Annotated in this window: 71 protein-coding genes and 2 pseudogenes; 56 read left to right on the top strand and 17 right to left on the bottom strand. The window is 69.2% G+C overall.

Annotated elements, in window-relative coordinates:
* Nucleotides 1–956 precede the first annotated feature (956 nt).
* The 7 genes from F7R91_RS33345 to F7R91_RS33375 all read left to right on the top strand — a co-directional run bounded on the left by F7R91_RS33345 (nucleotide 957) and on the right by F7R91_RS33375 (nucleotide 5,252).
* Entirely contained in the window at nucleotides 957–1,328 is a 372-nt protein-coding gene (locus tag F7R91_RS33345; protein WP_150955647.1) for a hypothetical protein, read from the top strand.
* Between the two features lie 91 nt (nucleotides 1,329–1,419).
* Nucleotides 1,420–1,791, top strand: coding sequence for a hypothetical protein (locus F7R91_RS33350; protein ID WP_150955651.1), 372 nt, complete (start codon nucleotides 1,420–1,422; stop codon nucleotides 1,789–1,791).
* Between the two features lie 88 nt (nucleotides 1,792–1,879).
* Nucleotides 1,880–2,392, top strand: a complete 513-nt coding sequence (locus F7R91_RS33355) for a hypothetical protein (RefSeq protein WP_150955652.1) — start codon at nucleotides 1,880–1,882, stop codon at nucleotides 2,390–2,392.
* A gap of 118 nt (nucleotides 2,393–2,510) precedes the next feature.
* Nucleotides 2,511–3,689, top strand: coding sequence for a DUF932 domain-containing protein (locus tag F7R91_RS33360; protein ID WP_150955655.1), 1,179 nt, complete (start codon nucleotides 2,511–2,513; stop codon nucleotides 3,687–3,689).
* 299 nt (nucleotides 3,690–3,988) lie between these two features.
* Nucleotides 3,989–4,474: a hypothetical protein gene (locus F7R91_RS33365; RefSeq protein ID WP_150955658.1), complete on the top strand. Its 486-nt coding sequence runs from the start codon at nucleotides 3,989–3,991 to the stop codon at nucleotides 4,472–4,474.
* Entirely contained in the window at nucleotides 4,467–4,673 is a 207-nt protein-coding gene (locus tag F7R91_RS33370; protein WP_150955661.1) for a hypothetical protein, read from the top strand. Before F7R91_RS33365 ends, F7R91_RS33370 begins: the two co-directional genes overlap by 8 nt.
* 171 nt (nucleotides 4,674–4,844) lie before the next feature.
* On the top strand, nucleotides 4,845–5,252 hold the full coding sequence (locus F7R91_RS33375) for a hypothetical protein (protein ID WP_225320923.1): 408 nt from the start codon (nucleotides 4,845–4,847) through the stop codon (nucleotides 5,250–5,252).
* A gap of 7 nt (nucleotides 5,253–5,259) precedes the next feature.
* Here the strand turns inward: F7R91_RS33375 and F7R91_RS33380 are convergent, their stop codons facing one another.
* Nucleotides 5,260–5,784: an NUDIX domain-containing protein gene (locus tag F7R91_RS33380; protein WP_150955663.1), complete on the bottom strand. Its 525-nt coding sequence runs from the start codon at nucleotides 5,782–5,784 to the stop codon at nucleotides 5,260–5,262.
* Nucleotides 5,781–7,049 (bottom strand): tetratricopeptide repeat protein, encoded by a 1,269-nt coding sequence (locus F7R91_RS33385; RefSeq protein WP_150955666.1) that lies wholly within the window; start codon nucleotides 7,047–7,049, stop codon nucleotides 5,781–5,783. The genes F7R91_RS33380 and F7R91_RS33385 overlap by 4 nt, the downstream gene beginning before the upstream one ends.
* A gap of 230 nt (nucleotides 7,050–7,279) precedes the next feature.
* Here F7R91_RS33385 and F7R91_RS33390 point away from each other — a divergent pair, with 230 nt between their 5' ends.
* The 6 genes and pseudogenes from F7R91_RS33390 (at nucleotide 7,280) to F7R91_RS33415 (ending at nucleotide 12,374) form a co-directional block, all read left to right on the top strand.
* On the top strand, nucleotides 7,280–7,717 hold the full coding sequence (locus F7R91_RS33390) for an ATP-binding protein (protein WP_150955669.1): 438 nt from the start codon (nucleotides 7,280–7,282) through the stop codon (nucleotides 7,715–7,717).
* A 433-nt stretch (nucleotides 7,718–8,150) separates the two neighbouring features.
* Nucleotides 8,151–8,417: a putative ATP-grasp-modified RiPP gene (tgmA, locus tag F7R91_RS33395; RefSeq protein ID WP_150955672.1), complete on the top strand. Its 267-nt coding sequence runs from the start codon at nucleotides 8,151–8,153 to the stop codon at nucleotides 8,415–8,417.
* Entirely contained in the window at nucleotides 8,417–9,385 is a 969-nt protein-coding gene (tgmB, locus tag F7R91_RS33400) for an ATP-grasp ribosomal peptide maturase (protein WP_150955674.1), read from the top strand. Before tgmA ends, tgmB begins: the two co-directional genes overlap by 1 nt.
* Nucleotides 9,382–10,506: an ATP-grasp peptide maturase system methyltransferase gene (gene tgmC, locus F7R91_RS33405; protein ID WP_150955677.1), complete on the top strand. Its 1,125-nt coding sequence runs from the start codon at nucleotides 9,382–9,384 to the stop codon at nucleotides 10,504–10,506. The genes tgmB and tgmC overlap by 4 nt, the downstream gene beginning before the upstream one ends.
* Before the next feature lie 478 nt (nucleotides 10,507–10,984).
* Nucleotides 10,985–11,212: a hypothetical protein gene (locus F7R91_RS42270; protein WP_191971739.1), complete on the top strand. Its 228-nt coding sequence runs from the start codon at nucleotides 10,985–10,987 to the stop codon at nucleotides 11,210–11,212.
* Nucleotides 11,213–11,510: 298 nt separating this feature from the next.
* Nucleotides 11,511–12,374 (top strand): annotated as a pseudogene (locus tag F7R91_RS33415) (hypothetical protein).
* A 958-nt stretch (nucleotides 12,375–13,332) separates the two neighbouring features.
* Here the strand turns inward: F7R91_RS33415 and F7R91_RS33420 are convergent.
* A complete protein-coding gene (locus F7R91_RS33420; protein ID WP_150955680.1) occupies nucleotides 13,333–13,515 on the bottom strand; it encodes a hypothetical protein in 183 nt (60 codons plus the stop codon).
* A gap of 211 nt (nucleotides 13,516–13,726) precedes the next feature.
* On the opposite strand from F7R91_RS33420, the gene F7R91_RS33425 reads away from it, so the two are divergent.
* The 4 genes from F7R91_RS33425 (at nucleotide 13,727) to F7R91_RS33440 (ending at nucleotide 19,013) form a co-directional block, all read left to right on the top strand.
* Nucleotides 13,727–15,901, top strand: a complete 2,175-nt coding sequence (locus tag F7R91_RS33425; RefSeq protein ID WP_150955683.1) for an SEL1-like repeat protein — start codon at nucleotides 13,727–13,729, stop codon at nucleotides 15,899–15,901.
* Nucleotides 15,902–15,928: 27 nt separating this feature from the next.
* Complete coding sequence (locus F7R91_RS33430; RefSeq protein WP_150955686.1) at nucleotides 15,929–17,662, top strand: IS1634 family transposase; 1,734 nt, start codon at nucleotides 15,929–15,931, stop codon at nucleotides 17,660–17,662.
* Nucleotides 17,663–17,806: 144 nt separating this feature from the next.
* Complete coding sequence (locus tag F7R91_RS33435) at nucleotides 17,807–18,493, top strand: tetratricopeptide repeat protein (protein ID WP_150955689.1); 687 nt, start codon at nucleotides 17,807–17,809, stop codon at nucleotides 18,491–18,493.
* 337 nt (nucleotides 18,494–18,830) lie between these two features.
* Nucleotides 18,831–19,013 carry a hypothetical protein gene (locus F7R91_RS33440; protein ID WP_191971740.1) on the top strand — a complete coding sequence of 61 codons (183 nt, stop codon included), beginning with the start codon at nucleotides 18,831–18,833 and terminating at the stop codon, nucleotides 19,011–19,013.
* A 374-nt stretch (nucleotides 19,014–19,387) separates the two neighbouring features.
* On the opposite strand, the gene F7R91_RS33445 is transcribed toward F7R91_RS33440, so the two are convergent.
* The 4 genes and pseudogenes from F7R91_RS33445 to F7R91_RS33460 form a co-directional block, all read right to left on the bottom strand.
* Nucleotides 19,388–20,068 (bottom strand): hypothetical protein, encoded by a 681-nt coding sequence (locus tag F7R91_RS33445; protein WP_150955692.1) that lies wholly within the window; start codon nucleotides 20,066–20,068, stop codon nucleotides 19,388–19,390.
* 134 nt (nucleotides 20,069–20,202) lie between these two features.
* Complete coding sequence (locus F7R91_RS33450) at nucleotides 20,203–22,989, bottom strand: CHAT domain-containing protein (protein WP_150955695.1); 2,787 nt, start codon at nucleotides 22,987–22,989, stop codon at nucleotides 20,203–20,205.
* On the bottom strand, nucleotides 22,979–23,920 hold the full coding sequence (locus F7R91_RS33455) for a hypothetical protein (RefSeq protein WP_150955699.1): 942 nt from the start codon (nucleotides 23,918–23,920) through the stop codon (nucleotides 22,979–22,981). Before F7R91_RS33455 ends, F7R91_RS33450 begins: the two co-directional genes overlap by 11 nt.
* Nucleotides 23,921–24,242: 322 nt before the next feature.
* Nucleotides 24,243–24,596 (bottom strand): annotated as a pseudogene (locus F7R91_RS33460) (transposase); the annotation flags it as partial.
* 235 nt (nucleotides 24,597–24,831) lie between these two features.
* Between F7R91_RS33460 and F7R91_RS33470 the strand changes: the two are divergent.
* The 3 genes from F7R91_RS33470 (at nucleotide 24,832) to F7R91_RS33480 (ending at nucleotide 27,321) form a co-directional block, all read left to right on the top strand.
* Nucleotides 24,832–25,176 carry a hypothetical protein gene (locus F7R91_RS33470; protein WP_150955703.1) on the top strand — a complete coding sequence of 115 codons (345 nt, stop codon included), beginning with the start codon at nucleotides 24,832–24,834 and terminating at the stop codon, nucleotides 25,174–25,176.
* A 125-nt stretch (nucleotides 25,177–25,301) separates the two neighbouring features.
* Nucleotides 25,302–26,012 carry a hypothetical protein gene (locus F7R91_RS33475; protein WP_150955706.1) on the top strand — a complete coding sequence of 237 codons (711 nt, stop codon included), beginning with the start codon at nucleotides 25,302–25,304 and terminating at the stop codon, nucleotides 26,010–26,012.
* Nucleotides 26,013–26,406: 394 nt separating this feature from the next.
* Nucleotides 26,407–27,321: a replication-relaxation family protein gene (locus F7R91_RS33480; protein WP_150955709.1), complete on the top strand. Its 915-nt coding sequence runs from the start codon at nucleotides 26,407–26,409 to the stop codon at nucleotides 27,319–27,321.
* A gap of 193 nt (nucleotides 27,322–27,514) precedes the next feature.
* On the opposite strand, the gene F7R91_RS33485 is transcribed toward F7R91_RS33480, so the two are convergent.
* The 6 genes from F7R91_RS33485 to F7R91_RS33505 all read right to left on the bottom strand — a co-directional run bounded on the left by F7R91_RS33485 (nucleotide 27,515) and on the right by F7R91_RS33505 (nucleotide 31,413).
* Nucleotides 27,515–28,318 carry a protein kinase family protein gene (locus F7R91_RS33485; protein ID WP_225320924.1) on the bottom strand — a complete coding sequence of 268 codons (804 nt, stop codon included), beginning with the start codon at nucleotides 28,316–28,318 and terminating at the stop codon, nucleotides 27,515–27,517.
* A gap of 65 nt (nucleotides 28,319–28,383) precedes the next feature.
* Nucleotides 28,384–28,524, bottom strand: coding sequence for a hypothetical protein (locus F7R91_RS42275; protein ID WP_191971741.1), 141 nt, complete (start codon nucleotides 28,522–28,524; stop codon nucleotides 28,384–28,386).
* Between the two features lie 5 nt (nucleotides 28,525–28,529).
* Nucleotides 28,530–29,639, bottom strand: a complete 1,110-nt coding sequence (locus F7R91_RS33490; RefSeq protein WP_150955712.1) for a radical SAM protein — start codon at nucleotides 29,637–29,639, stop codon at nucleotides 28,530–28,532.
* A 177-nt stretch (nucleotides 29,640–29,816) separates the two neighbouring features.
* On the bottom strand, nucleotides 29,817–30,476 hold the full coding sequence (locus F7R91_RS33495; protein WP_150955715.1) for a hypothetical protein: 660 nt from the start codon (nucleotides 30,474–30,476) through the stop codon (nucleotides 29,817–29,819).
* Nucleotides 30,477–30,523: 47 nt separating this feature from the next.
* Nucleotides 30,524–30,952 carry a DUF6415 family natural product biosynthesis protein gene (locus F7R91_RS33500; RefSeq protein WP_225320925.1) on the bottom strand — a complete coding sequence of 143 codons (429 nt, stop codon included), beginning with the start codon at nucleotides 30,950–30,952 and terminating at the stop codon, nucleotides 30,524–30,526.
* Nucleotides 30,949–31,413 (bottom strand): ATP-binding protein, encoded by a 465-nt coding sequence (locus F7R91_RS33505; protein WP_150955718.1) that lies wholly within the window; start codon nucleotides 31,411–31,413, stop codon nucleotides 30,949–30,951. Before F7R91_RS33505 ends, F7R91_RS33500 begins: the two co-directional genes overlap by 4 nt.
* A 199-nt stretch (nucleotides 31,414–31,612) precedes the next feature.
* On the opposite strand from F7R91_RS33505, the gene F7R91_RS33510 reads away from it, so the two are divergent.
* From F7R91_RS33510 to drmB, 7 genes are all read left to right on the top strand, one after another.
* Nucleotides 31,613–32,911, top strand: coding sequence for an XRE family transcriptional regulator (locus F7R91_RS33510; RefSeq protein WP_191971742.1), 1,299 nt, complete (start codon nucleotides 31,613–31,615; stop codon nucleotides 32,909–32,911).
* Nucleotides 32,908–33,435 (top strand): GNAT family N-acetyltransferase, encoded by a 528-nt coding sequence (locus tag F7R91_RS33515; protein WP_225320926.1) that lies wholly within the window; start codon nucleotides 32,908–32,910, stop codon nucleotides 33,433–33,435. Before F7R91_RS33510 ends, F7R91_RS33515 begins: the two co-directional genes overlap by 4 nt.
* A gap of 941 nt (nucleotides 33,436–34,376) precedes the next feature.
* Complete coding sequence (locus F7R91_RS33520; RefSeq protein WP_150955724.1) at nucleotides 34,377–35,033, top strand: hypothetical protein; 657 nt, start codon at nucleotides 34,377–34,379, stop codon at nucleotides 35,031–35,033.
* A 167-nt stretch (nucleotides 35,034–35,200) separates the two neighbouring features.
* Nucleotides 35,201–39,886 carry a DEAD/DEAH box helicase gene (locus F7R91_RS33525; protein WP_150955727.1) on the top strand — a complete coding sequence of 1,562 codons (4,686 nt, stop codon included), beginning with the start codon at nucleotides 35,201–35,203 and terminating at the stop codon, nucleotides 39,884–39,886.
* Complete coding sequence (locus tag F7R91_RS33530; protein WP_191971743.1) at nucleotides 39,883–41,748, top strand: UvrD-helicase domain-containing protein; 1,866 nt, start codon at nucleotides 39,883–39,885, stop codon at nucleotides 41,746–41,748. The genes F7R91_RS33525 and F7R91_RS33530 overlap by 4 nt, the downstream gene beginning before the upstream one ends.
* Nucleotides 41,745–44,894: a helicase-related protein gene (locus F7R91_RS33535; protein ID WP_150955734.1), complete on the top strand. Its 3,150-nt coding sequence runs from the start codon at nucleotides 41,745–41,747 to the stop codon at nucleotides 44,892–44,894. Before F7R91_RS33530 ends, F7R91_RS33535 begins: the two co-directional genes overlap by 4 nt.
* Nucleotides 44,894–46,636, top strand: a complete 1,743-nt coding sequence (drmB, locus tag F7R91_RS33540; RefSeq protein ID WP_150955737.1) for a DUF1998 domain-containing protein — start codon at nucleotides 44,894–44,896, stop codon at nucleotides 46,634–46,636. The genes F7R91_RS33535 and drmB overlap by 1 nt, the downstream gene beginning before the upstream one ends.
* A 115-nt stretch (nucleotides 46,637–46,751) precedes the next feature.
* On the opposite strand, the gene F7R91_RS33545 is transcribed toward drmB, so the two are convergent.
* Nucleotides 46,752–46,940, bottom strand: a complete 189-nt coding sequence (locus F7R91_RS33545) for an AbrB/MazE/SpoVT family DNA-binding domain-containing protein (protein WP_150955741.1) — start codon at nucleotides 46,938–46,940, stop codon at nucleotides 46,752–46,754.
* 50 nt (nucleotides 46,941–46,990) lie between these two features.
* Here F7R91_RS33545 and F7R91_RS33550 point away from each other — a divergent pair, with 50 nt between their 5' ends.
* Entirely contained in the window at nucleotides 46,991–47,452 is a 462-nt protein-coding gene (locus tag F7R91_RS33550) for a very short patch repair endonuclease (protein WP_269144791.1), read from the top strand.
* A 10-nt stretch (nucleotides 47,453–47,462) separates the two neighbouring features.
* Nucleotides 47,463–48,611 (top strand): DNA cytosine methyltransferase, encoded by a 1,149-nt coding sequence (locus tag F7R91_RS33555; RefSeq protein WP_150955744.1) that lies wholly within the window; start codon nucleotides 47,463–47,465, stop codon nucleotides 48,609–48,611.
* Between the two features lie 424 nt (nucleotides 48,612–49,035).
* On the opposite strand, the gene F7R91_RS33560 is transcribed toward F7R91_RS33555, so the two are convergent.
* Nucleotides 49,036–49,671, bottom strand: coding sequence for a restriction endonuclease (locus F7R91_RS33560; RefSeq protein WP_191971744.1), 636 nt, complete (start codon nucleotides 49,669–49,671; stop codon nucleotides 49,036–49,038).
* Nucleotides 49,672–50,060: 389 nt separating this feature from the next.
* Between F7R91_RS33560 and F7R91_RS33565 the strand changes: the two genes are divergently transcribed.
* On the top strand, nucleotides 50,061–50,330 hold the full coding sequence (locus F7R91_RS33565) for a DUF1192 domain-containing protein (RefSeq protein ID WP_150955750.1): 270 nt from the start codon (nucleotides 50,061–50,063) through the stop codon (nucleotides 50,328–50,330).
* 301 nt (nucleotides 50,331–50,631) lie between these two features.
* On the opposite strand, the gene F7R91_RS43185 is transcribed toward F7R91_RS33565, so the two are convergent.
* Together F7R91_RS43185 and F7R91_RS33575 are read right to left on the bottom strand one after the other, a co-directional pair.
* Nucleotides 50,632–52,086, bottom strand: a complete 1,455-nt coding sequence (locus F7R91_RS43185) for a hypothetical protein (RefSeq protein ID WP_225320927.1) — start codon at nucleotides 52,084–52,086, stop codon at nucleotides 50,632–50,634.
* The gene (locus tag F7R91_RS33575) at nucleotides 52,083–53,531 is read right to left on the bottom strand and encodes a hypothetical protein (RefSeq protein WP_150955752.1); all 1,449 of its coding nucleotides are present in this window, start codon (nucleotides 53,529–53,531) and stop codon (nucleotides 52,083–52,085) included. The genes F7R91_RS43185 and F7R91_RS33575 overlap by 4 nt, the downstream gene beginning before the upstream one ends.
* Nucleotides 53,532–54,230: 699 nt before the next feature.
* On the opposite strand from F7R91_RS33575, the gene F7R91_RS33580 reads away from it, so the two are divergent.
* The 26 genes from F7R91_RS33580 to F7R91_RS33705 form a co-directional block, all read left to right on the top strand.
* Complete coding sequence (locus F7R91_RS33580; protein ID WP_150955756.1) at nucleotides 54,231–55,163, top strand: conjugal transfer protein; 933 nt, start codon at nucleotides 54,231–54,233, stop codon at nucleotides 55,161–55,163.
* Nucleotides 55,160–55,501 carry a hypothetical protein gene (locus F7R91_RS33585; protein ID WP_150955759.1) on the top strand — a complete coding sequence of 114 codons (342 nt, stop codon included), beginning with the start codon at nucleotides 55,160–55,162 and terminating at the stop codon, nucleotides 55,499–55,501. Before F7R91_RS33580 ends, F7R91_RS33585 begins: the two co-directional genes overlap by 4 nt.
* Entirely contained in the window at nucleotides 55,498–56,079 is a 582-nt protein-coding gene (locus F7R91_RS33590; protein ID WP_150955761.1) for a hypothetical protein, read from the top strand. Before F7R91_RS33585 ends, F7R91_RS33590 begins: the two co-directional genes overlap by 4 nt.
* Nucleotides 56,076–58,787, top strand: a complete 2,712-nt coding sequence (locus F7R91_RS33595; protein WP_150955764.1) for an ATP-binding protein — start codon at nucleotides 56,076–56,078, stop codon at nucleotides 58,785–58,787. Before F7R91_RS33590 ends, F7R91_RS33595 begins: the two co-directional genes overlap by 4 nt.
* Entirely contained in the window at nucleotides 58,787–59,134 is a 348-nt protein-coding gene (locus tag F7R91_RS33600) for a hypothetical protein (RefSeq protein ID WP_150955767.1), read from the top strand. The genes F7R91_RS33595 and F7R91_RS33600 overlap by 1 nt, the downstream gene beginning before the upstream one ends.
* A 1-nt stretch (nucleotide 59,135) precedes the next feature.
* Nucleotides 59,136–61,904, top strand: coding sequence for a hypothetical protein (locus F7R91_RS33605; protein WP_150955770.1), 2,769 nt, complete (start codon nucleotides 59,136–59,138; stop codon nucleotides 61,902–61,904).
* Nucleotides 61,905–61,939: 35 nt separating this feature from the next.
* Nucleotides 61,940–63,052: a C40 family peptidase gene (locus tag F7R91_RS33610; protein ID WP_225320928.1), complete on the top strand. Its 1,113-nt coding sequence runs from the start codon at nucleotides 61,940–61,942 to the stop codon at nucleotides 63,050–63,052.
* Nucleotides 63,049–63,678, top strand: a complete 630-nt coding sequence (locus F7R91_RS33615) for a hypothetical protein (RefSeq protein ID WP_150955776.1) — start codon at nucleotides 63,049–63,051, stop codon at nucleotides 63,676–63,678. Before F7R91_RS33610 ends, F7R91_RS33615 begins: the two co-directional genes overlap by 4 nt.
* Complete coding sequence (locus F7R91_RS33620; protein ID WP_150955779.1) at nucleotides 63,654–66,281, top strand: ATP/GTP-binding protein; 2,628 nt, start codon at nucleotides 63,654–63,656, stop codon at nucleotides 66,279–66,281. The genes F7R91_RS33615 and F7R91_RS33620 overlap by 25 nt, the downstream gene beginning before the upstream one ends.
* Nucleotides 66,282–67,041: 760 nt before the next feature.
* Nucleotides 67,042–67,638, top strand: a complete 597-nt coding sequence (locus F7R91_RS43195; protein WP_225320929.1) for a hypothetical protein — start codon at nucleotides 67,042–67,044, stop codon at nucleotides 67,636–67,638.
* Nucleotides 67,632–68,525, top strand: coding sequence for an ATP/GTP-binding protein (locus F7R91_RS33630; RefSeq protein WP_150955782.1), 894 nt, complete (start codon nucleotides 67,632–67,634; stop codon nucleotides 68,523–68,525). Before F7R91_RS43195 ends, F7R91_RS33630 begins: the two co-directional genes overlap by 7 nt.
* A 47-nt stretch (nucleotides 68,526–68,572) precedes the next feature.
* Nucleotides 68,573–69,256 carry an SAF domain-containing protein gene (locus F7R91_RS33635; RefSeq protein ID WP_150955785.1) on the top strand — a complete coding sequence of 228 codons (684 nt, stop codon included), beginning with the start codon at nucleotides 68,573–68,575 and terminating at the stop codon, nucleotides 69,254–69,256.
* A 3-nt stretch (nucleotides 69,257–69,259) separates the two neighbouring features.
* Nucleotides 69,260–70,141: a hypothetical protein gene (locus F7R91_RS33640; RefSeq protein WP_150955788.1), complete on the top strand. Its 882-nt coding sequence runs from the start codon at nucleotides 69,260–69,262 to the stop codon at nucleotides 70,139–70,141.
* Entirely contained in the window at nucleotides 70,134–71,741 is a 1,608-nt protein-coding gene (locus tag F7R91_RS33645; RefSeq protein WP_150955791.1) for a CpaF family protein, read from the top strand. The genes F7R91_RS33640 and F7R91_RS33645 overlap by 8 nt, the downstream gene beginning before the upstream one ends.
* Before the next feature lie 43 nt (nucleotides 71,742–71,784).
* On the top strand, nucleotides 71,785–72,777 hold the full coding sequence (locus tag F7R91_RS33650) for a type II secretion system F family protein (RefSeq protein ID WP_150955794.1): 993 nt from the start codon (nucleotides 71,785–71,787) through the stop codon (nucleotides 72,775–72,777).
* Nucleotides 72,774–73,667, top strand: a complete 894-nt coding sequence (locus F7R91_RS33655) for a type II secretion system F family protein (protein ID WP_150955797.1) — start codon at nucleotides 72,774–72,776, stop codon at nucleotides 73,665–73,667. The genes F7R91_RS33650 and F7R91_RS33655 overlap by 4 nt, the downstream gene beginning before the upstream one ends.
* Before the next feature lie 17 nt (nucleotides 73,668–73,684).
* Nucleotides 73,685–73,873, top strand: coding sequence for a hypothetical protein (locus F7R91_RS33660; RefSeq protein ID WP_150955800.1), 189 nt, complete (start codon nucleotides 73,685–73,687; stop codon nucleotides 73,871–73,873).
* Nucleotides 73,874–73,904: 31 nt separating this feature from the next.
* On the top strand, nucleotides 73,905–74,321 hold the full coding sequence (locus tag F7R91_RS33665; RefSeq protein ID WP_150955803.1) for a TadE/TadG family type IV pilus assembly protein: 417 nt from the start codon (nucleotides 73,905–73,907) through the stop codon (nucleotides 74,319–74,321).
* A gap of 59 nt (nucleotides 74,322–74,380) precedes the next feature.
* A complete protein-coding gene (locus tag F7R91_RS33670; RefSeq protein WP_225320930.1) occupies nucleotides 74,381–74,773 on the top strand; it encodes a TadE/TadG family type IV pilus assembly protein in 393 nt (130 codons plus the stop codon).
* A 68-nt stretch (nucleotides 74,774–74,841) separates the two neighbouring features.
* Nucleotides 74,842–75,231 carry a pilus assembly protein TadG-related protein gene (locus F7R91_RS33675; RefSeq protein ID WP_225320931.1) on the top strand — a complete coding sequence of 130 codons (390 nt, stop codon included), beginning with the start codon at nucleotides 74,842–74,844 and terminating at the stop codon, nucleotides 75,229–75,231.
* Nucleotides 75,232–75,238: 7 nt separating this feature from the next.
* Entirely contained in the window at nucleotides 75,239–78,703 is a 3,465-nt protein-coding gene (locus F7R91_RS33680; protein ID WP_150955808.1) for a LysM peptidoglycan-binding domain-containing protein, read from the top strand.
* 157 nt (nucleotides 78,704–78,860) lie between these two features.
* Nucleotides 78,861–79,613, top strand: coding sequence for a TnsA-like heteromeric transposase endonuclease subunit (locus F7R91_RS33685; RefSeq protein WP_150955811.1), 753 nt, complete (start codon nucleotides 78,861–78,863; stop codon nucleotides 79,611–79,613).
* Nucleotides 79,610–81,781, top strand: a complete 2,172-nt coding sequence (locus F7R91_RS33690) for a Mu transposase C-terminal domain-containing protein (protein WP_150955814.1) — start codon at nucleotides 79,610–79,612, stop codon at nucleotides 81,779–81,781. Before F7R91_RS33685 ends, F7R91_RS33690 begins: the two co-directional genes overlap by 4 nt.
* The gene (locus F7R91_RS33695; protein WP_150955817.1) at nucleotides 81,778–82,908 is read left to right on the top strand and encodes an ATP-binding protein; all 1,131 of its coding nucleotides are present in this window, start codon (nucleotides 81,778–81,780) and stop codon (nucleotides 82,906–82,908) included. Before F7R91_RS33690 ends, F7R91_RS33695 begins: the two co-directional genes overlap by 4 nt.
* Entirely contained in the window at nucleotides 82,908–85,526 is a 2,619-nt protein-coding gene (locus F7R91_RS33700; RefSeq protein WP_225320932.1) for a TniQ family protein, read from the top strand. The genes F7R91_RS33695 and F7R91_RS33700 overlap by 1 nt, the downstream gene beginning before the upstream one ends.
* An 81-nt stretch (nucleotides 85,527–85,607) precedes the next feature.
* The coding region (locus tag F7R91_RS33705) for a DEAD/DEAH box helicase (RefSeq protein ID WP_150955823.1) at nucleotides 85,608–88,160 on the top strand (2,553 nt) is incomplete at its 3' end.

Below are 88,160 nucleotides of genomic sequence, written 5' to 3' on the forward strand. Positions count from 1 at the left end.
CTGCCTCCGGCAGCCGAATACTCGCTTCGCTCGTTTCGCGCGTCCCCGCGCGAATTGCCCGCCTCCGGCGGTGGGTTATGGATTGGCCTCCGGCCATTCCATAACGTGCGTTCCTCCGGAACGGAAAAGCGGGAATGCGCTGGTTTTGTTTTGTGGGTGGGGTGTTGGGGTTTTAGTTGAGGGTTAGTCATATCCGATATTTGGGTGGGGGTTTGGGGGAATCTCCGATTCCCTTAAAGACGAGGGGAATTGAGATTTGTATTCCGTGGGGGAAAGTAGACCACGGAATACGGGGGAAGGGATAGGGCCCCTCCGGGGCCCAACCCCTTGGAAGGGTGCGGGAGTCGGGGCGAGGGGGGTTGGGGGGGGGGGCCCTCTGGGCCCGGGGTGAGGACGTGCCCGGGGGGTGAGGGGTGGCCTGCCTCCGGCAGGCCACCCACAGACAGAGACAGAGACAGAGACAGGGAGAGACGCGCGCACAGCCTCAGACACACCACCACGGGCCCGACCCGACCCACAGCAGCCCAGACGACCGGACACCCCCCACCCAGGCCCACAGCGCCGCCCACACGGCCGGACATGGCCGACACCACCGCGCGGAGGCACAGCCGACGCGCAACACCCCAACACACCGCCCCCCATCCCCGAAGCCGCCACACCACCACCCGCCCCCACACCCATTCCTCACACTCCTTCAACCGGCGCGGGACAAGTGGCAGCAGAGGGGATGTCAGCACACCGACCACACGCCCACAGGCTTTTGACCAGGGGTGACGTGGAAGCCGGCCGCCAGGTCGCGCAACCTCCACCGCAACACCTGACGCAACATCAGGCGCAACGCAGTACGCAACACGGGGCGCAACAGGGTCTTCCCCTCCCGCGCCATATCCACTATTATTTGAAGTCCTGGAGGAGGCGACCCCCGGGAATCGCAGAAGTCCAACGAAGGGGAAGACGTGGAGATCCAGATCTCTGACGGGATCGTCCGTCGGGTGCGCGGCGGTAAGGACGCACCCATGAACGGCCTGGCAATTCAGGCCCGCACGGTCGCGAACTTCCTGCCCCTGATCTGCCAGAGGGCGGGTGCGAACATCGTGCACAACTCCGACGCGAATTACACGGGAATTCGCTTCGACACCAAGGTCGGCCCCGTGGTGCTGGAAATGCCGACGGGTGACCGTCCCTACCGGCTGGTTCACGAGCTGCCGGAGCCGGACGAGACCGGGCGCACCGAAGTGGAGATGCGGCGTTTCCCGCAGATCTACAAGCCGCGTGGAGTCGCGCACATCACGGCTGAATTCCTCAGCTCTCGCGGGTTTCTGAAGTAATCCGCAAAATTCCCCCGGGGGAAATAGCCGAAGGCTTCCGCTGTTTCCCCGGGGGCCACACACCACGTGATCGGAAAAAGGGGAACTGATCATGAAGCTCGTTTCGTGTGTGACCGGCGAGGAAATCCAGACGGGCCGCACCCTACGCGTGCAGACGGGTGCAGCCGCCGGGCAGACGTGGAAATTCGAGAGGATCGCCCAGCACGCCGACGGGGTGCACCACGTGCACGCGTCGCGTCCTGGAGGGAAGTTGGGGCGGATTCACCGCGAATTCCACCCGAGCGCTTTCGGGTGCGAGATCACGGTAGAGATCACGTGGCGCAAGAGCGTCAGCCACGCGGCCTACCGCACGTGGTCCAAGGTCGATGACTACATGTTGGCCGGACTGTTCGCGCTTGTGCCTCTCGCGTTCTTCGAGCACTACCACTGGTCGGAATACATCGCGGCCATTTTCGGCCGCTAGGGGAAAAGGCGGAGTGGCCGAGCGAGTCCGCCACTCCCAAATCAGAGGGGGTCCGGGGAGCAGTCCCCGGGCCCCGGCTGGAGGGATCATGGAAGAGACGCAGACGGTGAGCCGGACTGGCGAGCCGGTGACGCAGGCGGAGGCCGAGCAGGCCGGTTACGCGCTGCGGGAGTTGGCGCGCAGCGTGAGCGACCCTGACGCCCTGGGGGTGTCTGAAGAGCAGTTGGACACGGTCGTGCAGTTCTTCGAGCTGGGTTGGACGATGGGGGTGCGCACGGGTCACACCGCCCCGGCTGTGGCGGGTGTCCCGGTCGACCGAGAGACCGTCACGCGCGCGTTCGCCGAGCTGCTGGGCCGGGTGTCGGTTCCGCAGTACCCCGGGCCCGCACTGTGGCAGAAGGTCGACTATCACGGCAGTGTGACCCAGCGTCACGGCGCGTTGTGGGTGTGCGCGATCCACGTGCACGCCGACCCGTTCGGCGGAGAGCCGGAGTTGCGCTACGACCTGTGCGAGATGCGCGGCGTTGCGCCGGTAACGGTGGTCACGGGTGCGCGTCGTACGAGCCTGACGCCGTTGCCGGTGTTCCGCGCCATGGGCTAAGTGTGCTGGTCAGGGGTGGGTTCACTCACCCCTAAAACACACTATTATTGAAGTTGTTCGGGGGGCGGTGGCCCCGCCCCCCGAACCGCAGAAGCCAACACGAAGGGGAGAACACCGCATGACTCAGCAGTTCGCCGAGCGCGCCACGAACGTGGCCCCCACCGGTGCCCGAAACGCCGAACTCTCCGACCTGGTCCGCATCCTGGAGGACCAGAACGAGCACAAGATGGACGTAGTCGTCTCCGCGTCCGCGCTGCGCTTCCGTGAGGGAAACGTGCACGTCGAGGGCGTGGAGTCCCTGATCACCGAGGACGGTGTGACGGAGGTCGACGGCATCTACCGGCCCACCGCCGTGGCCGACGAGGGGATTGCGGACAAGCTCCGTATCCCGCTCGCCTACCTGCGCCGGATGCGCGCCGAGAACGTCCCGCTGCTGGACGAGAACGTGAACACGTGGCTGCGGGAGGAGCCGGAGCGCCGTTTCATGCTCCGCGCGTTCCGGGGCGACAGCGGACCCGGCATGCCGCCCGCCGAGGGCGTGGCCCGCGCGCTGCTGTCCGACAGCTACAAGCTGATGGACAACTTCGACATGCTGCTGGCCGCCCTGGACGGGGTGAAGCAGTCCGGCCACCCCACCCGCGTCACGGGGTGCGACCTGACGGACCGGCGCATGTACGTGCGCGTCGAGTCCGAGGAAGTGGCCGTGCAGGCCCGCGAGTTGCTGCGCGGCTACCGCTCCCCCTTCGACGGCCGCAGCGGTGACGAACTGCCGATGATCTCGGCCGGTTTCGTCATCACCAACAGCGAAGTCGGTTCCGGGGCGTACACCATCACCCCGCGCGCGGTCATCCAGGTCTGCCGCAACGGTCTGACCCAGACCAAGGACGTCATGCGCGCCGTGCACCTCGGAGGCAAGCAGGACGAGGGCGTTGTGTCCTGGTCCGGCCAGACCCAGCGCAAGACGCTGGAGCTGATCACGTCCAAGACCGCCGACGCCGTGCGTACGTTCCTGTCACGGGAGTACGTCGAGGCCAAGGTGCACGAGATGGAAGCCGCCGCCGGGAAGACCCTGGACGAGCCGACGAAGACCATCGAGCACGTCACCAAGACGCTCAGCATCGGCACCGAGGCCAAGGACATGATCCTGTCGCACTTCGTGCGGGGCGGTCAGATGACGGCCGGGGGCGTGATGCAGGCCATCACGTCGACCGCGCAGACCCTCACCGACGCCGACCAGGCCGCCGCCCTGGAGGCACTCGCCGTGCCCGCCCTGACGGCCGCCGCCGCGCACGGCTGACAGACCCCCGTGCGGGCCGGGAACCTCCCCGAGCCCGGCCCGCACGGGCCCCACGCCCCGCCCAAGCACCGGGCGGGCACCCCTCCCGACCGTCCGGGGGTGCCCGCCCGGCCCCCACAGCGCGGAGCGCGCCCCCACCCTGTCAGGGAGCGCGGAGCGCGCCCGCCCCGCCGTCTGCCGCGTAGCGGCAGCGCGACGAGTCTGCGGAGCAGACCGCGCGCCCAGAAGAACCCCGCCGCGCCACACGACACGTGCGCCGGCCCCCGGTACTCACCGCCCCGTCCGCAAGGAGTAGCCGCATGCCCGCACGCCCGCAGCTCACCCGCCCCGACGACGCCGCCACGGCGGCCGCCATGGGCCACGCCATGAACGCACTCACCGCCCTACTGGTCGCTCTCGGCGAGGGCAGCCACCAGTTCGACATCGTTGCTGAGCGCACCAACGACACGATCGTCACCGCCGACCTGTCTTTGTCTGTCAGGGCGTCGCCGCTGCGGGTGAAGCACACCGAGGAGGGCTACCTCCGGTTCTTCGCGCTGCTGACGTTCGCCCTGGAGTACAGCACCATCCGGCGCGCCGTCCTGGTGGCCACGACCGCCGACGAGCCGTTCCCGCGCGCCTGTGGCTGGACCGTGCGGGACGGATGGCTGCACCCCATGGACCGCCGCGAACTCCAGGAGGCGGTCATTCCCTGCCCTGACGTCGCCGCGCCGCTGCACCTGGCCTACGACGCCCCGGAGCTGCCCCAGATCCATGACACCGACGAGGAGAGTCCCCGTGGCTGACACGCCCGCCGTCACCGCCAACGGCTACTGCACCAACACCACCCCGGCCCCCGGCACCATCCGCACCGTCAACGCCAAGAACACCGGACCGAAGTTCTTCCACCTGCACGGCCGCCGCTTAGGCAACTGCCCGTGCGGCAAGGAAGTGTCCCTGACCGAGCGGGACAACCTGCGCCGCCACAAGCCGCCGCAGGAGTAACCCACAGACGCCGTCCGCCGCCCCCTTCCCCCCGGGGCGGCGGACGGCCCGCCCCGGCCAGAGCGCCACTGGCCGACGACCTGCCGCCCCGACGCCCGCGCCCTCCCCTTCAGCGAGCGCCGGGCGGCAGGCCCCCGCTCACCCAGCCCACCGACGAGGAGCCGCAGCCCCATGACCAGCCCGAGCCTGACCGTCGACACGCCCGCCGGCACCGTGCGCGCCACCGCCGGCCCCCGCCAGGACGACGCCGTCGTCTTCGAGCTGGGCGGGGCGATGCGCGGCAGCGTGCACGTCACCTGCACCACCGACCCCCACCACTGGGATCAGTTCACCGCCGTACGCGCCTGTCTCGGCCCCGTCAACGCCTACCAGACCACCGCCCCCGACGACGCCCTCCCGCGGCTCACCCACAGCCGCACCGGCTACCACGGCAGCCTGACCCTCTACCCCGACGTCCGCCGACAGACACGAGCCGCCCGAGAAGACGGCAGCGACGCTCACCGCCGTCCTGCGCGCCTGCGCCCACCGCCACGATTTGCCCGTGATCCTGAACGCTTCCCGGCAACGCGACAAACGTAGTCGCCGGTCACATCACGGGTACGCCGTCCCGGAGATACAGCGGCCGCCCCATCTCCAGCGCGCGCACAGCCCCCTCGAAACGGCGTCGCATTCGGTCCCGGAGGAGAACACCAGCTTCGTCCGGCGTGACGAACGCGACCTCGGACAGCTCGTCGTCGCGCGGCCGTAGCCGGTCGGCCTGGTCCTGGTCGAGCATGCCGCCGTCGAAGACAAACGCAATCTGGTCGTCCCAGGGTCCGTGCGGGGCGACCCAATCCACCACCAGCAGACCCCGCAGGACGACCCCGAGGTCAAGTTCTTCGATCAGCTCTCGGCGCACCGCGTCCTCCGGCGGTTCGTTGGCCTCCGCCATCCCGCCGGGCAGGTCCCAGCCGGGTTTGTAGGTGGGATTGACCAGGAGCACGCGCCCGGCCGGATCCCGGAGCAGCACGTCAGCGGCGACGCGTTTGCGGGCTTGCTTGGCGTTCCCCTCCGCAAGGTAGGCGTTCCACGCGTCGGGGTCGGCAGGGGTAGGTGTCTTGGTGGGCCTCATGCGGTGGTGCCTCCCGGAGACGGCGGGATCAGATCGGCCAGCAGGAGCATTCTGGCGCGGCGTGCGTCATCGAATCGCACCAGGTACTCCCGGACCGGCCCGTACGACCGGTGCGGCTCCAGCAGCCGGCGCAGCTCGTCGAGGTGCTGCACGACCCGGACAGAGCCGAGGGTGGGGCTCGCGCTGAGGAGGGCGTGACCGGCGCTCACGGCGGCGTCCAGGTCGCCGCGGCGTACGTGGATGTCCACCAGGCTGATCCGGGACAACGCCAGCGACCGCACGCGGCCCGCCTCCCGCAGCGCAACAGCCTGTTCGGCATGGGTCAGAGCCTGGTCGTACTGCTCCAGGTCACGCAGGACCAGCGCTGACTCACTGGACAGCGCGGCGGCATCGAACGGGCTCAGCCACGGGTGATCGGCAGCAGCTACTCCTCCGAGGCCACACCGGGCAGCATCCAGTGCGCGGGCGGCCGGGGTGCGCTGCGCCGCGACGGCCAGGGCCCGCGCCTGCATGGTGTTCAGCCGAGCCGTCAGCGCGGGAATCCGTGGCCCCTGCGCCGCGAGGTCGAGCCCGGTCCGGGCCCAGCCGACGGCCCCCGCAGGGTCCCCGGTCTGGAGTGCAAGGTGGCTGCTGCTGGCGGCGACGTGTGCGGCCAGCGGGGAGTCACCGAATGTGCGGGCCAGCGGGAGCGCGCGGGCGAAGTGCCGGGCGGCGCGTTCATCCTGGCCGGAGTCGTGGGCCATCCACCCGGCCATCTCGGTCAGCGCCGCCGCGGCGGCGAACGCCTGCGGCCCGCTGCCGACGTCGACCAGCCGGGGCGCCACCCGGTCCGACAGATGCCGCACGACCGTCCCGTACAACCGCCCGCCGCCGGCCTGCCGGTCAGCGCTGCGGAAGTGGTCCATCGCCACCAGGTCGTCACCGTCCGGCGGCGGGTGGTCCACCCGCTGGTGCTCAGCAGCCGTCGGCGCAGGCTCCCACGACCGGCGAGCCAGGCCCAGCAGATGACCAGGGATGTGGAAGGCGTCCGCGATCTGCTCGAACAGGGCCAGCTTCTCCACCCGGCTCTTGCCGTTCATGTAGTCGTAGAGCCGACCTTGCGTGATGTCGACGGCGGCGGCAATCCGCCGTGTGCTGACACCTCGGACGTTGAGCATCCGGAAGAGGGCGCCCATGTCCCGCTCGGCGCAGGCGCGTAGCAGCCGCTCGTCACTGAGCAGCCCGGCCACGACCGCGCGCGGGTCTGGTAGTGACTGCTGGTTCATTTGCGACTCCCCCGAGTAGCGGTGAGTCGATGCTATGTCCAACGGCCTTGGGGTGACTCCGGGTTGGAGTCACCTTCTGGAGTCTCCCCGTCCCCTTCCCGTCGCGTTGACTGGCTGTCAGCCGCCGGGAGGGCCCCCGTGTGAACGCACCCTGACGGCGCCCCGCCCGCAGGCTTCTCCCCCGAGGCGTGCGGGCGGGGGACTCCCCACCCCCGACTGAGGCATTGACGATGACCATGGCAACGGCGGAAGACCGGCCGACTGGCCACGAGGGCTACAGCGTGACCATGACGTGCGAGGCAGAGACGGTCCCCGAGGCCCGGCGCCTCGTACACCAGAGCTGCACCCAATGGGGCCTTGCCAGCGAGACGGCCCAGACGGCGGCGCTGATCATGTCGGAACTCGTCACCAACGCACTCAAACACGGCCGCAGCCACTCCATCCGCGTCCGCATCGAACGTCCCACAACGGACCGAGTTCTCGTGGCAGTCATAGACAGACTGCGCGCCAGCGGCGCCCTGGAGCCGCGCAGCCCCGTGCCTGAAGACGCCTCAGGCCGGGGTCTTGTCCTGGTAGACACGCTCGCCGACCGATGGGGCACCACCCTGCTGCCCTGGGGAAAACGGGTCTGGGCCGAGATCCTCGTCAAGCACGAGGCCGACCAGTGACCGGCCGCCACCAGCTTTCCGTCTTGCGACGGTGCAACAGCTGGCGCCGGACTCCTGGGCGCTGTCGCTGTCGGGCTCGGCGTGGTTGCATCCATCGTCTCACACGAGCTACGCACAAGTCCTCATGCGCTGGTCGGGCACTCCAGCCTCGACCTCGACCCCGGCGAGCCGGCAGCCGTTGCGCTCGCCGATCACTCCAGCGGCCACCCGTGCCAGTGCGCATCCCGCGCCGCTCCCTGAACTGCCACACTGCGGGGACGTCCCCCGAATAAGGCCGACTCCCCTACGGCCGATCCCCGCCAGGGCCCGCATCATCACTTGCCGGCCGGGGGCACGCTCGTTCACACACTGCCCGGCCGGGCCTTCCTCGTCGTCTGGAACGTCCATGCGGCGGGGTGACACTGTTGGATTCACCTGAGAGATGAGGAGACTCATGCAGAAGCCCTTAGCGTCGCCGGATCAGGTAGCTCCCTGGGGACTCGGACGCATGCGGCCCTACCCCGCTGCGGCTGTCCTTCCTGCCGCCCGGCCCGTACTCGACCCGCGCACGCAGGTCGCTGCCTGGGTCGACTCCGACGGCACGCCCATTCCCTCAGAGGCCAAGCACAAGCGGTCAGAGACGTCGAAGGAGACGAGCACGAAGACAAGCATGGACGGTACCCCAGACCAGGGGAGCGACCAGCAGGGAGACTCCGACTGATGGCCGTGGGTGGGCCGCCCGTCCTTGTCATCACGCGCTTGGACGACGCGACGGCTGATGACGTGATCACCGAACTGAACCGGCGCCGCGTGCCAGTGGTCCGCCTGAACCCAGGCGACTTCCCCTCCGAGGTCACCGTGTCCGGCACCTTCGACAGCATCGGGCCCGGCGGCACCCTGGCCACCTCGTCCCGAACCCTCGACGTGGGGAACGTCCGCTCGGTGTACTGGCGGCGGCCCACCCCCTACACCGCCGACCTCGCCCTCAGCGAGCAGGCCGCTCTCTGGGCGGTCGAAGAGGCCCGCTACGGGCTCGGCGGCATCCTCGCAGTCCTCCCCGGCGCCCACTACATCAACCACCCATGGCGCAACCGTGACGCCGAGTACAAGCCCGCACAGCTCGCCACCGCAGCCCACTGCGGCTTCACGATTCCCCCGACCCTGATCACGAACGACGCCTACCGCGCACGCCAGTTCATCACCGAGCACGGGCCGGTGATCTACAAACCGCTCAGGGAAACCGAGTACACCGACGGCACCGGCCGAGCCATGACGGTGTGGATCGAGGACGTCAACCCCCACCAGATCGACACCCGTATCCGGCACACCGCCCATCTCTTCCAGCAGCGCATCAGCAAGAGCGCCGACATCCGCCTTACCGCCGTCGGTGATCACATCACCGCCGTCCGGATCGACGGCTCACCCGGGATCGACTGGCGCCGCCACTACGAGGCACTCACTTACACCCTGATCCCCGTCCCGCCTGAGGTCACCAAAGGCGTCCGCGCCTACCTGGATGCCTGGGGTCTCGTCTTTGGTGCCTTCGACTTCGGACTCGGCACGGATGGCCGCTGGCACTGGTACGAGTGCAACCCCAATGGGCAATGGGCCTGGTTCCCCGATCACATCACCGCCCCCATCACCAGCGCCCTCGCCGACCGTCTCGAGCACCCTCAAGGAACCCCATGACCGACACCGCCGACCTGCGCCGCCGACTCGCCGGCACCGTCCCCACGGATGACCCCGCCTGGCGCCATGCCCTCCAACGGGTGTCGCGCGAACTCTTCCTCGGCAACGCCCTGTTTCGCCTCAACGGCACCCAGTGGGAACCCGTCCACCGCGACCAGATTGACCCCGGCGAGTGGCTGCGCCTCGTCTACCAGAACACGACCTGGGTCACACAGATCGACGGTGTCAACGCGGCCGACGCTTCCGGCCCCATGGCCGGCCGCCCCACCTCGTCCAGCACGCTGCCCTCCCTGATCGTCCGCATGCTCGACCTCGCAGGCATCCGCGACGGTGACAAGGTGCTGGAGATCGGCACCGGCACCGGCTACTCCACCGCCATCCTCTGTGACCGCCTCGGAGACGAACGCGTCTTCTCTGTGGAGTACGACCCGCAGTTGGCCGCCGCGGCGGCTGAGCACATCCATGCCGCCGGTCACCACCCCACCCTGATCACCGGAGACGGCCTGGCTGGGCACAAGGACGGCGCCACATACGACGCGATCATTGCCACCTGCGCCGTCCGCCACATCCCCCCAGCCTGGCTCCACCAAGTACGCGCTGGCGGCGCCATCACCACCACGATCAGTGGATGGATGCTCGCGTCCGGACTCATCCGCCTCACCGTCCACGACGACGGCACCGCAACCGGTCGATTCACCGGCGACCAGATCGGCTACATGCTCGCCCGCCCCCATGAACGCCCACCCCGCCCCACCTACTACCAGCACCCCGGCCACACGCGCCCCACCCGCGTAGACCCCGCCCTCCTAGACGACTGGACCGGCCACTTCCTCGCCCAGCTCGCCGCACCCTCCGCCGAGCTCATGAACACCACCGGCGGCGTGATCCTGGTGGACGTCGCCACCGGATCGCAGGCATGGACCAAACCAGCCGGGAACAGCTGGCATGTCCACCAGCACGGCCCGCTCAACCTCTGGGACCAGGTGGAGGACGCCCTCACCACCTGGCAGAGTGCAGGCTCACCCCCACAATGCGACTTCGGCATGACCGTGAAAGCGGACGGCACACAGCAGGTATGGCTCGGGGCCCCCGACGGCCCCTCCTGGGGCCTACCCGTCTAACACCGCACGCACCGAGGAGCGAGGCCATGACCGACCCTCGCCCCCGGCCTCGGCCGCCACCGCAAGCCCTAACGCCCCGAGAACGACAACGCCCCCACCGGCCCGACCGGCGGGGGCGTAGTGCCGCCAGTGCCCGACGGCCATGACGACGCGTGTACGCCCTAGACTTCCCCTACCCGGAGCTCAGCCCGGAAACCGCCATCCATGCCGCGTACGCCGTCCTCGAAGCCGACCACACCGTCACCGTTACGCCCAGACCACCCGTCCAGGCCCGCGGGCCGCCCTGGTCGGGCTGGCCCGCGACGGAAGGGGATCCGGTGTTCCTGGTCGTACCCGACCCCGCCCACGGACTCGTCGCCGCCCCCAGGTCCTCCGATGGCCTCCCGCCCGGCACCGAAAGATTCCTCGCCACCCAGGGGTTCACCTGGACGGCGGGATCGAGGCATACATCCGCCCGACCGACAACAGCCCCGAGGCCGTGGAACTCACCGCCGGCGCGCTCCCCGGCGCGCGCATCGAGGAGCAGTACCGACGTACACGGATCATCTGGCAGCACGATGCCCGGCAGCAGGGCGGGCCCGTCCAAGTGGACAGCGTGTGCGTCATCGTCGGCGCCTCCGGCGAGTCGGTGACCGTCGAAGCGTCCGGCCGCCCCGACCGGGTGATTCCCATACTGGCTGCGTTCGCCCAACCCACGCAGGAGTGAACGGCCAGGTCAGGGGCGGGTTCCCACCCACAAAAGACACCATTATTGAACATGTGAGGCGGGGGCGCACCGCCCCCCCAGGAACGGCCACCCGCCTCCGCCGCACGGCCCGACGACCAGCCAGCGCGAGCGGACCGCTCCTGCCATACGGCCCGGGCGGGGCGGACCCCCTCAACTCGCCTACGAGAAGGACGCGCACGTGACCCACACACCTCAGCCCTCCGAGTGCCGCCAGGACGAGTCCGGCGCCGAACGATCACGCACGGGAGGAGACGCGGCGCGTACCGACCTCCAGACGATGCGCCGCCTCTTGCGCCGCGAAATCTCCGGCACCATCAGCCTGCTCACCGATGAGCACGACTTCCGCGCCATGCGGCACTACCGCAGCTTCGCCTTCGACGACTACGCGACCTACCTGACATGGGTTGAAGACCTTCTCAGGGCCCGCGCCTCGCAGGGCACCCCACCATGCTCGCCCTCTTCGACGCCGAGGAGTACGCCGACTTCTGCGCCGACACCGGCCGCGACCCCGACAGCCCGTCCAGCCGCGCCCGCTTCACCGCCGAGATCACCACCACGGGCCCCACCATCCCGTACGACGGCGAACCCCTGGCCGACCTCATCCCGCTCCTGATCGACGAAGCCGTCCGCAAGGCCACCTGGGAGTACGCTTCCACGCTCCTGGCCCGCCTCGGTCCCTGCGCCGCCTGCGGAAAGGATCGGCCAAGAGGCCTTCGCCCGCGCCCGAGACCTCCTCACGCGCATCCTCGACACGGCCGACCCCGGCCACCGGCACCTGGTGTGCACCGTATCGGCAACGCCGCAAACACTGGCCGCCGTCCTGCACGCGGACACGGACGCCGACGGCGCCACCCAGCTCGACGACACCGAAGCCCTGGAGTTCACCACAGTCCTCGTCCTCGGCCTCGCGGCCCTGCCCGGCGGACTCGTCATGCGGACCAGCACCCCGAGCACCACGGACCGCGTCTACGGCTGGCGGCTACGAGCGGGAAACCCCGAACCCCTCGCCGCCGGAGAAGTCTTCGACGCCTACTGCACCGACATCGACTCCGGCGACCCCATCTCCCCGGAACCGGGCGTCGACTACCGCGTACCGCCCGACCTCGGACCGGACGACCCGACGCCAGGACGCCACCGCTGAACAGCCCCGGGTCGTCGCCCCTGGCAACCCGCCCGCCAGGGCGACGACCCTCCCCTTCTCCCGATCCGAGTTGGGTGTAGCCGCGGCGCACCGTCCGGTACGCCGCCATCGAGCACGAGGGACGCCAGGACGCCACCAGGTCGTGGACCAGCTCCACGGGGATACGCGCTCAGCAGCCACGCCACCGCGACAGCCGCCGAGGACGCGGTACGCGAGCTGACCGACAGCCCGACGACGCCGAGATCCAGGCCGCTCACACGCGCAGCTGGCACCCGCGCGCCACGTGAACGCTCTGCCTTCCCGACCGCCCCCACCGCACCCGTCCGCATCGGCCGGCCCCGCCCGGCCGCGCTGCCCACACGCCGAACCGGCCCGTGGGCCAGGGAGGTTGAACCATGTCCGTGTCCCACTCCGTGTACGCCGTCTACGGCGGCGTGGTCGCGCCGCCCCGGGACCGGGAAGCACTCGCAAAGGCGCTGGACGCCCAGGCCGACCGCCCTGCCAGCGGGAACCTTCCGACGTGTGCGTGCCGTTGTTCACGGTCGGCGACGTCGAGCACACCGTTCTCGGGGCGGGTTACGAGCAGCTCGGGCCCAACACGTACCGGGCAGTTCCCTCCCTGCCGGTCAGTGGCGATGGGACGACGCCCTGCTTGAGCAGGTGAGGAATGTGGGGCTCACGGTCCTGTCCGGTCCGTGCTGGCACATCGTGCACGACCTGAGCTGAGGCCGGGACCCGTCGGCTGTCCGACCGCCGCACGAGGCGCCGCAGACACTCCCACGAAGCCACGTTCTCGCAGTTCAGATGGCATCTCAAAAGACACTATTATGTCATTTGAACGGGGGTGGTGACACCCGAAACGCCCCAATTCGCCGTACAGCAAGGAGAAGGAGGCCGCATGGCCACCGCCGTCTCGACCCCGACCGCGGGAAGGTTCCTCCAGACTGCCCCATCGTTGTCACTGGTAGGCGCTGACGGCAGCCAGATACAGAGCGCAGGCGGTGCCGGTGGCGCTGGCGCCGATCATGAGAGCCATGGCGGGTTGGGCGCCGGCGTGCCAGGCGGTGAGGGCGGCGGCGCAGCCGATGTGCAGGGCCACCGAGAGCCCCAATAGCAGCATCAGCACCTGGAGCGTAGACATCGGGGTCTCCTTGGATGAGCGGTCCCCTCCGTTGGGTGGACCAGATGAGAGCGACGCTGCCTGTCCGGCGGAATGTCCTGCCGCTGTCTGCCGCAGAGTTGGACAGGACCGCTACCGCGCTGCTGCTAGCGGGGCTGAGGCTTTCGATGTCTGACGGTGTCCTGAGCGGACGCCACCAGACATTGGTAGGTACGGGCGAGGGAGTGGGACGTTGTTCTTCGCGGAACTGCGAAGGGTGGGCATACTCAAACGGGATCGGCTGGGTGGGCGGCCGACGGACAATGCGCTGTCCAAACTTCCGCAACCGCCGGTGTCCCGGGACACGGTCGGTGCGTGGCTGCGTGGGGAACGCTTCCCTCAACAGGTGGAGCCGCTGCTGGCCGTCGTGGGGGAGATCCGGGCGGAGGCCGTCCGCCGAGGCCTCCTGGATACCCCGGCCAACGGGGAATCGGGCGGGAGTGTTGCAGAGCTGCTGGCCGAGGACCGCTGGCGTGGAGCGTGGAAGGCCGAGCAGCAACGCCGAACCCGGTCAAACCAAGAGGGTGCGGAGCGCCGGCAGGCCCGCAAGGCCTTGGAAGACGAGGAGCGGCGGGGTCGTCAGGCGGCGTTGGCCGACCGTCCCCGTCCGGTGCGGTTCTGGACCTCGAAGCGGCTCGGGGTGCACCCGGCCATCCCCGGGCACCCCACCGCCCCGGGCGGCCCCGACTTCGTGCTGCCTGCCTACGTGCGACGCCCTCATGACGACCTTTTGTACACACGTCTGGCCTCCGCGGTGACGGACTGCGCGTCGCTGCTGGTGGTGGTGTGCGGAGCTTCGTGTACCGGCAAGACCCGTACCTCCATGGAGGCGCTCAAAGCGGTGCCTGACGACTTCCAGCTGCTCTTTCCCACCGACGCCGATAGCCTCCTGGCTATGCTGGCCACAGATGCGCTGGGCCCGGGCACCGTGCTGTGGCTGAACGAGGCCCAGCACTACCTGGACGGCCACGCCGGCGAAGCCGCCGCGGCCGCACTACTGCGCCGCCTTGATGCCGACGGCCCGTTCATCGCACTCGCCACCTTGTGGCCCGACCACGACAAAACCCTCACCACCGCTCCCATGTCCAAGGACGACCCCGACCCCCACCGGCAGGCCCGGATGTTGCTGGCCCAGGCCCACTACGTCCACGTTCCTGCCTCCTTCGCCGACCACATGGACACCGTCCACGAAGCCGCCGACCAAGATGCGTCCCTGGCCGCAGCCTTGGAGGCTGGAGGAACCGACATCACCCAGATCCTGGCGGCCGGACCGGACCTGGTGGCTCACTACGATCATCCGGATGGCCCACACGGCGTTCACGGCAAGGCCCTGATCAGCGTGGCCATGGACGCCCACCGCCTTGGAATCACCGGGCCGTTACCGCTGGACTTCCTGCACGATGCGGCACCCGGCTATCTCACCAGCAGTGAACGCGCCACCGCCGGCCCCGACACCTGGTTCGCCCCCGCTCTCACCCACGCCCGAACCCTGGTCAGACACATCATCAGCCCGCTCCAGGATGTGCCCCGCTCCTCCGGGATGGGCGCGCTGCCCGGCATGGTCACTCTCGCCGACTATCTTCAGCAGCACGGCCGCCGAACCCGACAGCGCCTCTGCCCACCCGCCACGTTCTGGAACGCCGCCACCCATCACCTCACCAAAACCGATGGCCTCATTCGCCTCGCACAGGCCGCAGAATCTCGGCATCGTCTTCGCCATGCCGCACACCTGTACTGCGCCGCCGTTGAATCCGGAGACTCCCTGGCCCTTACCTTGCTGACGCACATGCGGAAGAAGGCTGGGGATCTGGAAGGGGCCGAGCGGCTGTTGCGCAGCGCCGCTGATGCCGGCAACTGCCAAGCCATGATGATGCTGGCCACCAACGGACAGATGGCCGTGGGAGAGAAGGAAGCCGCCCGACTGTGGCGTGCCGCCGCCAGGGCCGGAAACCCCAGAGCCATGGCGCATGTGGCAGAGAGGCAAGAGAAAGCCGGGGCCAAGAGGAGAGCCGCCTGGCTCTGGCGAGCCGCCGCCAACGCCGGACACAGCCCTGCCCTGGCACATCTGGCGAGGTTACGAGAATACGCTGGGGACTTAGAAGAGGCCGCGCGGCTGTACCGCGCCGCTGTTGATGCCGGAAATCCCATAATCCTGGAGGATCTGGCGAGGCTTCGGGAGAACGCCGGGGACCAGGAGGGAGCTGCGCGGCTGTACCGCGAGTACCGCACCATAGACGGAAACCCGAGTTCGACAGTTGGTGGGCATGCGGGGCGGGTTGGCCGTGGATCTGTGCAGGTGAGAGACGTGGTGCCCCTTCAGGGTCGTCCGAAGGCGTGGGCAAACGAATTGGTGATGGTATTGCTCTGATCTGGGCTGTTGCCCGATGATGCGGGCATGTACTTGCGGAAGATCCAGCGGCGGAACAAGGACGGGTCGGTGGTGCGCTACCTCCAGCTCGCCCACAACCGGCGCAAGGACGGCACGACCCAGGCGGAAGTGCTGGTCAACTTCGGCCGCGAGGACCGCCTGGACGTCGACGGGCTGCGCCGCCTGGTCGCCTCGATCAACCGCTACCTCGGCGACGAGGACGACGCCGCCGCCCCGCTGGGCGCCGAGGCCGGCCCGCTGACCGTGGAGTCCTCCCGGCCGCTCGGCGCCGGCTGGCTGCTCGACGGGCTGTGGAGACTCCTGGGCATCGACACCGCGCTGGCCTCCCGCATCGGCGGGCGGAAGTTCCGCACCGACATCGAGCGCACCCTCTTCGCGCTGGTCGCCAACCGGGCCATCGCCCCCGCCTCCAAGCTCGCCGCCGCTGACTGGGCCATCTTCGACCAGGTGATCCCCGGCCTGCAGACGCTCGCCGAACAGCACGCCTACCGGGCCATGGACCTGCTCATCGAGGCCGACACCCAGGGCGCTGTGCAGGAGGCCGTGTTCTTCTCCGCCGCCCACCTGCTCAACCTCGAAGTCGACCTGGTCTTCTTCGACACCACCTCGACCTACTTCGAACGCGACGAAGCCGACGACCCTGACGGCGAGGGCAGCAGCCTGCGCCAGTACGGGCACTCCAAGGACCACCGCAAGGACTTGCCGCAGATCGTCATCGGACTGGCCGTCACCCGCGAGGGCATCCCGGTTCGCTGCTGGATCTGGCCCGGTGGCACCAACGACCAGACTGTCATCACCGAGGTCAAGGACGGCCTGCGCGACTGGCGGCTCGGCCGGGTGGTCACCGTCTGCGACACCGGCTTCTCCTCCGAGGCCAACCAGGCATACCTGCGCCGGGCCGGCGGTCACTACATCACCGGCATCAAGATGCGCGAAGGCTCGAACCTCGCCGACCAGGCGCTTTCCCGCCAAGGCCGCTACCAGCAGGTGCGCGACAACCTGCGCGTCAAGGAGGTCCGCCTCGACGGCGATGACGGCCGACGCTGGATCATCTGCCACAACCCCGCCGAAGCCGAGCGCGACGCTGCCCGCCGAGAAGACCAACTCGCCGCAATCCGTGAGGAATTGGGGCGGATCAAGGCCGCTCGCGGGGCGGACGCGAGGAAGACGAAAGCCAAGGCGGTCAAGGACGGCAAGCGCCCGGCCGCCCCCTCGGATACGCCCCACCGCAAGGCCGAGTGCGCGCTGCGTGACCACCCCGCCCTCGGCCGGTGGCTCAAGCAGCACCCGACCACGGGCCGACTGTCCATCAACACCGCCAAGGTCGCCGCCGAGGCCCGGCTCGACGGCAAGTACCTGCTGGCCACCAGCGACCCGGACCTGTCCGCCGAGGACGTCGCGCTCGGTTACAAGAACCTGCTGGAAGCCGAACGCGCCTTCCGCACGATGAAGTCGACCTTGGACCTGCGGCCGGTCTACCACCGCCTGGACGAACGGATACGCGCCCACGTGCTGCTGTGCTGGCTCGCGCTGCTGTTGATCCGGGTCGCCGAACGCCGCACCGAGTGGACCTGGCCCAAGATCGCCGCCGAGCTCGGCCGCATCCACCAGGTCACCCTCTCCGGCCCGGCCGGCAGCCTCCAGCAGACCACCCGCCTGACCGACACCCAGGCCAAACTCTTCAAGGACTGCGGCGTGTCACTTCCGCCAAAGATGAGCGGCCTCAAGACTCCCGAATAGCCCCTGAGCTGGGAAAACATGCTCCGGAGCCGTGGGCAAACGGCCCCGGCGCTGCCTCATGCCCGTCACCGCAGGTCAGCCCACAGATCCGGCCCCGCCGTATGCCCACCAACTGTCGAACTCGGGGGAAAGCCTGACTCTCTGGTGAGTCTGGCGGAGTGGTTTGAGAGGTGCGGATACAGGGCGGGGGCCGAGCGGCTGTACCGCGCCGCCGAGGCTGCTGGCGAGACGGCAGCGGTCCTGATGCGTAAGGCCGAGGCGCGGGAGGAAGCCGGTGACCCCTGGGAGGCCGCACTGCTGTACCGCGCAGCCGCCGACGCCGGAAACACCAAAGCCATGAAGCGGTTGGCGGAAGTCCGGGAGCGGACCGAGGACTACGAGAGAGCGGAGCAACTGGCTCGCCAGGCTGCCGACGCTGGCGACCCCACAGTGCTGACGATGCTGGCGCGGCTGCGGGAGGGAGCCGGGGAGCAGGAGGATGCCGAACGGCTGTACCGTGCTGCCGTCGACGCCGGAGACACCGACGCCCAGAGGAACTTGGCAGTGATGCGGGAGCAAGCAGGGGACCAAGAGGGAGCCGAGCAACTTGCCCGCCAGGCCGCCGACGCCGGCGACCCCACAGTGCTGACGATGCTGGCGCAGCTGCGGCAGGAAGCCGGAGACCAAACAGGAGCCGAGCGTCTTGCTCACCTAGCCGCCGACGCCGGAGGTTATGTGTCCTTGCCGCGGCTGAAGGAGCGCGAGTGGCGCTGCGGCCTTGAGGCAGACGGAGCGATCGCTGAGCCATGGGTATGGCCACAGCCGCACACGTTTGCCAGCGGCTCCCCATAGAGGCTCCCCGGCGCCTGGCTCGCCGAGAACACCGATCGCGTCAAACTCCACTTGATGCCCTGCTACAGCGCGAATCCATCCCCGACGAAGATCCTCAACAACGACCTCCGATCCGCTTGCCGCCGTCCAATCGCTCGGCAACCTCGCCGCCTCCGCAGTCGCGGATGTTCTGTGGATCGCGCCGTCTCACCCAACCGCCGCGTTCATCTACTCCGCGACCTGGGTGCTCCTTGCACTCATTGGCCTGGCCCTCCCGGCCCTGTGCGGGCATAGGGGCAGTTGTGCCTTACATGCCTGCAATGAGTTCCGTGAGCTGACGTGCCATGGAGTTTGACAGGTGCAGATAAATCCGGCGGTGAAGGTGCAGTTCGGCCTGTACGACGACGTCTCCGGCAGCAAGCGGCAGCTGTGCGGCGTAGCCGTGGTTCCGGTCAGCACGGCCGTCCTCACCAAGCCCCTGCCGGGGCTCCGCCCCCTACACGGAGTCGCTGGTGTGCTCGCGCTTCGTCCTGCTCGATGAATGCCCCGGAAATTCGACTCCGCGCAATGATGCACCCGGCGCATAACGGGACGCCGAAGTACAGCCTGACCAGCGGACGTTCGGGAATCCGCCCAAGAGGAGTTGAACCACGACCCAGCACAACCGGGCCCTGTACCAACAGACAGCCTCACGAAGCCGCTACTCCCATCGCAGAAACGATGCGGACAACACATCATCCGAATTGTTCGCCGACGTGGCGCCAAAAGTGCTGACGTTGTGGCGGCAGCGGGCCGCAGTGGAGTCGCCGTCTCCCCTGCGCTGGCGCTCTCCGGAGGCGGCGGCGACACTGCTGGCCGCGCTGCTGGTAATCTCACCCCGAACTACAGCGAGCACCCCGATCTACGACTGACGGGTCAGATCTCCGGAATCGGTTGGATCGGCGACTCCAGAGCCACCTCTGGCGTGTCCTGAACCTCCTCCAGGATGTCGGCCGGCACTTCCGCCTGGCGGCCCGACGCCGTGCGAAGTCCGAGGCGATCTCCGTACACAGCATCGATACCGCGAAGGAATCGGCGTCGCAGGCGTAACACCCGGAAGAAGGGTGTGATGTGCTCACCGAGTAACTCCAGCGCCAAACCGGAGGAGCGCGTAACCCCCACATGAGCAGCGATATCGACGAGTGTGGTCGGGGCCATGGCTGCACTGGCGTTGGCCGCTAGTTCCACTACGGAACCCTTCTCTCCTGCGACGAGAATCGTGCCGGAGCGGGCGGTCACCAGATGACTCACGACGCACCAGTCGCGAGGCCAGGTGCCCGCCCAATATCGGCGTATCAACGTGGTGGCGAGGACGGGCTGTGAAGGCAGGCGGCACTCGACGAGGTCGCGAAACGCGACGAGTACAGAGTTACCCCGACTGAATGCGACGAGTGCTCCTGCCTGGGCATCTGCCAGCGAAGTGAACACCCCTGCCGACTGCCCCGACGCCTTGAAAGTGATGTCCACGGCGCCCTCACTGTTCCAGGTGATCTGACTTCGCTGGTCAGGCGTTGTCGGGACACCCGTAGCGATGCCATTCTCGTCGAGCGTGCTCATCGGTACGAGGCTCTGGTCCCGTACCGTGCCGATTTCCCCCAGCACGTGCCGAACGGACGGATGCCACGTCACCCAGTATCCGGGGCCCCATACATTGGACAGCTCGCGGATGAACGATCGCGCTGGACTTGTCATCAGTCGACTCCATAGTGCTGGAAGCAATCCGTGTACACGCTGTTCCCGAATGGAGGATCACCTTCCGGGAGTCGAGAAGTTCTCAGCAGGTCACAGGCTTCGGTTCGTGGCATCGTGGCGAGCCGTCGGCGTGCCGTCACCAGTGCGGTGGAAGGTCGCTCGGGTCCTGCCTCGTAGAAGGAACGCATGAGCAGAGCCGACGCTCCGTCGTGTGCGGGCCACAACGAGGCGACGACATTTCTTGCTCCGGCGATCAGAAATGCGCCCGGCAGGCTGGTGAACTCACTTGCCGCATGCAGCCGGGGAAGGCCCGAATCACACGCGGCGAGTACCACCAGGGCACAGTGCGGCAGATGAAGCCGCCCGGTGATCTGAGCGGCCGTGAACAACTCCATCCCCGATGCGCCGCTCGGATGAGGTGCCGCGAGTGGGTCATGCTGGCCTCTCCGGGAGACTTCCAGGCCCGAGCGATGGACGCTGCCGGGGTTGAAATGGCCGTGGCAAGCGAAGTGGACCCGGCCCGCGCTGGGCAGCGCCGCCAGCAGAGCCTCGGCCTCCGCGGCGCATGGCGCGTAATCGAGCCTGGTCGGCAGGTCTAGGGGCACGTAGGGCAGTGTGCGGGACGGATCGGCGACTGCGAGCCACGGACGACGGCCGTCGCGGTGACGCGCGCGTAACAGGGGGAGCGCCCCGGAGGTCGGCAGCACGCTCACGGCGCATTGGTGCAGCAAGGATTCCAACCCCCAGTACGGGAGGTGGAAGAGTTCGTTCTTCGGGCAGACGAAGAGGCGCGTGGGCCGTTCGAGCTTCAGTTGCCTGATGAGTTCGGCGATCGGGTCGAGCAGGACCCTGCTCAGTGCGGAGACGGCTTCGTCGGCCGCGGTACGGGTTTCCTCGATGTCCTCAGGACACGCTGCCAGATACTCCCGGCGGGTGCGTTGCAGCCGTAGCAGCAGGCGGCGTCGCTCTTTGGCGTTCCAGCCGGTCAACTCCGCCGTGGCGCTCCCATCGCCGACAAGACACGTTATGGCCACGCCCTCGTCCACACTTAGCAGATCGACCAAGACCTCGCCGGGGGCCAGCGCAGCAGCGAGTTCCTCCAAGGGCACTGGGGCGGACCGTACGGACAGCGACGTACCGAGGCGTGCAGCCGTCGCCTCAAGCTCTGTTGCCGCCCGGTTTCGTTCAGCGATCGGCCCTGTCAGAGTCCTGTACTCGGCGGCGGCCAGCTCTACGTCGACCTCGGCGGCGCGCAGCGCGAGCACAGGGCGGACCAGCTCTGCGGCGCTGCCTTTGTCCACGGTCTGCCCAAGGCGCAGCGCCTCAGTCACGACGGCAGCACGAGCGCGCTGGCCCAGCTCGAGCAGGACTCCGGGGCGAGGCTCGAGGCCAACCGGATAGGAACCCGCCTCGGTCTGCCATCGGCCGGGCTGGTAGTACACAGCCGAAGTGAACACGGCTGCGTCGTAGGCGGAGGAGAGCGCGGCAGCGACACTCTGCCGGAACTCGGTGGTGGTGGCAGTGTCGCGCAATCGCTCACCGATGTCGATCGCGGGACCGATCTCCGCCAAAGCCTCGTCCACCCTGCCACGGCTTATCAGCAGGCTGGCAAGATTGGTGCGGAACTGCACGACGCGCAGCAGCTCGCCGTGTCGGAGAGCAGTGGTGATCGCGACCCGCATGGCGAGTTCGGCCTGGACAGGTTGACCAGCCATGCTCAGGGCAACGCCGAGACTGTTACGCGCTACGGCTTCCATCCCGTGCTGGCGATCGCGGCGGGCTTCCACGATGCACTGACGCAGCAGCAAAACGGCCTCCGTGGCTCGCTCCGGGTGTCGTGCGACGAGCGCACAGGCGCGGTGCCACAGGGTGAAGGTGTCTTCGTCCTTGTCGTCGTCGGGTAGTTGTTGGCGCCAATGCAGCGCCCAATTGTGTCGCCCCACTTTCTCGGCTTCCTTGGCGGCCCCCTGCAGGAAGTGAGTGGCCCGGGCCTGGTCACGCAAGAGGTCCCACGTCATGCCGATCTCACTGAGTACCCATGCTGCGAACCTGGCGTCGCCTTCGGCGAGGGCGAGGGACCTGGCCGCCTCCAGCGCGCCGAGCGCCTCGTCGAACCGGGCGGCTTGGCGGTAGATCAGGCCGTGCTCGTAAACGAATGTCATGTGGTCGTACGGCATTGGTTCGCGGTGCCGTAGGGCTTCGTCGAAGATCCTGTGCGCGGTGCCGGCCGCCTCACAGGCTTCCGTTGGCCTGCCGAGTTGGGCGAGTACCTGTGCCTTCTCGTGCAGTGCGACGCACAGAACCTCCGGGTCGCCGAGCTGCTCCGCCTTCTCGATGACGTCGGGGCAGTATTGCTCGAAGGTCTGGTATTGCCTGGTGCGACGCAGGGCCATGAGCCGCAGGCCGTGCGCCCGGAGGGCCCTTTCCTGTTCTTCCTCTTCCTCATCGAGGAGGGCCACGGCACGGTCGAGCCGTGCCAGCGCGCTGTCACCTGCGCCCATAGTGATCAACTTGAGTGCGCCGCTGAACAGGACGCACCCCTGTATCCGGGGTGACAGCGGCTCAGCGGCCGCGTGTGCAAGGTCCGTCATAGTTGCCACGTGCAGCACCGACGACGCGGTGGTCATGGAGCCGATCAGACGCTGTACCTCGCGAAGCCGCTGCTCGTAGAAGGCGGCGGTGCGGCCTCCGGGTGCGGTCCGTAGGCGGTCCGTGGCTGCCTGGAATGCCAGTCGGCCTTCGAGGACGGCTGTTACCACTTGGGTGAGTGCGTCGTCAGTGTCCATCGTCCGAAGACCGATATGTTGCGAGAACCATATCCGCGATGGGCAACGTGTAGTCGTTCGGCAGTGCGGAGAAAACGGCGGAAATTACCTGTTGTGGATCGTCGTCCAGGAACTCAGCCAAGGAGCAAATCTGAAGCATGGTCGAAGCGACTTGAGTCACGACGCGGATGTCGGTGGGCGTGAGTCGCCGATCAGAGATCGCTTGCGGAGGCGCGAGACAGTAGAGCCAAACAAGAATCATCCCAAAACCGGGACGCGGGTCGAAGTAGTAAGGGAGATAAGGGAGATGGTCAGCGAGCTTTCCAACGTACTTCCGTATCTCGGGGATTTCCCAGACCTCCCGGGGATCACTCGGTGGCACATCGAACGAAATGATCAGTCGCCCGCGCATCGCCCTGAGGTCTAAGCCTCGCTCAGCGGCGTAAGGATGTCCGTGGTGTGAGAATCCGATGACGAACGGATAGATGTCACTGTCCGTGAGTAGGTCGGTTGATACGCGGTAATTCACTGAAGGGGCAAGAGACTGGGTGCTCTCCACTGACCCACCGTCGATCGAACGGACCTCGAACTCGGGCAGGCGGATCGTGACCCGGGCATTCTCAAGCTCTGAGCCCACCCATACGGAGAGCGTGTCGTCATTGAAATCGACCTCGTATGCTCCGGCAAGGACCACCGCGAGCTGGGCAAACCATTGCCAGTTCTCGGTTCGCTTCTTCGCCATGTCGACGTAGGCGAGGCAAGTGGCTGCGGCCGCCTCCGGGTCCGCGCGCACCAACTTTATGATCTCGCCGCTTTCCACCTCCCGAGTGCCGCCACCGCGTGAAACCCCCAGTGATACAACCTGCTCATGGAAGGTGTGACCTGGCCGGGTCTCATCGTCGCCATCATCCGGGTCGGACATTTTCACGCTCCAGTCGGAGTCGAATGCCACGTGCCGGAAGCATACAGTCACCGGTTCGAGAGCGAATCCCCATCCAGTGGATTGAACTGCCCGGAGGGAGATGTGTGCTCTTTTCCTCTGTATTTCTGGTCGATTCGTGAGGCTGTGCATCGTCAAAGTGTCTGGAGGGCCCTCGCCCAAGGCTTCGGTTAACCTCGATCTTGCATGACGGTCCGTCGGTTCTTCCGTTGGGCCGTTTCACTGTTGTGGGTTGATCGTGGGAATGCTGGTGGCCCGGCTGTCGCGTCGGGTGGGCGCCGGGTTCCACTGCTCCGGTGGGGTGATGCGGCTCGGAGGGACTCGAAGGTGCTGGTCAGCCGGGGTTCGGCAGGGCGTGGAGCCGGTCGGCCGCTGCGCTGATCACGTCGGTCCAGGGCCAGTGCGCCGCGAGGCGGAGGTATCGGCGGCGGCCGGTGGTGATGAGTTGTGCGGCGGCGGAGAACAGGCGGAGGCGAAGTTTCTTCGGTTCCCAGCGGCGGGTCTTGCCGGTCAGGGCGAGCATCGGCATCCAGGCCAGCAGGTCCAGGGCGAGCTGGACGATCTCCAGCCAGATCTGGTTCTGCGCGAAACCGTGCAAGGGGAGGTTGCGCAGGCCGGTGGAGCGGGCGTCCCGGATGTGGTCCTCGCAGCGGGTGCGCTGGCGGTGGCGCAGTTCGAGCCCGGCGATCGCCTCGCACATCGCCGACCTCATTCGGCATGCAAAGACGTGCGGCATCGACCCGGGCGTCGTCTGCCCGGACGACGGCCCGGAGTTCATCGCCCTGCAGAACCAGGTGCGGGCCGAGCTCAAGGTAGAGCCCCGCAAGAAGCCCGAGCTGGCCCGCGACAGCGGCCGCCGTCCGATGTGCGACGGCTGCAGCTGACCACCACCCGGCCCTCACCCCCTCAGGGAGGGATACTCAATGACGGTGACGACGACCCAGCGCCTCCTCGACCTCGCTGCGGCGGCACCGGCCAGCCACGACGAGGACCTGGTGCTGCTCCTGCGCGAAGGCAGCGAGCTGTACCAGCAGGGTTTTGAGGACCTGCGCGACACGGTGGCGGCCCGCTTCGCCGGGCTGCCCACCAGCGATGTGGCGGAGGCCGCGACCGCGGCCGGGATGCCGTGCGACGTTTCCCAGGACCGCGACGAGCTGCTCCTGCTGCTCGCCCTGGCCGAGTGGGAGATGACGCCGGCGGCCCTGGCCTACACGGAAATGGCCGAGGCCGCGGCCCGCCGCGGCGTGTGCCTGATCCCGGAGGAATGACCTCTTCCCCGCACCGCCCCGGAAAACCTGGGCAGCGCACTGGACCCCCACCCCAAACTCCTGCCATTATGTGAGTTTCGAGCCGGGCAAGCCGGCTCGCCTCCGACAGGACGGACGGTTCTGCCATGACCTCGCGCCGTGAGCCTCGCCTGGCCGACGCTGCCGAGATCGCGGCTGAACAGGGCCTGACGCCCGCACGGATCAGCGGCCTCTACACCGAGCGTGCCGAAAACGCGGCCGGCGTGCCGTTCCCCGAAGTCGCCGACATGCGCGGCCGCGCCCGCCTGTGGGACCACGCGAAGGTCACCGAGTGGTTCGCCCACCGCCAGCCGGCACGCCTGCGCAAGCACACACCGCCAGCCCGCGATCCGCAGGACCTGCTGAACGCGGCGGAGGCCTCGAGGTTCCTGGGCTACAAGAACCCCAACCAGGTCACCACCTTCGTCCGCGACCACCCCGGGTACTTCCCCGACCCGGACGTCGTCGAAGAACTGGGCACCGCCGACAACCCCTACCGCCGGCAGCAATGGCGGGTGCAGACCCTGCTCGACTGGATGGCCACACGGCCCGGCCGCGGCAAGCACGCCGGCGCGCAGCGCACCGCCCCCGCACTGCCCGACGTCCCCGTCGACGGCGACCCCGACGAACTCCTGGGAGCCACGCAGGCCGCGGCGCTGCTGAAGTTCAAGAGCGTCAACTCCTTCTCCAGCAGCCTGTCCCAGGGCAACCTGCCCTTGCTGGAAACCCCCGACGCGCTCACGGAGAACGGCGGGCGCCGACGATGGACGCGCCGGCGAATCCTCGAGCAGGCCGCACAGCGCGGTTCCGGAAAGTAGAAACCGGCGGTGAGCGCACAGCAGCCCACCGCCCCACATACGCGGCATCCGGTTACGGGTCGTTGGTCCCTTGCGGACCGGGTGTCGCACGATGGCCGGCATGGCGTGGCTCGCCACCACGCCCCGCAGCAGCCCCGGCTGCTGCGGACCGGCCATCGCCCCGTTTGGTCACAGGCCTCCACACTCCCCTGCACGAGAAGGCCGTCCTCGTGCGCCGGCGCGGCCGTGGTCGGGCCCATGGATGCCGGCCACGGCACACACCACGAGGCTGTTTCAAGTCCGTGACCATGGTCGGGCCTTCGTGGTCGGGGGTCTGGTCGGGGCCGGCGGGTTTCCTCGGCAGCAACCGAAGGTTTCCGTCGGAGACCGCCACGGCCGCGAAAGGAAACACCTCATGCGCAGCGCCCCACGGAGCACTCCGGCGACGAGTTCGGCCCCCACCCCCGCCGAGCCCCTGGCCCACCAGGTGCTGGCCGGGCTCGCCCAGCACCGCATCGCCACCACCAGCCAGTTGCGCCGGATGCTGCGACCGGACGGCACGCGGCAGTTGATGTCCCGCGTGCTGAACAGACTGCGCACTGAGGGCTTCGTCGACTGCACGGTGCTGCCGGACGCGAACCGAACCCGTACCAACGCCTGGTACCTCACGCCGGACGGCGCTCGGTTGACCCGGGACCTGCCGGTGCTGCGGGGGCGGCCGCCCTACCCCATCACCTCGACCACGGCCGCGTCGCTGAAGACCCCGCACACACTGGCCGTCCTACGCGCCCACCTTGCCTTCGCCGAAGACGCCCGCCGGCTCGGGCACGAGCACGGTCCCTGGGACTGGACCCCCGAGGTGTCCCACTCGATCGGCGAGGGTGAACGGATCGTCGCCGACGCGGTCATGTACTACACCGTCGCCGAGAGCGAGCACCGGCGAAAACTGCGGGCGTTCGTGGAAGTCGACCGCAGCACCATGAGCAGCGAACGGCTGGCCGTGAAACTGATCGAGTACGCCCGCCTGTTCCAGTACGAGGCCCAGCCCGTCGGCCGGCGCAGGCAAGCCGCCGCAGGTCCCGCCTGGCTGCGCTGGTATCCGGTCTTTCCCCGTGTGCTCTTCGTGCTCACCGGTGCCTCCCGAGCCAGGCTGGAGAATCGAATGAGCGATCTGCAGGCGATGGTTGCTCAGCACCCGCTTGTCTCAGCCCTCGCCCGCGAGGTCCGACTTGGAGCCGCCGTACTGGAAGACCTTGAGCAGCACGGTCCTGCCCGGGACGTGTGGCAGCCTCTGGCCGGCGGCAAGCCTCGCGCGTGGACAGACTTGTGAGCCTTCTGCATGAGATGTCCACCCCGAAGCCGCGCCGTCCCGCGCAGCGGCCGCCGAGCGGACGGGCATCGGCCTGGCCGCCCTCCAGGAACGAGGCGACGTCTGCGGCACGGTTATGGGGTGTGGCCGTCGCCAGCCGACACCAGACGACCGGGCGTCTGTCGGAAGACTCGGCGGTGCTCAGTGTCTGTGGTCAGCGCTCGGCGGTCCGGTGCTCGGCCCAGGCCTGTGCCGCGCGTTGCATGGGCTTGGCCCAGTTATCTGTGCTCTGGTCCGCGATGGAGTCCCACAGTCGGCTCTGGACGCGGGCGAGGGCGTCGAGGCCGGCGGGCGGTGCCAGTACCCATGCCGGGTGGGCGGCGGCCTCGCGCTCGGCCTGGCCGGGGGCGTGGCCTTGGGCGATGAGCCACAGCAGCCACAGCGCGGGGTCGATCCACGCGGCGCCGGTGGATGCCCATCCCCAGTCGACGAGCGTGGCACCGCGGTCTGTCATGAGAACGTTGTGTGGGTTCCACTCGGTGTGGAGCAGGCTGCTCCCGGTGAACCATGAAAGGTCGGCGGGGTCGTCGACGTACGTCCTGAGCCGGTGGGGCATGCTCTTCAGCTCGATGTCCGGGGCCGGTACGTCGGCCAGCCGCGCCATGGTCGCCATAACCGCGGGAAGGTCGGGGGATCCGGGCGCGAAGTCGGCGTGCCCTCCTTTCGCGTACTCGAAGCCGAGGAGACTCCATCCGTCGTCTTGGATGTGCCAGTGGAGCTCAGGGGCGATGCCCCGCACACACCGGTTGATGTCCTCCTCCCGCTTTTGCGTCCACACCCGGGGGTGATCGAGCGGCAGGCCCTTGACAAAGAGCGTGCGGTCGGTCGTGCGCACGCGGGCGGCGATGGCACTGTTCAGGCCGGCGTTGATGGTCCCGACGTCGACAACGGGGCCGCTGGCCTTTTCGATCAGCCGCAGCACGGTGTCTGGGAATTCGGTCAGACGCGGGGTGGGCACTGGGGTCTCCTAAGGGGGTGCGGTGCCGGGGCCGCGAGCACGCGCGCGGCCCCGGCCGGGGGGCTCTAGTTGTACGGGTTGTCGTCGCCGCAGCCGGGTACGGTGCCGGCGGTGAGCGCCTCGACGTCGGTGATGAGGAGAACCTCCTCCAGGTCCTGGATTACGGGCTGCGGCTTGCGCGTGAGTTCGACCATGACGGCAGTCATGTCGCCTACCTCTCTTGGTGTTGGCAGTAGTTGATGAGTGGTGCCTTCGCCTCCTGGAAGACCTTCGCCACCGGCCTGCACACCCGACACGAGTCGGACAGCGTGCAGCCGCTGCATCCTCCGGTGCGAAGCATCAGGGACTCGGCGATGGCACCGAGTCCGGCCAGACCTTCCACGCCGTCGGCGATCAGGTCGATGTTCGGTTCGCGGCCGACCTTGCAGATCGAGGCCCGTCCGAAGGGGTCGGCGTGGAAGAACGTCACGCCGGCCGGGCAGCCGGTGAACGGCGCCCGGTTGGTGAGGTACTGGGGTGACTGCGACGGCAGCGGCTCCGCGGTGCCGTGGATCGTCGGTGAGATGTTCGCGTACTCCCGGAAGGGCACGCCGAGTTGCCGGGCCCACTCCCTCATGGCGTCCACCTCGTGCGCGTTGTCCTGCACGATGATCAGGCTCAGGTCGATGTTCAGCCCGGCGTCGACGGCCATGTGCAGGCCTTCGCGGAAGCGATCGAATCCGCCGCGGCGGCGGGTCACCGCGTCGTACGTCTCGGCCGTTGCGCCGTACACGCTCAGCGTCAGCTTGGTCGGCGGATACGTGCGCAGCAGGTTCAGCATGTGGGGCTTGCGGAGCCGGGACCCGTTCGAGAGGACTTCGAGCTGCATGCCCATCTCGTAGGCGAGTTGGTAGGACTCGGGGAAGTCCGGGTCAATGAGCGGTTCGCCGCCGGTGATCTGGAGCCAGATCACGCCGGCGTCGCGCATGGCGGCCAGCAGCTGACGTTTGCCCGCCATGTCCAGGCCCTCGAACTTCTTCGCGCCGAGGTAGCACATCACGCAGTCGAGGTCACAGCCCAGGTTGATTTCCCAGGTTGCGCGGCTGAACTCATACGGTCCCGCCTCCCGGATCAGGAGGACGTCGTCAATGCTTCGACCGGTCAGGTCCATCTGCCACTGCGTGCGTGCGGCGTCGACGAGCCACTGGGGCACGGTGCTGGGCGCCGCCGCCAGGGTGGGCAGCTCATCGAACTTGGCGTGAGGGAGCTGGATGGCCTTGGTGCTGCCTGGCCGCAGGATGAGGCGCCGCCCTCCGAACGGTGTCGCAACGAGCTGGTGCACGTCGTCTTCCTTTCCTGTGGGTCAGAGGTCTGTCGGCTGGCGCCGGGGTCCCGAGGGGAGCGTGGCCCCCGGCGCCTTTTTCCGCCCGCGCCGAATGCCGTTTGCAGTACGGGCGGAGCTTGTGACCTGCCCGAGGGCCAGGGCCCGGAGGGCATCCGGGAGCTGCCGGGCAGGGGTCTATGCGGCCAGCCTCAGCTCCCGTAGCAACTCCTCCAGGTCGACGACTCGGAACGCAGCAAGCCGGCGGACGAGTTGGGATGCGAGGAACGTGTCGAGGTTGGGGTGCCCGTAGGGCAGGGGGCTGTCCGGCTGGGCGACGACGTGGACGCCCTTGTTGTTGAGTCCGTAGAGGGTGCCGTGGACGCCGTACAGGGGAGCGCTCTGGGCCAGGAACACCACCGGGTTCTGCGTGAGGTGTGGGCAGAGCTTGGCCGCGGCGCGGGCGTGCCTGGGGCACACCGGCGGCTGGTTCGTGAGGACGCTCTGCTCGTTGGGACTCTGGTCGTTGGGCCCGGCGAGGAAGATGTACCCGAGGAGGGTCCGCGCGGGCTCGGTGCAGACCTGGCAGCGCATCATCTGCATCGTCGCCAACTGCCGGTGCGGATGCATGAGCTTCCACTGAGGAGCCCCGGTCGGTTGCTTGCGCTCGTCCACGGGGGTGAACCCGCAGCGCGCCCACAGCGTGCCCCTCAGGTCCCTGTCCCGGGGGTCCTCATCCCGGTAGTAGAGCCGCAGGCCGGAGCCCTGTCGGTAGATGACGAGGTTGTTCGGCGCCGGCTCCTCCCCTTCCCGTTGCGTGATGTAGGGGATCAAGGCCGGTTCGGTCGGGGTTCGCACGGGGCGTGTCTTCTCCCTGTCTGCTGTCGTGGCGGTGCGTACCGGAGTCATACCGCCGCCTTGAGGCACTGGTTCGCCACGAGGCGCTCCAGGAGCTGATCCACGGTCCAGGCCATCCGGCGGACGTGCCCGACGGCGTGCCAGTGGTCCCCGGGCAATGCCTCGCAGCGGATGGCGCGCCCGGTCGTGACGAGCTCGGCGACCTTCTGGTCCTGCTGGTCCACCTGCGAGGTGAGCGCGAGGTTCACAAGCCGGATCAGGTGGCCGCGCAGCCGCAGCGCGATGTCCTCCATCTCGTCCTCAGTCGGCGTGTAGTCGTCCAGGACGACCGCGAGGTCATCGAGCAGGAGGCCGTCCACGTACGGCGCCCACCGTTGGACCTTCTTGAGAGCCCACCTGAGCCGGCCCAGGTCAAAGGGCACGTCCGCTGGCCGCACCGCGTGCTCCCAGCGCGGGAGGGCGCCCGGGGCCGTCACCGCTGCTCCCCGATGGGGACGTCGGCATCGGTGAGGAGCTCGGCCCAGACCTCTTTACCCCACGGCCGCCTGCCCGAGCTATGCAGGTCATAGCCCCAGCGGCAGGCGACTGCGTCGATGAGCAGCAGACCGCGGCCCGCCTCGTCGTCATCATCGGCCGGGCTGAGAACCGGCAGGCGCCAGGGCGCCTGGTCCAGGACCCCGACACGTACCCATGTCGTGCTCGGCCGCCCGACAGTCAGGCGGATCGACTGGCAGGAGGTGTGCCTGACGGCGTTCGCGACCAACTCCGAGATGATCAACTCGGCAAGGCCGGCGAGGTCGTCAAGGTCCCATGCGCCGAGGGCGTCACGGACGAGCTTGCGGCCAATCTCGGCCGTGGACGGCTCGCACCGACACGTCCGGCTGTAGGCAGGGTGGTCGGCGGGGTCGGCCTGAACTCGCGTACTGAGACTCGTCATTGGGGTGGAGCCTTTTCGTCGTCTCGGTGCCCGCCGCCCCTCGCGGAATGAGTGAGGGATGCGGGGCCGTACACAACAGCTAACCCACCGTCACCGTGCGTTGTGCATGACGGAGTTGGCGGTACCGCTCACGCCGCTACTGACGAATTGACCCGCCCTTTACTGTCGGTTGCGGGTCACACCTTCTACCGTGGGGCTCATGGCGGAGACCAGAAACGAAGACTTAGCCGCCTGGATGTCGGCTCACTCCATGTCGGCCGCAGAGCTGGCAGACGCAGTGAATGACGCCATCAACGACCTCACAGGGAAGCCCGGCACCGCGTCGGAGCGGACCGTTTTCCGCTGGTTGTCCGGCGAGAACCAATGGCCGCAGGCACGGCAGCGCATCGCGTTGGAGATCGTCACCGGCCGCACCATCACGGATCTAGGGTTCGTGCCTCGGGGGAAAAGGAAGACCGTCTCAGCGTCCCCACCAGCGCCACCGGAGGACACCTCAGTGCACCGCCGCCGTTTCGTCGGGGCGGCCGCCGGTACCGCCGCCGCCGTCGCCGTACCCCTGGCCAGCGAAGGCTCCCGCCCCTCTCGCGTCGGCACTTCCGACGTGATCCGGCTCCGTGATCACGTCGAAAACCTCGTCGAGCTGGACGCGACGCGCGGCGGACACACCGCCCTCGAGCGGGCCGCCCTCGCGGGAGCCTCCGAAGCGCTCGGCCTCCAGAAGCAGTCCACCACGCAGCGCGTCCGGCAACGTCTGTTCGCCGTCGCCTCCGACTTCACCGCAACGGCCGCCTGGAGCATCATCGACGCCGGGCTGCTGGACAACGCCGGCCGACACCTCGACCGCGCGCTGACGCTCGCAGGTATGGCCCAGGACTCCGAGATGATCATGCAGGTGTGGAATCTGCGGGCCATGCTCGCCCGGCAACGCGGTGACTACGCCGAAGCGGTCGCCGCCGCCCAAGCCGCCCAGGCGACGACCGTCGCCCGCCGCAGTCCGATGCATGCCTCCCTCGCCCACGCCCGGACCGCAATCGGTCTCGCTCACTCCAAAGACGACCGCGCGGCTCTGCGCTCCCTAGGCCGCGCCGAGATCGCCATGACGAAGGCCGACATGACCGCCCCGCTACCCGTCTGGATGGCCTTCTACGGGCCCGCGGAGCTCCACTCGATCACCGCCATCGTGCAGGACGTCGTCGGCAAGCCGGCAGAGTCTGAAGCCGCCTCCCACAGGGCTCTCGCCGCCCTGCCCAAGGCGTACCGCCGCAACCGCGCGAACACCACCGTCCGCCTCGCCCTTGCACAGCTCCATCAGGGCGACCTCGAGCAGGCAGTCACCACCAGCGGTGACGTGTTCGAGATCATGGCCGGCGCCCCGATCCCCGGCCGGATGCGCCAGGCCCTCGGCGACTTCCAACGCGACCTGATCACCATGGCGCCCTCCGCGCACATCGCGCACGAGTGGATCGACCGCTACCGGACCGAATGGAGCACCCCTTGACCACGGCAACCGTCGAACTCCGCCATTACGGGCACGACGACCTACAGCAGATCCGACAGACCCTGCTGGATGTGCACGCGGATGCCTACGCGGACGAGATGGATGACGAGTTCAACCAGCGGTTCCCCTGGTTCGTCGACCATTGGGGCGGACATCCCGGGTTCGCATGCGTGATCGGCTATGAGGACGGGCAACCAGTCGGCTTCGCCTACGGCGCCCCGGCCACCCCGGGCCGTGAGTGGTGGCGCGAGCACGTGAGCACCCCGCCGGCCGATGACTCGACGTTCTCTCTGTCGGAGCTGATGGTGCGCCCAAGGTGGCGTAAGACCGGCACGGCCGAGCGGCTGCACACGGCTCTGCTGGAGAGGCGACCCGAGGCCCTTGCCGTCCTCCTGGTCGACCCCGACCACCCCAAGGTGCAAGGCCTGTACGAAACGTGGGACTACCGCAAGGTCGGAAACCGCCAGCCGTTCCCGGACTCACCGAACTTCGCCGTGATGCTCCGAGAACTCCGCCCCGCCTGATCCACTACCACCACGGCGGCCCGCTCCCCCGAGGCGGGCCGCCGGCATCCCAGCTGTAATGCTTGCACTTTGTGTAGCACTTGCTGCACAGGTCCAATCCCACGGCCGTCGTAGTCCTGGTGCTGGTCTGGCTGAAGCTCTGACGCTGGCGGGAAGTGGAGCAATGACGGGAGCGGCCCGGCCCAGCCGGGCCGCTTCATCCATTTGCGGGCGACCTTGAACCTGCAGACCAAGACTGACGAGGCTGGCAATCACCCTTGGGAATGAGCGTCCTCTCCGGATGCGGGGGTTTCGCGTCTGAGGTTTTCGGCGCTGCGGCGCACTTTCTGGCGAGGCACGAGTAGAGCAGACGGTGCGGCCTGCCTGGTCGGACGCCCCGTGACGCCGTCCACTTCCCTCGGGACAGAGGGCACCCCCCGTCCGGAATGATCTACAACGGCTGCCGTAGAGGCAGTCCGCCCCCCTACATTGAGGCGGTTGCGGATCCGCTCTAGTTGCGCTCAGGAGACTCAGCCCGCGCACGCGAAGATCATCACGATCGGATAAATGTCCCCAATTGACGGCAACCACACAGATTCACCATGAGTCCCACACCTGCAGGTTACATCTCAATGTCCGGGGGACCATGGGTCAGCAGTCCGCGCTCGCGGTAGGCCCCTTGCGACTCCGCGAGCCACTGCAACGGCGTGGCGGACTCACTTGGCGTTTGCGGGCGACGGGGCGCGGTGCAGAGGTCCATGGAGAGGCCGGTGTCCGCGAGGGCGCTGTGGTGTTCCGTTCGATGTTGGGGGCGGCGAGGCCGTGCAGGCTCCGGCGGGGATCACCTTGGCGATCGCACTGCCGATTGCCCTGTCGACCTTACGTTGCGCATGCCGCACCATGGTTCGAGTCAGTCCGATGGTTCGCCATATCGTTGTCGACGACGAGGAGTTCGGAAACCGATGACGCCGTACAACCACTCCCATGAGGCCGATCTGCGCGAGATCGAGACGGCCCTGGAGCAGGCTTTGGACGTGGTGCGCAATGTTCCGCGCGAGAGCCTCACCGCGGCGGAGTGGCTCGAGGCATCGGCGAAGATCGGCAGCCTGCAGGCGCAGGCCCGTGAGGCGTCGGGGCGCATGCGGCAGGCGCTGTTGGGATCGGCTCGGACCGCGATTTTGGCCTATCTGCGTGCGCACGCGGGCGAGCCGGTGCCTGCCGCGGCTCTCGAGGGCGTGGCGGGCATTCAGGCGTGGACCCGCCGAATCCGTGAGTTGCGGACTCCCTTCGGGTGGGATGTCGAAAGCGGTACCTGGTCCGCGCAGATGCAGAAGGACCAGTACCGCCTGGTGGCCGATCGTCTCGACGCGACGGCGGCCGATGACGACCGTCTCGCCACGGCCATCAGTGGAAAGACCTCCAAAGAGCGGGTTTTGGAATACCTGTTGCACCTGAGTCCCTGGCCGGTGAGTCCGAAGCGACTGGAGAAGGTGGCGGGCACACCCACCTGGCGGCAGGACATTCAGGAGCTCATTGGCGAGGGCTGGCTCATTCGTTCGCACGAGGACGACCCCCAGCTCACCCCGGGGTTCTATCGCCTGGCGCGGCTTGAGGACTGAGCGGCGGACAACACCCTGAATGGGTCACGTGTTCTATTTCGTGGTTGTGGTGTTCATTCCGCTTCGATTGATATGGGCGACCGTGCGTCCCTGAATGTCAGTGGCACCCCATATGGTGCACGGAGTGGGGAATTTGGGCGTCCGAACGAGGGAGAGGTGCGTTCGTGGTGGCCGAGAATGCTTCGGCGGAGGGGGAACACGGCTGGCGTGGGGCGGACAGCCCCGTGTCACAGGTCGTGTTCGAGCAGTCGGCTCGCTGCCTGCGGGCGTATGCGGAAAATCCGAGCCTCATCGAAGAGCACGCGAACATCGAGCGCTCGACGACGCAGGGCGGGTATGGGCGTCGGCAACTCTACGAGCTCGTGCAAAACGGGGCGGACGAGCTGCAGCAGGACCCGGGGGGCGGCATCCAGGTCGTGCTGGACCGCAGTGCGCTGTACTGCGCCAATCTGGGTACCGCCGTCACCCCCGAAGGCGTCGAGACGATCCTGGCCTCACACCTGTCGAGGAAGCGTGGCACGGAGATCGGTCGGTTCGGTCTGGGGTTCAAGTCCGTTCTGAGCGTTTCGGCTCGTCCGCAGTTCTTCAGTCGCAGTGGCTCCTTCGGCTGGGACGCGGACCGTGCCAGGGACGCGATCCGCGGCGGGGTGCCGGGCAGCGGCCCCACACCCGTGCTGCGCCTTGCCCATCTGCTGGATGCCGTCGCGGAGCAACAGGCCGATCCGGTCCTGGCGGAGCTGATGGCCTGGGCGACGACTGTGATCAAGCTGCCGCTGAGGCCGGGGCACGTGGATCGGTTGGGCAAGGACATCCGCGAGTTCCCCGCGAAGTTTGCGATCTTCTCCCCGCACGTGGGCGAGTTGATTCTCGAAGACCGGCGCGATCCGCACCACGTCGTGCGGCGGGAGATCTACATCAAGGAGCAGGGCGCGACGCGCACGCTCTTCACCGAGGAAGGGAATCAGGCCCAGACCTCGGAGTGGAGGGTGTTCGAGGCCGTCCACATTCCCACGACGCGGGCGAGGCGTGACGCCGGCGAGTACCACGATCGTTCCCACATCCCGCTCGCCTGGGCGGTCCCCACGAGTGGGCAGCAGGGAACGGGAGAATTCTGGGCCTTCTTTCCGACGACGTACGAGACGACGCTGCGCGGCGTACTCAATGCGCCGTGGAAGACCAATGAGGACCGGCAGAACCTGCTGAAGAACAACTCCTTCAACGAGGAACTCATGGAGGTCGCGGCCGGCCTGGTCGTCGACTCTCTTCCCGCGTTGTCGACGCCTCAGGATCCTGCTCGGCACCTCACACTGATCACGGCTCGAGGCCGCGAAGCGCGCAACTGGGCCGACGAGATGCTGACCACCCTGGTCTACAAGGTCGCGGCCACTCGGCCGTCGTTGCCCGATCAAAGTGGTGTGCTGCGCAAGCCCTCCGAGCTGAAACTGCACCCGGAACGCCTGGACAAGAAGTGGCTGCGCCAATGGGCGGAGTATCCGGGACGCCCGGTGGACTGGTGCCATCACTCGGTCGAGGAGACCACGCGGCGTTCGAGAGCGGAGATGATCCTCGAACGGGTGGGTCGGGGGCCGGCGACCGTCCGTTCCTGGCTGGAGGCGCTGGTGAGGGACGGCACGGCGGCGGCCTCGACCGTGGCCCTGTCCATCGTGGCCGACATGGTGCAGCGTCAGGACGCGCACGCCGATGACGCGCGTCAGGCGCGCATCCTGCGGACGGAATCCGGGGAGTTCGTGGCGCCGATCGCGGATACCGTCTTTCGTCGCACGCCGTTGGACCTCGGCTCGGACGATCTGCGTTTCGTGGATGCCGCATTGGAGGCGGACCAGGACGCCGACTGGGCTTTGACGGTGCTCGGCATTCGAGAGGCGGATGCTCTCGGGCGTTTCGCCGCGCTGACGAAAAAGGGCTTCGGCGGCTACGAGGACGAAGACTGGGCGAGGTTTTGGCTGCTGGCGCGGGCGCCCGGAGCCGACCGGGCGGTCCGGCTCCTTGCCGAGCAGGGCGTGAACTCTCGCACCCTCAAGGTGAAGGCCCGCTCCGGTGGCTTTCTACCGTTGGGGTCGTGTCTGCTGCCCGGCCGCGTCGTGCAGCCCGGCAGCGAGGAGGACGCTGACATAGCCGTTGATCTTGTCTTCCACCAGGCCGACGTCGGCCTGCTGCAGGCCCTGGGGATGACCGAGGGGCCGAGGGTTTCGGTGGATCCCACCAGCGAATCCTGGTACGCCGAATATCGGGCGACGTCGATCAAGGCCTACTACAAGCAGCTGTCGGCCGGCCCTCACCAACCGCGTGAGCAGAGCATCATCGTGCACGGCCCCAGCCCCGCGGGCCCGTTGGAGCTCCTGCCCCGGCTCAGTCCCGCTGCTCGCGCACGATTTTTGCTGTCCATCCCCTCCGTGGGGCTGGAAGCGTCGTGGACCGTGAGCGGCAGGACGCGGGGCAGCGACCGTCCGCTCACCATCCAGTCCCCCCTGGTGTGGATGGCCCGGCGGCACGGTGTGCTGCCCACCTCTCAGGGCCTGCGCCCGGTGACCGAGTGCGTGGGGCCCGCCCTGTCGCCGCATCGCGATCTGCTGCCGGTGGCGGAGGCGGGCGCAGGTCTCGCCGCCGTACTGCGTCTTCCGGACGAGCTGGAGAAGATCAGCGGCGGGCTGTGGTGGACCATCCTGGAAGGCGTGTTGCACAGCGAGGACGACGCGCGCGTCGGTGGGCTGTACGCGCTGGCGGAGCCCGTCCTGTCGGCACCCCAGACCGTCAGATGTCGCATGCGTGAGGGATGGGCCTCTCTTCCCCCCGGCACCGTGGCCGCGGCCGCCGACCGTGAGCAGTACCAGCGGTTGATCGCACACGACGTCCCTGCTGTACTCGCCCCCAGCGAGGAGGCCGCGGCCCGACTCGTGGCGGGGTGGGAGATGACCTCCTTCGTCGACGCGCTGGTCACCGAGCTGCGAGCCGCCCCCACCGGCACGCCCACCCCGGTGGAGGACGTCTTTCCCCAGCTGCGCTTTCTGCCGGGACGGCCGGTACAGGGCATCCGACTCGTTCGCTGCACCGAGTTGGACGAGCTGATCTCCACCCCCGCCGGGCAGAACGTGCAGCCTTTGGACATCGGCCGCGACGACGCGAGCATCTACTGGCGGGAGATCGACGACGACTTCGCCCTGCTGCAGCGGCTCAGTCGACTGCTGTCGCTCGGGCTGAGCGACGAACGGTGCCGGCAGGTGTTGAAGCACCGCGAGGAGATCCGCAAGAGCAAGCAGGTCGTCGCCATCCGGCAGCAGAAGGACGACGCGGACCGGCTTCGGACCATGCTGCCCACCGAGACGCTGAGGGAGCGTCTGCCGCAAGGGCTTGTCGAGCATGTGGAAACGACGGAGGGCACGGTCGACGACCGCGCGGTCGCGGAGTTGGCGATCTCGGTGCACGGCCCGGGGACGCTGCGCGAATACCGCGCGGAGCTCGAGGCGGCCGGCTTCGCCCTTCCCACCCAGATGGCCGGTGGCCATCAGGCCCGCACGTTCGTCTCCGATCTCGGCTTCTCGCACGAGTTCGCAGGGTTCGCCACACCGATGTTGGACCCCGTCCTGACGGTGGAGGGTCCGGTCGACTTCCCGCCTCTGCATCGCTATCAGGAGGAAATGGTCGGCCGCATGCGCGAAGTCCTTGTCAGCTCCCCTGCGCAGCGCGGCATGTTGAGTCTTCCCACCGGTGCCGGCAAGACCCGAGTGGCCGTGGAGGCACTGAAGGGAACCCTTCGTGCCCTTCCCGCCGACCGGGAATCCCGCCCGGTGCTGTGGATCGCCCAGAGTGAAGAACTGTGTGAACAGGCCGTTCAGAGCTGGCATTTCGTGTGGAAGGCGACCGGCCCCGCCAAGCGTCTGACGATCAGTCGGCTGTGGAATCGCAACGAAGCCCACCCGGTGACGGACGGGTTCCACCTCGTGATCGCCACCGACGCCAAACTGGAGAAGGTGATCGAGACCGACGACTACGCCTGGCTGCGAGAGGCCCAAGCGGTGGTCGTCGACGAGGCACACACCTCGCTCAGTCCCCGCTACACGAAGGTGTTGGCGGCCTTGGGACTGACGCCGCACCGCACCCGCTGCCCGTTCGTCGGGCTCACGGCCACGCCCTTCCGCGGCACCAGCACGGAGGAGACGGACCGCCTGGTGTCCCGATATGGCCACAACCGGCTGGACCATCACGCGGACGGGACGGAGATCCTGGGCGAGGATCCCTACCTCACCCTGCAAAACCTCAAGGTCCTGGCGCGGGTCAAGCACCGCCAACTCGAGGGCATGCGCATGGAACTCGACGCTGCGGAACGGGAGAACTTCGAACAACTGCGGCGACTGCCCAGCAGCGTCGAGGAGCGCATCGGACTGGACCACCAGCGCAACCAGACCCTGCTGGACACCATCACCGAGCTGCCCGCCGACTGGCCGGTGTTGTTGTTCGCCGCCTCGGTCAACCACGCCAGGCTGATGGCGGCCCTGCTCACCCGGGCCGGCGTACGCGCCGCCGCGATCTCCGGCGACACCGATATCGGCGTCCGACGTCACCTGATCGACCAGTTCCGCAAGCGCAAGATCCGGGTGCTGGCCAACTACGGGGTGCTGTCCCAGGGATTCGACGCACCGGCCACCCGCGCCGTCATCGTCGCCCGCCCCACCTACAGCCCCAACGTCTACCAGCAAATGATCGGGCGCGGCCTGCGCGGCGAGGCCAACGGCGGCAAGGACGAATGCCTCATCGTCAACGTGGCCGACAACATCGACCAGTACGGCGAGGAGCTGGCCTTCCGCCGATTCGAGTACCTGTGGAAGAACCCGTGACCGACACCACCGCCCCCTCCTCCCCCGTCCTGAGCGATGAGCAGCGGCACGTGGTGGAGCAGGACGTCGACGCCCGCATGCTGGTGACCGCCGGCGCCGGCACGGGCAAGACGTTCTGCCTCGTGCGCCGTCTGGCCTTCCTGGTCGAGGAGGAAGACGTCAGCGCCGCGGACATCCTCGTGCTCAGCTACTCCCGCGCAGCAGTGCGGGAGGTTCGCGAGCGCCTGTCCCGAGCCGGCAGCGCAGCACAGCACGTGGACGTGCGAACCTTCGACTCCTACGCCACGCGAATTCTCTCCGAGGCGGACCCGGACGGCTCGTGGCAGACGGCCGGATACGACGGGCGCATCGCCGCGGCCACGCACCTGCTGCGCACCGACGAGAACGCGGCGGGCTTCGTCGAAGACCTGCAACACCTGGTCGTCGACGAAGTTCAAGACCTCGTCGGTCACCGTGCCGAATTCGTCAAGGCGCTGCTGGAGCTCGCCGGCGGCGGTTTCACCCTGCTCGGCGATCCGGCACAGGGAATCTACGGCTTCCTGCTGGAGGACCCGGTCCAACGCCGTCAGGGCGCAGCCACGCTGTATGCGTGGGTGCGTGAGCGGTTCGCCGAGGATCTGACGGATACGACCCTGTCGCACAATCGACGTGTCCGCGACAGCAGGGCCGGCGTGGCGCATGCACAGGGTGTGGCCCTGTCCCGTGCGGACGCCGACTTCGCCGCCGTCCATCGAGACCTTCGCACCAGTCTGCTCGCCCCGGAGTGCCACCTGGGGGCCCTGGACGACGCATGGCCCGTCATCGCCGACCTCGCCACCGCGCCCACCGCCGTGCTGTGTCGAACAAACGGCCAAGCCCTGCGGCTGTCCGCCCATCTGCACGAGCGGGGCGTCGCACACCGTCTGCAACGGTCGGGGCTGGACCGCGTCGTGCCTGCCTGGGTGGCCGGTTTGTTCACCGCCTTCGACACCACCAGGCCCTCCAAAGAGGCGGTCCTGGCCCACCTGGAGGCCGCGCTCAAGCAGGCGCCGATCGCCGCGCAGCAGGCATGGACATTGATCAAGCGGATGGACGGCAACCGCGGCAATCGACTCTCCGTGGACCTCGGCGAGGTGGCGGCCCGCCTTGCCCAGGGTCGTGTCCCGGACGAACTGGTTGCGCCGGCCCCGGCCTTGCTGGTGGTGTCCACGATCCACCGTGCCAAGGGCCTGGAATTCGACAACGTCATCGTCGTCGACCCCGGGCCCCCCTCCGGGGATCTTGCGGATGAGGCGGAGGAAACGCGGCTGCTGTATGTGGCGATGTCCCGCCCGCGTGACCTGCTGTTGCGGCTGGAGCTCCCCTCGGAGCTGACCAGGGGTGTGTACAAGAACCCGGAGATCGACCGGTGGGTCAAGCGTCATCCGGGTGCGCAACACCAGTTCAAGGGGCGCCGTTACGGCATGGAGATCCGCGGTGACGACGTGCACGCCGAGGATCCCGCGGGCACCGTCGGATTCACCGCCCCCGCTCGCGCGGTGCAGCACCATCTCGCCTCGACCAGGCTGACGGCCGCTCCCGTCACCCTGGTGCGCAGCGACGAGCAGGACGCCGGCGCACACCAGCGCTACGTGGTCCACCACGACGGCGTCGCCATCGGTGTCACATCCCAGTCGTTCGCCTGGTCGCTGCAGAAGGAGATCGGCCGGCAACATGCCAGGCCCGACCGTGTCGAGGACCTGCGCATCGACTGCGTCGAGACGGTCGTCGGAAGCCAAGCGGCATCAATCAACAACGACATGGGGCCGTTCGGCGTGTGGCTTCGCCCTCGGCTTGTGGGAATGGGCAGGTTTGTGTGGCCCAAGAAGGGACAACCGGCATGAGGTTCGACCAGCACTACTCCTTCCGCGGCCAACTGGTCGACCAGTTGCAGGTGGACCTGGTCGGGCCCGCCGATCCGTTGTCGACCGAGCAGATCCACGACCGGCCGATCACCAAATACGCAGCCGGCATTCTGTTCCCGCAGGACGCGGTGGCCATCGAGGAGTCGTCCGCACTCGATGACGACATCGAGGGAGGGCGTCCCCTGCTGGACGCCGTGCCGGACCCGGCCGTGGCCATGGCGAACGTCCGCTACCCCTCGTCCATGGGCATGACGTTCTCGGTGGACTCCGCGACCAGTTCGACGATCCACCTCACGGTGACGGCCGCGCGTTACGTGGCCGAATCCACCTCGGATGCGCCCGGCCGCCGTGCCACGGGTGGGTCGCGGGAGCTCTGGCGGCGCGTTCCCCTGTCCATCCCGCCGCAGGACATCGACGTCACCGAGCCGTCGCCGGAGGAACGGATTCGTCTGTCCGAGGGGCTGGAACTGTTCGTGCGGGTCCGCTCCCGGAATGCCCGCGGCGTCGTCTCGGTGACCGTCATCCTCATCAACACCCACGGCTCTCGCGGCGGGAAACGGGACGAGTCGTCCTTCTTCCAGCCCCGCCTCGCCGTCCGGGGGACGGCGGGCACGGCGCCTTTCGTCGAGCGGCAGGCTCCCGGCATCGCGGACGGTGACGAGGAGCTCGCCTCGTACCGACTCCTGTATCGCCACAAGCCCTCCTTCGCCACCGGTCACGGTTGCGCCGTCCAGTGGCAGGGTCGCCCGGGCCCGGACGGCGAGGTGAGAGCCCATCACATCGAGACGACCTTCACCCCGACGTACGAGTTGTGGCTGTCCGACTCCAACAAGGCCATCGATCCCACCGACCTCGGCATGCTCCACCTGGCCTCCGCCCCCGCCCACGAGGTGATCGACTCGCTGCGGGCGCTCGTCGACGGCTACCGCGGCTGGGTCGGCGACCGGCGCAAGGAGGCGACGCACCTGGCCACCAAGGAGTTGCGTGCCACCGCCGACGAGCACCTGTCCTTGTGCGAGGAGGCCTGCGCCCGCATGGCCAGGGGCATCGACACGCTCGGCGATCCTTTGGTGATGGAGGCGTTCCAACTCGCCAATCGGGCCATGGCGATGCAGCGTGCCCGTACCGAGTGGCTCAGGAAACCGGCCGATGAACGCCCGGAAGAACCCGACGAACAGATCGGGATCTGGCGCCCCTTCCAGATCGCCTTCATCCTCCTCGGGCTGACCGGGATCGCGGACAAGTCCTCCCCGGAACGAGATCTCGCAGACGTTTTGTGGTTTCCCACCGGCGGCGGCAAGACCGAGGCGTATCTGGGACTGATCGCCTTCACGGTCTTCTTGCGGCGGCTGCGCAGCCGCAGCGACGACGGCGGCGGTGTCACCGTCCTGATGCGCTATACGCTGCGCCTTTTGACGTCCCAGCAGTTCGAGCGGGCCGCATTGTTGATCTGCTGCATGGAGGAGCTGCGACTGCGGGATCGGGCCCGCCGCGGCAGCACGGAAATCTCCATCGGCATGTGGGTGGGCCAGGCATCCACTCCGAACGATTTGGAAGCCGCCCGGAAGTCTCTGCGCAAATGGGCGAGGAAGGACGAGGTCACCGAGAAGGACCCCGTGCAGCTGCGCAGCTGCCCGTGGTGCGGCTCGGCGTTGGACTATCGCAACTACAAGGTCGAAAAGGGGCGCTTGAACGTCGCGTGCGGCACCTCGGGCTGTGCGTTCGGCGCCGGCCTGCCGGTCCACGTGGTGGACGAGACGATCTACGCGGAGCGCCCCACACTGATCATTGCCACCGCGGACAAGTTCGCGAGCATCCCCTGGCGCCCGAATGTCGCCGAACTGTTCAACCTGGGCCACCGCGAACCCGCTCCCGAACTCGTCATCCAGGACGAACTACACCTCATTTCGGGCCCCTTGGGGACGTTGGCGGGTTTGTACGAGAGCGCGGTGGATCTTGCCGCCGAACGACCGAAGATCGTCGCATCGACCGCGACGATCCGCCGGGCCGGCAGTCAGGGACAAGCCCTGTTCGACCGCACCGTCAAGCAATTCCCCCCGCCCGGGCTGGATGCGCGGGATTCGTACTTCGCCATCGAGGCCCCGCCCGCGGAAAAGGCCAGCAGAACGTATGTGGGACTGATGGCCCCGGCCACCAGCCAGACCAGCCTCCTGGTGCGCGCCTACGCCGCCCTGCTGCACCATGCGCAGTCGCTCGAGGGCACCAGCGACGTGCGTGACGCCTACTGGACCCTGCTCGGCTACTTCAACAGCCTGCGCCTGCTCGCCGGTGCCAAGCTGCAGGTGCACGACGACGTGGAGGACCGTCTCCATCTGCTCGCCAAAACCCTCGGCGGCGAACAGCGCAGGATCTCCTGGGACATCGAGCTGACCAGCCGTGAGCCGTCCAGCGCCATTCCCCGTCACCTCCAGGACATGGCCAAGTCGCTGCCCGAGGCGATCGACGTCATCCTCGCCACCAATATGGTCTCCGTGGGCGTCGACGTCGACCGGCTCGGGCTCATGGTCGTCATGGGGCAGCCCCAGTCGACGTCGGAGTACATCCAGGCCACCAGCCGCGTGGGCCGCAAATGGCCCGGCCTGGTGGTCACCCTCTTCAACGCGGCCCGTTCGCGCGACCGCTCCCACTACGAGAACTTCACCACCTACCACTCTGCGCTGTACCGGCAGGTGGAGGCCACCAGCGTCACCCCGTTCTCGGTGCGGGCGCGGGATCGCGGCCTGCACGCAGTGGTCGTCGGGCTGGCCCGCCTCCTGGTGCCCACGGCCCGCGCCAACGACGCCGCGGCCCACATCGAATCCTTCAAACCGGAACTGTTGGAACAGTGCCACAAGGTACTGGAGAGAGTGAGGTCCGTGGCGGGCGAGAACGAGTACCGAGCGGCTTGCCGGCAGGTGGACGAGATCATCGCGGGCTGGGTCGCCCGAGCCGAGACGGAGCCGGATCTGGTCTATTCCGATGTCCGCAATCCCGGGCGGGCGCTGCTCATCGACGCCGGACGCCACGACGAGAGCGACGACGAGATCGCGGATACGCTGCCCACGCTGTGGAGCCTGCGGGACGTCGACGTGGAGACCAAGTTCTACCTGGGCAGGGGCATCTGATGACCGGCAAGGCCTTGGGCGGCGTCCGTCGCGCCCAAATGATCACCACGTACGGAGTCGGCTCCCTGGTCGCCGTCGGCAGCCAGTCCTTCATGGTCGCGGGCATCGACCACTGGCCGGACCCGGTCGAGGGCGAGGACGCGTTCATCCACGAACCACGTCTCGAGCGCGACCTGCACGTCAGCGGTTTCCGACTGCCCCCGGCCTCGGAGAGCAAGCTCCGCGGCGACGTCCCCGTCGTGCGCTTCCCCGTGTGGCATTCCTGCCCGGAGTCCGGCGTGCTCACCGAATTCTGGCGCTGGGGCACCCCAACGGGCGCCCCCGTGTGCAAGGAACACGACGACCGCGAACTGGTCCCGTCGCGCTTCGTCATGGTCTGCGACAAGGGACACATCGACGAATTCCCCTACTACCGCTGGGTGCACGCCGGATCCCCGCCGGCCGGACGGTGCGGGCAACTGAGGATCGAGGCCTCGGGACGCAGCGCCGCCCTGCGCGACATCGAGGTCTCCTGCACCTGCGGCAAGAGGGTGACCATGGAGGGCGCCCTGGGCGGCTTGGCACTCAAGGACGTCACCGACTGCACCGGTCGCATGCCCTGGCTGGGCAAGGACGTGCGCGAGGAACACTGCGAGGCGCCGCCGCGTGCCATGCAGCGTGGTGCGTCCGGCGTCTGGTTTTCCGACGTGGCGTCGGCGATCGACATCCCGCCGTGGTCGCAGGGCGTGCAAAAACTGATCGCCCGTCACTGGAAGGCCCTGGGCAGGACGCGCAATCCCAAGGATCTGATCGAGGACATGGGGCTGGCCGCCGGCAGCGGGTACAGCGTCGACGATCTGGTGCGGGCGGTCGAGAAGCGACGACAAACCGAGGCGGGTCTGGAGGAGGATTCCGCGCTCGATCGCAAGGTCGAGGAGTACGAAGCCCTCACCAGAAAAACCCCCGAACAGGGGCGCGCCCAGACCTTCGTCTGCGTGCCGGGCCCGGACGGCTCCCTCGCCCCCGAACTGGCCGTGGCGCAGGTCATGCGCGTGGAGCGCCTGCGCGAGGTGCGCGTCCTGCAGTCCTTCTCCCGCCTGGCCGCACTCGGGCCGGCCGACCGGGCCAAGCGCGGTGCCGCGCTGTACAACGCCGACAGCCGTCCGCACTGGCTGCCGGCCATCGAGGTCATCGGCGAGGGCGTCTTCCTCACCCTCGACCAACAGCGCCTGGTCGAGTGGGAGCAGCGGACGGCGGTGCAGGAGCAAGCCGGTCTCATCGACGCCGCCTACCGCACCCTCTTCGCCTCCAAGGGAGGGGAAGCCGATCGCGCCATCACCCCTCGGTTGCTTCTGCTCCACACGCTCGCGCACGCCATCATCAACGAGTGGAGCCTGGACTGCGGCTACCCGGCGGCGGCGCTGCGCGAGCGACTGTATGCGTCCGACACGATGGCGGGCATGCTGATCTACACCGCGACCAGCGACTCCGCCGGGAGCCTCGGCGGCATCGTCGCCCAGACGGAGCCCGATCGGCTGTTCTCCTCGATCCGACGCGCCCTGGAACACGCCGCATGGTGCTCGGCCGACCCGCTGTGCATCGAGGCGACCGCCAGCGGCGTGGACAGCCTGAACCTGGCCGCCTGCCACGCGTGTGCACTGCTGCCCGAAACCAGCTGCGAGGAGTACAACACGCTGCTCGATCGGGGCCTTCTCATCGGCACACCGGAAGCACCCGACCTCGGCTTTTTCACGATCGTCTGACGCTCGCCCGGGTCCGGCCCGCGCCCCCGCACTCCGGTGGCGGGGGCGGACCCGGCAATCCCCTCGGCGCCGGCCCGGGCGCTTTCGACGAGGTCGGGACGTCGCCGCCTTCCCGCTAGAGTGTCCCTTTTTCCAACAGATCGCGCAGTGCGTCCTCCTTGCGACGGAGCACCAGGCGCCCGTCCCCGTCGCTGAAGACGATCAGGGCGCTACCGGGCGAGAGGCCCGCCTCGGCCAACAGTCCCAGGGGCAGCTCCACGCGGCCGGACTCATCGATCCTCAACTCCGCCGGTTCCCGAATCATCCGGGCAGTCTAGTTTCCCGTGTGACCCGGTGATGCGAGACGATGGCCAGGTGGAACGACTGGAGACATCGGCGGTGGTGCGGGCCCGGATGAGTCGCCAGCGCAGCCGGGACACGGGCGTCGAGGTGGCGCTGCGCCGGCTGCTGCACGCCCAGGGCTTGCGCTTTCGCATCCACCGACGCCCCCTGCCCGGCATCCGCCGCGAGGCCGATGTCGTGTTCGGCCCGGCCCGTGTGGCCGTGTTCGTGGACGGCTGCTTCTGGCACGGCTGCCCCGAACACGCAACGTGGCCGAAGAACAACTCGGAGTTTTGGCGCTCCAAGATCGAGGGGAACCGGACCAGGGACCGGGACACCGACGCACGCCTGGCCCAAGCCGGATGGCTGGCGGTTCGCGTGTGGGAACACGAGGACCCCGCCACCGCGGCGGCCGCGATCCGCGAAACGGTACGGCAGCGACGGGCGGGCCGACAAAGGCCTGGTGGGCCCTCATCCACCTCGCACAACGTCTAATCTTTACCCCATGGCCCGACCCATCACCTTGATCGACTTGTTTGCCGGCTGCGGCGGCATGACCGCAGGCTTCGTTGCAGCCAAGGGGTACAAACCCATCATGGCGGTGGAGTTGGAGCGGGCCGCCGCGGCGACGTACGCGGCGAACTTCGGCGAATCCCACATGCACTGGGGCGACATCGCCCAGGTACCCGACGAAGACATCCCCCAAGCCGACATGATCATCGGCGGGCCTCCCTGTCAGGGCTTCTCCAACCTCGGCACGCGGGACGTGAACGACCCCCGCAACAAGCTCTGGAAGGAATACATCCGCTTCGTCCGGCACGCCCGGCCCAAGGTGTTCGTGATCGAGAACGTCGATCGCTTCCGCAAGTCCTCCGAATTCGAGCTCCTCCAGGCAGAGGTACGGCCCGGCGGACTCCTGGCGGACTACGAGTTGACCCACGCGCTGCTCCTGGCCGCCGACTACGGGGCACCCCAGCGCCGCAAGCGGACCATCGTCATCGGATCCCGCATCGGCAAAATCCCGATGCCGGAGGCCACCCACGAGCCGACGCAACTGCTGGGCAAGAAGTCGTGGCGAACAGTACGCGACGCCATCGCCGAACTACCCGAAAGACCAGGCGAGACCGAACTCCCCCAGCGCACCTCGACCGTGTTCGGCCAGGCCGTCCCCGGCCCGTTCAAGAGCACGGAACTGCACATCAGACGCAACCCCACCGAGCGGTCCCTCGAGCGATACGACCACATCCCGCCCGGCGGCGGCCGCTTCGACCTCCCCGATCACCTGCTCTCCCGCTGCTGGCGGGAGAAGAAGACCGGAACCACCGACGTGATGGGCAGGATGCGCTGGGACCAGCCCTCCCTCACCATCCGCACCGAGTTCTACAAGCCGGAAAAGGGCCAGTACCTTCACCCCCAGTGGGACCCCGAAGACCCCTCCAAGCGCGTCAACCGGCCCATCACCCACCGCGAAGCGGCCCGCCTGCAGACCTTCCCCGACGAATTCGTCTGGCACGGCACCAAGGTCGAAATCGCCCGCCAGATCGGCAACGCCGTACCACCCGTCCTCGCCCAGGCCATCGCCGAACACCTCAAGCCCTACCTCCACCGCACCGTCCCCGCACCCCGACAGCAACAGACGGCAGTCGAAGCCTGACCCCGCCGCCCGCCAACAACCACCGTCCACCCTGCGGTGGGGCGCGCCGCCATCACAATGGCGAACAGCGGCACGCCGAACCGCAACCCTCCTCGAGGCAGTGATCGGTCCGATCCTCGATCCCCACATGTCGGAAGCGGCGGTGGCGGGTCGGCCAACGCACGCGGCGCACCGGGGTATTGGCCGCCTGGTGAGCACCACCGCGCGCCGCCTGTTCTCTTCGCCGCACCCGGGCCGGCCGCCCGACGTCGATGGTTTGCCGACCAAGACGAACTCACGCCTCGCGCGTGCCCGAGCCCACGCCGCATCACCGGTAGTCGGGGGCTCGGAGACGGACCGCGACCGTGTGTCGTGCGGCCAGTGCGCTGCTCGCGCTCGACTGCCGCCGGGTGCGGCGGGGAGGGCGCAACGCGCCCGCTGGCTTTCATTCCAGCGCTCCGGCTTCGATGACGTCATACAGATGTGCGCCGTGAGCCCAGCGCTTCAGCTCCGGCCGGCCCAGCAGAACGATGCCGTGGCGGGCGCCGAAGTCGGTTGCGGGCCGGGTGAATCCGCTCAGACCGATCATGATGGGATGGTGCGCCCCGTGCTCGGGCCGCGCGGTGCCGTTGAACGTCTGCACCTCCTTGGAGCCCACCGGCCGCGCGTACCGCTTGCATTGCAAGACCAGCTTGCGGCCCTGGTCATCCCAAGCCACCACATCGGCTCCCAGGTCTCCGGCGCCGCCCACCCGACGCGCCTGAAGGAACCCGTCGCGGGCCAACAACTCCGCACACGCCTGCTCGAAAGCGGTCGGCGTCATCGCGGCAAAGTCCCGCATGCGATACGTCAGCGAATAGAGCTCGCCGTCCGCCTCCTGCTCGCCGTACCCATAGCCGCCGCGGCCGACACGGTCGACCAACGTGGCGGCCAGCAACACCACACCCAGACACGCGAACCCGATCCACCACGGATGCTCGCCGATCCAGGGCAGCGCACTGCCCGTCACCCACCGCCATAACAACCGGGCGACCGTCATCCCCACGATGAGACCGACCACGGCCTTCACCCCGGGCTTCATCGTTCCGTCCCCGTACACCACCACACCCCCGAAACCCACCGCACGAACCGCCAACTACCGTTCTAGCAACGAACACTGACAACGCCTCGGCACCCTCTCGGCTCTTCGGCCGCGCCCGCCACGTCGCCGCGGGGCGATCGCACGTCAGCAAGCCGAATCACCGGCACGCACGGCGGAGGCCCTCTTCCCCGGCACCGATCGACGCAGGTCGTGCCTCGGCAGGGCGCAGCCCCCGAAACGCAAACGGAAACGGACGCCCCGCTCGCACGGCCACACCGGTCTATCCCTCTCACGGGTCACAGATTCAGCAAACGTCCCCCAAAAAAGGGTCTATTGGGGCCACACTGTGGCCTCTGCACAGCCATGGGGGGCGAGATACCGGGCCAGCCATGGACGTGCACCCGCCGTCCGACATCGACGACATCCGCGACCGGATCGCCGCGATGCGGGCCCCAACTGCCCGCCTCGCCCAGGCCATCGACGACCGCCGGGCCGAACGTGCCCAGCGGCTGCGCGGCCAGCAGGGCTGGTTCCGGCAAAGCGCCGCAGTTACCGGTCCCTCCTCGACATGGGCCCCGACTTCCGCCCCGGGCCCTGGCGGCCCTGCGCACCGTGGCCGAGCACAGCCCCGACGAGGAACGACGCACCTGGGCCTTTGAGATGCTCGACTTCCTCGAGCGCTACCCCCGCTACCCGTATCCCACCGCCCCCCTGAACCTGGCAACGATCTCGATAAATTCCATGAAGTTGTCCCGGTGGTGAAAGGCCCACAAGCCCGTCCCGAAGCCGGCGCCGAGGAAGAAGGCCCCGAAGCGCCACCCGATCGGAGGCGGTCGGGTTGTGGAGTCTTCCCGGCCGCCCTGACAGGGCAGCAGCTACTTTGCTGCGGCGCATCGGTGCCACCACCTGGCCAGCAGCCGACGGAGCACCGCCCAGACTTCGTACGCTTCGTAGCCGAACTCACCTGGCATCCGCGGGGTTGATCGGGGGCAGCAGGCCCTCGCCGGGCCACATGGGGCATCCTGCTTCCGCCCAGGCCAGCTGCCGGCCGACCTCGACGAGGACCCCGATGCGGTCGGCGGGGCCGTACATCCGATCTGCCCCGGACGTAGAGTCGACGGCACGGATTTGGCTGTGCGGGCCCACGCACACCAAAGCGCGGGCGATCTCCGGCAGGCCCAGGCTCAGAGCGTCGCAGTCGCGGTCCCGGACGACCTGCAGCAGGTTTTCGGTGACCGTCTCCCAGTCTCCGACCTCCGGCCAGCGTGTGCCTCTGTCGAGTTCGTGGGTGAGCGTGGACAGCGGCACGATCTCGCCCGGTCGCCGGCCGTGGACGAGCAACCCGTGGATGCGGGCGCCGTCGGGCTGCCGTACGTGGGGGAGCAGCAGAGAGGCTGCGGCCACGACGGTGGTGTTGATCTCCTGGGCGGCGGTCGGGTAGTAGGGCTCGTGCGCGAACAGGAGGTAGACGTCCAGGGTGGGGTCGCCCTGGCTGGGTTCGGCCTGCGGCATGGGGAGAGTTCCCTTCTGAAGCGGTGGGGTCGGTGCATGACGGGGGCCCGGAGGGGTCGTCGGCCGGGCGCCGGGCGAATACGGGCTCAGGGGCCGTGCGGGAGCGCAGGCCTGGTTCGTGCCGGGTGCGTTGTCGTCCGCGGTGTGTTTGAGGATCTGGGCGACCTGGTGGGCGAGTTGGAGCATCAGCCGCTCGCGGGCGATGAGTTCTGCCGCGGCCGTGCGGGCGCCCTGGGTCTGGAGCAGGCTGGCGGCGTCCCACAGCAGGTGCTGTCCGACCTCGGCCGAGCGGCGCAGCTCGTAGCGGTCGCTGCCGGCGGTCGCCTGGACGAGCGAGGTCTGCAGGGCGGCGAGGCGCCACAGGTAACGGCAGGGAGCGTCGCCTTCGACGACGCGGACGTACTCGAGGGCACGGGAGTTCAGCCGATCGGGCAGGTGCTCGGCGAGCAGCGGGGCGAGGAGCATCGCCGGGAACGCGACGTCGAGGGGTATCCCGTGACTGGCGGCGAACAGCCCGGTGAGCAGGCTGATGAGGGCGACGCACGCGGTGGAGAGCCGCAGGGATCCGGGGACTGCGGCCAGGGCGATGTACTGGGCGGGGCGCCGAGTCAGCCAGCGCAGGGCCAGTCGCTGCGCACGAGTCGCGGCCGGGGTGAGCACTCCGATCCGGTGGGGGATCTCGGGCGGGCTGCCGTCGCCGAGGACGGTCCAGGCCAGATATCCCCACCGGGTGTGTTCGTGGACGAGCACCGGCTCGCAGGCGGATGTGCAGGTGTGGTCGCGGACGTGGCCGGTCCGCAGAGCGCGGGCGCGTTCCTTCTCCCACCGCCCCGGGTGGCCGGTGAAGGGGCGCTCGTGGTGCGTGGCCGCGGTCGGCGGCGGTGTCTGGAGTGTGTCCGTCACGAGGTGCTTCCTTCCAGGTGGTCGGTGAAGGCGGAGGCGCAGGTGGCACACCGGCCGTCGCCGTCGGGGTGGGCGCGCCGGGGGGTAGGGCTCGGGCAGGTGCGGCACAGCGGCCAGCCGAGGCAGGCCGGGCAGAGGTCTTCGCCGGGGGCGGTTGCGGGCACGCCGCAGCCGGCGCATTCGACGAGGGCCCGATAGGTGAGGGCTTCGCTCACGGTTCGGCTGGCCGCTCCGGTCGATGACCGCTCTGCCGTCGCCGCCGCGAACGGCTCGTCCAGCGAGGCCGCGTCGCGGGGTGCGGCTGCAGTGGCGGGCGGCGGGTAGGCCTGGGCTGCGCGGAGCCGGGCGGCGACGATCGCGCCGACCGAGGTGCGCACCGGGTTCGGCAGGGGGCGTCCGGTGATGACGTGGCGCAGCTGGTCGGCGCTCCAGCCGGAGTCCATCATCACGGTCGCCACGCGGCCCTGATCGGTCAGCGTCGGCCCGGACAGCAGCAGTTCTGGGCGGCTCGCCCCGATCTGAAGCAGCAGCCGGATGCCCTCGTGCATCTCGTCGGCCGGCGGCGCCGGGGATGCTGTCGCGTGCGAGGGGACCGTCCGTCCGTTCGTGCGCGCGGCGTCGCCGCGGTCGCACGGACGGAGGGGGTTGGTCTTCTGCTTGTTGGTCTTCTTAACGATGGTGTTCTTAGTGCCGGGATCAGCCAACACTGGCTCAGCCAATCCTGGATAACCCGACTCTGGTTGTGAGCTGGGGTTTTGCAGGGCGGGCAGGTCGGTGATGAAGTACAGGGCCTGCCCGAGCGTGCCGTCGGCGCTGCGGTCGCGCTCGCGCAGCAGGAATCCGTGGCTTTCCAGTTCCTCCAGGCCGGTGGTCACCGCGTCGACGCGTTCGCGGCCGTGTCGGGTCAGATTGGCGACGGTGATCTGCCAGCCGTCCCGGTGGGTGCTGATGTAGCCGAACAGTCCCTTGGCCTTGAAGGAGATGCGGCTGTCGCGGAACAGCGCGTTGGCGATCTGCGTGAACTGGTCGCCCGCCATCACCCCGCGGCGTATCCCCACACCGAACCCGGCGTCGCTGCCGGGCCCCCGGAAGGCCTGTGCCGACGCCGGGTCGATGGGCGGAATGTCCGGGGCGGCGGGACGGTCGGTGATGCTGTAGACGATCTCTCCGAGGGTGCCGTTCGGGCGGCGGACGCGATCGCGGACCAGGTAGCCGAACTTCTCCAGCTCGTTCATCCCGGCCCGCACGGCGTCTCGCCCGTCGGGGCCCAGGGCGACGAGGGCAGCGATGGTCACCCGCCACCCGTTCCGGTGGATGCTGATGTAGCCGAAGAGCCCCTTCGCCCGGTACGAGATCCGGCTGTCGCGGAACAACCCGTTGGCAATCTGGGTGAACTGATCGGCGGCCATCACCGCTCGGCGGACCCCGGCTCCAAACCCGCTCATCGTGCCGCCCTGGGCACGGGCCGCGTGCGGTGGCCACGGCAGCGCACCGTGCCCACCGGGGTGGGGCGGCCGGTGGGCGACGGTCGGTAGGCGTACGTGCGTTCCATGCCGTCAGCTCATCCGCCGACCCCGACCAGGCTGACGGCCATGAGCCCCGACCATCGGTCACGATCCGGCAACGCGGTCTTCTAGCTGCCGTGGTCGGGGTCATGGTCGGGCCGACCATGCCTCCCCGGCACGGTGTGCAGTGGGTGCGTACCTCGATTGCGCAGCCTCGGCTGGGCGTTGCGCAATCGGGCTGCGCAACCGAGCCAGGGTCGTGCGCAGTCGGGTTGCGTTTCAGCGGTTGCGCAGTACGGCCGGGAGAGCCCGATGTCGTCTTGCGCACAGGGGGTGTCCGGATGCGCAGGCCGCCCTCGCGGGTCTGGTGGTGTCCTTCTGCGCACGCGGCGCTGGGTGCGGTGGGGCGAGCGGGTGTGCGCGCCGTCGTGGCCGGGGAGTTGGCGGGCACCGCGGTGAACGCGGGCTGCCCCACGTGGGGCCCGTGGTCGGGCCTGTGGTCGGGCCGACCATGACCCCGACCATGGGCTTCGTATCCCGATCGTGACCGTGGTCGGGGGTTCGTGGTCGGGGGTCGGGTCGGGGTCGGCGGGTTTTCTCGAGGTCAGCAATCACACGTTCTGACCTGGGAGTTTGACCATGTCTCCTGGCAAGCAGGCCTCGCCGAGCGAGGCCGCTGCTCCGATGGCGGGCGGCGCCCGGCTGGAGGCGATGCGGCGCCGCGTCCGTCTCTCGCACGTGGCGGTCTGGACGGTCATCGCGGCCGGCCCCGTCGCCCTGACCGTCGCCATCACCTCCACTCCGGCCACGGTCGAGGCGTCCACCCCGGCCAAGCCCACGGCCGTGCGCACCGCGGCGGCCGCCGCCGACCCGGCCGGCTATGCGCAGGTGTTCGTCAGCGCGTGGCTGCGCAGCAACGCCGATGACGCGACGACTGCGCAGGCGCGCCTTGCGCAGTCGATGGCGCCGGACGTCGAGCTGCCCGACCCGGCTGCCGCTGCGCAGTCGAAGCCGGAGTCCGTGACGGCGGTGCGCAGTGCGCAGCGCGACAACGGGGCGTGGTCGGTGACGGTGGCTGCGCAGTACGCCGACGGCCCGGTGCGCTACTACGCCGTGCCGGTGACCGCGGACCGCTCGGGCACCTCGTTTGCTGTGACCGGTGCGCCGGGCGTGGTGGCCGGCCCGGGCCGGGCCGACGTGCCGAAGTCGCCGTACGGCGTGACGGTCCCGGAAGGCGATCTGCCCTCCGCTGTGGGGGAGTTCCTCGCCGCGTATCTGACCGGTGCCGGCAAGGTCGACCGCTACCTCGCGCCCGGCGTGAAACTCACCGCCGTCTCCCCCGCCCCGTACACGACGGTCACCGTCCAGGAGGTGTCCGCTGTCGAGGAGGCCGCGGCCGCCGAGCTGGTGCCGGCGGACGGCACGACGGTGCGGGTGCTCGCCTCGGTGGAGGCCCGTGACGCGACCGGTCGTTGGCCGCTGGCGTACGAGCTCACGCTCAAGGCCCGCTCGGGCCGGTGGGAAGTCGCCGCGCTTCAGTCCGGCACGGCCCAGGACGGAGGTGCCCGATGAACACCGTGCACAACCTGATGCTCGCCGGGCAGCTGGACGACCTCGGCAACTCGTGGATCACCATGTTCCAGGAGTGGGCGACCAAGGGCCTGCAGGCCGGTCTGATCTGCCTCGTCGTCGTCATCATGATCCAGAAGTTCTCACTGAAGGCGGGGATCGGTGCCCTGCTGCTGATGGTGATCGCACTGGGTCTGTACAACTCGCGCAACGACCTGGCGAACATGTTCACCGACGAGGTGAAGAACCCCTCCAAGGGCGCGCCCGCTGTTCATGGGGTCGTCCGGTCCGAACTCCCGGCCTCTCGTGACCACTCGCCGGGCGTCGGGGGCTGGCTGTGAGCGCGACAGCCGCGGCACGGGTGGGCCGCTTCTACACCTCAGCCCGCCGCCACCCCTGGGTACTGGGCAAGGTCGCCGACTGGAAGATCCCGCTCGGCCCGTACACGCCCGCGCAGATCGCGGTCGCCGTCGGCGGCGGCTTCCTTCTGGTCAAGACCATCGGCTGGTGGTCGTGGATGGGGCCGGTCCCCATCGTCGGGTGGGGCCTGGTCATCTGGATGGTGCGCCGGCCGAAGGTCCGGGGCCGTGCCCCGGTGCAGGCCGCGTTGGGCTGGGTGCTGCTCGGCTGGCAGCCCCGCGGTGGGCGGATCGGCGGGCGGGCCGCCCGCGACCGCGCTCCCCACCCGCTGCTCGGCGGCTTCACCATCGAGGACACGCCCGCGCCCATCCCCGCCGCGCAGGCCGCACCCTCCCGTGCGGTTCAGCGGCGTCCAGCCCGGGCGCCGCACCCGAGCCCGGCCACAGACCGCTCGTCCGCACCCCGCCGCACCCAGCCCATTCCTCCCCCGGTCGCAGCGGGGCCGGTGTCGGGTGTGCAACAGCTGCTCGCGCTCGCCCAGAGCGGGGGTGCGCGGTGAGGGTTCCGATCCGTCACATCGCCGGCCACCTGGTGTGGTCGACGCAGGGCAGCGTGTGGGCCGTCTACCGCCTGCACCCGGGACCGGACGTTCAGGGACGCCGCGAGGAGACCGTCCAGGGCACCTACGTGCCCGCCGCCGTCCGCGACGAACAGCTGGCAAAGATCACCCACTTGGTGCGCTCGCTGTCCGGGGCCCCGCGCTTGTACGGCATGTGCGCCCAGGTCGACCCGGGCGAGATCGCCCTGCGCATGATCGAGGGCATCGAGCCGGCCGAGCAGGCACCCGGTGCGGGCCGGCACCCGTGGGTGGAGAACGTCGAGGCCACCCTCGACCTGCTCGACGACCAGGAGATGCACCGCCGCACCCTGTGGCTGGCCGTGCCCCTTAAGACCGAAACAGGCAGCCTGCAAGTGTCGGCGTCCCTCGGCGCGGCGTGGGCCGAACTCGCACCGATGCTCGGCATGCGGCCGGCGCCGGTGGCCCGGCGCGAGGTGAGCGCGTATCGCGAGCAGGCCTCGCGGGTTCAGGCCGCGCTCGCCGGCGGCATCGCCTTCCGCCCGGCCCGCCCGGCGGAGATCGTGTGGATGATCCAACACGCCCTCCACCGCGGCATGGCCGAGCCGCTGCTCGCGGAGGCCGAGACCAGCGAGATGTACGGCGGGCAGCTCCGTGACGGGGTGCTGCGCTCCCCCAGCTACGCCGACCTCGGCCAAGTGCGCCTGCAGGAAGGCGGCATCGACCCCGACCTCGACGACGTCGACGAGCTCAAGAGCGCGGGCCAAATCACCCGGTCGGGCCGCAAGGCCTGGTGGCGAGTGAACACCGGCTCGCCGCTCGGGCGGCGCTGGCTGCAGGTCGAGTCCGACAACGGGGTGGGCTACCAGGCGCAGTTGGCGCTGGCCGAGTGCCCACCCGCGGTCAGCCAGGACGCCGCCGACCTGTTCGCCCAGCTGGAGATGCTCGACTTTCCCGTCGACTACACCGTCGACCTCACCCTCGTGCCCGCGGAGAAGGCACGCGACCAGGTGCGCCGCAAGAAGAACGAACTCATCGACCAGGCCGACCAGTACGACGCCCGCCCCACCGGCATGCCCGCGTCCCTGACCGAGGCCGCCCGCGACCTGGGCGAGCTCGACGCCCGCCTCTCCCGCACCTCGGTCGAGGTCGAGGTGCAGTCCGTCACCGCGCTGACCGTGTGGGGGCCGACCGCCGCCGTCTGCGACGCCCGGGCCCGCGCCCTGGCCGCACTGCTCGGCGGCGCCGACTACCGCGCCGTCCGCCCGGCCGGCCTGCAAGAAGCCCTCTTCACCCTCGGCCTGCCCGGCACGGTACGGCCGGGTGTCGTACGGGAGTTCACCCAGCACCAGGTCTCCGAAGACTGGGCGCTGGGTGGGGCCTTCACCGCTGCGGAGGTCGGCGACCCCAACGGCATGTTCCTCGGCATCGACCTGGACTGCGGCACCAGCCGCCCCGTCATGATCAACGTGGCGGACGCGCCCAAGGTCGACGCGTCCGCCTCCATGGGCATCGTCGGGGACCTCGGCGCGGGCAAGAGCGTCCTGCAGAAGCTGATCGCGGAGGCGGTGTGGGCGCGCGGCGGCTGCGCGATCTGCATCGACCGCACGCCGGTACGCGAGTGGGCGACCTTCGCCCGCACCGCCGCCAAGGGCCGCGTCCAGATCATCGACGCCGCTCAGGCCGAGGTGTCCATCGACCCGCTGCGCATGTTCGACGGCCCGGAGGGACGGCACTACGCCCTGTCCTACCTGACCCTGCAGCTCGGCATCGGCCCGATGAGTACCAGCGGCGAGGTCCTCCACCACGGCGTCGAACAGGCCGCCGCCGGTCCGGAGCCATCCATGCACCGTGTCCTTGAGGTCCTCGAGGAGATGGCGACGCGCGAGGCGGGCAAGCGGCAGGACGCGGCAGCGACCCTCGCCGGCCTCATCCGGGTCGTCGCGACCAGTTCCCTGGCCCGGATGGTGTTCGACCCCACGCTGCCGCCGGTGCGGCTGGACGCCTCCAGCGCCTCCGACATGATCGTGATCACCACGACCGGGTTGAAGCTGCCCCCGAAGGCTGCGTTCGCCAACCCCGAGATCCTGCACCAGCAGCCGCTGGAGGCGCTGATCGGCCGGGCGGTGCTCTACCTGATCGCCGCGATCGCCCGGCAGACCGCGTTCGAGGACCCCGAACGGTTCACCGCCGTGGTCCTGGACGAGCTGTACTGGCTCACCTCGTCCGCCGAAGGCACGGCCCTGGTCCACGAGATCCTCCACGACGGGCGCAAGCACGGCGCCGGCCTGGTGGCGGGCTCGCACGACGCCGAGGAACTCGGCCCCGACCGCGGCCTGATGGCCTACCGGGCACTCGCCCGCACCGCCGACCGTGAACGCGCCCGTCGCGGGTTGGAGTTCGTCGGGCTCGACCCGAATGACGGCGAGCTGCTGCGGCTGGTGACCACCGGTCTGTCCCCCGTCGGTCAGAAGGGCCGCGAAGGCGAGTTCCTGCTGACCTGCCCGCGGCAGAACACCGGGCGCATCAAGGTCTCCATCCCCCGCATCGAGCGCATCACGACCTCCATCACCACCACGCCGGGACGCCGCACGGCCAGCGCCGCCGCCTCCACGAGCGCTGTCTCCCCCACGGTGCCGGAGCCGCTCGCCGGTGAGGCCGAGACGACCCGTCCGAAGGAAACCGTCTGATGACCACTTTGTCCTGGGACCGCTCGAGGCGCGTCGCCGCCGCCGTGAGCGTCCTTACCGTGATCGCCGTCGTCGCCGCCGCGGTCGTGCTCGCCCTCGGGGTGGGCGTGCCGCAGGGGTGGTGGCCGCACACCGGACAGGCCTTCGCCGCCGAGGCGCACCGGGATCCCTGCGCCCTGATCGTGGGCCCGCCCAAGGCGTACTGCGAGCGCGGCGCCGCAGCTCATGCTTCCGCCGGTCATCAGGACATGGCCGACGGGGCGTGGAAGCTCGTGCCTGCCGGTGCAGGTGTGGGTGCTCTCGTGGTGTGGCGGCTGCGCGGCGCCGCTGGGCAAAGGCGGCGCTGAGGTGTTCCGTCCAGACCGCGCGAGGCTGCGTTCCGCCAGCTTCGTCGTGCTGCTCACCGGCGTGTTCCTCTTGGTGAACACCCAGGTCGTGTATGCGGCCAGCAGCAGCGAGACCGGAGACCTGCTCGCCCCGCTGAACATCTACTCGTCCGAGGGTGTGCCGATCGACGGGTACGAGCTGAATGCCGCGGGCGGCTCCATCGTCGCCTTCAAGAGCCAGGCGCTGGCCTTCGCTTTGTCCGGGCTGTTCACGCTGATCCGGCTGCTGGTCGGTTTGGCGGGTTGGGCGATCGAGGTGGCCTTCCGGTTCCCGCTGCTCAAGCTCCTCACCCGCCCGGCGCAGAGGGTGGCCGACACCTACGACACGGTGGTCGTCGACACGCTGGGGTTGAAGGGGCTCTTGCTGGCTTGGGCGTTTGTGTTCGCGGGGTTCATGATCGTGCGTGGTCGGGTCGGCCGCGGTCTGGGCGAAATCTTCCTCACCCTGCTCATCGGGGCGATCGCCGCCTCGGCGCTCATCCGTCCCGACACCCTGCTCGGCCCGGACGGGCCGCTGGGGCAGTCCCAGCAGGTGGCTGCCGAGGTCGCCCAGCAGAGCGTCAACTCCTACGACTGGGGCGGCAAGATCGCCAGCTATGACCCGTGCGCCAGCATGGCCGGCAATGCCGAGATCAAGTGCGAGGAGCAGCAGGGCGACGGACCGGTCTCCTCAACGGAGGTGGCCCGGCCCGTCCAGGATTCGATCACGAACGCCTTGATTGTGAAGCCGTACATGCTCCTTCAGTACGGGCGCATCCTGGACCCGGCCAAGGATTCCGACCGCAAGGCGTACGCCGTCCACCTGAAGTGGATCACCGGCGGGTACATGCCCAGATCAACGCCCTCGGACGAGGCGAAGGACGCCTGCAGCCTGATCATCGGGCCGCTCAAGGACTACTGCGAGGGCAACGTCGACGGCACGCCGAGCGGCAGCGACGATCTCCCTGAGTTCACGCCCGGAGGCGAACTCCTCGACGCCTCCAACGCGATCGTCACCGACGAAGACCAGGCCTTCGCCGCGTTCCTCGGCGACATGAAGGAGGCCGGGCCGGTCGGCAAGTCGTGCGCCGCCTACGCCGAGAAGCCCACCTGGTGGCGGGTCGGCGGCGCGTTCCTGCTGCTGATCGCCGCGCTGTTCATCTGCGGCATGCTGCTTTCCAGCGCGATCGTTCTGCTCGGCACCCAGGGCATCTGCGCGGCCGCGGCGGCCGCCGGCGGCGTCACCTTCGTCGCGGGCATGCTGCCCGGGCCCGCCCGCCAGAGCGTGTGGAAGTGGCTGTCCCTGTGGGGGATCGCGGTCCTGGCCGTGATCGGGATCTGCGCGTTCATCCCCTTCTTTGGGATCGCCATCGACGCCACCATCACCAACGGGCCCGACCTGATGGTGGAGCGGATCCTCCTCATCGACGTCCTCGCCATCGCCGGAGCAGCCGGACACCGCAGACTGCTGACCGGGATCACCTCCTTCAGCCGGCGCATGGCCCTCCGGATGCGCTACGCCAAGGTCGGCGGCACCCACATGCCGGGCGACTCCTCCGAGCTCGGCGCAGCGCTCGCCATGAACTCGCCTGCCGCGCTGGGCGGTTACGGCGGCGGGCTGCGTGCCTTCACCGGCGGGGGTGGCGGCCGGTTCGGGCTGCTCGGCACCCGGCAGCGGCTGATGGGCGCGCTCACCTCGTTGTTCGATGGCGCGGGCATGCCGGTGGACACCGGCCGTGTGCTCGCCGACGCAGGCGCCGAAGCGGGGCGCGGGCTCGCCCCGCTCACCGCAGCGGCCGCCGTGGGCGGGGTGGGGGCGCGGCTGGGTGTGAAGGGCGCTGGCTGGCTACTGATCGGCCGGCGGCCGGACAAGGAACAGCTGGCCAAGTGGCGCAAGCCGACCGCCGACGGCGACCCGCACACGGGCGGCCCGTCCGGCGGGCCCGGCGGTACGGGCGGTGGGGGGCCGCGCCGTCCCGGCGGTCCGCCCGACCGGTACCGCAACGACGACGGCAAGGTCCTCAACCACCGCGACCGTGTGCTGCACGACCAGAACACCGACCGCACCCTGCTGTCGACCCGCGCCCACAACCGGCTTGTCCGCTTCCGCGGTTACCGCATCCTCAACCGGGGCGGCCGGGCCGCCTACGGGGCGACGGTCGGCCTGCCGGCGAACGTCCGCCGGGCCCGGTCGGGGCGCTCGAGCTACTCCCAGGACGCCCGCCAGCAGGTGCGGGTGTGGGGCAACACCTGGCGCGAGGACGGCCGGGCCTGGGGTGACACGGGGCGGCACGTCTCCCCTGTCCTGCAAGAGCACACCGACGACAGCGGCGGAGCAGCCCCGTTTGGCGGCCGCCGCCTGCCAACCCCAACGTCACCCGCCGCGCCCACCCGCCCGCCGACCCCACCACGGCCTGCCCGGTCCGGCGGCTCCTTCGGCGGTGCGGTCCCGACCTCCTCGCGGACCAGTTCACCAGCTTCTGCAGGCGGGGGCACCGCGGCAACGCCGCCTGCTCCGGCACCCTCCGCACGGCCGCAAGGCGGTGCACCGCGGCCCCCGGCGAGCAGCGTACCGGACAGGCCGGTTCTTCCCGGCGTCGGGAGCGCGCGCAGCAGGGCGCGCGACGAGGCGGCGGCCCGGATGCAGGAGCTGATGCGCCGGACCGCGCCCGAGGCCGACCGCCTGCGCCAGGAACGGACCCGGCGACAGGAGCGGGCCCGGCGGCGGGACACGGACGGTGAGGACGAGTGAGGCCTCCCGGACGCCGCGTCCGGCGGTGGGCAGGTGTGGCGGCGCTGCTGCTGTTCGCCGCCGTGTGCTGTGCCGCGCCGGTGTCGAACGCGATCAGCGCGTACGTCGCGCTGAAGACGGGTGCACAGGACGACGGCGGGATCGCCGAGGGGGGCAGCGCCGCGGACATCCCTCTCCGGATGCTCACCGCCTACAAGAAGGCCGTCCAGCAGGTCGACCGGCATGTGCCCAAGTGCCGGGGCGTGCGCTGGCCGATCCTGGCCGGGATCGCCAAAGTCGAGTCCAACCACGCCATCGGCCACAGCATCGCCGCGGGCGGCGACATCCGCCCGAAGATCTACGGGGTGCTCCTCAACGGCTCCGGCGCCGGCGGCAACACCACCGTCTTCCCGGACACCGACGGCGGCAAATGGGACGGCACCGCAAACGGGGAACGCGCCGTCGGACCGTTCCAGTTCATACCTTCCACCTGGGAGTCGACCGGCAAGGACGCAAACGGCGACGAGATCGCCGACCCGCACAATGCCGACGACGCCGCCCTCGGTGCCGCCATCTACCTGTGCGGCAACGGCCGTGACCTGACAAAACGTTCGCAGCTGAAAGCCGCGATCCTGCAGTACAACCACTCAAGCGAGTACGTGGCGAACGTGCTGGGCTGGATCGACCAGTACACGGCGGCCGCCAAGGACCCGGACCTGAAGAACGTCTCCGGGAAGGTCCGCACAGCGATCGAGGCCGCGCTCTCCCAGCGGGGTGTCCCGTACTCGTGGGGTGGGGGAAACGCGCGCGGCAAGTCGTACGGCTTCTGCTGCTCGCCGAACGGGAGCAGCGGCGCGAGCATCAAGGGTTTCGACTGCTCGGGGCTGGCGGTGTACGCGTTCGCCAAGGCCGGCGTCCGACTCCCGCGCACCGCAGCCGCACAGGCCGGGGTGGGCAAGCGGATTCCCGCCGGCCTCGACGCAAGCGCGTTGAAGCCCGGTGACCTGGTCTTCTTCGCCGATGTCCCCGGCCGAGACTCCACGATCTACCACGTCGGGATCTACCTCGGTGACGGCCAGATGGTCAACGCGCCACGGCCAAACGCCGTCGTACGGCTGGACGCGGTCAACACCATGTCTGGCTTTGCGGGAGGGGCCCGCCTGCTATGACCGCATCCCGCCGCTCGCGCTCACCGCGCCTGCTTCTGATCGCCACCGTGGTCCTGGCCGTGACAGGGCTGGTCCTGCTCGAAATGCCGACCGGATCACCCCAGTCGTCCGCGCCGGCCGTGACCGCCGAGGCTTCCCGTCCGGCTGCCACCTCCCCCAGCAGGCAACGCGGCCCGTCCGAGACGGTCACGACGGCGGCCGCCACACCGACGCAGAGCGCACTTGCGTCACAACTCCCGCCCCATGGGGAAGGGGTGGCCGGCGACCGGATCATCCAGCAGTCACTGGAGGCCGCCTGGCCCGCCGACCTCCCCGCCCGCGATGACGCCCAGCTGGTCGCGGCCGGCCGCTCCTTGCTGACGGCCGACGCCACCGGGATCGGCCGCAGCAAGTGGCCGCAGGTCTTCGGCAACCAGGACCAAGCGATCGCGCCGGCGTTCAGCCGGCTCCGCGTCCAGGCCGCGATCGCCCGCCGCGACCAAAAGCCGGATCGGGCGGTGGTGCACCTCGTGTGGGCCGGGGCCGACCGCGGCGGCACCTACACCGACCGCCGCATCACCGACTGGTACTTCACCCGCACTTCGACGAAGGGATCCACCACGTGGACGCCGCAGCCCCATCCGTGACCGATCAGGCCGACGACACAGCGGCCGGTCAGGTCCTCGGTCTGCTGTCCGGCCTGGTCGACGCCGCCGACTGGCTCTACAACCACTGGTACCTGCCCGCCCTGGTCATCGCCGCGAGCTGGGGGGTGGGCGAGATCGTGGCGCGGCGGCTCGCGGCGCGCGCCTCGGCCGAGCGGATGGCCCTGGAGCTGGTGCCCAACCGGCACTTCGCTCCGAGTCTGGAGGAGATCTTCCGCCGGGGCGTCCAGCTCGCCCGCGCCTCCACGGCCATGCCCTGGTGGGCGCCCCGCCGGGCAAAGACGGTGCAGATCCGGCTGCGCGCGGACGGCTCCAGCCCGCTGCGCTACCGCATCGAAGGCCCGGCCGGGGGCCAGCGGCTGCTGTCCATCACCCCGTTCGGGCCGGACGTCGCCGTCAGCCGGGCGAGGCCGATCGCCGACGAGCCGCGGACGCACACCGTACGGGCCGAGTTCATCCTGCGCGGCCAGCCCACCGCACCCTTGCGCGAGGTGCCTCTGGCCCCCGATCCGCTCCAGCCGCTTGTCGACGCCGTGGCCGACCTCCGCTTCGAGCTCGGCGACCTCGCCGAGATACGGCTCGACATCCAGCGCGCCCCCAAGTGGGCGCTGCGGGCGCGCCGCCTGCAGCTGATGGGCAACGCGCGCCGGTCCGAACGCCGGGAGGCCCAGCGGGCCGCGCGCTGGCTGCGCCAGGACGCCAGCGGCATCGAGGACTCGATGGGCTGGCAGCTGCAGCAGCTCCTCAGCGACAAGCCTGCCTCGGGCGGCGGACGTCGGCTGGTCATGCCACCCGTGCCCCGCCGGGTCGAGCCGGCCGAGGCGCTGGGCAAGCTCGCCGACGACGACCACCTGGTCCGAGTCCAGCTGCTCGTGATGTGCGCCTCGAACACCGAGGGCCGCGCCCAAGCCCGGCTCGCCCAACTCCAGGCCGCCCTGGACGTGTTCGGCGGCCGCTCCCGGTGGGCCATGCGCGGCTGGCGCCTGGGTCCGTGGCGGATCGGCGCCGACCACTGGCCCACGCGCCACGGATTCGAGCGCCGCTGGAACCTGGGGCACTGCCAGCCGCCCCGCGCCAACTGGGTCCGGCTGGAAGAGCTGACCGGCCTGCTCAAGCCGCCCACCACCAACTGCCGTCTGCCGGTGCTCGCCGCTGACCTGCCGTCGTTCGAGTTCGGTAATCCGGAGCTGCTGCTGCAGGGCATCTACCGGGGACCGGACGGCCGGGAGCGCATGGTCGCCACCTACGCCGAGGAGACCCTGTTCGAGGTCGGGGTGGGCAAGGCCGGCGGCGGCAAGACCGAGCGAGCTTTGGCGCAGGCGATCGGCTGGGCGCATACCGGGGGCGGGCTGCTGTTCGTCGACCCGCACCGCGACTCCTGGCCGCGGGCCACCACGTTCCTCGCGCACGACCACCTGATGCGGCGGATCGCGCTCGTCGACCTCAACGGCCTGGGCGCCAACCCGCGGGTGAGTTCGTGGAATCCGCTCGGCATGCACCAGGGTCAGACGGCGCACGAGGTCGTCGAGGCCATCACCGACGCCTACGCCTCCGCGCTGGCCTGGGACGACGCGACCGCACCGCGTGCGATCACCGTCCTGACCACCGCACTGGCCGTCCTGGTCGCCGTCAATGAGGCGGCCTGCCAGGCCGGCCGTCCCGAGGACCAGGCCACGATCTTCCACGTGCGGGCGCTACTCACCGATCCCGCCTTCCGCAAGACGGCGCTCGCCACGGTGGGCGGCCGTCTGGACGAGGAGACCCGTTCCTGGTGGCAGGTGGTGTTCCCGGCCTTGCCGCCGGACGCATTCACGGTGGTCCTCAACCCGATCGCCCGGCTCGCCGCCAACCCGGTCACCCGTGCCTTCCTCGGCCAGCCGGTCGGGGTCTACAACATCCGCGCGGCGATGGACTCGAAGATGGTCCTGTGGGTGTGCCCGGGCGGCAACGGGCCCACCGACCGGCTGGTGACCGCGCTGCTTGCTCGTGACCTGCTGCGGGCCGTGCGCTCGCGGCGTGACACCCCGGAAACCGGGCGGGTGCCGTTCCGCCCATACTTCGACGAGCTGATCACACTGACCGGCGCGGCGCCGGAGACCATCGCCGCGATGTTCGAGGACTTCCGCAAGTACAAGTGCCAAGTCCACGGCATGACCCAGCTGTTGGCCCGCCTGCCTTCGCCAGTTCGGCTGTCGCTGGTGCAGAACGCGTCCACGCTGGCCACCACCGCCGGGTCGAAGTCCGCGATCGCACCGATCACCGCGGAGTGGGGCGATGACCCCAGCCCGGACCGGGTGGCCACCATGGAGCGGTTCGAGCACTACGTGTCCATGAACGTGCACGGGCGTCGGGTGGGTCCGGTGCAGCTGCGTGGGCCCCATCTCGACGCGGTCTTCGCCGCTCAGGCCCGTCCGCGGCAGGTTCCCGCGCTGGAGCGGGCCGCCCTCGCCAACGCCGGAGCGCTCCCACTGGATCAGCTCACCGACCTCGCAGCCGAGCAGCTCGGCCGAGTCGCCGCCTTCCTCGCCGAGCGCTACCCCGCCGGCGCCGCCACCGTGTCTCTAGCGAAGGAGGAATACGAGTGATCACCTCCCAGCCGCACGACCACAGGCCGTATCGTCCGGTCGCACTCCGAGTCCGGTCGAGTCGCAGTCGCAGTCAGCGCCTGGCCGTGCTGGGGCAGCACCGCATGGCGACCACCGCTGCAGCTCGCCGGCGGGCAGCCGTCCTCGCCGCTGGACATGCTGGCCGAGTTCGGGGGCGTCCAAATAGGCGATGGCGACCCCCGGTGTGGCCGCGTCCGGGTCAGCGTCGACGACCGGCGCGGTCCAGAACCCGCTGACGCGGCGGGCGGCGTCGACCTCGCGTCGGAAGCGCTCCCGGACTGGGGGGTCGCCCGGCCTGATCGGCGCGGATCGTCTTGACCGCGACACGGCGGCCTCCGGGCGACTGGGCGAGGTAGACGTGCCCATGCCGCCGGCGCCGAGACGGCCCACAACGATGAAGGCACCAAACCATTCGGGATCGCCCGGTTGCAGTTCCTGCATCCCTCCCCCGGGTGTGTCGTTGGCCAGGTGTACAGGCTGTTTCAACCTACCTGCGGGGGAGGCTGTGATGAGCGAAGGAATTGACCGACAAATCGACTTCAGGTTCCGCAAGTGACCAGTTACGTCCCGAGTTGTACGCGTCAACTCAACTATCTTGCTGGGAAGTTGACAGGCATATGCGTAATCTTGCAGTCACGCAAACGCATTACCGCAGCTGGACCAGGCCGCGGAACTGGACTGCCGTCTGTCGGCGGCTCAGGCAGCGGTCACGTCACACCGCGCCTTACGGGGAGGCACCGTGAAACGCCGCGCACACCATTCCGCTGTTCACTTCCGTAACCCTGTCGGCGCGTCCCTCACGCTGTGCGCCCTGCTCGCCTTGACCGCGTGCAGTTCGCCCGACGGGAAGGACGAGGCAACCGAGAAGTCCCCGACAGCCTCACAGTCCCCCACAGAGTCCGCCGCCGCTGACCCGAAGGAGACGGCGAAGAAGGAAGCGATCGCAGCGTACGGGGCCTACTGGCGGGAGATGGAGAAGCTCTATGCCGACCAGACCGGCAAGAGCGCCCACCTGGACCAGTACGCAGCCTCCGCCGCCCTGAAGAATGCCCAGGCTGACTCCAAGCGGGCCCATGACGGCGGCAACGTCATCGTCGGCGACGTGACGATCACCGAATCGACCGTCACAAAGGCTGACGCGACGGCGAAGATTCCCAACGTCGCCCTCTCGAACTGCCTCGACATCTCGAAGTGGCAGACCGTCGATGCCAAGACCAAGAAGCCGGCAGATCTCCCCGACAACCGGCTGCTGAAGTACCTGATCGTCAGCACAGTCGAGAAGTATCCGGAAGGGTGGCGCGTCACCCGCGACGAGCCTCAGGGGAAGTCATGCTGAAACGCAGCATCGTCATCACCGCAGCGACCTTAGTGGCCACGCTCGCCGCCCCCGTCAGCGCATACGCGGAAGACGACCCTCAGGGAGACGGCAGCACCGACTGCTCCCTGTTCACCTGCCAGGTCGAGGTCGACGTCCCCGGCCAGGGCGGTGGCCAAGCAGGAGGCACCGACGGCACAAGCGGACCAGGCCGAAGCAGTTCATCTGACGGTGATGACGACGCCTTCAAGAAGGTCTGCAGATACACACTCGCAGATCCGCAACCACCCGCAGGCAGCCTGGACTGGCATGGCCACGAACCCGGCGACGGGGCAGTGTACGAACAGGAATGCGGCATAGGTGACTTCACCAACACCATCGCTCGGATGGTCTGGTTACCCGAGCCGCCCGAGCAGGAGACCATCGATCCGGCCGTCCTCGCGCAGCAAGCCGTGGACAAGATGACCCTGCTCGGCCCCGACATCGGCATCACCCCCAAGCCCGGCGGCAAGGGCGTCGTCGGCATGCCGGTGTACATGTGGACCGAGAAGGGCCCTGAGACCTACGGCCCCAACACCGCCAGTGCCTCCGCCGGCGGACTCACCGTCACCGCCATCGCCAAGGTCAAGAAGATCGTGTGGAGGATGGGCGACGGCCAGGCCGTTACCTGCACCACCGCCGGTACCCCCTACAAGGCCGCCTACGGCAAGCAGCCCTCTCCTGACTGCGGTTACCGCTACACCGAGCCCTCGTCGACCACCTCGACCGGGAAGTACCACGTCACCGCTACGTCGACGTGGACGATCGACTGGCAGGTGACCGGTGGAGGCGGGCAGACCGGGCAGCTCACCGAGATCCGCAACAGTGCGGTGGACATCACCGTTGCCGAGGTGCAGGTCCTCAACTGATCGCGCTCACCGCGCACCAGAGAACTCCCGAAAGGTTCCTGTCCGACATGGAAGCCACTGCGCCAGCCGTGCCGCGCCCGACCGGCTCAGACCGCTCCGAGCTGCCGATCACCACCACGGCGCCCGTCAAGCGGGAACGCCGGTGGTCGGTGGTCGCCTTGTGCATCGTGCTCGCGGTGATCTGCGCCCTGACAGCAGCCTGGGCGGTCAACTCCGCCAGCGATCGTACGAAGGTCCTCGCCGTCGCCCGCGACGTGCCGGCCGGCCAGGCCCTCACAGCGTCCGACATCACCGTCGCGGAGGTCTCCGCCGACGCTGCGCTCTCGCCGCTGCCAGCCGCCGACAAGACCTCGGTGATCGGCAAGCGGACGGCCGTCGACCTGCGCAGGGGTGGGCTGTTGCTCGCCTCGCAGCTGGCCCCCGGCACCGGTCTGGGGGACGAGCAAGAGCAGGTCGGCGTCCAGATCAAGCGCGGCATGGGCCCGGCTGGGACCCTCGCCCCCGGCGACAAGGTCAAGGCGGTGACGACCCCCGCCCAGGGAGACGAACTGCCCAAGGGCGGCGGCGTAGCCCCGGAGACGATCGACGCCACGGTCGTCTCCGTCTCCAGGCCCGACGCCTCCGGCACCGTCGTGGTCAACCTCGCCGTCGGAACGGACGAAGGCGCCATCCTGGCCACCCGCGCCGCCCTGGGCCGTGTCGCCCTCGTCCGGGAACCGCGGAGCAACTAGCCCATGCCCGTCACCGCACTCGTCTCCGCGAAGTCCTCCGGCGTCACCGCCACGGCGCTCGCCCTCACCCTCGCCTCCAAGCGACCTTCCCTGCTCGTCGAGTGCGACCCGGCGGGCGGCACCATCCGCGCTGGCCTGCTCGGGGGCCAGCCCAAGGCCAACGCCGGCATCGGCATCTACTACCTGGCCCGTGCCGAACGTACCGGCACCGAGGCCCTCGCTCACGCCTTCGCCTCCCATCTTTATGACCTCGACGAGGCCGGCCACCGGAAACTGCTGCTCGGCCTGACCGACCCGGCCCAGGCCGCCGCCTTGGCCCGCACCTGGCCCGCGCTCGCCGACGTCCTGCACGTCATGGCCCACCAAGCCGGCCACGATGTCTACATCGACGGCGGCCGCCTCGCCCTGGAGGCCGGACGCCTTCACCCGACCCTCACTCCGGCCCCGCTCCTGTACCGGGCCGACCTGGTTCTCCTCGTCGTGCGGGGAACCGAGCAGTCCCTCGCCCTGGCCCGGCACGTCATTCCCTCGCTGCGCACCGCCCTGCACGAGCAGGGCTCCGGCGCGGATGCGCTCGGCTTGTTGCTGATCGAGGAAGGTGACTTCCGTGCCCACCAGGTCGGTGCAGCCCTCGAGGTGCCGGTGATCGCCGCTCTGCCCTATGCCGCGGACGTGGCCCACTACCTCACCGCCGGCGGCAGTCCTCCTCGCGGCTACGGCCGTAGTCCGCTGCTGCGGTATGCCCGTACGGCCGCCGAGCAGATCGAGGCCGCGGCGTCCCGCCGCCAGCTCCAGCAGCAATACGCGCCTGCCGCTCCCCACCTGGCCGGGATCCTGCAGCGGCTGACCCAGCAGCACAGCGAAGGGGGAGTGAAGCATGGCTGACACCCACCAGCGTCCCGGCGTCAACGGGCACCAGCCGGCCATGGGCCGCGAAGACATCGTCGGTCTCCTCGCTGGACACCTCACCCAGCGCCGCGCGCCCGAGGCGCGGCCCGCCCCCGCTGCACAGCCAGTCCCAGCGGCCGCGGTCCCGTCGACGCGGACCGACCCCGCTGCGGTGCCTCGCCTGGCCGACCTTCCCGGTGAGCTGCCGGTGGACTGGGAAGTCATCGAGACACTGCAGGCAGAGATCTCCAAGCAGCTCACCGCACGCGACCCGCAGCGGCTCATGGAGGAAGCCGACCGGCGGGCACTCGCACGCTCCCTGGTCACCACCGCCGTCGCGGACTGGGCCGCCAAGTATGCCCAGGCCAACGTGCCGCTCACCGAGGCGCAGGAACAGGCCATCGCCATCGCGGTGTTCAACTCCATGTACCGGGGCGGCCGCCTGCAGAGCCTGCTGGATGAGGACGGCGTCGAGGACGTCATGGTCGATGGCCTGCGCGCCCACGTTGAATACCTGGACCGGCCGCGCCGCACCATCGAACGGGTTGCCGACTCCCACGAGGAACTCATCTCCTGGGTCAACCGGATGGCCCGCCTGTCCGGCCACGGCGAACGCGGTTTGACCCAGTCCACCCCGATGGTGGGCTTCCGCATGCCCGACGGCTCCCGCGTGACCGCCTCCATGCTCACCAGCCGCCCGTCGGTCGTCATCCGTAAGCACCGGCTGCGCGACACCGGGCTGGACGAGCTGCGCCGGTGGGGCACCCTCAACCCGCTGCTGCAGTACTTCCTGCGGGCCTGCGTCCAGGCGCGGATGAACCTGCTCGTCGTCGGCGATATGGGCGCCGGCAAGACCTCCCTGCTGCGCGCGCTCGGCCGGGAAATCCCCGCTGATGAACGCCTCGTCACCCTGGAGTCCGACCGCGAGCTGTATCTGGACGAACCGGCCGCCTCCGGCAGGCCCGGCCCCCTCACCTACGCGTTCGAGGCGAGGCAGAGCAACGGTGAGATCCTCGGTGACAAGAAGGCCGGCGAGGTCACCATCGCCGACATGTTCGCCACCGCCCTGCGCTACAACGCCACCCGCGTCGTCGTCGGCGAGGTCCGCTCCACGGAGATCGTGCCGATGCTGCAGGCCATGTCCGCTGGCGGTTCCGGGTCGATGTGCACCATGCACGTGCGCCGCCCGCACGCCATCATCAGTCGCCTGGTGCAGCTGTGCACGGAGGCCAGCATGGCCACCGAGGCGGCCCACCATCTCATTGCCGCCTCCGTCGACGTGGTCGTCTACATCGCTTACGACTGGGACGACGTGAAGTACGGCGGCCGTAAGCACCGCTACATCAGCCACGTCTACGAGGTCCACGACGTCGTTGGCGAGGGCGGCCGCCCCACCACCACCGAGATTTTCGGCCCCGCCGGCCCGCGAGAGCCGCGTGCGGTGTTCAAGAACATGCCCTCCTTCATCGGCGAGCTGGAGAACAAGTCCCGTTTTCCCGACCTCGAGGGCGCCCCTTCTTTCAACCGCGCCTGGCTCACCGACAATCCCCTGGGCGCGTGGGGCGGGCCCCTGCAGCGAAAGGGCCCCTCGTCATGACGCCACCCGCCCCTACCCCTCGGGCAGACGCGGGGGAGGCAAGGTGACCATCTCCGAACTTGCCCTGATCGCGGCCCTGTTCGCCGTTCTTGCCGTCGTCGCCCTCATTGTGCTCGTGCGCGAGATCCGCGGCCGGGTGCCCGATCCGCTCAAACCGCGCCGCCAGTTCGCCGTGCGAGTCCAGCACGCACGGGCCGAACTGCCGGAGAAGTGGCAGGCCCGCTGGCGCTACCTGGTCTCCACCGCCGCCATCGTCACCCTCGCAGTGTGGGCATACACGGGCTGGCCCATCCACGGCCTGCTCGCCGGAACCGCCGTCCTCGGCCTGCCCTTCGTGCTCAACCCCGGCACGTCCGGGCAGGCGCGCATCGAACGCCTCGAAGCCCTCGCGCAGTGGCTCAACCACCTCGCCGGCGTGCACACCGCGGGTATCGGCCTGCCGGCCACGATCCGCTCCTCAGCGAAGAACGCTCCCGCGCCGATCGCCGCGAGCGTCCGCGCGCTGTCCGAGCGGCTGCGCTCCGGCATGGAGGCCCACGACGCCTTCGACCTGTTCGCCGACGAGATGGCCGATGGCGTCTTTGACCACGTGGTGCTGCTCTTCCAGTCGCACGCCGTCTACAAGGGCCCCGGCCTCGCGGACGCGCTTGAGGCCATGGCCGTCACCATCCATCAGCAGGCCGCCGACGCCCGCGACGTCGAAGCCGACCGGGCCAAGGTCCGCAAGTCCGCCCGCATGGTGTCCATCGTCGTCCTCATCGTCGTTCTCGGTTGCATGCTCAACGAGGCCTGGTCTGACTGGTACCAGACCCCGGCCGGGCAGGTCGTGCTCGCCCTTCTCGGCGGCGGCTTCGCCTGGACGCTGATGATGCTGCGCCGCATCGCCCGCACCACCCCCGACCCGCGCCTGATCGAGATCGACAAGCACCGCACACGGGACCTCGTCCTCGGCTACGCCTTCGGCGCAGGTGACACCCGTCCGCAGGCCTGGGCCACGGCGGCCGCCGCACCTGCGCGGAAGGAGGACCCACGATGATCCCCTTTAACGTCATCGCGCCTGCGGCCGCCGCGGGCGTTCTCATCGGCCTGGGCGTGCGCGCCGCCTGGCCTGCCCGGCCCGACCTGACCAGCGCCTTGGACAGGCTGGACGCGAGCAAGGTCCCCGCCAGCCTGTCGAGCGACGGGCTCGCCCCTACTGGATCGCTCCCGGAGCGGGTCGGCAACAGGCTCCTCGCCGATCTCGGTGACCGCATCGCCCTGCCGCGGCGCGACTTGAACCTGCTGCGCATCAGCCCGGCCGAACACCTCGGTAAGAGGGTCCTGTTCGCGCTCTACGGTCTGGTCGTCCCCCTGCTGCTGCAGGCGGTGCTCGCCCTTGGTGGCGCACCGTTTCCGTACGTCGTCCCGGCGGGGCTGTCCCTCGGGCTGGCTGTGCTGTTCTGGCTCTGGCCCGGCCGCGAAGTGGCCAAGCAGGCCGCCGAGGCCCGCCTCATCGTCCGGCACGCCGCCGCCTCCTACCTCGAGCGCGTCGCCCTGGCCCGGGTCGCCAACTCCGGTGCCGCCCAAGCCCTGACCGACACTGCCCGGGTCGGCGAGAACTTCATCTTCGAGCGCATGCGGCAAACGTTCCACCAGGCCGACCTCGCCGGCGTCACACCGTGGGACGCCCTGAAGCAACTCGGCGAGGAGCTCGACATCCCGGAACTCACCCGCCCCGCCGACACCCTCGCCCTGGCCGGAGACGGCGCCGCCGTCTACACCACCCTGCAGGCCCAGGCAAGGCAGCTGCGCATCGCCCTGCTGTCCGATCAGAAGGCCAAGGCCAACGAGGCCTCCGCCGCCATGATCCTTCCGGTCACCTTCGGTGTCATCCTCATGATCACCTTCGTGATGATCCCCCTGACGATCACCATTCTCGGCAGCTGACCCAAAGGAAAAACACTGTGGCCCTCACCTACCTCACCACCCTGCTGCGCGCCCGCTGGCAGCAGCTGAAGAACGCCAGCGACGCCGGCCAGTCGACCACCGAACTCGCCGTCATGGCAGCCGTCTTGATCGTGGTGGCCGGACTCGTGGTCGCCGCCATCAGAACCAAGGTCCTCGAGAAGATCGGCATCATCAACGGCGGGTGACCGCCGCACGCACTACCGGAGAGGAAAACAGGTGAAGGCGCAGAGCAGTGGCCGCTTGCGGAACCTCGCCGCCCGGTTGCGCGCCGATCGCGGCGTCGGCAGCGTCGAGGTCGCGGTCCTGGCTGTCGTGGTACTGACGCTCGTCTTCACCATCATCCAGGTCGGCCTCTTCTACCACGCCCGCAAAGTCGCGCAGTCCGCGGCACGGCAAGGCGTCGACACCGGACGGCAGTTCGGCTCCAGCCCCGGCGACGGCGTCGCCCAGGCCCAGGAGTTCCTCGCCAAGTTCGGCGGCAGTGTGCGCGGGGCGTCCGTCTCCTCCGCCGGCAGCACCGCCCAGGAGATACACATCTCCGTCACTGGGCAGGTGGCCACCCTCGTTCCCGGCCTTGAGCTGACAGTCACCCAGGACGCCCACGGCCCCATCGAACTCTGGACAAACCCGTGATCCGCCTCCACAGATCCGGGCGCCGACGCCGAGCGGGCCGGGACCGGGGAAGCGCCTCGGTGGAAGTCGCGGTGATCGCCCCGGCCATCATCGCCCTCCTCTGCCTCATGATCGCCTTCGGACGCGTCATCGACGCCGACGGGGCCGTCGACGCAGCCGCCCACGCCGCGGCCCGCGCCGCCTCCCTCGAGCGGGACGCCACCAGCGCACAGTCCCGGGCCCGCGCGGCCGCCGAGGACAGCCTCAGCGGCGACGGCATCACCTGCCAGAACACCGACGTCGTCGTCGACACCTCCGGCTACTCCCTCGACGTCGGGCAGGCAGCCACCGTGACCGCCACGATCTCCTGCACGGCGCGGCTGTCGGACATCGGACTGCCGGGCCTACCCGGAGCCAAGACGCTCACCGCGACCTTCACCAGCCCGATCGACACCTACCGGGGGCGGCAATGATCCACGCCGTACGGGGCCTGGTCGCCCGCGCCCGCGCTGAAGCGGCCGCCCGGGAGGACCGCGGCTCCATGTCCCTGTTCCTGGCGATGTCCGCGCTCGCCATCCTCATGGTCATGGGATTGCTCGTCGATGGCGGCGGTGCCCTCAACGCCAGCAACCGGGCCACCTCCCTTGCGCAGGAAGCCGCCCGTACCGCCGGCCAGCAGCTGGATCCCGCTCAGGCCATCGAAGGCACGGCCATCACCATCGACCCCGAAGCCGCTCGCGCGGCTGCCTTGGACTACCTCGCCGCGGCGGGCGTCGGAGGGGACGTGCAGATCACCGACGGTGGGCAGACCTTGTCCGTGACCGTCCGCGACACCTACGCCACGCATTTTGCATCCCTGCTCGGTGTGGGCACGATCCACGTGGACGGCACCGCAACCGCCCACCTGCAAACCCAAGCAGCTGGAGGCTGAGCCGCCCATGGCCCACCGCACCATCAAGCCGCTCCGCGCCGCCGGCGCGCTGCTGCGTGCCCTCACCGGCCTCGTCCTCCTGATCGCCCTGGTCGGTGGTGTCCCGCTCGCGCTGCTCACCTTCGGTCACCAGCCCACGGAACTGTCCGGCGGGCTCAACCTGCTGCTCGAGCAGGACGACGGCACCCTGTGGCTGGTCGCGCTCACCTGCATCGGCTGGGCCGCCTGGGCAGCGTTCACGGTCAGCGTCGTTGTCGAAGTCGTTGCCGTGGCCCGCCGCCGCTCCGCCCCCCGCATACGCGTACTGGGCGGCATGCAGTCCCTGGCCAGCTTCCTCGTTGGCGGCATCGTCCTGCTGGCCCCGACCGCCGCCTCGGCCGCGACCGCCACGCCGGCCGTCGCGGTCACCCAGACCGTGAGCGGCCCCAATGCGGCGGCGAGCGCCACGCCGACCAGCACGGCAGCACCGAACACCGACTTCCCCACCCACACCGTCGCCTCCGCCACCGAAACCCCGTGGGACCTTGCCGAGGAGTACCTCGGCAACGGGCAGCGGTGGCGCGACATCGCTGCTCTCAACCCGGACATCCCCGAGTTGGCCGCCGGCGACAAATACCTGCCCACCAAGGCCGTCATCAAGTTGCCCCTCGACGCCCGCCCCAGCACGCCGACCGCCAACGACGGCGAAGGCGACAGGGTCTCCCAAGCCGATGCCTCCGCTGCCGCTGGAGGCGTCCGTCCGCAGCTGGGTGACAGCGCCCCGGCTGCCGACGAGAAGGGCGCGCACGTCGTCACGGTCCACTCGGGCGACTACCTGTCGAAGATCGCGGAGGAAGAGCTCGGCGACGGTAACGAATGGCCGCGGCTGTTCGAAGCAAGCCTGGGCAAGCCGCAGCCGCACGGCCTGCCCAGGATCGCCGACCCCGACGTCGTCTACGCGGGACAGCAGGTCACCGTGCCCGGTGCCCGGACCGACCAGCGACCCCGAGACGGCGACCGAGGTGAGGAGCCGGGCAGTCAGGAGACCACTCCCCCGGCCACCCAGAGCCCCGACGGCACGCAGACGCCGGGCGACGGCACGGGGGATGCACAGCCACCCGCCCCCAGCCAGACCGCAACGCCTCCATCGCAGTCGTCGGCGCCCAGCGCACCGGCCAGTCGCCCGGCCGAGCAGGAGCAGTCCTCTCCGTCCGCAGCGGCGTCCGCGACGCCCGAGCCCAGTGACTCGGCTTCTGCCTCCTCCCCGTCGGCGTCGGCCGAGCCGTCCAGCTCCGCTGCCTCCTCCCCCGCCACGGATGTGCCTGAGGTCCCGGCGACGGCTCCGGCCAGCAGCCGGTTGAACCTGCGCATCGTGCTCGGCGCCGGCGCGCTCCTGGCCGCCGCGATCACCGGTGCGCTCGCCCTGCGCAGGACGCTGCAGCGCCGACGACGCAAGCCGGGCGAGAAGATCGCCATCGCGTCGGAGACTTCCGCCGCGGAGGCCCAGTTGGCGGCGGCCGCCGAGCCCGACGGTGCTGCCCGTCTGGACGTGGCGCTGCGTACCCTGGCTCACCACGTGGCCCAGCAGGAGGATGCCGACACGGTGCTGCCGCGGCTGCGGGCCGCCAGGATCGGGACCCGCGCGGTGGAGGTGCTACCCGAGGACCTCGACCAGGAGGCGGTGGCGCCCTTCACTGCTGGGCGGGGCGGCTGGTGGGTCCTGTCCGCTGACGCCGTCCTCCTGGACGACGAGGCCGCCCGGGACGTTCAGGCGCCGTATCCGGGGCTGGTCACGATCGGCAGCACCAAGGGGGGCGACCTGCTGCTGCTCAACCTCGCCGGGCTGCCCGCGCTGCTGCTGGAAGGCAACCCCGTCCACATCACCGAGGTGTGCACGTCACTCGCCCTGGAACTCGGGATGAGTCCGTGGGCGGCCGAAGTCGAGGTCGTCACCGTGGGGTTCGGCGAGGACCTGCCGCAACTGCTGCCCACCACGCGGATCGCTCACATGCGCCACGCCACGCACGCGCTGCGCGATCTGACCGAACGCCTGCTGGAAGCGCACCAGATGCCCGAAACCCAGCACCAGCCCTACCTGTTGCTGTGCGCGTCCCCCCTGGACGAGGACACGGCCTGGCGGTTCGCCGACGACCTGATCGACCGGGCCGGGACGGTGCCCGTCACGCTGATCGCCCCGGCAAGTACGGCGGCCACTCACTTCCCCGAGGCGGAGATCCTCGATGCCTCCCTCGGCGAAGCGCAGCACCTCGACTACGCCGACGCCGACATCACGGTGCAGCGCCTGGAGCACGCCGCCTACTTGCAGATCACTACCGCGTTGAAGGTGTCCGGGCAGCCTCCCCACCCAGCCGAGGGGCCTTGGCAGGACGTTCCCGATGAGCTCGACAGCATGCAGGAGACCGAGCAGGCACAGCCGGAAGAGCCGACCATGCCCGCAGCCGCCGCCTCGATCCCGTCTCCGGCGGCGGCACCGGATGTGAGCGGCGAGGTCTTCCCGGCCCTGCTCACCGCCAGCACCGATCCGTCTGGGCTCCGTCTCCCCACCACGTCCTCGACCGGACTCGAGGACGAAACCCGACCGGCCACCGAAGCAGCGGTGTCTTCGGCCCCGGCGTCCCCGGCTGCTGACTTCACCGACGCGGCAGAGTCAGCGGAGGGGGATGGCCCGGGGGCCGCCGTCGAGGAACCTGCGGTGCCGGAGTTGGAAGAGTGTGAGGCGCAGGATCTGCATGCCCCGGAGATCCGGGTGCTGGGACCGGTTGAGGTGACGGGCGTGGACAGCACCGGCCACGGCCCGCGGATGGCGCAGCTCGCCGCTTTGTTGTTCTTCCGGCCCGGGCGGAGTGCGGACGCCGTGTGCTCCGACATGGATCCCGCCAGTCCGTGGGGACTGAGTACCCTCAACGCTCGGATGCAGGGCCTACGCCGTTCCCTGGGCAGCGATCTGGCCGGCAACCCATACGTGCCGCGCCGCAAGTCCGGCGAGGACCCCTACCGGCTCTCCCCCGGCGTGCGGTGCGACTGGAGCCGCTTCCTTCAACTCGTCGAACACGCTCTACCGCTGGGCCCGTCCGGCCTGCCCGAACTGGAGAAGGCCCTCACCCTCGTCCGCGGCAAGCCGTTCGGAGGCACGCCGCCGCCCTGGGCCGAGCCCTACCAGCAGGAGATGATCACGCGGATCATCGACGTCGCGCACACCGTGGCCACCTACCGCACCCCCGCGGGCCCGCACCACGACCTCAGCGCGGCCCGTCAGGCCGTCGCAACCGGTCTCGACGTCGACGACACCGCTGAGCTCCTTTATCGGGCGTGGTGCAGGCTTGAGTATGCGGCGGGGAATCGGCAGGGACTGCACACCGCCATCACCCGCGTACAACAGGTCAACCGGACGTTGGACTGTTCACTTGAGATTGAGACTGAGCAACTCATCAACGAACTCCTCAACCGCTCGGGCCCGGCAGTGCGCATGTAGGTTCCGCACAAGCGTGAGCAATTCCGGGTGACCATGAGCACCGTCTGAGCATTTCCAGGCGATCATGAGCACTGACTACGGTCAGTAGTTGCCGTTTGTCGGGCTGATGTGATCTTTCGCAGCGGTTGCGCACCAGCGCTCCATACCGTCTGGTGCCATGGCCGTACACAGCATGAGCAGGGTCGGCGACGAGGGTGAGGTGCCCTCTGCGTCGATCCGGTACGTCGACGATTCGGTCCGTACAGTGCCGTTCTCTGTGTTGCGGCTGGCCGACTTCGCGGACTCGGTGCCGTGGCGGCAGTTCCGTTCGGTGCGCGGCCAACGGCACTATTCCGGCACGTACATGTCGGCCACCACAGCGGGGCCGGTCGTGCATGAGAGCCGACTGGAACTGGCCCGGTTGCTGCTGGCCGACTTCGATCCTGCGGTGCGGGGGATCTATGGCCAGCCGTGCCGTCTGATGGCCCGGATCGGCGACCGCGTGCGGCGGCATGTTCCGGACTTCTTGCTGGTGATGCGGTCGGGAACGGCACGGGTGGTGATCGCCAAGTCGGCAGACCGGCTGGGCGAGCCGAAGGTATCGGAGGCGCTGGCGTGGCCGGGTGAGCTGGTCGAGCGGTGTGGTTGGGAGTACGAGGTCTGGTCGGGCGCGGATCCTGTGGTGCTGGCGAACGTGCGGTTCCTGGCGGCCTACCGGCGGCCGGGCGTGGTGCCGGAAGAAGATGTCCGCGCCGCCTGGCAGAGCGTGCGGGATGGGGATGAGCTTGCGGTGGCCGAGCGACGGCTGGCGGGCGGACGCCCGGCCCATGAGGTGCGGCCTGCCCTGATGGCGTTGTTGTGGTCCGGGCGGCTGGTCACCGATCTCTCCCGTCCGATCTCGGGCGATTCGGTGTTGCGGAGGTGTGCATGAGCGCGTGGACGGCGACGTTGCGGCCGGGTCTGCCACTGAGTTTCGACGGCGAGCGGTTCACGGTCGTCGAGGTCACCGGACGCCGGGTGTTGCTGCAGCAGGCCTCGGGCGAAAAGGCCCCGGCTTGGCGGCAAGTCGATGTCTCGATGCTGCTGTCTCATCCCTCGACGCAGATCCTGACGGCGGTCCCCGTAGAGGAGCCTGCGGCCGCCGCGCGGCTGGGCGGGCTGAGCGATGAGGAGGACGATGAGCTGACGGTCCGGGTCCGCCATGTCCAAGAAGTCCTCACCGGCTACCAGCTCGGCTCCTCGGAGTTGGCGCTGGAGGGCGAGCCGCGGCCGGACTACGCTCTGGGGACTGCGCTGCTGCACCGGTACGCGGCCAAGGCTGCGGAACTCGGGGTGGGGGAAAGTACGGTCCGCCGCTGGGTGGCGGCGGTGAGGAAGTCCGGGCCGGCCGGTCTGGTGAGCGAGCGCCGGGTGCGCAATGTGCTGGACCGGGCGGATCCGCGCTGGGTGGAGATGGCCCGCTCGGTGCTGGCAGGGCATGTGACATCCAGTCGACCGGTACGCAAACTGGTCCTGCTGGAGATCGAGGAGCGCCTGGCCAGGGAGCATGGCTGCGGTGCGGTGCCGATCCCGGCAAAGACGACCGGTTACGAGTTGCTGCGCGAGTTGGAGAAGGGCACCAACGCCTTCGAGGGCAGCACGAAGGGCAAGCGCTCGATCGCGAACCGGCCGCAGGGTGTCTACGGCCGGCTGCGGGCGACGCGTCCGGGTGAATACGTGGTGCTCGACACCAACCGGCTGGACGTGTTCGCGATGGAGCCGGTGACCTGCCGCTGGGTGCAGTGCGAGCTCACGGTCGCAATGGACTTGTACAGCAGGGTCATCACCGGGCTGCGGCTGACGCCGGTGTCCACGCAGTCGGTGGACGTGGCCAGCGTGCTGTTCGAGACGGTCCGTCCGCGTGAGACGCCGGGAGACGGGTGTGAGCCGCTGCCGTATTGCGGAGTGCCGTCCACCGTCGTGGTGGACGCCGAGCAGTTGGTCGACCGCGACGGTCAGCCGGTACTGCCCTCGGTGGCCGCGGAGTCCATCATCTTCGACCACGGCAAGATCTATGTCTCGAACCACATCCAGAGTGTCTGCACCAAGCTGGGCATCTCACTGCAGCCGGCCCGCCCTTACACCCCGACCGACAAGCCGGTGGAGCGCTGGTTCAGGACCCTGAATCAGGGCCTTCTCGCGGCTCTGCCCGGCTACAAGGGCTCCGACGTGCACAGCCGGGGTGAGGCCGTGGAGGAAGAGGCGTTCTTCTTCCTCGACGAGCTCGAGGCGGTCATCCGGGAGTGGATCACCCGGATCTATCACCGGCGCCGCCACCGCGGGCTCGCTGTCCCGGAGGTGGCGGGGCTGGAGCTGAGCCCGCTGGAGATGTTCGAGCACGGCGTCACCCGCGCCGGCCCGTTGCGGATCCCGGCCCGTCCTCATCTGGCCTTGGAATTCTTGGAGGAGGAGCGGACCACGATCCAGCACTATGGCGTGGAGATCCACGGCCTGCGCTACAACGGCAAGGCGCTCGACAAGTACCGCAACCGGCCCAGCCCGTATCGCGGAGTGAACGCGGGCAAGTGGCCGATCGCGGTGGACCGCGGCGACATCACCAAGGTCTACTTCCAAGATCTCCAGACGCACCGGTGGCATACCCTGGACTGGGAACACGCTGCCGCGTTGAACGGTCCCGTGAGCCGTGAGGCGTTGGTCTATGCCCGTCGGCTCGCGGCCCGCACCCACCGCTTCCCCGACACCAAACGCGCCCTGATCGAGCTGCTAGAGCGGTGGGGCGCGGGGCTGACGGCCGACCGGGTCGAGCGGCGCATGGCGGTGCGGCTCGCGCAGGAACGGCTGCGGCTGGTCGGCGAGGACGACGCCCCGGCAAACGACGTCACCCAGTTGCCGTCGGTGCGCCGATTGGCAGCGGTGGCCTCGCCCTCCGGTGGGTCTGAGGTCGCGGAAGGGCCGGATCTGCAGGTGGTTGAGCCTGCTGAGGCGGATCTGAGCGGGGACGATGACGAGGACGATGAGGGCGCAGCCGCATTCCCCGGCGACGAAGAAGTCTTGCTGGCGGAGGACGAGTTCTACGCCGACATGATGGACAGCCGGTGAGCAGGGCCGAGGAAGCCGGTGTCTTCGAGGGCGACGACCGGCAGTACTCGCCCACGCGGCTGGAGGGCTGGCTGGCGTTCGCGAACGGCCCCGAGCGAAGCCAGCCGGAGAAGCTCTCGCGCTCGCAGCTGGCGGCCCTGTCTCCGGCGGCGCTGCTGCGGCACAACGACCGGCGGGCGGTCTGGCACGCGAATCTTGGGCCGATCAAGACTCCTCAGCTGCTGCACCTGCACGACGAGCTGGCCGAGATCGTCGAGTCCAACCGGCATGACGGGGACAAGGCCAAGCCCGCGGCCCTGGTCGACGCCTATCCCGGGCTGGGCAAGAGCACGGCAGTGCTCGAGTACGGGCGGGACTTCCACCGCGCGCAGATCGCCCTGCGTGGAGAGACCACCCCGCAGGGCCATCGCCGGGTCCCGGTCCTCTACATCGCCTTGAGCGGAAACACCCGTATCCGCGGCCTGAACGCGGCGATCTGCCGGTTTTACGGGCTGCCCACCCGAGGAGATGCCGATGCCTTGGCCGAGCGGGCCAAGGACGCGGTGCTGAGCTTGAAGACGGCCGTCTTCATCATCGACGACATCCACTTCCTGGACGCCTCGGCTCGGGCGACCGCGGCCATGGCCAACCACCTGAAGTTCCTGGCCAACACGTTCCCCGTCACCTTGGTCTACATCGGGGTCGGGGTTCGCGCGCGCGGCATCCTGACCGAGGGGCTGTCGCCCGACCAAACCCTGCACGCGCAGTTCGGCCGTCGCACCACCGCTCTGTCGCTGCGTCCCTTCCAGGTCGACACCGAAGAAAGGCGCCTGGAGTGGCGGCGCCTGCTGCTGACCATCGAGCACAGGCTGGTGCTGGCCGAGAAGTATCCCGGCATGCTCGCGGACGATCTCTCCGACTACCTCCTGGCCCGCTCCAGCGGCCACTTCGCCTCGCTCATGGCGCTGATCAACCGCGGATGCCTGCGGGCGGTTCGCACACGCCACGAACGGCTGGATGCCGGGCTGATGGACCAGGTGAACAATGACGCAGCCGCCGAGGAAGCCCGTCGCGAACTCGCCGCCGCCCTCGACGCCGGACTGCTGACATCCCGCCCCCAGACCCGCCGAAGCAGGAAGAGTGCGTGATGACTTGGAGGGGCGGCTCGCTCCCGATCTCGCTGATGCCGCTGCCCGGCGAAGCGCTTCAGAGCTGGATCGGCGCCTACGCTCGGCGCCTGCACGCCACGAACAGCGCGTTCCTCGACGCCATCGGCCTGGCCGGGGCCCGCATGACCCAGATGGCCGTGCGGCTCACGGCCGCCGAGGCCGATGCCCTCCATCGCGCCACCGGCGTCCCGCAGCAGGCGCTGAGGGCGATGACGCTCGAGCCCTACGACGGGCTGGCCGTGACGATCCATCCCGACCGACGCCGACTGATGCGGCCTCCCGCATGGAGATTCAGCGCCGCCCGTACCCGTTATTGCCCCGCATGTCTCGCCGAGAACACCGGCCGGGGCCCGGTGTTCTGGCGCCTTCCCTGGGCCTTCGCCTGCCTCACCCACCGCGCGCTGCTGCTCGACTTCTGCCCCAACTGCCACCGGGCGCCACACCCATGGACAGCACGCCGACTGGGTCCACGTGTCGCCGGCGTCTGCACCCGCGACAGCCTGGCCGGCCCCCAAGATCGCCCCGGCCGTCGGCCGTGCGGAGCCGACCTGTCGCAGGCTCCCGCCCTCAAACTGCCCGAAGCAGGTCTGGTGCTCCCTGCGCAGCAGCGCATCCTCTCCCTTCTGGCCGGCGACGCCTACGCACGGCCGACGGCGCTGGCGGAGCTCAAGCAGCTCTACGCCCTGGCCTGGCGGGTCCTGCGGGGCCTGCACACCCTCGCCGATCAGGCACCGGACGTGGTACGCGCCGCGCTGATCGAGTGCGGCGGTGTACTACCGCACCTGACCGACAAGGATGTCGGACACGACGCCCACAACGCGGCCCTCGGCACCACCCTGGCGCACGTCGCTCTCCACCCCGGCCATCGCGACCACGACGCCCTCTTCGACTGGATCCTCGAGGCCGACCAGTCGCTCCAGCAGACCCCGAGAGCCAACATCGGCAAACGAGCGGGCAGATGGTCCTGGAGCGGCCCCGCACTCGTCGAGCGGACCCTGGCCAGACTCGACTCCCAGGCCACCCTGCACGCCCGGCTGCGCTACGCCAGCGCCAGCCCCAGGCCGCGCTGGCCCACGCTGCAGGCTGACACCATCATCCAGCGGGCGGCGTTCATCCCCTCGATGCTCTGGCCGGGGTGGACCATGCGCCTGCTGCCGCGGCTGAAAGATAGGGCCAAGCTGCGCGTCGGCGCCTTCCGGCGCGGCTGCAGCAGTTTCCTTCTGCTGCCCGGCGGACCGCCAGAACTGAACTTCGAACGCGTCGGCCCGCTGCTGGACAACGGCCAGATCCACACCGATCGCGACAGCGTCGAGCGACGCCTCTACTGCGATACTGACCTCACGCCGCTGGCCTCGACGCTGGCCCAACTCGCCTACGCCCTGGACGCCAACGGCGCCCCGATCGACTACGCACGTCGGCGAGCCACGTTTACCTACGCCTCCGTCAGCCTCGATCACAGCGGCTACAAACGGTTATGCGCCCAGCACGGCTGGAGAAGCGGACAAGGGCACCGCGCTGCCCTGCTGCAGTGGTATCTGCTGATGCTGCTGACAGGTGAAATTCACCCGCCGCCCAGCGGCGCCAACACTCGATTCGCCTTCAACTGCACCGAATTCCGTTTCCGCGCGCCCCCAGCGCTTCGCGCATTCCTCCGCCAGCAGGCCGAGGACAACCTCGCCCGCCATAGCATCGACGAACCTCTGACCTGGGAACCCCCCAACTCCTGGGTGACCGGTGCGACATGGCCCGGCATCACCCCAACAAGCCTCGCCCCAGGCGCCGTCCGTGACCTCCTGAGCACGGTCACCTCCGTCCACGAAGCCGGCAACGCCCTCGGCGGGAGCGCCGAGCACATCCGCCTCTACTGCGACCTCGCGGACATCAGCACGACCACCCCCAGTAACGCGATCGGCAACCTGTCGAACCAGCTCACGCCCGAAACTGTCGAGGTCCGTCAGGGCATTCTCGCCCCAGAAGAGCTCCGTGACCTCTACGAAAACCAACGACTGGAACTCACACACATCGCCCAGCTGGCCTCCTGCAACCCCGACACCGTCCGCGCACTGCTGGCCCACGACGAAGTCCCGCTCCGCCCCCGGCCCGACCGGCTGTCACCACGTCCCGACATCACCCGCGCATGGCTCCACCGCGAGTACGTCGAAAAGCGGCGCACCATGGCCGAACTCGCCCGCGAACGCCGCGTCAGCCACTACCACCTGACCACCCTGGCCAGAGGATGGGACCTCCCGATCCGCAGCACCGAGCGCCGCTACAACGCCATCGGCCACCTCGATCTGCCCTGCACCCCGTCCCCGGCCATGCAGGCTGTGACCGCATCCCCCACCGCACTCGACCGGCTGCGAACCATCGTCCAAATCCCGGGCCACACCAGCCTCGCCGCCGCCGCACGCGCCATTTACGACGGACGCGACAGCGCCCTCAGACAACGCATCACGAAAGTCGAAAAGGCTGCCGGGTTCTGCATCATCGACCGCTCCACCCGCCCTCTCGCACCGACCCCACGCGGACACGACTTCCTCCGCGAAGCCGCTGAAGTCCTCCGCCTCGCCGACCAGACCCGTCCGAAATGCCAGTAACCCCCATGGAACAGAGCGCCAGGAGACTGAAACCTGACTGCTTTCGCTGCGTGACGCACGCACAGTCTGGATCATGGGGGTGTGGAGGATTGGTCTGACTGCCTCGATCCCGACGAGTTGCGCATCCGTCTCGACGTGGCGCTGGAGGAGAACGCAGAGCTGCGCGAGGAGATTGCCCGGCTGAGAGCGGACAACACCCGGCTGTGCAGCCTCCTGAGCCGAGAAGCCCAGACCGTACCTGTTGGCATGCCGCCCGTTTCCGAGCCCGTCCCGGCCCCGACACCAGCCGGGGCCGGTGGGCTGCCGTATGCGGATGCCTCCTCCAGCGCCGAGGCGAAGATCGTCCTGTTCAGGGCCCTGTTCGCAGGCCGCGAGGACGTCTACGCAAAGCGGTGGGTCAGCGCCAAGTCGGGCAGGACCGGCTGGAGTCCGGCCGAGGACAACCCGTTCGACAAGAACAAGGCCGACGAGGACCGGGTGTTCTGGCCACTGACCTACGAGTCCGTCTACCGCCATCTTGATCCGACCCGTCAGGGCCGCAGCGAGCTGCATATCGGGCTGTATCCGCTGCTGGCCGACGACACCTGCCGCCTGCTGGCGTGCGATTTCGACGGCAAGGACGGCAGCGACTGGCGCGCCGACGCGAGCGCGTACGTCACGGCCTGCCACGAGGCGGGCGTTCCCGCCGTCCTGGAGATCTCCCGGTCCGGGAAGGGCGCGCATGTGTGGACGTTCTTCACCGCGCCCGTCGCGGCGGCCACCGCCCGCGCCCTGGGGATGGCGCTGCTGCGCAGGGCGATCGACGCCCGCGGGCAGATGGCGCTGTCCAGCTACGACCGGCTCTTTCCCGCCCAGGACTTCCTGCCAACCAAGGCCAGGGGCAGCTTCCGGTTCGGCAGCCTGATCGCACTGCCGCTGCACGGCATCTCCCGCGGCAAGGGCACCACCATCTTCGTAGACCCGGACACCTGGCAGCCCTACCCCGACCAGTTCGCCCACCTCGCAGGCATCGAGAGACTGACCCCGGCCGACGTCGACGTGCTCGTCGACAAGCTCGGCCCGGTCAAGGCCGGCCCGTCCCCGACCGCCCCGGAGCTGGGGCCCAAGCCCCGCCGCAAGGCCCTCGGCAAGGCACCCGCGCGCGTTCAGGCCCGGCACTCGGCGATGCTGGCGATCTCCACGACCGGGCTGCCGCCGCAACTGCTGGCCGCGCTCAAGCACACGGCGTCGTTCCACAACCCGGAGTTCTACCGCAAACAGAACCAGCGCTTCTCCACCTGGGCCACCCCGCGTCTCGTCTGCTGTTTCGACGCATCCGACCCCGACTGGCTCAAACTGCCCCGCGGCCTGGTGGACGAAGCCGCCCAGCTCATCGCCGCCGCTGACGGTACCCTCGACGTCACGAGCGAACTGCCCGAACCCCCCGCGATCACCGCCCACTTCACAGGCCAGCTGACCACCACCCAGCGCACCGCCGTCGAGGCGATGGGCGGCCACCCGGCGGGCATCCTGGTCGCGCCGCCCGGCTCCGGCAAGACCGTCATGGCCTGCGCCCTGATCGCCCACCACCACACCCCCACCGCGGTGATCGTCAACCGGGCAGAACTGCTGACTCAGTGGCATGAGCGTCTGGCCGCCTTCCTCGACCTCGACGACCGGCACGTCGGCTCGCTCGGCGGAGGCAAGGACCGCCGCGGCCACACCGTCGACTTGATCATGCTGCAGACCCTGTCCCACCGCGACGCTCCCGACGACCTGCTCGACGGGTACGGCCTGGTCATCGTGGATGAGTGCCATGCCGTCGGCGCACCAGGCGCCGAGGCGGCGATCCGCCGAGCGAAGGCACCGCGCTTCATCGGGCTGTCCGCCACCCCCTACCGGGCGGACCAGATGGACCCGGTGATCACGATGCAGTGCGGCCCGATCCGCCACGAGATCGACGACACCACCACGTTCGTCAAGCACCTCATCGTGCACCCCACGACCTTCACCACCGACGAGCCAGGCACCGACGGCGCCTCCATCCAGACCATCTACAACGAACTCGCCCACCACGACGCCCGCAATCAGCTGATCGCGGCGGACATCGCCGACGCCGCCCGACGCGGCCGCTGCAGCCTGGCCCTGACCAACCGCGTCGAACACCTCCACCAGCTCACCGAAGCCCTCCAACCGCACGGCATCACCCCGCTGATCCTGCACGGCGGCATGCCGCCGGCCGAGCGCGCCCGGGTCCGTTCTGCCCTGGCCCAGGAGCACGACGAACCGCTGGTGCTCCTGGCGATCGACAAACTCGCCGGCGAGGGCTTCGACGCACCACGCCTCGACACCCTCTTCCTGACCAGCCCCATCTCGTTCAAGGGACGCGTCATCCAGCAGGTCGGCCGAATCATGCGCAACACCGAAGCACGGAAGTCCCACGTCGAGACCCACGACTACCTCGACGCCGACGTCCCCCTCCTGGAACGCATGCACCACAAGCGCCGCCGCATCCTCGAACGCCGCGGCTTCACAGCCACCACGCCAGAGCACCTGCCGCCCACACCGGCCCGCATACCTGTCCCCACCGCCCGGCGGCCCCGGTCCGTAGCTGCGGCGCCGAACGTGGCCGAGGTGCGGGCCTGGGCCCGCGAA

This window comes from Streptomyces luteolifulvus (genome assembly GCF_008806595.1).
Lineage (GTDB): Bacteria > Actinomycetota > Actinomycetes > Streptomycetales > Streptomycetaceae > Streptomyces > Streptomyces luteolifulvus.

What these genes read in the sequence shown, in the direction of transcription:
- F7R91_RS33420 (WP_150955680.1), bottom strand. Translation starts at nt 13,515, where the DNA reads ATGTCTACGCTCCAGGTGCTGATGCTGCTATTGGGGCTCTCGGTGGCC.
- F7R91_RS33565 (WP_150955750.1), top strand. Translation starts at nt 50,061, where the DNA reads ATGGACGTGCACCCGCCGTCCGACATCGACGACATCCGCGACCGGATC.
- F7R91_RS33430 (WP_150955686.1), top strand. Translation starts at nt 15,929, where the DNA reads ATGTACTTGCGGAAGATCCAGCGGCGGAACAAGGACGGGTCGGTGGTG.
- F7R91_RS33675 (WP_225320931.1), top strand. Translation starts at nt 74,842, where the DNA reads ATGTCCCTGTTCCTGGCGATGTCCGCGCTCGCCATCCTCATGGTCATG.
- F7R91_RS42275 (WP_191971741.1), bottom strand. Translation starts at nt 28,524, where the DNA reads ATGACTGCCGTCATGGTCGAACTCACGCGCAAGCCGCAGCCCGTAATC.
- F7R91_RS33575 (WP_150955752.1), bottom strand. Translation starts at nt 53,531, where the DNA reads ATGAGCGGGTTTGGAGCCGGGGTCCGCCGAGCGGTGATGGCCGCCGAT.
- F7R91_RS33445 (WP_150955692.1), bottom strand. Translation starts at nt 20,068, where the DNA reads ATGAGCACGCTCGACGAGAATGGCATCGCTACGGGTGTCCCGACAACG.
- F7R91_RS33585 (WP_150955759.1), top strand. Translation starts at nt 55,160, where the DNA reads ATGAACACCGTGCACAACCTGATGCTCGCCGGGCAGCTGGACGACCTC.
- F7R91_RS33555 (WP_150955744.1), top strand. Translation starts at nt 47,463, where the DNA reads ATGGCCCGACCCATCACCTTGATCGACTTGTTTGCCGGCTGCGGCGGC.
- drmB (WP_150955737.1), top strand. Translation starts at nt 44,894, where the DNA reads ATGACCGGCAAGGCCTTGGGCGGCGTCCGTCGCGCCCAAATGATCACC.
- F7R91_RS33365 (WP_150955658.1), top strand. Translation starts at nt 3,989, where the DNA reads ATGCCCGCACGCCCGCAGCTCACCCGCCCCGACGACGCCGCCACGGCG.
- F7R91_RS33680 (WP_150955808.1), top strand. Translation starts at nt 75,239, where the DNA reads ATGGCCCACCGCACCATCAAGCCGCTCCGCGCCGCCGGCGCGCTGCTG.
- F7R91_RS33385 (WP_150955666.1), bottom strand. Translation starts at nt 7,049, where the DNA reads ATGAACCAGCAGTCACTACCAGACCCGCGCGCGGTCGTGGCCGGGCTG.
- F7R91_RS33685 (WP_150955811.1), top strand. Translation starts at nt 78,861, where the DNA reads ATGGCCGTACACAGCATGAGCAGGGTCGGCGACGAGGGTGAGGTGCCC.
- F7R91_RS33450 (WP_150955695.1), bottom strand. Translation starts at nt 22,989, where the DNA reads ATGGACACTGACGACGCACTCACCCAAGTGGTAACAGCCGTCCTCGAA.
- F7R91_RS33360 (WP_150955655.1), top strand. Translation starts at nt 2,511, where the DNA reads ATGACTCAGCAGTTCGCCGAGCGCGCCACGAACGTGGCCCCCACCGGT.
- F7R91_RS33510 (WP_191971742.1), top strand. Translation starts at nt 31,613, where the DNA reads ATGGCGGAGACCAGAAACGAAGACTTAGCCGCCTGGATGTCGGCTCAC.
- tgmC (WP_150955677.1), top strand. Translation starts at nt 9,382, where the DNA reads ATGACCGACACCGCCGACCTGCGCCGCCGACTCGCCGGCACCGTCCCC.
- F7R91_RS33600 (WP_150955767.1), top strand. Translation starts at nt 58,787, where the DNA reads ATGACCACTTTGTCCTGGGACCGCTCGAGGCGCGTCGCCGCCGCCGTG.
- F7R91_RS33580 (WP_150955756.1), top strand. Translation starts at nt 54,231, where the DNA reads ATGTCTCCTGGCAAGCAGGCCTCGCCGAGCGAGGCCGCTGCTCCGATG.
- F7R91_RS33390 (WP_150955669.1), top strand. Translation starts at nt 7,280, where the DNA reads ATGACCATGGCAACGGCGGAAGACCGGCCGACTGGCCACGAGGGCTAC.
- F7R91_RS33655 (WP_150955797.1), top strand. Translation starts at nt 72,774, where the DNA reads ATGATCCCCTTTAACGTCATCGCGCCTGCGGCCGCCGCGGGCGTTCTC.
- F7R91_RS33635 (WP_150955785.1), top strand. Translation starts at nt 68,573, where the DNA reads ATGGAAGCCACTGCGCCAGCCGTGCCGCGCCCGACCGGCTCAGACCGC.
- F7R91_RS33380 (WP_150955663.1), bottom strand. Translation starts at nt 5,784, where the DNA reads ATGAGGCCCACCAAGACACCTACCCCTGCCGACCCCGACGCGTGGAAC.
- F7R91_RS33535 (WP_150955734.1), top strand. Translation starts at nt 41,745, where the DNA reads ATGAGGTTCGACCAGCACTACTCCTTCCGCGGCCAACTGGTCGACCAG.
- F7R91_RS33520 (WP_150955724.1), top strand. Translation starts at nt 34,377, where the DNA reads ATGACGCCGTACAACCACTCCCATGAGGCCGATCTGCGCGAGATCGAG.
- tgmA (WP_150955672.1), top strand. Translation starts at nt 8,151, where the DNA reads ATGCAGAAGCCCTTAGCGTCGCCGGATCAGGTAGCTCCCTGGGGACTC.
- F7R91_RS33545 (WP_150955741.1), bottom strand. Translation starts at nt 46,940, where the DNA reads ATGATTCGGGAACCGGCGGAGTTGAGGATCGATGAGTCCGGCCGCGTG.
- F7R91_RS33480 (WP_150955709.1), top strand. Translation starts at nt 26,407, where the DNA reads ATGCGCAGCGCCCCACGGAGCACTCCGGCGACGAGTTCGGCCCCCACC.
- F7R91_RS33645 (WP_150955791.1), top strand. Translation starts at nt 70,134, where the DNA reads ATGGCTGACACCCACCAGCGTCCCGGCGTCAACGGGCACCAGCCGGCC.
- F7R91_RS33375 (WP_225320923.1), top strand. Translation starts at nt 4,845, where the DNA reads ATGACCAGCCCGAGCCTGACCGTCGACACGCCCGCCGGCACCGTGCGC.
- F7R91_RS33355 (WP_150955652.1), top strand. Translation starts at nt 1,880, where the DNA reads ATGGAAGAGACGCAGACGGTGAGCCGGACTGGCGAGCCGGTGACGCAG.
- F7R91_RS33630 (WP_150955782.1), top strand. Translation starts at nt 67,632, where the DNA reads ATGCTGAAACGCAGCATCGTCATCACCGCAGCGACCTTAGTGGCCACG.
- F7R91_RS33350 (WP_150955651.1), top strand. Translation starts at nt 1,420, where the DNA reads ATGAAGCTCGTTTCGTGTGTGACCGGCGAGGAAATCCAGACGGGCCGC.
- F7R91_RS33505 (WP_150955718.1), bottom strand. Translation starts at nt 31,413, where the DNA reads ATGACGAGTCTCAGTACGCGAGTTCAGGCCGACCCCGCCGACCACCCT.
- F7R91_RS33690 (WP_150955814.1), top strand. Translation starts at nt 79,610, where the DNA reads ATGAGCGCGTGGACGGCGACGTTGCGGCCGGGTCTGCCACTGAGTTTC.
- F7R91_RS33640 (WP_150955788.1), top strand. Translation starts at nt 69,260, where the DNA reads ATGCCCGTCACCGCACTCGTCTCCGCGAAGTCCTCCGGCGTCACCGCC.
- F7R91_RS33470 (WP_150955703.1), top strand. Translation starts at nt 24,832, where the DNA reads ATGACGGTGACGACGACCCAGCGCCTCCTCGACCTCGCTGCGGCGGCA.
- F7R91_RS33560 (WP_191971744.1), bottom strand. Translation starts at nt 49,671, where the DNA reads ATGAAGCCCGGGGTGAAGGCCGTGGTCGGTCTCATCGTGGGGATGACG.
- tgmB (WP_150955674.1), top strand. Translation starts at nt 8,417, where the DNA reads ATGGCCGTGGGTGGGCCGCCCGTCCTTGTCATCACGCGCTTGGACGAC.
- F7R91_RS33700 (WP_225320932.1), top strand. Translation starts at nt 82,908, where the DNA reads ATGACTTGGAGGGGCGGCTCGCTCCCGATCTCGCTGATGCCGCTGCCC.
- F7R91_RS33475 (WP_150955706.1), top strand. Translation starts at nt 25,302, where the DNA reads ATGACCTCGCGCCGTGAGCCTCGCCTGGCCGACGCTGCCGAGATCGCG.
- F7R91_RS33615 (WP_150955776.1), top strand. Translation starts at nt 63,049, where the DNA reads ATGACCGCATCCCGCCGCTCGCGCTCACCGCGCCTGCTTCTGATCGCC.